Genomic DNA, 113,462 nt, shown 5'->3' with positions numbered 1-113,462 from the left:
GCATCACCGCCATGCGCAGCAGCGAGTTTTTTCGCATGCTCCAGATGCTTCTCCAGCGTAGGCAGCGTTGCCTTTGCAAACGCCTTCAGCTCTGGATCCTTGCCATTCTCGGCCTCTTCCTTGTACAGCTTGATCGCCTGCTCATGCGCGGAGACCTGATTGTTGGCATAAGCCTGGTCGAACGACTTCTCGCGCATCTCCAGAATCATTGCCTTGGCTTTGTCCATCAGCATAGGGTCTTCGGACACTTCAAGGTTCTTGCTTTTTGCGATTGCAGCCAGCTTCTCATTGGCAGCGGTGTGATCCGTGACCATCTGCTTTGCAAATTCCTTCACATCTGCAGAGACACCTTTCTCATCCTGTGCGAGCTTGCCAACCTGAACTTCGGCGATGCCTTTGGCAGAAGCATCTTCTACGAAATCATCAGCGTCCTGAGCAGCAACAGCCATTTGCGAACCTAGCGAAAGCACAACGGCAATGGCGCTCATGCGAAAATAATTGTTCATTTTCGGTCATCCTTTTATGGGCTGAATACGTCATCGTTATCGATGACATAAACGTTACGACCGGCTTCAAATACCTGCGTTCAGCCTTTTTGATCGGACACGGCATACGCCGATGCCGCGGTCACCTGTTGCGGATGTAAACCCCGACCGGCAATGCATTTTTTCCGCGCAACCTTCGCCCGCTGGAATAAGCACGATCGCCACCTATCGGCGCCCGGAAAATTACGCTGAATTTCCCTGTACTGGGGCACTCACTTATCTACGCTGCATAGAAAAACAGAAGCCCCGAATGACCGCGTCAACGTGATGTTCAACTGCCGAGGTACGATTTTCATGACGTCTCTTCAAGTGATGACCGGCGATGCCGTCGTCAAAACCGTCGTTGAAGAAGCCCGTTCAAAAACCGTCTATCAATCATGGATGAATGAACGTGCTCCTGAACATCAACACGATGCGGTCCTGTTTCTGAATCACTGCCTGGCCCTGGCCGAGCGCGAACACTGCGACCTTCCGGCCCAGCCTGAAGCGCTTGAACAGTGGATGGAGCAGAACGTAGGGGTCGTGGCTGATCAATACGCGCTCTATCTCGAGCAACGCCGCGCCGGAAAACCACGACGGTTTTTCAAGAGCAAAGCGCACGCGATGTATTTCATTCAGCAAGTCGCACCGACCAAAATGGTCGACGGCGCCTGGCTATACGGATTGCTGCCACGCTGGGCAGACTACCGCTTTCACGGCCTGATTCGTACGTACCTTGAAGAACTCGGTGACGGCGAACAGGCGCAGAATCACGTCTCTCTGTACCGGAAACTGCTGGCGGATCTGGACTGCGATACCAGCGTGCCACTGGCAGACGACGCCTACCTGCAAGGCGCAATTCAGCTCTCACTGGGGCAGTTGAGCGAGCAGTACCTTCCCGAGGTCATTGGTTACAACCTGGGCTATGAACAGCTGCCACTGCACTTGCTCATCACATCATTCGAGCTGAATGAACTGGGCATTGACCCTTACTATTTCACCCTGCATGTGACGATCGACAACGCCAGCACCGGCCATGCGCGCAAGGCTGCGCAGAGCGTCCTTGAATTGATGCCGGTCGGCCAAGAGCGCGACGAGTTTTATCGTCGTGTCGCCAGTGGTTACCGCCTCAATGAGCTGGGGATGGGTTCAACTCAGGTGATCCAATCGTTCGATCTGGAGCAGGAAGTGATCGCCATGCTTGAGCGCAAGCGCACGTTCGGTCAGCACATGCATTCCGATTACTGCCGTCTCGACGGCAAGACCGTTAACGAGTGGCTCGCCGAGCCCGATCAGATCCCGGAATTTCTTGCCGTACTGGAGAATAGGGGCTGGATCAAACGTCACGAAGACCCTCTGCACAGCCGTTTCTGGAAGCTGTTCGAGGGTGCAGGTGCACCGATGTTCGGCGTCTTCAACGGTTATGAAAAACAACTCGTGCATGACTGGATCGCCGGTGAGTGGCTGTCGGATGGCAGCGCTCAACCCACGGTCGGCAAACGGCTTCCGGAAGCCTTTCGCGCGCGTTTCCGCAACCTGCAAGACGGCGCTCAGCCCTCCCCTGTGCTTGCTGTGCCTGCCTCGGCGGATGCTGATCCGGACGTTCGCGAACTGCACAGGAAACTGGAATCTGCGCCCGCCTCGGAGAAGATGTCCACGTTGATCGAAAGCATGTCGCCGGCAAGACACGCGACCGCCGCCGGCCTGCACGCGACGCGTCTGTTTGTGAACAGCATGGCCGAGCGCATGACAGGAGCCCACGCATGAGTCATCCCCTCCCCGACAGCGCCGCGCTGATTGCCCTGGCGCAGCGTCTTGAAAACAGCGGCTATCGCTTCATCACGCCCACGCCCCTGACTCATCAACACGTCAATCAGCGCCCGGAAAATCGTACTGCCTCGTCACTGCGCGATGTGTTCGGCTGGAGTCGGCTGATACCGGAGTCCATGCTGCCGGTCGAGGAGGCTCAAGGGTTGCTGGCTGCCGGTATTCTGGAACGTAAGGAAGACGGCTTGAAAAGCCGGGTGAGATTTTCCAGCCTGGATGATCTGCTGCTGGTGCATTCGGCGTTTCCTACCTCAGATGAAGACTCGGTGTTTTTCGGTCCGGATACCTACCGCTTCGCGCAGTCCATCAATCGCCATCTGCAAGGTACGTCGCATCCGGTCAACCGCGCCGTCGACATCGGCTGTGGCACGGGTGCCGGCGCCATGTTGATCGCGGTCGCCCGTCCGCAGGCACAGGTCCACGCCGTCGACATCAACCCCAAGGCGCTGCATTTCGCACAGACCAATGCGGCAGTCGCCGGGCTGAAGAATATGGAGTGCTGCCACAGCGATATTCTCTCGGGCCTGAGCGGAAATTTCGACCTGATCGTCGCCAACCCGCCCTACATGAAAGACACCCAGCGCCGCGCCTACCGCCACGGAGGTGATGCACTGGGCGCAGACCTGTCTGTGCGCATCCTGCGCGAGTCACTGGACCGCCTGACTCCTGGCGGCTCGCTGGTGCTTTACACCGGCGTGGCCATGGTGGGCGAGCACGATCCGTTCTTCGAGGCGGTGCAGGCCGATATCGACCATGCGGCACTGACATGGACCTACCGCGAACTGGACCCGGATGTGTTTGGCGAAGAGCTGCTTGAAGAGGGTTACGAAGACGTGGACCGTATTGCAGCGGTGGAGCTGGTGGTCACCCGACGCCCCGCATGACCCACCGAAATATCTTCAATAGTTCATGCTTATAACGCGCATAAGAACCAAGCATTGGTCAGCCTGACCGCATCCCGGTGAAACTTGCCACGAGCCATCGATCAACACCCTGCTGTTGATCGATGCAGGCTCGTAGCACACCGAAAAGGATGACGACACATGCCACGCCTGAACCGGATTATCGAAACAGCCCTCTACGTAGACGATCTGGCGAACGCCAGGGAGTTCTATTCCGACACCCTTGAACTGGAAGTGATGTTCGAAAGCGCGACATTGGTGGCTTTCAACGTCGGCGGTGTGAGCACCCTGCTGTTGTTCAAGCGCGGCGCTTCGTTGCAGACGCAGTACCTGAGCGGCGGAGAGATACCACCCCACGATGCACAGGGCCGGATTCATGTGTGCTTCGCCATCAATGCCGACGAGATGCAAGCCTGGGCGGATCGCCTTGCCAGGGCCAGCGTCGCCATCGAAGGCCGCACCGAATGGCCCAAAGGCGGATCGAGCGTCTATTTCCGCGACCCCGATGAAAATCTCGTCGAACTCCTGACGCCGGGCTGCTGGGCGATTTATTGAATCGTTACGGGATGCGCGCACCGCACGCAGTCCCCATAACCCGTCATTTTGAAATGACGACTGCCTGCGGCTTTTTTGCTACATGACAAACTCGTGTCATCGTTCCTTAACACCTTTATGACATTTATTTTGCGCTGGTTATTTCAGGCTGCCGAGGCGCCTGAGAATAAACCGGCTCATCCATTCATGTCATGAGGCGGAAGGAGCGGCACTTGAAAGTGACAGTGTTCGGAACCGGTTATGTGGGGCTTACTCTTGCCGCCTGTCTGGCTGAAGTAGGCCATACCGTCTGTTGCATGGATGTCGACAGCAAGCGCATTGATGCGCTGCGCGAAGGCATATGTCCGATATTCGAACCCGGTCTTGGCGAACTTCTGCGCAACGGCCTGGACTGCAAAAGACTGAGTTTCACGACCGATGAGGTACACGCCAGTCGCTTTGCAGAGTTGGTCTTCATCGCCGTCGGTACGCCAGCGCAAGCCGACGGCAAGGCGGACCTGAGCCAGGTGCTTGCCGTACTGCGCTGCGTGATCAGATACGCCGAAAGTGCCCCGATCATTGTCAACAAGTCGACCTCGCCAGTGGGCACCGTTGACCGCCTGCTCGCTGAGATCGCTGCCAGTGCGCGACGTGATGACGGCTTTGAAGTGATCAGCAACCCCGAGTTTTTCAAGGAAGGCTGCGCAGTCAGTGATTGCCTGCGTCCGGATCGCATTATCGTCGGCGGGGCCAGTCCGCGAGCGCTGGAGCAGATGCGCGAGTTGTATCAGCCCTTCAGTCGCAACCGCGAGAAGTTTGTGGTCATGGATGCGCGCAGCGCAGAGCTGTCCAAATATGCTGCCAACTGCCTGCTGGCGACCAAGATTTCGTTCATCAACGAGATCGCCAACCTGGCTGAACAGGTGGGTGCCGACATAGAACAGGTCCGGCTTGGCATCGGCTCCGACCCTCGTATCGGTTATGACTTCATTTACCCGGGCTGCGGCTTCGGTGGCTCATGCTTTCCCAAGGACTTGCAGGCGCTGATCGGCACGGCCAGCGAGCACGGCGTGGAGACGGCGTTGCTCAACGCCGTGGAACAGGTCAATCGCCGCCAGAAGCACCGCCTGTTCGAAAATATCCACACGCATTATCACGGTGATCTGAGGGGCAAGGTCTTCGCTGTCTGGGGACTGGCCTTCAAGCCCAATACCGATGACATTCGCGAAGCAACCAGCCATACCCTGCTCAAAGCACTCTGGGCAGCCGGTGCCAGGGTTCAAGCGCACGACCCTCAAGCAATAGAAGCGGTCAGGCATCATTACGGCGAGCGAAACGACCTGCAACTGGTGCAGTGCAAGCAAGATGCACTGGAAGGCGCAGACGCTCTGGTGGTGGTGACCGAATGGCAGGACTACCGGGTGCTGGATCTGGACGCGCTCGGCGAAACGCTCGGTGATCGCGTGGTGTTCGATGGCCGCAACCTGTTCGACCCGTTGCAGCTGCGTGAGGCGGGCTTTACCTACTACGGCATTGGTCGTGGCCAGGCGACGCCGGCATGACGGTACTGGTGACAGGTGCTGCAGGGTTCATCGGGTTTCATGTCGCCAAGCGTCTGTGCGAGCTCGGCGTAGAGGTCGTCGGCATCGACAACCTCAACGATTACTACAGCGTCGAGCTCAAACAATCGCGCCTGGCCCTACTCCAGCGCCTGCCAGGTTTCACGTTCCACAGGCTGGACATCACCGATGCCGAAGGGCTGTCCGCGCTCTTCGCGCAAAATGGCTTCGAACAGGTCATTCATCTGGCGGCTCAGGCCGGTGTGCGTTATTCGCTTGAACAACCGAATGTTTACGCCCAATCCAATCTGGTCGGCTTTATCAATGTGCTCGAGGCCTGTCGGCAGTATCGACCGGCGCACCTGATCTACGCGTCGAGCAGCTCGGTCTACGGCGCCAATACGCGCATGCCGTTTCAGGTCGAGGATGCGGTCGACCGGCCGCTGTCCCTGTATGCCGCCACCAAGCGCGCCAACGAACTCACCGCCTACAGCTATTGCCACTTGTACGGCCTGCGCGCCACAGGACTGCGCTTTTTCACCGTCTACGGCCCCTGGGGCCGGCCGGACATGGCGCTGTTCAAGTTCACCAAAGCCATGCTGGCCGGGCAGCCTGTGGATATCTACAACCACGGCGAAATGGCGCGGGACTTCACCTACATCGACGACATTGTCGAAAGCATCCTGCGCCTGCGTCTGCTACCGCCCGATGCGGTTGGCAGCGAGCCGCCCCATCGACTCTTCAACATCGGCCGGGGTCAGCCCGTCAAGCTGCTGGAGTTCGTCGATTGCCTGGAGGCCGCGCTAGGTCTGCGCGCTGAACGGCGCTACCTGCCCTTGCAGGCGGGCGACGTGCTGCAAACCTGGGCTGACGTCAGTGCGCTGAGCCAATGGATCGACTTTCAACCACAGGTCTCGGTCGACACTGGCGTCAGGGCCTTCGTCGACTGGTATCGGGAGCACTATCAGGCCCGGATCTGCGAGCCACTTCAATAACAAGGACTTCCATGACCACGCCCACTTTTCTCTCCGTCGTGATCCCGGCCAAAAACGAAGCCGATAACCTGCCCAGCCTGATAAAAGAAATTTGCACAGCGCTGGACGGGGAACGCTACGAGATACTGGTCGTTGACGACGGCAGCACAGACGACACCTTGAAAGTGCTGACTCACCTCAAGGACAGCGGGCTGACCATGTTGCGGATCCTGCGCCACGAGCGATCACTCGGGCAGAGCACCTCGGTCTATCACGCAGCACTGGCAGCCAACGGCACCTGGCTGGCAACCCTGGACGGTGACGGTCAGAACGACCCGGCGGACATTCCGGGGATGTTGGCGCTGGTACGCGCTCACGCAACGGGCTCGGAGGCGATACAGCTGGTGGCCGGTCACCGGGTGAATCGGCGCGATACCGCCAGCAAACGCTGGGCCTCGCGCTTTGCAAACGGCCTGCGCAGCCGGCTTCTCAAGGACGCGACTCCAGACACCGGGTGCGGCCTGAAACTGATCGAGCGAGCCGCGTTTCTGCGCCTGCCGTACTTCGACCATATGCACCGGTTCATTCCAGCGCTGATTCAGCGACATAACGGCCGTATGGTTACGCACCCCGTCAACCACCGTCATCGCCAGGCTGGCGTGTCCAAGTACGGCAACCTGGACCGCGCGCTGGTAGGCATTCTTGATCTGGTCGGCGTCTGGTGGCTGATCCGTCGGACTCGCCTGGATGTTCAGGCACAGGAACTGCGGCCATGAAGCCGGACAACGAGACTTTCTGGCTGATCCTCGGCTTTGTCGGGCAGGCGGTTTTTACCGGCCGCTTTGTCCTGCAATGGCTGTACAGCGAATTCAAGAAGCGCAGCATCATCCCGGTAGGCTTCTGGTACCTGAGCATGCTGGGCAGCACGATCCTGCTGGCCTACGCCATTTATCGACAGGACCCGGTCTTCATCGCCGGCCAGGCCTTTGGCCTGCTGGTGTACATGCGCAACCTGCAGCTGATCAGCCGACAGGCCAAGACACCTGAGGAGCAATGACAGTGCGAACTCACCTTTCGCCTCGCCTCGAGGGATGGCTACTGGTCGCGCTGGCCGTTTTACTGGTCGGGGGCGGCCTGGGCTTGCGTCTGCCGCAGAACGTGGACGAAGAGCGTTTTCTCGGCGTCGCCCTGGAAATGCTGCAGAACGGCTCATGGTTCGTCCCGCACCGGGCCGCGCAGATTTATGCCGACAAACCGCCGCTGTTCATGTGGGCGACGGCATTCTTCATTTGGCTGACGGGCAGCCCGAACATCGCGCTGTACCTGCCCGGGCTGCTCTCTGCAGGCGCGACCACCGCAGTCCTCTACGATCTGGGCACCCGCCTGTGGAACCGACGCATCGGCCGGTACGCCGCCTTGCTGTTCCTGGCCACCTATCAGACCTACAGCATCCTGCGCACCGGGCAGATCGACAGTTTTCTGTGCCTGTGGATTGCGCTGGGCTTCTACGGCCTGGTTCGCCACGTGTTGCTCGGGCCGGCCTGGGGCTGGTTCTATTTCAGCTGTGCGGCGATGGGCCTGGGCATTATCACCAAGGGCGTCGGTTTTGTTCCCGCGTTGATGTTGATCCCTTACGCCTATGCCGCGCACAAAGGTTGGCACGGTGTCGTGGCCATGCCTGGACAGGCCGCGCGCTGGGCGCTGGGTCTGCTGGTGTTATTGCTGGCCTGCTGCCTGTGGCTGGTGCCTATGATTATCTCGGTCGTGCGTGACGGCGGCCCGGAAGGCTTCGCCTACGTGCAGGAAATACTCTTGCACCAGACCGCCAATCGCTACGCCAGCGCCTGGGACCATCGCGAGCCCTTCTGGTATTTCTTCGTCAAAGTCATCCCGCAGTATTGGCTGCCGCTGGTGCTGGCGCTGCCCTGGCTGATCCCGGCCTGGCGCCGACAGTTGAGCAAGCACGATGGCCGGGTGTTGGTACTGCTCGGGTGGGTGTTGCTGGTGCTGCTGTTCTTCAGCCTCTCCAGTGGCAAACGCAAAATCTACATCTTTCCGGCGCTGCCCGGCCTGGTACTGATAGCCGCCCCCTTGCTGCCCTGGTTATTGAAACGCTGGTTCCATGACCGCATACGGGCTCGGCGAATCGTCCCGGTGGTGGTGGTTATCTGGCTCGGTCTGTGGTTCGCCAGAGGGTTCGTCGAACCCGTCATAGAAGGCCAAAACCCACACAAGGAATTGATGGAACAGGCCGCTTACGTCACTCAAGGTGCTGATCTGGTGCTGGTCAACTGGCGCGAGGGGCACTGGCTCTATGCACGCCAACCCATTGTGCATTTCGGTTTTGCCAAGCCGTCGGCAACCGAACAGGCCGCCCGCTGGCTAAGAGAACACCCCGGCACCTTTGCGCTGGTGCCAGGCGAGCAACTGGCCAATTGCTTCTTGCCGGAAAAAGCCCGGCCGCTGGGCCAGACCTCCAGAGCTGACTGGTTCATCGTCGATGCCGATGCCGACAATGGCCGGTGTAAACCGCAACGCCCTATGCAGGCCTATCGCTTCGCCTGGCAGCAGAATGTTGATTAATCCCCCGCCCAGCCACCCAACACGCGGGAGTGCCTGAAGCCATGCAGCTGGAAACGATCAAGGCAAAGCGCCTGACGTGGTCGAACGTCGCTCGAAGGCAGGTATCACTCGCACAACTCGTGTTGAGTGCAGCTGCTCTCGGGCTGCTGATCCTGGCCTACGCCGTGTCGACACACTTTCAGGTCCACCAACAGCTGTATCAGTACGGTCGCACCTGGTTAAAGGGCAATACGGCAGCCGACAAGAATATCTGGCTGCCGGATTTCCAGGTGGTTATCGACGCCAAACCACTTGCCCCGGACGTCGCCAATATCTCCGGGATCACCTACGACTACGACAATGACCGACTGCTGGCAGTGACCAACAAAGGCCCCATGCAACTGCTGGCGCTGGACGTGAACGGCGACATAATCGCCCACTACCCATTGATCGGTTTCGACGACACAGAAGGTGTGGCTTATCTGGGCAACGGTCGCATCGTGCTGTGCGATGAAGATCTCCAGCAACTGGACATCATCACGTTGCCGACGCAGGCACGCCCCATCCACGTCGAGGAAGCTCAGTTCATTGCGCTACTGATCAACCCCAGCATTCATAACAAGGGATTCGAAGGCGTGACCTACGATCCCGCCAACGACCGCCTGTTCGCGATCAAGGAACGCGATCCACGCCAGATGTTCGAGGTTTCCGGCGTCCTGCGCTCCATCGATCAAGGCCGTTTGCAGATCAAAATTGCCGACCGGCTGGACTGGATCACGAAAAGTGTCGCTGCACGCGACCTTTCAGACGGCTACTACGACCCGCGAACCGGCCATTTACTGCTGCTCAGCGACCAGTCGCGCTCGATCACAGAACTGGACAGCAAGGGACGATTCGTCAGCATTCGATCACTGCTGGCTACCTTCTCCGACCTCAAGCACAGCGCCCCCCAACCCGAAGGCCTGACCATGGATCGCGCAGGCAACCTGTACGTCGTGAGCGAGCCGAATCTGTTTTACAAGTTTTCGAAAGTGCCGGAATAGGTAGTGAAGAAACCAGGCCTTGAGGGTGACTTTCGGGGAGTGGGGGTAGGGTCTTTTTTGGGAGAGCTAATGGAATTCGGAAAAATGTGCGAGTTGCTCAGGACGTGAGCCGTGACAGATCGGGTTTCGCGATAGTTGCCATTATGAAATGCTCCTGATTGTCACTCGATTCAAAGTTAATCACAGTAAATAATCTAGCATCCTCAAGCGCGCTGTCAGGCCGAGCCTATTCCTAGGCCTAGTCGATAACCTACCCGATAGAATCCACGGCTTTTATTAGAGGGTATCGACACAGTATCAGGCGAGTGACTGCCTTGCTTCTGCAATGAAACCTCAAGGAGATGAGTGCAATGTCGCGTAAAGTTTTTGTAGCCGGCGCGTCCGGTGTAATCGGCAGAGCCCTGCTCAAGCTCTTGGTGGCTGCGGGCTACAGCGTGTATGGCGCTACCCGCCGCGCCGAAAAAGTGAAGGACATAGAGGTCACAGGTGCTACGGCAGTGGTGGTTGATGTCTATGACGCCGAGCGTTTAAACGAAGAGTTGGTCCGAATCCAGCCATGGGCTGTTATTCATCAACTGACAGATCTGCCTCGTGGCCTAAGTCCCGAATTGATGGCCAAAGCGGTCGAGAACAACGCTCGTATCCGTACAGAAGGAACGCGCAATCTGGTAGCCGCCGCTCGAGCCGCTGGCGCTACCCGTCTGATAGCTCAAAGCATCGCCTGGGCCTACCGTCCAGGCGACACCCCTTATCTGGAAACCAGCCCTCTGGACGTAGAGGCACAAGGCAGCCGTGGCATCAGCGTGGAGGGTGTGGCGGCCCTGGAACAGCAAGTGCTCAGCGAGCCTGCATTGAACGGCACCGTCTTGCGCTATGGTCAGTTGTACGGGCCCGACACCGGCACTGACGAGCCGACCGGTACCAGCCCAGTACACGTACAAGACGCTGCGCGTGCAGTACTGCTGGCGTTGCAAAAAGAGCAAAGTGGTATTTTTAATATCACTCAGGACAGCCCGACCGTCAGCAACGAAAAAGCCAAGCGCATACTGGGGTGGTCTCCTTCCATGGAGGCTTGACGCCACAACGCAGTTACTCCGTACGAAGGAGTGACCGCGTTAGGACTTATTTTGAATAAATCTGAGTCTGCTCTAATTTACTGAAGCCCTCACCCCTGTGGATAACTCACTCCACCGTCACCGACTTCGCCAGGTTCCTCGGCTGATCGACATCCGTCCCCTTCAACACAGCCACATAATACGAAAGCAACTGCAGCGGAATGGTGTACAGAATCGGTGCCAGGGCATCGATGATGTGTGGCATGGCGATGACGTGGGTGCCTTCGCCGTTCTTCATGCCGGCTTGCTCGTCTGCGAATACGATCAACTCGCCGCCGCGTGCGCGCACTTCCTGCAGGTTGGATTTGAGTTTCTCCAGCAGTTCGTTGTTCGGTGCGACGGTGACGACTGGCATGTCGGCGTCGACCAGCGCCAGCGGGCCATGCTTGAGTTCGCCGGCCGGGTAGGCTTCGGCGTGGATGTAGGAGATCTCTTTGAGCTTGAGCGCGCCTTCCATTGCCACCGGAAACTGTGCGCCGCGCCCGAGGAACAGGGTGTGGTGCTTCTCGGCGAACAGTTCGGCGACTTTCTCGACCGTGCCATCCATTGCCAGAGCTTCGCCGAGGCGGGTTGGCAGGCGACGCAGTTCTTCGACCAGTTGCGCTTCGACACCCTCCTCCAGCGAACCCTTGACCTGACCCAGCGACAGGGTCAGCAGCAACAAAGCAACCAGCTGGGTGGTGAAGGCTTTGGTCGATGCCACGCCGATTTCCGGACCGGCCTGGGTCAGCAGGGTCAGGTCGGATTCCCGGACCAGTGAGCTGATGCCCACGTTACAGATCGCCAGGCTGGCCAGAAAGCCCAGTTCCTTGGCGTTGCGCAGCGCTGCCAGGGTGTCGGCGGTTTCACCGGACTGCGAGATCGAGACGAACAGGGTGTCCGGCTGAACCACTACCTTGCGATAGCGGAACTCGCTGGCCACTTCGACCTGGCAAGGGATGCCGGCCAGGCCTTCAAGCCAGTAACGCGCGACCATGCCTGCGTGGTAGCTGGTGCCACAGGCCACGATCTGAACATTGCGTACTTTGGCGAACAGCTCGGCAGCCTGTGGGCCGAATGCGTGGACCAGCACTTGCTGCTGCCCCAGACGACCTTCGAGGGTGCGCTGTACGACCTTGGGCTGCTCGTGAATTTCCTTGAGCATGAAATGGCGGTACTCGCCCTTGTCGGCGGCTTCGGCGCCTTCATGGTATTGCACCACTTCGCGCTCGACCGACACTCCGTCGACGTTCCAGATCTGCACGCTGTCGCGACGGATCTCGGCGATGTCGCCCTCTTCCAGGTACATGAAACGGTCGGTGACCTGACGCAGCGCCAGTTGGTCGGAGGCCAGGAAGTGTTCACCCAGGCCTATGCCGACAACCAGCGGGCTGCCACTGCGGGCTGCCAGCAGGCGATCCGGCTGCGCGGCATTGATGACCGCAAGCCCATAAGCACCGTGAAGCTCTTTCACCGCAGCCTTCAGGGCAACCGCCAGATCGGCGGTGTCCTTGAGCTTATGGTGCAGCAGATGGACGATGACTTCAGTGTCGGTATCGGATGCGAAGACGTAACCCAGGCCTTTCAGCTGTTCACGCAGCGCTTCGTGATTCTCGATGATGCCGTTGTGGACAACTGCCAGCGTGTTGGCCGAGAAATGTGGGTGGGCGTTACGCTCACACGGGGCGCCGTGGGTTGCCCAACGCGTGTGGGCGATGCCCAGACGGCCGATCAGCGGCTCGCCGGCAAGTGCCTGTTCCAGCTCACTGACCTTGCCGGAGCGACGACGGCGCTCAAGGGAGCCCTCGTTGCTGAAGACTGCCACGCCCGCGCTGTCATAACCGCGGTATTCAAGGCGCTTGAGGCCTTCGAGCAAAATGGCCGTGATATTACGTTCAGCAACGGCGCCGACGATTCCACACATGGTTATCTCCTAGCTGACAGCAGCACAAATCAGATTGATGCCGCGGGCCTGTATCTGATCGCGTGCCTCACTGGACAGGCGATCATCAGTAATAAGGGTGTGGATACTGCTCCAGGGCAGTTCCAGATTGGGGATCTTGCGACCGACCTTGTCGGCTTCGACCATGACCACCACTTCCCGGGCGACTTCCGCCATGACCCGGCTCAAGCCCAGCAGTTCGTTGAAGGTGGTAGTGCCACGCACCAGATCAATGCCGTCGGCACCGATGAACAGCTGATCAAAGTCGTAGGAACGCAGTACCTGCTCCGCGACCTGCCCCTGAAAGGACTCCGAGTGCGGGTCCCACGTTCCGCCCGTCATCAACAGGACCGGTTCGTGTTCCAGCTCGGTAAGGGCGCGCGCAACATGCAGGGAATTGGTCATGACCACCAGGCCGGGTTGCTGGCCCAGCTCAGGGATCAATGCCGCCGTGGTGCTGCCACTGTCGACGATGATTCTGGCGTGCTCGCGAATCCTGGAAACCGCAGCGCGGGCGATGGCCTGTTTGTAGCGCGAAACTGGCTGACTGCCATCGCTTATAAGCTCGTGAGGAAGCGGCACTGCTCCCCCGTAACGGCGCAACAGCAGGCCGTTGGTTTCAAGCGCAGCGAGGTCCTTTCGAATCGTAACTTCGGAAGTTTCAAAGCGTCTGGCCAAGTCGTCCACACTGACTTCGCCTTGCTCGTTGAGCAGGGCGAGAATGTTGTGGCGACGTTGTGGTGTATTACGCTTCGACATGACTGCCTTAAGTTTCGTTTCGAAAGATAACGAAGGCAATCAAAACCTATTTTTTAGGTTTGGTCAAGGTTTCAGGATGGGGCGGCGCAATTTCTGTCGGATACTCGTGACACCGGCTTTTGAGCCTGGGGTTTGACGCGGAGCGTCAAGAACGGTATTCCCACGCTGGAGCGTGAGGAACGAGAGGTGTCTGCCGGAACGCTATCGTACCCATGCTCCGCGTGGGTATGCGGTTCTGGACGCTCTGCGTCCTGGCTTGAGTGTCAACTGTGAATAGTTATGGACGCGTGCCAATGCTGAGCATCGGCACGCGGGTCATCAGGAACTGTGGATAACTCAGTCTTTGCTGATTTTCACCGGACGCTTCCAGCCTTCGATATTACGTTGGCGGGCGCGGGCTACGCCGAGTTGTTCAGCAGGCACGTTCTGGGTGATGGTCGAACCGGCTGCAGTCGTCGCACCGTCCAGGATATCCACAGGCGCAACCAGAGAGTTGTTGGAACCGATGAAGACGTCTGCACCCAACGTGGTCTTGTGCTTGTTGGCACCATCGTAGTTACAGGTGATGGTACCGGCGCCGATATTGGTGCGTGCGCCAACTTCAGCGTCGCCCAGATACGTCAGGTGGCCGACCTTGGCGCCCTCGCCCAGGTTCGCATTCTTGAGCTCGACAAAGTTACCCACATGCGCCTTGGCACCCAGCACGCTGCCTGGTCGCAGGCGTGCAAACGGGCCGGCATCGCTGCCCTCACCCAGGATCGCGCCTTCGATGTGGCTGTTGGCTTTAACGACGACACCCTTGCGCAGGGTGCTGTCCTTGATGACGCAGTTCGGACCGATGACCACGTCATCCTCGATCAAGACCTTGCCTTCAAGAATCACATTGATATCGATCAGCACATCGCGACCGACGCTGACTTCACCACGCACATCGAAGCGCGCAGGGTCACGCAGGGTCACACCAGCCGCCATCAGACGACGGGCTTCGCGCATCTGGTAATGACGCTCCAGCTCGGCAAGCTGCTTGCGATCATTGGCGCCCTGCACTTCCATCGCGTCGTGGGGCTGCTCTGTGGCAACCACCAGGCCGTCATTAGCCGCCATGGCTATCACGTCGGTGAGGTAATACTCGCCCTGGGCATTGTTGTTGGACAGCCGCCCCAGCCAGTCAGCGAGATGAGCGGTCGGCACGGCGAGAATGCCGGTATTGCCTTCGGTGATAGCCTTCTGCGCGTCACTCGCGTCTTTATGCTCAACGATGGCACAAACACGATTCTGATCATCGCGAACGATACGGCCGTAACCGGTAGGGTCATCCAGCGTAACGGTCAGCAGACCCAGTTGCTGCGGGTTGACCCGTTCGAGCAGGCGCGAAAGCGTTTCCACTTCGATCAACGGTACATCGCCATAAAGAATCAATACGGTGTCAGCCGTGAGCGCGGGCAGCGCCTGAGCAACCGCATGGCCGGTACCGAGTTGCTTGTCCTGCATCACGAAATTCAAGTCATCGGCTGCCAGCTGCTCACGCACGGCATCAGCGCCGTGGCCGATCACGACATGTATGCCACTTGGGGATAACTGACGCGCGCTGTGGATAACATGACCCAGCATGGAATTGCCGGCCACAGGGTGTAGAACCTTCGGCAGCGCGGAACGCATCCGGGTACCTTGGCCAGCAGCGAGAATAACGATATCGAGAGACATGATAGGACTACCAACTGAGCGGCAACCGGACCGAAGGCGGGCTGACTTGAAAGAGGAAATCTGAAAAAAGAAAAAGGGTAGCCGAGGCTACCCTTTTTCTCAATCGCGCATCGAGTGCAGCAGGGTTAGCCGCCGAACTTCTTGCGAATTTGCTGAACGGTGCGCAGCTGAGCTGCAGCCTCGGCCAGACGAGCAGTTGCAGATCCGTAATCGAAATCTGCGCCCTTCTCGTTCAGGGCCTTCTCTGCAGCCAGTACGGCCGCCTGAGCAGAAGCTTCATCCAGGTCGGCAGCACGTTGCACAGTATCGGCAAGCACCTTGACCATGTTCGGCTGAACTTCAAGGAAACCACCGGAGATGTAGAACACCTCGGCTTCCCCACCCTGCTTGATCAAGCGGATCGGGCCCGGCTTCAGATCAGTGATCAGCGGCGCGTGGCCTGGAGCGATACCGATATCACCCAGGTTGCCGTGCGCAATCACCATCTCGACCAGACCGGAGAAGATTTCCCCTTCCGCGCTGACGATGTCGCAATGGACTGTCATAGCCATTTGCTTGCCTCAACCTAATAGCGCCCGTTGCCGGGCGCCGGGATTACAGTTTCTTGGCTTTCTCGATCGCTTCTTCGATGCCGCCGACCATGTAGAACGCTTGTTCTGGCAGGTGGTCGTAGTCACCGTTGAGGATGCCTTTGAAGCCAGCAATGGTGTCTTTCAGGGAAACGTATTTACCCGAAGCACCGGTGAAGACTTCTGCCACGAAGAAAGGCTGGGACAGGAAGCGCTGGATCTTACGAGCACGGTTAACCAACTGCTTGTCGGTCTCCGACAGCTCGTCCATCCCCAGGATCGCGATGATGTCTTTCAGCTCTTTGTAGCGCTGCAACACGTACTGAACGCCGCGAGCGGTGTCGTAGTGTTCCTGGCCAATGACGTTCGGGTCCAGCTGGCGCGAAGTCGAGTCCAGTGGATCTACCGCCGGGTAGATACCCAGGGAGGCGATGTCACGGGACAGTACGACGGTGGCGTCCAAGTGGGCAAACGTGGTCGCTGGCGACGGGTCAGTCAAGTCGTCCGCTGGTACGTATACGGCCTGGATCGAGGTGATCGAACCATTCTTGGTGGAAGTGATGCGCTCTTGCAGAGTGCCCATCTCTTCAGCCAGGGTCGGCTGGTAACCTACTGCGGAAGGCATACGGCCCAGCAGTGCGGATACTTCGGTACCGGCCAGGGTGTAACGATAGATGTTGTCGACGAACAGCAGAACGTCGTTACCTTCGTCACGGAACTTCTCGGCCATGGTCAGGCCGGTCAGTGCTACGCGCAGACGGTTACCCGGCGGCTCGTTCATCTGACCGTAGACCAGTGCCACTTTGTCCAGAACGTTGGAGTCCTTCATCTCGTGGTAGAAGTCGTTACCCTCACGAGTACGCTCACCCACACCGGCGAACACGGAATAACCGCTGTGCTCGATGGCGATGTTACGGATCAGTTCCATCATGTTTACGGTCTTGCCGACACCGGCACCACCGAACAGACCGACTTTACCGCCTTTGGCGAACGGGCAGACCAGGTCGATAACCTTGATGCCGGTTTCCAGAAGGTCGTTGCCGCCTGCCTGCTCAGCGAAGGACGGTGCAGGACGGTGAATGCCCCAGCGCTCTTCGGTGGCGATCGGGCCAGCTTCGTCGATCGGGTTGCCCAGCACGTCCATGATCCGGCCCAGCGTCGCTTTACCGACCGGTACGGAGATGGCTGCGCCAGAGTCTGTGACTTCCAGACCACGCTTCAAGCCCTCGGTGGAGCCCATCGCAATGGTACGAACCACGCCGTCGCCCAGCTGCTGCTGAACTTCCAGGGTGGTTCCTGCCGCGCTCTGAACTTCCAGCGCGTTGTAGATACTCGGTACGCTATCGCGTGGGAATTCCACGTCGATCACGGCGCCGATGATTTGAACGATACGTCCGCTACTCATTAGCTGGTTCCTCTAATATTTGAACCGTTAAACCGCGGCAGCGCCGCCGACGATTTCCGAGATCTCTTGGGTGATCGCTGCCTGACGCGCCTTGTTGTAGATCAGCTGCAAATCGCTGATCAAATCACCGGCGTTGTCTGTGGCGTTCTTCATCGCGATCATCCGCGCTGCTTGTTCAGCTGCGTTGTTCTCGACCACCGCCTGGTACACCTGCGATTCCACGTAGCGAACCATAAGGCCGTCTAGCAGCTCTTTGGCATCGGGTTCGTAGAGATAGTCCCAGTGGTGCTTGAGCCCTTGATCCGGGGTTGCCACCAGCGGAATCAATTGCTCCACTGTTGGTTGCTGGGTCATGGTGTTGATGAACTTGTTGGATACCACGGACAGGCGATCAATACGGCCATCCAGGTAGGCATCCAGCATCACCTTGACGCTGCCGATCAAGTCGTTGATCGACGGCTCTTCGCCCAGGTGGCTGATCGCAGCGACGACGTTACCGCCGAAGTTGCGGAAAAATGCCGCACCTTTGCTGCCGACCACGCACAGATCGATCTCTACACCGTTTTCACGGTTCACCGCCATGTCCTTGACCAGAGTCTTGAACAGGTTGGTATTCAAGCCACCACACAGACCACGGTCACTGCTCACTACGACATAACCGACGCGCTTCACAGGGCGCTCGATCATGAACGGGTGGCGGTACTCCGGGTTGGCGTTTGCCAGATGACCAATCACCTGACGAATGCGCTCCGCGTAAGGACGGCTAGCAGCCATGCGCATTTGAGCCTTGCGCATTTTGCTGACCGCCACTTTTTCCATGGCGCTGGTGATCTTTTGCGTGCTTTTGATGCTCGCAATCTTGCTGCGAATCTCTTTTGCGCCTGCCATGTAACACCTATCAGGTTAGCAAGCGGGAGCCTTGCGGCCCCCGCTGCGGCTTACCAGGTTTGGGTGGCCTTGAACTTCTCGATGCCGGCTTTCATGCCAGAATCGATTTCGTCATTGAAGTCACCCTTCACGTTGATCTTCGCCATCAAATCGGCGTGATCGCGGTTGAAGTAAGCAATCAGCGCTTGTTCAAAGCTGCCGATCTTGGCGATTTCGACGTCAGTCAGGAACCCACGCTCAGCGGCATACAGCGACAGCGCCATGTCAGCGATCGACATTGGTGCGTATTGCTTCTGCTTCATCAGCTCGGTAACGCGCTGACCATGCTCAAGTTGCTTGCGGGTCGCCTCGTCCAGGTCAGAAGCGAACTGGGCGAATGCCGCCAGTTCACGGTACTGAGCCAGAGCGGTACGGATACCACCGGAAAGCTTCTTGATGATCTTGGTCTGAGCGGCACCACCCACACGGGATACCGAAACACCGGCGTTCACAGCCGGACGGATGCCGGAGTTGAACATGGCCGATTCCAGGAAGATCTGACCGTCGGTGATGGAAATCACGTTGGTCGGAACGAACGCGGAAACGTCGCCAGCCTGGGTTTCGATGATCGGCAGTGCGGTCAGGGAACCGGTTTTGCCGGTCACTGCGCCGTTGGTGAACTTCTCTACGTACTCTTCGGAAACACGCGATGCGCGCTCCAGCAGACGGGAGTGGAGATAGAACACGTCGCCTGGGTAAGCTTCACGGCCTGGTGGACGGCGCAGCAGCAGGGAAATCTGGCGGTAAGCCACTGCTTGCTTGGACAGATCGTCATAAACGATCAGCGCGTCTTCACCGCGGTCGCGGAAGAACTCGCCCATGGTGCAACCCGAGTACGGTGCAAGGAACTGCAGCGCAGCGGATTCGGAAGCACTTGCAGCCACGACGATGGTATTAGCCAGTGCGCCGTTTTCTTCGAGCTTGCGAACAACGTTGGCGATGGTCGATTGCTTCTGACCGATCGCTACGTAGACGCAGAAGATGCCGCTGTTCTTCTGGTTGATGATTGCGTCGATGGCCAGAGCGGTTTTACCGATCTGACGGTCACCGATGATCAGCTCACGCTGGCCACGGCCGACAGGAATCATGGCATCGACAGCCTTGTAGCCAGTCTGTACAGGCTGGTCTACCGACTTACGCCAGATCACGCCTGGAGCAACTTTCTCGACCGCATCGGTCTCGGTGTTGTTCAGCGGACCTTTGCCGTCAACTGGGTTACCCAGTGCATCGACAACGCGACCCAGCAGTTCCTTACCCACCGGAACCTCGAGGATGCGGCCAGTGCACTTGGCGCTCATGCCTTCAGCCAGAGTCGTGTAAGCGCCCAGTACAACGGCACCCACGGAGTCTTGCTCAAGGTTCAGCGCCATACCGTAGACGCCGCCCGGAAACTCGATCATTTCGCCGTACATTACGTCGGCCAGACCATGAATCCGCACGATACCGTCAGACACGCTGACGACTGTGCCTTCGTTACGGGCTTGGGAGGTTACATCGAGCTTGTCGATGCGACCCTTGATGATTTCACTTATTTCGGAAGGATTGAGTTGCTGCATTGCTCTGCTGCCCCTTCAAACTCAAGATTTCAATGCTTCGGCTAGTTTCGCGATCTTGCCACGAACTGAGCCATCGATAACCAGGTCGCCGGCGCGGATGACGACACCCCCTATAAGAGAGGCATCCTCCGCAGCATGCAGGCGCACTTCCCGGCCGAGCCGTGCACTGAGAACCTTGGCGAGTTTGTCTTGCTGTTCTTGGTTCAATGCAAAAGCACTGGTGACATCCACATCGACCGATTTTTCCTGCTCGGCCTTGTACAGGTCGAACAGTTCGGCGATCTCCGGCAAAAGCGGGAGGCGGTCGTTTTCAGCAACGACGTGAATGAAATTCTGTGCCTTGGCATCGAACTTTTCGCCACACACTTCAATAAAAGTGGTGGCCTTTTGTGCGCTCGTCAGTCGCGGGGCCTTGAGCATGCGCTGCATGGTGTCGTCTTGCGACACCGCAGCAGCCAGGCCGAGCATGGCTGACCAATTGGCCAGCTGCTGGTGGGCCTGCGCATGCTCGAAGGCCGCCTTCGCGTAAGGTCGGGCCAACGTGGTCAGTTCTGCCATGATCGCCCTCGCTTAAATTTCAGCAGCCAGTTTGTTAACCAGCTCCGCGTGCGCGTTTTGATCGATTGTGGCACCCAGGATCTTCTCTGCGCCATTGACTGCCAGGCTACCCAACTGGGCGCGCAAGGCGTCTTTGACACCGTTCAGTTCCTGCTCGATCTCGGCCTGAGCCTGAGCCTTCACACGGTCAGCTTCAACGCGTGCCGTTTCACGGGCTTCGTCGACAATCTGAGTACCGCGTTTCTTGGCTTGCTCAATGATCTCGGCTGCTTGAGCTTTAGCTTCGCGCAGTTGTTGACCCGCTTTTTCTTGGGCCAGCTCCAGGTCGCGAGCTGCTCGGGAAGCAGCGTCCAGTCCATCCGCGATCTTCTTCTGACGTTCGTGCAAAGCCGCGATGACCGGAGGCCACACGAACTTCATGCAGAACAGCACAAAAATGAAGAACGCAACGGACTGGCCAATCAGGGTTGCATTAATGTTCACGCCAACACCTCGCTCGTTCGTTGTCCATCACACCAATCAACTCGAAAATTCGAGTGATCAGCCAGCGAGTTGACCAACGAAGGGGTTCGCAAAGGTGAAGAACAGAGCGATACCAACACCGATCATGGTCACGGCGTCGAGCAGGCCCGCAACGATGAACATTTTAACTTGCAGCATTGGAACCATTTCCGGCTGACGCGCTGCGCCTTCCAGGAACTTGCCGCCCAACAGGCCGAAACCGATTGCAGTACCCAGTGCGCCCAGGCCGATCAACAGTGCAACAGCGATAGCGGTTAGACCAACTACAGTTTCCATCTTTCCTCCCGACTTTTACGTCGTATTGGTTAGGTTTTTTTAATTGAAGCGGTAAAACAAAATCGTTTCTACATCAGCCCTTGCGGGCACCGCCTCGCCACTGGCGAGACGGTCATCAGACGCGTCCTGAGACGAATCTCAATGGTTATCTTCGTGAGCCATCGACAGGTAGACGATGGTCAGCATCATGAAGATGAACGCTTGCAGGGTGATGATCAGGATGTGGAACACAGCCCACGCCCACTGCAGCACTACACCCAGACCGCTGAGCCACAACAGACCGCTGCCGAACATCACGGCGATCAGGATGAAGACCAGCTCGCCAGCATACATGTTGCCGAACAGACGCAGAGCCAGGGAAATCGGCTTGGCGATCAGCGTCACGAATTCCAGCAGGAAGTTGACCGGGATCAACAGCGCCTGAACGAACAGGTTCTTGCTGCCGAACGGGTGAAGGGTCAGCTCGCCGATGAAACCGCCAATGCCCTTGACCTTGATGCTGTAGAAAATGATCAGTGCGAACACGGACAGGGCCATGCCCAGCGTGGCGTTCGGGTCAGTGGTCGACACGGCACGGAACGGAATGTGCGAGTCACCCGAGATCATCATCGCCAGCTGTGGAATCCAGTCCACCGGTACCAGGTCGACCGCGTTCATCAGGAAGACCCAGACGAAAATGGTCAACGCCAGTGGCGCGATAACCGCGCTGCGGCCGTGGAAGCTGTCTTTCACGCTGCCGTCGACGAACTCGACCAGCACTTCGACGAAGTTCTGCAGTGCGCCAGGCTGACCGGAAGTTGCCTTCTTGGCCGCCATGCGGAAGATCAGAACGAAAATCAGACCCAACGCAACCGACCAGCCGAGGGTATCGACGTGGAAGGCCCAGAAACCCATTTCCTTGGCTTCCGCTGCGGTGTGGGCAAAGCCCCATTCGCCATTGGGCAGGTGCCCGAAGGTAAGGTTCTGCAAGTGGTGCTGGATATAGCCCGAAGCTGTTTGCTCTGCCATGGTTGCCTCAAACGCCCTAAGGTCTCGAAAGTCTTGTTCTCGTAAGCAGGGGAGCGAACCAGTTGACCACCTGGATCAACATGAACACGCCGAATACAGCCAGCGGCGCCAAAGGCTTCACACCTGCGAACGTCAATGCAAAAAGCACTGCCGTGAAAATCAGTTTGCCTGCCTCGCCGGCGTAGAACGACCGAACGATGGCTTGCGCTGCTCTGGCCCCGGAAAACCGGAATGCCTTGTGAGCAAAGTATAAATTGGGTAGCCAGGCTATCAGGCCTCCGCAGAGTCCCGAATATCCTGCAACGACTCCTTGCCACTGCCACAGCACCAATGCGGCCATGAGCAGCACGATCAATTGAGCCAGCAAAAGCGGGAAAACCGCCAGGCGATAGAACGGCAAGCGGTCTGGCATGCGGGATTCCATCGCAACTGCTCCTTTGATGTCGGTCGCCATAATCAATAACTTGGCATAATTTGTGCCGACAAAATGCGCGCAGAGTATAGGGGCGGTTAAGCCCCTATTCAACAGTCGGGTAGTGATTTCCGACTATACGCTACAGAGCAATTGTTTCAGCGGATGTGAGCGAGCACTCCCTGAAGCTCGTCCAGCGAGTTGTAACGGATGACCAATTGCCCTTTGCCCTTCTGACCGTGACGAATCTGCACTGCAGAGCCCAGACGCTCGGCCAGGCGCTGTTCCAGGCGGCTGATGTCCGGGTCGGTCTTCACCGGCTCGGCAGCCTCTGCCTTGCCGCTCAGCCACTGCCTGACCAGTGCTTCGGTCTGGCGCACGGTAAGCCCGCGTGCGACAACGTGTCGCGCACCTTCGACCTGCCGATCTTCACCCAGCCCGAGCAAGGCGCGAGCATGACCCATTTCCAGGTCGCCATGAGACAGCATCGTCTTGATGGCCTCCGGCAAGGCAATCAGGCGTAACAGGTTGGCGACACTGACTCGCGACTTGCCGACGGCATCGGCCACCTGCTGCTGGGTCAGTTGAAACTCCTGCTGCAGGCGCTGCAGTGCCATGGCCTCTTCGATCGGGTTGAGGTCCTCACGCTGGATGTTCTCGATCAGCGCCATCGCAATCGCGGTTTCGTCCGGCACATCGCGGACCATCGCCGGGATCGTCTCGACTCCCGCCTGCTGGCTGGCACGCCAGCGACGCTCGCCCGCAATGATCTCGAAGCGGTTGTCACCGATAGGACGCACCACGATCGGTTGCATCACGCCCTGCGACTTGATCGACTGCGCAAGTTCTTCGAGTGCCTGCGGGTCCATGTCACGGCGCGGCTGGTACTTGCCGCGCTGGATCAGGTCCAGCGGCACATGCTGCAACTCACTTGGCGGGGCCTTGACGGCCTGTTCTTCCAGCGAACTGACGGTTGGACTGCTCAGAAGTGCGTCCAACCCACGTCCGAGACCTCGTTTCTTGACGGCCATGGGAATTCCTTAGGTTGGCTGAGCGGTTTTTGCGCCGCGACGTTGACGACGAACCAGTTCACTTGCCAGGGCCAGATAGGCCAGCGCACCGCGAGACGACTTGTCATACGCCAGCACGGGCATGCCGAAACTCGGAGCCTCGGCCAGACGGATGTTTCTCGGGATCACGGTGTCGTACAACTGCTCGCCGAAGTGTTCCTTGAGCTGCGCCGAAACGTCGTTGATCAGACTCAGCCGCGGATCATACATGGTGCGCAGCAAACCTTCGATTTTCAGCTGCGGGTTGAGCAGTTCAGCGATGCGCTTGATGTTATCCACAAGGTCACTGAGACCTTCGAGTGCAAAGTATTCGCACTGCATGGGGATAATTACGCCGTCTGCCGCGACCAGCGCGTTCAGAGTCAGCATCGACAGCGAAGGTGGGCAATCGATGAGAATGTAATCGTAATTCTCGCGGATGGGCGCCAGCGCATTGCGCAGACGACTCTCTTTCATCTGCATTTCCAGCAGAACCACTTCACCCGCCGTCAGATCACGGTTGGCCGGAAGCAGTTGATAACCACCGTGCTCGGAAAACTGCATGGCCTCGCCCAGATCGCATTCGCCGATCAACAGGTCGTAGACGGAGTTTTCCAGGTTGTGTTTATCCACACCGCTGCCCATGGTCGCATTGCCCTGGGGATCGAGGTCGATCAGCAGCACACGGCGCTTGGTCGCGACCAGTGACGCGGCGAGGTTGATGCATGTGGTGGTCTTGCCGACCCCACCTTTCTGGTTCGCTATCGCGAATACCTTAGCCATTCTTGCTTGTGTTCCCAGTCATGCCGTGCGGCGCAGTATCAGCAGATGGCGTTGGCCTTGGCAACCCGGAACGGTCAAGGCGTGTGCGCTATCGAGGTGAAAATCCGAGGGCAATGCTACCAGCTCATCGTCAGGATGCAGCCCTTTCATTGCCAGCCAGCGTGTATTGACGTCGCCCATGTGACGGGTCCAGCCGGTGAAGTCTTCCAGGCTGCTGAACGCACGGGAGATGATCCCGTCGAAAGGCACTTCGGGCTGATAACTTTCTGCACGGCTGTGGATAACTTCAAGATTATCCAGTTTCAGCTCAAGTTTGACCTGGGTCTGAAACCGGGTTTTCTTGCCATTGCTGTCCAGCAGCGCCACTTTGCGCTCCGGAAACAGAATGGCCATGGGAATGCCGGGCATCCCACCGCCGCTGCCGACGTCGATCCAGCGTGTTCCTTCGATGAAGGGCACCACACTGAGACTGTCGAGCAGATGCCTCGATACCATTTCGTCCGGGTTGCGTACCGCAGTCAGGTTGTAGGCCTTGTTCCACTTGATCAACAACGCCAGATACGCCAGCAATTGCTCGTGCTGGGCCGGACTGAGGTCAATCCCCAATTCCTTGGCACCGGTGGATAACTCTTGGGCGTGTTGCGGGGTGACCATAGAACTCAAGCGCTTTGCTCCAACTGACGGCCCGCGCCGCGTTTTTTCAAATGAATCATCAACAGCGATATCGCTGCAGGCGTAACACCGGGGATGCGCGATGCCTGTCCGAGCGTTTCCGGACGAGTTATCCCCAGCTTGCTCTGGATTTCTTTTGACAGGCCGGATATCGCGGCGTAATCGATGTCTTCCGGCAGGCGGGTGTCTTCACTGGCGCGCAGACGGGCAATTTCATCCTGCTGGCGATCAATGTAACCGGCGTATTTTGTCTTGATCTCGACCTGCTCGGCGACCTGGGGATCGGTGCAGCCCTGGCCAGTGATTGAAATCAGGCTGGCATAGTCGATTTCCGGACGGGTCAGCAGGTTGAGCAAATTGTATTCGTGGGTCAGTGGCGTGCCGAAGTGTGCGGCAATCGCATCGCCCTGCTCGGTACCGGGACGCACCCAGGTACTTTTCAAACGCTGTTCTTCCAGCTCGATGCTTTCACGCTTGGTGCAGAACGCAGCCCAGCGGGCATCGTCGACCAGGCCCAGTTCGCGGCCTTTTTCGGTGAGTCGCAGGTCAGCGTTGTCTTCGCGCAGGATCAAACGGTATTCGGCCCTGGAGGTGAACATCCGGTAAGGCTCTTGCGTACCAAGCGTGATCAGGTCATCGACCAGAACGCCGATGTACGCTTCATCGCGACGCGGGCACCAGCTGTCTCGACCCTGTGCGCGCAGCGCGGCATTGGTCCCGGCCAGCAAACCCTGGGCACCAGCCTCTTCGTAACCGGTCGTGCCGTTGATCTGGCCAGCGAAGAACAGACCGCCGATGACCTTGGTTTCCAGGCTGTATTTCAGATCACGCGGGTCGAAATAGTCGTATTCGATGGCGTAACCAGGGCGAACGATGTGTGCGTTCTCCATGCCGCGAATCGACCGGACGATCTGCAGTTGCACGTCAAATGGCAACGACGTGGAAATACCGTTCGGGTATAGCTCGTGCGTGGTCAACCCTTCCGGCTCGATGAAGACCTGGTGGCTTTCCTTGTCGGCAAACCGGTGGATCTTGTCTTCGATCGACGGGCAGTAACGTGGACCAATACCTTCGATCACGCCCGAATACATCGGCGAGCGATCAAGGTTGGACGCAATGATCTCGTGAGTCCGCGCGTTGGTGTGGGTAATCCAGCAACTGACCTGCGGCGGATGCTGTTCCTTGTTGCCCAGGAACGACATGACCGGGATCGGCGTGTCACCTGGTTGCTCGGTCATCACCGAGAAATCCACAGAACGCCCGTCAATGCGTGGCGGGGTCCCGGTTTTCAGGCGGCCGACGCGCAGCGGCAGCTCACGCAGTCGTTGCGCCAGTGCGATCGAAGGAGGATCACCTGCCCGACCGCCCGAATAATTTTGCATACCGATGTGGATAAGTCCGCCAAGGAACGTACCTGTGGTCAACACCACGGAATCGGCAAATATGCGCATACCCATCTGGGTCACGACGCCGCGCATTTGATCCTGGTCGACGATCAGGTCATCGCAGGCTTGCTGAAATATCCACAGATTCGGCTGATTTTCCAGGGTTTCACGGATGGCTGCCTTGTACAGCACGCGATCGGCCTGTGCACGGGTTGCACGTACGGCAGGCCCCTTGCGGCTGTTCAGCACGCGGAACTGGATACCGCCCTTGTCAGTAGCCATGGCCATGGCGCCGCCCAGCGCGTCGATTTCCTTGACCAGATGGCTTTTACCGATACCACCGATGGCCGGGTTGCAACTCATCTGGCCGAGTGTTTCCACGTTGTGGGTCAGCAACAGGGTTTTGACACCCATGCGTGCCGACGCCAGTGCGGCCTCGGTACCGGCATGACCGCCACCGATGACGATCACTTCAAAACGGGAAGGGAAATCCACCACGCACCTCGTGCCTGTTGTCGATGAGAAATTGGGATAGCTGACAAGTATAGGGACTTACCCCACCTGAATGAAACCCGCTGGACAAAATTTAACCAGCTGTGGAAAAGTCACGGATAAAGAAAATAAAAAGGAAAGAAAGTTTATAAAGCCTTGTTTTTATGTTTATTCTTACTGAGCCACCTTTCTGTGGATAGATTGCTACAGGCCTTTATTTTCAATGTGTACAGAGATTCAAAAGTCTGTGTTCATGTGGGGATGAGGGGGTTGGATAACCGTCCTGAGCCTGTTGATAAGATAGCCACTTGTCCACAGGGGGATTTATCTTCAGGTTTGCACCCTGCTTACCCACCGAGCTAAAGGGCAGTTATTCACAGGGCTTAATCCACAAAAAAACGGCTATTCAGCAAAAATCAGGCACGGAAAATCCATCCCTCGGGCATTCCTGCTCGTCAGATTCAGGTGTCGAGACAAAATTAAAGGAGGAAATGGCGGAGTATGTGGATAACGCTGCCGCTGAAAGAGGCGTCTTGTGGTGCTTGAAGGCATGACCCAGGGCGGGCCATGCCTTGTCTTAGTCGGGAGTGATCACTTGCCTATGCAGAAGCTGGAGAAGATTCTGCCAAGCAGGTCGTCGGAACTGAATGCGCCGGTAATCTCGCCAAGCGCTTGCTGTGCCTGACGCAAGTCTTCGGCCAGCAGCTCTCCAGCGCCCGCCAGGGTGAGTTGAGCCCTGCCGTGTTCCAGCGAGTCACTGGCATGGCGCAGCGCCTCAAGGTGGCGTCGACGCGCGCTGAAGCTGCTTTCCGAGGTTTGTTCATAGCCCATGCAGGCCTTGAGATGTTCGCGCAGCAGTTCAAGCCCTTCGCCACCAGACCTGGCGCTCAGGCTGATGGTGACGTGGCCATCAACGCTGGTCTGCAGATTGATGGGGTCTCCACTCAGATCTGCCTTGTTGCGTATCAGCGTGACTTTCGACGGGTCCGGGCGCTGCTCGAGAAATTCGGGCCACAGTGCAAACGGGTCGGCTGCCTCCGGCGCGGTCGCATCCACCACCAGCAGAATCCGGTCAGCTTCGCCGATGGCCTTGAGTGCGCGCTGCACGCCGATCATTTCCACCTGGTCTTGAGTATCCCGCAGCCCTGCGGTGTCGACGACATGCAAGGGCATTCCATCTATGTGGATATGTTCTCGCAGTACATCGCGGGTGGTGCCGGCGATCTCGGTGACAATCGCCGCCTCCCTGCCCGCCAGAGCGTTCAGCAGACTGGATTTGCCCGCATTGGGGCGTCCGGCAATCACCACGGTCATGCCGTCGCGTAACAAGGCACCCTGCCCGGCTTCACGCAGCACTGTGGATAACTCGGCACGCACGTCATCGAGCATGTTCAGAACGTGGCCATCGGCAAGGAAGTCGATTTCCTCTTCGGGGAAGTCGATTGCAGCCTCTACGTAGATACGCAGGCTGATCAATTTCTCGGTCAAGTTATCCACACGCCGCGAGAAAGCGCCTTGCAGCGAGCGCAGTGCATTGCGCGCTGCCTGTGCAGAACTCGCCTCGATCAGGTCGGCAATCGCTTCCGCCTGGGCAAGATCGAGCTTGTCATTGAGAAACGCACGCTCACTGAACTCTCCCGGACGAGCCAGGCGGCTGCCCAGTTGCAGGCAGCGCTGCAGCAGCATGTCCAGAACGATGGGGCCGCCATGACCCTGAAGTTCCAGTACATCCTCGCCGGTGAACGAGTTGGGTCCCGGAAAATACAGTGCGATACCTTCATCGAGCACCTGCCCGGTGCCATCTACAAAAGGTCCGTAGTGGGCAAATCTTGGCTTGAGGGTCCGACCGATAATGGCTTCGGCGGCCTTGCCCGCCAGAGGACCTGACACCCGGACGATACCCACACCGCCACGCCCTTGGGCTGTAGCAATGGCGGCAATGGTTTCACGAGGAACGTTCATGCTCCGGCTCCCGGACAAATGACGGATAGCAAAACGCCCCACGAGGGGGCGTCTTGTAGAACTTATTCACAGGTTAGATCAGACAGCTGCTTTCTTGGTAGCTGCTTCGATCTTGCGAGTGATGTAAGCCTGCTGAGCGATCGACAGGGTGTTGTTCACAACCCAGTACAGAACCAGACCGGCAGGGAACCACAGGAAGAAGAACGTGAAAATGATCGGCATCATTTTCATGACCTTGGCCTGCATCGGATCCGGCGGAGTCGGGTTCAGACGCTGCTGGATGAACATGGTCGCGCCCATGATGATCGGCAGGATAAAGAACGGGTCCTTGATCGACAGGTCGGTTATCCACAGGATCCACGGTGCCTGACGCATTTCCACGCTTTCCAGGAGTACCCAGTACAGCGAAAGGAAAACCGGCATCTGCACAAGAATCGGCAAGCATCCACCCAGCGGGTTGATCTTCTCTTTCTTGTACAGCTCCATCATTGCCTGGGACATCTTCTGACGATCATCGCCATGCTGTTCCTTCAGCAGTGCAAGCTTCGGAGCCACGGCGCGCATGCGTGCCATCGACTTGTAGCTGGCTGCGGACAGCGGGAAGAACAGGCCTTTGATCAGCATGGTCAGAACAATGATCGACCAGCCCCAGTTGCCGAGGATGGCGTGGATGTGTTGCAGCAGCCAGAAGATAGGCTGGGCAATGAACCACAGGAAGCCATAGTCGACGGTCAGCTCCAGGCCTGGGGATAACTCTTTGAGTACCGCCTGGCTTTTCGGACCTGCGTACAGGGTGGCGCTGGTTTCACCTTGTGCACCGGGTGCGACCGACAGAGTCGGGCTGGTGAAGCCGATGATGTAGTTGCCCTGGCTGTCTTTGCGGGTCTGAACGGCGTTGGTTGCGTTGTGATCCGGAATCCACGCAGTCACGAAGTAGTGCTGCAACCATGCAACCCAGCCGCCCTGGACAGTTTCCTTGACCTGGCCCTTGTCGATATCTTTCATCGACACTTTCTTGTACGGCTCGGCCGCAGTCCACAGGGCAGCGCCCAGATAGGTAGCAGTGCCGGTAGCAGTCGTCGAAGAAGGATCGGAGCTTGCATCGCGCTTCAATTGCGCGAACAGATTGCCGGACCAGGGTTGTGCGCTCTGGTTATCCACAACGTAAGTCATGACCAGATCGTACAGACCGCGCTTGAACGTGAAGCGCTTGATGTAATTGACGCCGTTTTCCGAGAATTTCAGATCCACGACCATCGTGTCCTGGCCGTCAGCCAGTTGATAAGTCTTTTGTGTGGAGGTGTAAACCGGACGACCGGCAGCGCGAGCATCAGGACCATTGGTCCCGGTCAGGCCACTTTGTGCCAGAAAAGTACGCTCGCCACCGTTGTCGAACAACTGGAACGGAACGTCAGGACGATCCTGACGACGCGGGTACAGAGGCAAACGAAGCTGAACGACGTCGCCACCCACCGGATCGATCGCCAGATCGAGCACATCGGTCTTGACGTGGATAAGGTCTTTGCTGGCTACGGCCGGAGTTTCAAGAGGTGCTGCAGCCGTATTGGCCGTAGCGTTTGCGCTTGGAACATCGGCACTTGCAGAACCATTAGTACCAGCGGCCGTATCCGGAATACCCGGTGCGGTGGTGCTGGCTGCAACATTCTGGGTCGGCATGGCAGCCTGGCCATAGTCTTGGTTCCATTTCAGAACCCCGACGTAGGTCACGATTGCCAGGGCGACGATCAGGATCGTGCGTTTAATATCCATGATTACTCGGCCATCGAAGAAGAACGGGAGGTGGGGACAGCTGGAACCGGGTCATAACCACCGGGATTCCATGGGTGACAGCGACCAAGACGACGAATTGACAGCCAGCCACCGCGCAAAAGGCCATGATTCTCGATGGCTTCATACGCGTAGCAGGAGCAACTGGGGTAGAAACGACAGTGACTGGCCATCAGCGGGCTAATGGCATAGCGATAAAACTGGATCGGAACGAGTGCCAGTTTACGCATCTGGACTGTCTACCCCTGCAGGTTCGGATTTTTCTTCCGGAATGGGTCGGCTACGCGCCAGACGTTTCCAGAGCTTGCCGAAATGCTGAATCAGTTCAGGGTTTTCTACGTCACCCAAGCCTTTACGCGCGACGATAACGATATCCCAACCGACCAAACTGTCTTGGTGTTGGCGAAATGATTCGCGCATCAGGCGTTTCAAACGATTGCGCTCGACGGAGAGCTTCACGCTCTTTTTACCTATCACAAGCCCCAGGCGGGGATGATCAAGGTCGTTGTTGCGCGCAAGGAGCAGGAGATTTTTCCCCGGAACCTTGCCGGTAGGGGAGTCAAAGACTGCCTTGAAATGCCGGGGAGTGAGCAAACGCTTTTCCCGACTGAAGTCTCGACTCACCTCCTGTGCCGATTTATCAAACTGCCAGACGCTTACGGCCTTTGGCACGACGACGCGAAAGAACTGCGCGGCCGTTTTTGGTGGCCATGCGTGCACGGAAACCGTGGGTGCGGGCGCGCTTGATAGTGCTGGGTTGGAAAGTACGTTTCATGGCGTGTTACCTGGTTCGTCCACTACGGGCCGGAATGGCCCCCGTTTTAAGAGACCGGGGATTCTAGAGAAAGCGGGCCCGCAGGTCAATTTCCAACCAGCTTTTCTTCATGGGCGTCTTTTTATAGCTGAACGTCCTCTTCCTCTCGTTCACCGCTAGGCTGACCCGATCCTGTTATAGAAATAAAAAGAAGAGAGTATTTAAAGCTTCTTTATAAAGCTTATAACTCTTACGCAGCGCTTTTCTGTGGATAACCTCTCACAGCCCTTGTTATTCAATGTGTACAGAGGTTAGAAAGGTTGTCGAGAAACGGTGCCCTGCCTGTGCCGGACCCTCGGAAAAGCTGTGCATGGAACGCTGTTTTATCCACAGGCGAGTTATGCACAGAGTTCAAGCCTGACTTATGCAATGGGCTGAAGACGGGTTATCCACAGAGCTTAGGCATCGACCGTTTGTCGTGTGCTTCAGGCATAAATCGTTGATTTATAGCTGTCTGTGAGCAACCTACATGTGGATAAGTCGCCTCTGGGTCGTTACAATGGCGGCTGTTTTTGCCTCACCGGCTTTCAACTCAGGGGATATCCGTGTCAGTGGAACTTTGGCAGCAGTGCGTGGAGCTTTTGCGCGATGAGCTGCCTGCCCAGCAATTCAACACTTGGATCCGTCCGCTACAGGTCGAAGCCGAAGGCGACGAGTTGCGTGTGTACGCACCCAATCGTTTTGTTCTCGACTGGGTCAACGAAAAGTACCTTGGTCGTCTGCTCGAGCTTCTCGGCGAACACGGTCAAGGCATGGCCCCTGCTCTTTCCTTATTAATAGGAAGCAAGCGCAGCTCAGCACCGCGTGCTGCCCCGAATGCACCCTTGGCCGCTGCAGCCTCACAGGCGCTGTCTGCCAATTCGGTCAGCAGCGTCTCGGCCCCGGCTCCTGCCACGGCTGCTCCAGCTGCTGCTGTAGCGACGCCTGCACCGGTCCAGAACGTTGCAACACACGACGAACCGTCGCGTGATAGCTTCGATCCGATGGCCGGTGCCAGCTCGCAACAAGCGCCCGCCCGCGCTGAACAACGTACCGTCCAGGTAGAAGGTGCGCTCAAGCACACCAGTTACCTGAACCGTACGTTCACGTTCGAAAATTTCGTCGAGGGTAAGTCCAACCAGCTGGCACGCGCTGCGGCCTGGCAGGTTGCCGACAACCCCAAGCATGGCTACAACCCGCTGTTCCTTTATGGTGGCGTGGGTCTTGGTAAAACTCACTTGATGCATGCGGTGGGTAACCACCTGCTGAAGAAGAACCCGAACGCCAAGGTCGTGTACCTGCATTCGGAGCGCTTCGTTGCAGACATGGTCAAGGCCTTGCAGCTCAATGCAATCAACGAGTTCAAGCGCTTCTACCGTTCAGTCGATGCGCTGCTGATCGACGACATCCAGTTTTTTGCCCGCAAGGAACGTTCGCAGGAAGAGTTTTTCCACACGTTCAACGCGCTGCTGGAAGGCGGACAGCAGGTCATTCTGACCAGCGACCGCTATCCCAAGGAAATCGAAGGCCTTGAAGAGCGACTCAAATCGCGTTTTGGCTGGGGCCTGACGGTTGCCGTCGAGCCTCCGGAGCTGGAAACCCGCGTGGCGATCCTCATGAAAAAAGCAGATCAGGCCAAGGTCGATCTGCCCCATGACGCAGCGTTCTTCATTGCCCAGCGAATTCGCTCCAACGTCCGTGAGCTGGAAGGTGCGCTCAAGCGCGTCATCGCTCACTCGCACTTCATGGGCCGCGACATCACCATCGAGCTGATTCGCGAGTCGCTGAAGGACTTGCTGGCGTTGCAGGACAAGCTGGTCAGTGTGGATAACATTCAGCGCACTGTCGCCGAATACTACAAGATCAAGATTTCCGATCTGCTGTCCAAGCGTCGTTCCCGCTCTGTCGCCCGGCCTCGTCAGGTCGCGATGGCGCTCTCCAAGGAACTCACCAACCACAGTCTTCCGGAAATCGGTGACGTGTTTGGTGGCCGTGACCACACGACTGTCTTGCACGCATGCCGAAAGATCAACGAGCTCAAGGAATCCGATGCGGATATCCGCGAGGACTACAAGAACCTGCTGCGCACTCTGACTACGTGATAACGCCAGTGCAGCTCATCAAGGCAAGGGACTAGACCATGCATTTCACCATTCAACGCGAAGCCCTGTTGAAACCCCTGCAATTGGTCGCCGGCGTCGTCGAACGCCGCCAGACCTTGCCGGTTCTTTCCAATGTGCTCCTGGTCGTCGAAGGTCAGCAACTGTCGCTGACCGGTACGGATCTGGAAGTCGAACTGGTTGGCCGCGTCCAGCTGGAAGAGCCTGCCGAACCTGGAGAAATCACGGTTCCTGCGCGCAAGCTCATGGACATTTGCAAAAGCCTGTCCAATGACGCGCTGATCGACATCAAGCTCGATGATTCGAAACTGATCGTCAAGGCCGGTCGTAGCCGGTTCACCCTGTCGACTCTGCCTGCCAATGATTTCCCTACCGTCGAAGAAGGCCCGGGTTCGCTGACGTTCACTCTGGTGCAGAGCAAACTGCGCCGCTTGATCGAGCGCACCAGCTTTGCGATGGCCCAGCAGGACGTTCGGTACTACCTCAACGGCATGCTGCTTGAAGTGAGTGCCGGTATCTTGCGTGCGGTTGCCACCGACGGCCACCGCCTGGCCATGTGCTCGATGTCTGCCGATATCGAACATGCCGATCGCCATCAGGTGATCGTTCCACGTAAAGGTATTCTTGAAATGGCGCGCCTGCTGACCGAGCAGGACGGTACGGTCAGTATCGTTCTGGGTCAGCATCACATTCGTGCGACGACTGGCGAATTCACCTTCACCTCCAAACTGGTCGATGGCAAGTTCCCGGATTACGAGCGTGTGCTGCCTAAAGGTGGTGACAAGCTGGTGCTCGGTGATCGTCAGGCACTGCGTGAGGCGTTCAGCCGCACGGCGATTCTGTCCAACGAGAAGTACCGCGGCATCCGTCTGCAACTGGCCAGTGGTCAATTGAAGATTCAGGCCAACAACCCTGAGCAGGAAGAAGCAGAAGAGGAAATCAGCGTCGAGTACAACGGTGACTCGTTGGAGATTGGTTTCAACGTGAGCTACTTGCTCGACGTGCTGGGCGTCATGACCACCGAACAGGTGCGCCTGATTCTGTCTGACTCCAATAGCAGCGCCCTGGTGCAAGAGTCCGATAACGACGACTCCGCCTACGTTGTCATGCCGATGCGTCTGTAACTTCATGTCCAGCGCAACCTAGATGTCTCTTAGTCGCGTCTCGGTCACCGGGGTGCGCAATCTGCACCCGGTGACCCTCTCCCCCTCCCCGCGTATCAATATCCTCTACGGCGCAAACGGCAGTGGCAAAACCAGCGTGCTGGAAGCTATCCATCTGCTGGGCATTGCTCGCTCGTTCCGCAGCAGTCGCCTGCTGCCCGTCATTCAGTACGAGCAGCCTTCCTGCACCGTCTTCGGTCAGGTCGATCTTGCACAAGGTGGACACAGCAATCTGGGTGTTTCACGCGACCGCCAAGGCGAGTTCCAGATTCGTATCGATGGGCAGAACGCCAGAAGCGCTGCGCAGCTTGCAGAAATTCTGCCGCTGCAGCTCATCAACCCCGATAGCTTCCGATTGCTTGAAGGTGCGCCGAAGATACGCAGGCAGTTTCTGGATTGGGGAGTGTTCCACGTGGAACCTCGCTTTATGGCCACGTGGCAGCGCCTGCAGAAGGCCCTCAAGCAGCGAAACTCGTGGCTTCGGCATGGTACACTTGACGCCGCTTCACAGGCGGCATGGGACCGTGAGCTGTGCTCGGCAAGTGACGAGATCGATGAGTTCCGCCGGGCTTATATCAAGGCATTGAAGCCAGTCTTTGAACAGACTTTGAGCGAACTTGTTGAGCTTGAAGGTTTGACCCTGAGCTACTACCGAGGATGGGACAAGGAAAAAGAGCTAAGTACAGTGCTCGCCTCTTCCCTCCACCGCGATCAGCAAATGGGCCACACCCAGGCCGGACCACAGCGAGCTGACCTGCGCCTTAGATTAGGCGCGCACAATGCGGCAGATATTCTGTCTCGCGGTCAGCAAAAGCTGGTGGTCTGCGCACTGCGTATTGCTCAGGGACATCTGGTCAGCCAGGTCCGTCGCGGCCAGTGTATTTACCTGGTAGATGATTTGCCCTCCGAACTGGATGACAACCATCGACGCGCGCTTTGCCGCTTGCTGGAAGAATTACGCTGCCAGGTGTTTATCACCTGTGTAGATCAAGAATTTTTGAGGGAAGGCTGGCAGACGGATACGCCAGTCGCTTTGTTCCACGTGGAACAAGGCCGTATCACCCAGACCCACGACCATCGGGAGTGATTGCATGAGCGAAAACCAAACGTACGACTCGTCCAGCATTAAAGTGCTGAAAGGACTTGATGCCGTACGCAAGCGTCCCGGAATGTACATCGGTGATACAGACGATGGCAGCGGTCTGCACCACATGGTGTTCGAGGTGGTTGATAACTCGATCGACGAAGCATTGGCAGGCCATTGCGACGACATCAGCATCATCATCCACCCAGACGAATCTATCACCGTGCGCGACAACGGCCGCGGTATTCCGGTAGACGTGCATAAAGAAGAAGGCGTGTCGGCAGCCGAGGTCATCATGACCGTGCTCCACGCTGGCGGTAAGTTCGATGATAACTCCTACAAAGTATCCGGTGGTTTGCACGGTGTAGGTGTATCTGTGGTTAACGCCCTTTCAGAGCTTCTGTTACTGACGGTTCGTCGTAGCGGCAAGATCTGGGAACAGACCTATGTTCATGGTGTTCCACAGGAACCGATGAAGATCGTCGGTGAAAGTGATAGCACAGGCACTCAGATCCACTTCAAGCCTTCCGCCGAAACCTTCAAGAACATCCACTTCAGCTGGGACATTCTGGCCAAGCGGATTCGTGAGCTGTCCTTCCTGAACTCCGGTGTAGGCATTGTCCTCAAGGATGAGCGCAGCGGTAAGGAAGAATTGTTCAAATACGAAGGCGGTCTGCGCGCATTCGTCGAGTACCTGAACACCAACAAAACGCCGGTCAACGAAGTGTTCCACTTCAACATCCAGCGTGATGATGGCATTGGTGTCGAGATTGCTCTGCAGTGGAACGACAGCTTCAACGAGAACCTGCTGTGCTTCACCAACAACATTCCGCAACGTGATGGCGGTACTCACCTGGTGGGCTTCCGCTCTGCGCTGACGCGTAACCTGAACAACTACATCGAGCAGGAAGGTCTGGCCAAGAAGCACAAGGTCGCGACCACCGGCGATGACGCGCGTGAAGGTCTGACTGCGATCATTTCGGTCAAGGTGCCTGATCCTAAGTTCAGTTCGCAGACCAAGGACAAGCTGGTTTCGTCCGAAGTCAAAACGGCTGTCGAACAGGAAATGGGCAAGTACTTCTCCGACTTCCTGTTGGAAAACCCGAACGAAGCCAAAGCGGTTGTCGGCAAGATGATCGACGCTGCCCGTGCCCGTGAAGCTGCGCGCAAGGCGCGTGAGATGACTCGTCGTAAAGGCGCGCTGGATATCGCCGGCTTGCCGGGCAAACTGGCGGACTGCCAGGAGAAGGACCCTGCCCTTTCCGAACTGTACCTGGTGGAAGGGGACTCTGCTGGCGGATCAGCCAAGCAGGGGCGTAATCGTAGAACCCAGGCCATCCTGCCGCTCAAGGGCAAGATCCTGAACGTTGAAAAAGCGCGTTTCGACAAGATGATCTCTTCGCAGGAAGTGGGCACCTTGATCACTGCGCTGGGCTGCGGTATTGGCCGTGAAGAGTACAACATCGACAAGTTGCGTTATCACAACATCATCATCATGACCGATGCTGACGTCGACGGCTCGCACATCCGTACCCTGCTGCTGACCTTCTTCTTCCGTCAGTTGCCCGAGCTGATCGAGCGTGGCTACATCTACATCGCTCAGCCGCCGCTGTACAAGGTCAAGAAAGGCAAGCAGGAGCAGTACATCAAGGACGACGAGGCCATGGAAGAATACATGACCCAGTCGGCCCTTGAAGACGCCAGCCTGCACCTCAGCGAATCGGCGCCGGGTATCTCCGGTACCGCACTGGAGAAGCTGGTCAACGACTTCCGCATGGTCATGAAGACGCTCAAGCGCCTGTCGCGTCTGTACCCACAGGAACTGACCGAGCACTTCGTCTACCTGCCGCCGATCACGCTCGAACAACTGTCGGATCACGAGGGCATGCAAGCCTGGCTGGCACTGTTCGACGCGCGTCTGCGCACCGGCGAGAAGTCAGGTCTGGTCTACAAGGCCAGCCTGCGTGAAGACCGTGAACGTAACGTCTGGCTGCCAGAGGTCGAACTGATCTCCCACGGCCTGTCGAACTACGTCACCTTCAACCGCGACTTCTTCGGCAGCAACGACTACAAGACCGTTACCGCTCTGGGGGCGCAGATCAGCACGCTTCTGGAAGAAGGTGCCTACGTGCAACGTGGCGAGCGCAAGAAGCCCGTCAACGAGTTCAAGGAAGCCCTCGCCTGGTTGATGGCCGAAAGCACCAAGCGCCACACCATCCAGCGCTACAAAGGTCTGGGTGAGATGAACCCGGACCAGCTGTGGGAAACCACCATGGACCCGAGTGTGCGCCGCATGCTGAAAGTCACCATCGAAGACGCCATCGGCGCTGACCAGATCTTCAACACCCTCATGGGTGATGCGGTCGAGCCACGTCGTGACTTCATCGAGAGCAATGCGCTGGCAGTGTCCAACCTGGACTTCTGATGAGCGTATGAGCAAACATCAACCCCGGCGAAAGCCGGGGTTTTTGTTTGTGCTCTAAAACAGTTTCGCCAGTCGCAGATTCAAGCGGGACTTTTCCCGGAAGCCCTCCTCCACTTCTACATCCCTGCCGAGTACGGCCTGGACCTGAATCGACGGGGTCAGCATGTGAGTAGCACTCACACGCAGGTAGGTAGTGCTTAGTTGATCGTCTTGATTGACGCCACCCACCCGGTTTTCTCCGCCATCAATATGGCCTCCACCAACGGCAAACCGGGTTTGCGGCGAAACGTTGTAGCTCAGGTAAGCCTGATATTCGTAGCGGGTCTTCTGTGCCAATGTGTCACTGCCTGAACCGTAATCATCGTTATCGCTGAACCATGAGACATCCGCAGCGGTGTCCAGAGCCCATCTGGCATTGAAGTGATGGATGTAGGCTGCTTGCAGCAAAAGACGCCAGCGGTTTTCACCCAGGTTGAGTGTGTCGTCGTTTTCGTAACTGCCGGTAGGCAAATAAAGGTAAGGCGCCACGGAAAAGACATCCTTATTTGCAGTGGCTAAGGTCCACTTTACCGGTGCGCCGAGAATCAGATCTCCGGCGCCGGTGGTCTGGCCAAGCGCGTTTGCCTCACCACCAGCTTTCAGATGTCCATAAGGCAGGATGAACTGTGGCTCTATCACCGCGTTGTTGCTCAGCGCAAACGAGTGGATATAGCGAACCAGGCTGACATCGGTCTTGAGTCGAAAATCGTCCGAGACTTTGTGACCGTTGCTGTAAAAGTCCGAGCTTTCAGCGTGTTGTGCATAAACCAGCAAAGCGTTCATGCCGACAGGCAGCGGCTCATAATCGCCTGCGGTGATTTCCAGGGCATGAGTCACGGTCGACCAATACAGCATGGTAGAGCTGGCCAGCACTGAACGAGCAACCAGGTTGAGTCTTTGCATATCTGTTTCCTCAAGGATTAATGCGTGTCAGCGGCTCAGCAAGCCGCTGCCGGGGTGGCAATTGAGGTATTCGAAATACTGGGCCTCACGGGGGATCACCGCGATCTCATGGTAGAGGCGTAACTGGACCTGGAAGTTGAGGGTCTGTACGTACTGCATGAAGCCGCCGAAGATCGCCACATGAGTGGGATGGGTCTTTGCCCAACGCTCCAGGTTGCTCAGGTGATCGAACCAGGCGAGGCCGAAGCTCTTCTCCAAAGGCTCGCCGCTCTCGTTGTCCAGCGCTTGCATGAAGCGACAGCTCAGGCAGCCGACGGTGGCGCCTTCGTCGCGCAGAAACGTCATGCCGGTCTGCAGCACGGGCTGTATGTCGTTCAGGTACAGATCGCGTTCCTGTCCGGTGGTGCTGCTCCAGTCCTGCCCGGAGCGAATCAGGCACAGGTTGTCGCGACCGGACATACGCACCCTGCCGGCACGCAGCACGTCCGCACTTGAAGGATTGCTGCTACCTGCCAGTGCATCAGTCTGGGCAAAAGGGATACGGTCGCGGGAACTGCCCCAGTACGCGTGTTCCTGAATAGGCTCACTCATGTGAGTGGCCAGGTGAGTAACACCTTCGGGCACATCCGGGGCGGAAAACAATGTTTCGAAACGCTCGGTGCTGGGGCAAACGACCTCTAGGAACCATCCCAGCGGCCCTGTTTCACGAGCCGGATCCTGCCACCAGCGCAAGAACCCCGAGCTGTTTCGCCACTGATTGAAAGCGTCCACGTCGTGCCAGTAAGCGATGGCTATGCAGGTATGGAAACCATCGGCGTCCACGCAACATGCGCTGTCCCAATACCGCGGGCCTGAGTCGCTATCAAACCGAGCGGTTATCGCTGCCAGTTCTGGCAGACCTACCGGACGCAGGGACTGGACGCCGAAATAAGCCATCACCACCTGCCCTGCCAGCGGATCGAAACGCGCGGACCATGCAGGAAAAGGTGGTTGATAGCCCTCGGGCAGATTGCTGTTCAGCTCACGTGGCTTGCGCAGATGTTCAGGAATCGCTGAGTGCATGTCACACCTCCAGCGCGATGTCAGGCCGAAGCAGCTCGATGGACTCGCTGCTGATCGGCAGGCCTGGCAGATCGACTACACATGGAGCGGGATTGGGATTGAACATCAGACGAGTCACGTCGGGACGTGAGTAATGTCCAGCCGGGTCGGCTGCTACTTTGGCGAAGGTCAATGCGGCTGGATCAAGTGTTGCGTAGAGCAGACCTTCCTCATGTTCGCTCAATGGGGTCGCCAGATCACTTCCGTCCGGACCGAAAATCCGTGCGTGTCCGCCACCGGCCTGCAGCAGGCTGCGTTTGGCATCACTGTCGCAAAGCATTTCGATCATTTCAGGGGAAACGATTGCACAGGGTGCGAGGACGAAGCATTGCCCTTCTGCGGCATAAACCCGCGAAGCCGCAGTATTGACCTCGGGGCCCAGGGCGCTCGTGGCGTTGCGGTACAGGCTGAAGCTTGGCCAGGCCGCTACGTGAATCTGTTCGTTCTGTGCGTACATGGCGTACTTGGAAAGCGGTTGCAGGTGCTCCCAGCAGCAAAGCGCACCGAGAACACCGACAGGGGTTTCAAAGGTACGCAATGATGCCCCGTCGCCTTCGCCAAACATCGTACGTTCCACATGAGTAGCCTTGAGCTTGCGACGCACGCCAACCGTTTCACCGTGATCGTCGATGATCCACTGACCGATATACAGCGACGCGTTGTTGCGCTCGCTGTAACCGAGCACCACATAGAGACCGAGATGGCGAGCCGCATCGCTGATACGTCGGGCCTGAACACTGTCCAGCACCAGAGACTGCTGGTGATAACGCTGCACCAACGGCATGTTCCAGGCCGGTGCGTCGAGCCACAAGAACCACGGATAGCCCGGAATCCACGTTTCCGGGAATGCAATAAGACCGGCTCCGGCGGCTGCCGCCTGCTCCATCAGGGTTATGGTCTTGTCTACGGTGGCGTCCAGATCCAGGAACACGGGCGCAGCCTGCACACAGGCGACTTTCAAAGGCTCTTTCATCGTCAAAACTCGAATGGCTGTTGGATGGCCACAGGCTATGAGCTTTCCTGACGACGGTATTAGGACGAAAAGGAACGGCTTTTTGACTGGAAGGGATTGGCTGACAGGGATGGTTTCAGACTTGCATGGCGATTGGCTCGACGCATCGAAGTGCAGGTTGAACGCGATGAGCATCTATTTCGATACCAACAGCATTGTCGTGCGGGAACGGGCAGAGTTCTGGCAGGAAGTGGTGTGCAGTACTTTCGTGCCATTGGAATGTGCCTTCCCGGATCGACAAAACTTCCAGGGTCGTTTGCGCTCGCATAGCGTCGCAGGGCTTGGCTTGGTTGAAGTACAGGCCTGCGAGCAGACGGTCGTTCGAGATACCTCGAGTATTTCGCGCAGTGACGACGAGTTCGTATTGGTGAGTCTGGCGCTTGAAGGCCGGGCGCAGGTTTCTCAGGAGGGACGCGAAGCGATATTGGAGATCGGCGACTTTGCTATCTACGACACTCGTCGCCCTTACCGATTGCACTTCGACAGTGCGTTCAGTCAGACCGTGGTGCAAATCCCGCGCAACAGTCTGCAGCAGCGCCTGTGCAATCTGGAGTATCTGACCGCTTTATCCATGTCTCGCGATAACCCGCTCAATGGACTGGTCTTCGACTTTTTTACCGGTCTCGCTGCACTCGAGAACCGGGTAGGCGAATCGCAGCAGGCGCGGATAACCGAGCAAGGGCTGGACTTGTTGGCAATGGCTTTGTCCGAAAGAGTCAAAGGGCAGGCACAAGGTTCGAGACGCAGTGGCTTACTGCTGCGCATTAAGGACCATATTCAGGCCAACCTGGCAGATACAAAACTGTCTCTGGCCAGTGTCAGCGTCCGATTCGGAGTCAGCACGCGCTATGTCAGCAGCCTGTTTCAGGATGAACAGACCTCGTTCGGGCGCTACCTGTTGGGCTCCCGGCTACAACGCTGCGCCAGTGATCTGCGCGAGCCATTACTCGCCAATCGACAGATCAGCGAGATCGCCTGGCGTTGGGGATTCAGTGATGTCGCTTACTTCAGCAGAGTCTTCCGCCAGCGCTTCGGAGTGCCTGCAAGGGAATATCGGCTTGAAACTTCGCCAACCCCCGGGCATAAAAAAACCGACCTCTTAAAGGTCGGTTTCTGATACATCATCAAAACTTATGCACGTTTTTCCGGTTTTTATAGCCTGAAAAAATATGTATACGAATTAACAGGTTAGACAGTCTTTTTCAGCGATTTCAGAAAAACCGTACACAGGTTATCCACAAAATCACGCCGGGACTTTTTCGGGGGTGGCTGCAGGCTCGACAGGCGAACCCATTGCGCGTTGTGTGTCTTCATTCCAGGCCTGCACACGCTCATTCAACGCAGCAATGGCACGTGGGCCTGTGCCTTCTGCATACATCGGCTCGCCGATCACCACCTGAATGGTACCTGGCTTTTTCGCCCAGCCGTCGCGAGGCCAATACTTGCCTGCGTTGTGCGCGACAGGCAGCACGGGCAGGTCGGCGTTCACTGCCAGTGCAGTTCCACCGCGTGAGAATTTGCCGACCTGGCCGTAAGGCACGCGTGTGCCCTCCGGGAAGATCAATACCCAGACGCCGTCCTTGAGCAGCTCGTCGCCCTTCTTGGCAATCTCCCTGAGTGCGGCTTTCGGGTTTTCGCGGTCGATGGCGATCGGGCGCAGCATTGCCATCGCCCAGCCAAAGAACGGCACGTACAGCAGTTCACGCTTGAGGACCTGACTCATCGGCTCGAAATACGCCGACAGAAAGAAGGTCTCCCAGGTGCTCTGATGGTTGGAGATGATCACGCAGGGGGTTTTCGGTACGTTCTCGGCGCCAGTTACTTCAACCTTGATGTTCAGAAACACCTTGGTCAGCCAGATGGCGCAGCGGCACCAGTAGACGTTGATGAAGCGATAGCGGGCTTTGAACGGCAGAAAAGGCGCAATGAAAAAACTCAACGTGCACCACAGCAGCGAGCTGGTGCCCAGCAACAGGTAAAAGAAGAAGGTCCTGATTGCCTGCATGATCGACATAGTTACGTTTACCGTACGGGCAGGTGCCCGCTCCTTGAGCGTCCTGAACCTGAAGAACTGATTGTTCAGTGAGTGCTGTTGTGGATAAGTTCTGCGGCAACTGCCGCCAGATCGTCAAAAATCAATGTGCCTGCCGGCACTCCGCCTTCCATCGTCTTGCGGCCTTTGCCGGTCATTACCAGCACAGGCTGAGAATCGACGGCCAATGCGGCCTGCAGGTCACCCTTGCTGTCGCCCACGAACCAAAGACCCTTGAGGTCCGCGGCGTAATGACGGGCGATGGCCCGCAGCATGCCGGGTTTGGGCTTGCGGCAGGTACAGCCATCGTCTGGCCCATGCGGGCAATAGACGATCAAACCGAGCTCGCCGCCCTGCTCTGCCACCAGCTTGCGCAAGCGCACGTGCATGGCATCCAGAGTGGCCAGATCGTAATAACCTCGGGCAATGCCCGACTGGTTGGTGGCGACGGCCACCGTCCAGCCGGCCTTGCTCAGCGCTGCGATAGCTTCGATCGAGCCAGGAATGGGCAGCCACTCCGCCACCGACTTTATGTAAGTGTCGGAGTCATGATTGATCACGCCATCCCGATCGAGTATCAGCAGTTTCACAGCGACTCCTTGTCAGCCCAGCAGCGAGATGTCGGCGACGCCGAGGAACAGGCCGCGCAAACGCGACAACAGGGCATAGCGGTTGGCACGCACGTTGGCGTCTTCCGCGTTGACCATCACGGCTTCGAAGAACGCATCGACCGGCTCACGCAACATCGCCAGACGCGCCAGCGATTCGCTGTACTGACGCTCGGCAGCCATAGGCTGGATCGCGTGATCGGCCTGCTGGATGGCCGAGTACAGCGAGAACTCGTTGGCGTTGTCGAAATACTTGGGCTCGACGGTCTGGGCAATGCTGCCCTCGGCCTTGCTCAAGAGGTTCGATACACGCTTGTTCACTGCGGCCAGTGCAGCGGCCTGTGGCAGTTTGCGGAAGGCCTGGACCGCCTGGACGCGCTGATCGAAATCCAGCGCCGAAGCCGGTTGCAGGGCACGTACCGAGAGGTACACCGCTACGTCGACGCCTTCGTCTTCATAACGCGCACGCAGACGATCGAAGATGAAGTCGAGAACCTGTTCCGCCAGACCGGCCGGCTTGATCTTCGCGCCGAACTGCGCGACGGCGAATTTCACCGTTTCGACCAGGTTCAGGTCGAGCTTCTTCTCGATCAGGATGCGCAGGATGCCCAGTGCTGCACGACGCAGGGCATACGGGTCCTTGCTGCCGGTAGGCAGCATGCCGATACCGAAGATACCGACCAGCGTATCGAGCTTGTCGGCAATGGCCACTGCAGCACCGGTCAGTGTGGTCGGCAGTTCGGCACCCGCGCCACGTGGCATGTACTGCTCGTTGAGCGCCAGCGCGACATCTTCCGGCTCGCCGTCGGCCTTGGCGTAGTAGTAACCGGCAATGCCCTGCATTTCCGGAAACTCGCCGACCATCTCGCTCGACAGGTCGCACTTGGAGAGCAGACCGGCCCGCGCAGCACGCTGGGCGTCGCCGCCGATGCGCGGTGCGATGTAAGCGGCCAGTTTCGACACACGCTCGGCCTTGTCGAACACGCTGCCCAACTGCGCCTGGAACACGACGTTCTTCAGGCGATCGTTGAAGGTTTCGAGCTTCTGCTTCTTGTCCTGCTTGAAGAAGAACTCGGCGTCGGTCAGGCGTGGACGAACCACCTTCTCGTTACCGGCGATGATCTGTGCCGGGTCCTTGCTCTCGATGTTGGCCACGGTGATGAAGCGCGGCAGCAGCTTGCCGTCGACATCCAGCAGGCAGAAATACTTCTGGTTGTCCTGCATGGTGGTAATCAAGGCTTCCTGAGGGACTTCCAGGAAGCGCTCTTCGAACGAGCACACCAGCGGAACCGGCCACTCGACCAGACCGGCCACTTCGTCCAGCAGGCTTGGCGGTACGATGGCGGTGCCTTCCTGCTGGGTGGCCAGCTCGTCGACGCGTTTGCTGATGATCTGGCGACGTTCGTTGAAGTCGGCCAGTACATGAGCGGCGCGCAGGTCACTGAGGTAACCGGCAGGCGAAGAAATGCGCACGTCTTGCGGATGATGGAAGCGATGACCGCGCGAATGACGACCCGCGCTCTGGGCGAGGATCGTGCAGTCCACCACCTGATCACCGAACAGCATCACCAGCCACTGGGTCGGCCGCACGAACTCTTCCTTGCGAGCACCCCAGCGCATGCGCTTGGCAATCGGCAGGTCGTTCAGCGAGTCTTCGACGATGGTCGGCAACAGCGACGTCGTCGGCTTGCCGAGGATGGTCTGGCTATAACGCAGTTTCGGACCGCTCTGATCGATTTCGCTCAGGTCGACGCCGCACTTCTTGGCGAAGCCCAGGGCGGCCTGAGTCGGGTTGCCGTCGGCATCGAACGCGGCCTGACGCGGTGGGCCGTCGAGGTTGACGCTGCGATCCGGTTGTTGCGTGGCCAGTGCGGTAATCAGCACGGCCAGACGACGCGGTGCGGCGTAGACCTGTTTGGCGCTGTAGGTCAGACCTGCGCCTGCGAGACCTTTTTCAATACCGGCGAGAAACGCATCGGCCAGCGAGACGAGGGTCTTGGGTGGCAGTTCTTCGGTGCCCAGTTCGACCAGAAAATCTTGAGCACTCATTGCGCTGCCTCCAGCTTGGCCAACACTTCATCGCGTAGATCGGGCGGCGCCATCGGGAAGCCGAGACGGGCCCGGGCCTGCAGGTAGGCCTGAGCCACCGAACGGGCCAGCGTGCGTACGCGCAGGATGTATTGCTGACGCGCCGTCACGGAAATCGCGCGACGGGCATCCAGCAGGTTGAAGGTGTGCGAGGCCTTGAGGACCATTTCGTAGCCGGGCAATGGCAGCTCCAGCTCGATCAGGCGTGCGGCTTCGCTTTCGTAGAAGTCGAACAGCTCGAACAGCTTGTCGACGTTGGCGTGTTCGAAGTTGTAGGTCGACTGCTCCACCTCGTTCTGGTGGAACACGTCGCCGTAGGTCACTTTGCCGAACGGGCCGTCAGCCCAGACCAGATCGTAGACCGAGTCCACGCCCTGCTGGTACATCGCCAGACGCTCGAGGCCGTAGGTGATTTCGCCGGTGACCGGGTAGCACTCCAGACCACCGACCTGCTGGAAGTAGGTGAACTGCGAGACTTCCATGCCGTTGAGCCAGATCTCCCAGCCCAGACCCCAGGCGCCCAGCGTCGGCGATTCCCAGTTGTCTTCGACGAAGCGCACGTCGTGCACCAGCGGATCGAGACCGATGTGCTTGAGCGAGCCCAGGTACAGTTCCTGGAAGTTGTCCGGGTTCGGCTTGAGAATCACCTGAAACTGGTAATAGTGCTGCAGGCGGTTCGGGTTTTCGCCGTAACGGCCGTCAGTCGGGCGACGGCTTGGCTGTACGTAAGCGGCGTTCCAGGTTTCCGGGCCTACGGCGCGCAGAAACGTGGCAGTGTGGAACGTGCCGGCGCCTACTTCCATATCGTAGGGCTGAAGTACCACGCAACCTTGTTCTGCCCAGTATTGCTGGAGGGCGAGGATCAAGTCTTGGAAGGTACGCACGGCTGGCGTAGGCTGGCTCACAAATTTCACCTGTGCTGGGCTGCGATTCAAAGAGCGGGAGTATACCCGATTCGGCCGCACGTCCACTCCTTGGGAGCCCTATGACACGCTGCTTTTGGTGCAACGAAGACCCCCTGTACATCGCATATCACGATCAGGAGTGGGGAGTGCCGCTGCGCGATGCGCAGAAGCTCTTCGAGTTGCTTTTGCTCGAAGGGTTCCAGGCCGGGCTGTCGTGGATCACGATTCTCAAGCGGCGCGCGCGTTATCGCGAAGTGCTGCACGGTTTTGACGTCGAGCGCCTGGCGCAGCTGAGCGATGCCAAAATAGAGGCGCTGATGCTTGATCCGAGCATCATCCGCAACCGCCTCAAGCTCAAGGCGGTGCGCACCAATGCGCGGGCCTGGCTGGCACTGGAAGACCCGGTCGCGCTGCTCTGGTCGTTTGTCGGTGGTACCCCGAAGATCAATCACTTCAAGGATCGCAGCGAAGTCCCGGCGATGACCGCCGAGGCCGAAGCGATGAGCAAGGCACTGAAAAAGGCCGGTTTCACCTTTGTCGGGCCGACCATCTGTTACGCCTACATGCAGGCCAGCGGCATGGTCATGGACCACACTGTCGATTGCGATCGGTATGCGATCCTGAGCCGCTGACGGTTACACTACCCGCCTCGAGAATCTGGGAGTCATCTGTGGATAAGTTCAAAGGCGCCGTAATGGTCGGGGCGTTGCGATTGTTTGCGCTGTTGCCATGGCGCGCGGTGCAGTGGACAGGCACCGCGATTGGCTGGCTGATGTGGAAGCTGCCCAACCGCTCGCGGGAAGTGGCGCGGATCAATCTGTCCAAGTGCTTCCCCGAGCTGAGCGAGCCCGAGCTGGAAAAGCTCGTCGGCCGCAGCCTCATGGACATCGGCAAGACCTTGACCGAAAGCGCCTGTGCGTGGATCTGGCCGGCACAGAAATCGATCGACCTGGTGCGTGAAGTCGAAGGGCTCGATGTGCTCAAGGACGCGCTGGCGTCCGGCAAGGGCGTGGTCGGCATCACCAGTCACCTGGGCAACTGGGAAGTGCTCAATCACTTCTACTGCAGCCAGTGCAAGCCGATCATTTTCTATCGTCCACCCAAGCTGAAAGCCGTGGACGACCTGTTGCGCAAGCAGCGTGTGCAGTTGGGCAACCGGGTGGCGGCGTCGACCAAGGAAGGCATTCTCAGTGTCATCAAGGAAGTGCGCAAAGGCGGCTCGGTGGGTATTCCGGCCGATCCGGAGCCGGCCGAATCAGCCGGCATCTTCGTGCCCTTCTGCGGCACCATGGCCCTAACCAGCAAGTTTGTGCCGAACATGCTGGCAGGCGGCAAGGCAGTCGGCGTCTTCCTGCACGCCATGCGCCTGCCGGACGGTTCGGGTTACAAAGTGGTACTCGAAGCGGCGCCCGAAGCGATGTACAGCACCGACACCGAAACCTCGGCAGCGGCGATGAGCAAAGTGGTCGAGAAATACGTGCGGGCGTATCCGAGCCAGTACATGTGGACCATGAAGCGCTTCAAGAAACGCCCGCCAGGTGAGGCGCGCTGGTACTAGAAAGGACCGGACGCGGAGCGTCCGCAACGGCGTGTCCACGCTGGAGCATGGGCACGATAGTGTTTCTGCAGACACCTATCGTTCCTCACGCTCAGCGTGGGAATGCCGTGCGTGACGCTCTGCGTCACAAATCTGCGCCGCGCCACAGTTCTCAGGAATAGGACGCAGAGCGTCCAGAACGGCGTGCCCACGCTGGAGCATGGGCACGATAGTGTTCCTGCAGACACCTATCGTTCCCCACCGCGTGGGAATGCCGTGCGTGACGCTCTGCGTCAAAAATCTGCGCCGCGCCGCAGTTCTCAAGATAGGACGCGGAGCATGGGCACGATAGTGTTTCCCTCAACTGGCCGCCGCAATCAACCCGCGTCGCTCCAGCGCCACCTGAGTACCCTCTGAACTCATCCGCACCAGGTTCACCGGGATGGATTTGGCCGCAGGGGTATTGCCGTGTTTATCCCGATTGGCCAGTGGTAGCAGGCCGTTGGTCTCCGGGTAGTACGCTGCGCAGCAACCCTGCGGCACGTCGTAGGGGATGACCTTGAAACCCGCTGCACGCCGCGCGGTGGTCGGGTCGAGCGCCGTCTGAAACTCGATGTAGTCCCCGGCCTTCAGCCCCAGGCGTTCGATGTCCTGCGGGTTGAGCATCACCACCATGCGGTCGCCAAAGATGTCCCGATAGCGGTCATCGTTGGAATACACCGTGGTGTTGAACTGGTCATGGCTGCGGATCGTCATCAACTGCAGATGCTCGGCCCCCGGCGGCGTGTCGTCTTCGTCGTAGATACCTTCGGGAAAGAGGAAGTTGGCCTTGCCCGACTCGGTGTCCCACTTGCGCTCACTGGCGGCATTGGGCAAGCGGAAACCTCCGGGTTCGAGGATGCGCTGATTGAAGTCATAAAACTGCTCGGGCAGTACTTCTTCGATCTTGTCGCGAATCCTTGAGTAGTCGCCCACATAGCTGTCCCAGTCCACCTTGGGATTGGGCGCAAGCGTCGCTTTGGCGATACCGGCAATGATCGCCACTTCGGAAATCAGATGTTTCGACGCAGGCTCAAGCATGCCGGTCGAGCCGTGCACCATCGACATCGAGTCCTCCACCGTAATGGTTTGCGCCACACCGTTCTGCAGGTCGCGCTCCGAACGTGCCACGCACGGCAGCAGAAAGGCCTTCTGACCATGGACTGTCGCGCTGCGGTTGAGCTTGGTGTTGACCAGCACCGTCATTTTCAGACGGCTGACGGTCGGGCAGATCACATAGGTGTCCGGAATGGCACGGAAAAAATTACCGCCCATGGAAATCAGCGCTTCCACCTCGCCACGCAACAGGGCTTCGCAGGTCTCGGCCACAGCGTGACCTTTTTTTCTGGACGCCTCGAAACCGAACACCTTGCTCATGCTGGCCAGAAACGGTTCGCCGGCCTTTTCGTAGATGCCCATCGTCCTGTCGCCCTGTACGTTGGAATGCCCACGCACCGGACACGCCCCCGCACCAAGCTTGCCGATGTTGCCGCGTAACAGCAGCAGGTTGATGATCTGCTGCATGGCGTCACCGCCGCGCTTGTGCTGAGTGATGCCCATTCCCCAGCAGCAGATGACCCCCTTCGAGCGCTTATAGACCGCCGCCACCTCTTCGATGGCCTGACGCGTCAGGCCCGAATGGCGCTCGATGATGTCCCAGGGCAACTGTCGGCAGTAATCGGCGTACTGCTCGAAGCCATGGGTGTGTTCTTCAATGAACGCCACATCGAGTACACGTGGCAGGTGTTCACGCTGCGCCACGTCGTCGGCTTCGATCACGGCCTTGCAAACGCCTTGCAGGGCGATCATGTCGCCGCCGATCCTGACCTGATGGTACTGCGAGCTGATTTCCACCCCATGCAGACTGAGCATGTCGCGCGGGTCCTGCGGCGCCGCAAAACGTACCAGCGCCCTCTCCCGCAGCGGGTTGAACGAGATGATGCTCGCGCCCCGGCGCGCGGCGGCGTGCAGCTCGGACATCATGCGCGGGCTGTTGGTCCCGGGGTTCTGGCCGATGATGAAAATCGCGTCGGCGCTCTCGAAATCCTCCAGCGTCGTGGTGCCTTTGCCAACCCCGATCGACTCGGGCAGCGCCGCGGTGGTGGTCTCATGGCACATGTTCGAGCAGTCAGGGAAGTTGGCCATGCCGTACATCCGGCCAAACAGCTGATACAGAAAGGCGGCTTCGTTCGATGTGCGCCCTGAGGTGTACAGCTCCAGCTTCCACGGGTCGCTCAGGTTGCGCAGTTCTTCGCCGATCTCGGCGAACGCCTCGTCCCAGGTGACGGGCAGGTATTTGTCACTGGCGGCGTCGTAGCGCATCGGCTCGGTGATACGGCCTTCTGCTTCCAGCTCGTGGTCGCTCCAGGTGGCCAGTTCGCTGACCGTATGCCGGGCGAAGAACTCAGGAGTCACGCGTTTCTTGGTCGATTCCCAGGCCAGTGCCTTGGCACCGTTCTCGCAGTATTCAAAGGTGTGCGGCTTTTTCGGGTCCGGCCAGGAGCAGCTGGGGCAGTCGAAGCCTCCAGGCTTGTTCATGGACATCAGCGTGCGGTTGCCCTTGATCAGCACATGCTGGTGCAACAGGTGCTTGTTGACCGCACTGAGCGCGGCCCAGCCACCTGCCGGCGTGCCGTCGGTCTGTGATCCCTGAAGCGGGGCCTGGGAGTTTTCCGATTCGGACATGGGGTGTGCTCTCTCTCATAAAGCCCGTGAAGGCATGAAGCTCGTGTGTCTGAGATACACGGGCTCAGAGAGAATTCGCCCGAGTCGACGAGCGTTGCCGACAGGGCGCGTCGGCAAGAGGTTCAGTCAGGGTCATGCCCTGTTCAGCAGCGGTTCAGAAAAAGCTCAGGCCGACCTGAAACAGCCGCTCGACATCGCGAATGCACTTCTTGTCCACAAGGAACATGATCACATGGTCACCGGATTCGATCACCGTGATGTCATGGGCAATGAGCACTTGTTCGTCGCGGATCACTGCGCCGATTGCCGTACCGGTCGGCAGGTTGATGTCCTTGATCGCACGGCTGACGACCTTGCTGGATTTCGAGTCGCCGTGAGCGACGATCTCGATGGCTTCGGCTGCACCGCGTCGCAGCGAATGCACGCTGACGATATCACCGCGGCGCACGTGGGCCAGCAGCGTGCCGATGGTTGCCAGTTGCGGGCTGACCGCAACGTCGATTTCGCCACCCTGCACCAGGTCGACGTAGGCCGGGTTATTGATCAGCGTCATCACCTTGCGTGCGCCCAGACGCTTGGCCAGCAGCGACGACATGATGTTGGCTTCATCGTCGTTGGTCAGCGCCAGGAACAGGTCGGTGTTGCCGATGTTTTCTTCCAGCAGCAGGTCGCGGTCCGATGAGCTGCCCTGCAGCACCACCGTGCTGTCCAGGTGTTCCGACAGATAGCGGCAGCGCGCCGGGCTCACTTCGATGATCTTCACCTGATAGCGGCTTTCGATGGCTTCAGCCAGACGCTCGCCGATGTTGCCGCCGCCGGCGATGACGATACGTTTGTAGTTCTCGTCCAGGCGCCGCAGCTCGCCCATCACGGCGCGAATGTCAGCCTTGGCGGCGATGAAGAACACCTCGTCGTCGGCCTCGATGACCGTGTCGCCATGCGGCAGTATTGCCCGGTCACGACGATAGATCGCCGCGATGCGCGTTTCGACATTCGGCATGTGCGCTCGTAGCTGACGCAGCGGCTGACCCACCAGCGCACCGCCGTAATAGGCTTTGACCGCGACCAGTTGCGCTTTGCCTTCGGCGAAATCGATCACCTGCAGCGCACCGGGGTACTCGATCAGACGCTTGATGTAGTTGGTGACCACCTGCTCCGGACTGATCAGTACGTCGACCGGGATCGCGTTTTTATCGAACAGGCCTGCGCGTGTCAGGTACGCCGCTTCACGGATGCGCGCGATCTTGGTCGGCGTATGGAACAGCGTATGGGCCACCTGACAGGCAATCATGTTGGCTTCGTCGCTGCTGGTCACCGCGACCAGCATGTCGGCGTCGTCCGCGCCGGCCTGACGCAACACCGCCGGGTAGGAGCCCTTGCCCTGCACGGTGCGGATGTCCAGGCGGTCGCCCAGATCGCGCAACCGGTCGCCGTCAGTGTCGACCACGGTGATGTCGTTGGCTTCGCCCGCCAGATGCTCGGCCAGCGTACCGCCTACCTGCCCTGCACCCAGAATGATGATTTTCACGCGCTTACTCCCGCGCCGACGCGATCTTGATCAGTTTGGCGTAGTAGAAACCGTCGTGGCCGCCTTGCTGGGCCAGCAGCTGGCGACCATGGGCTTGCTTGATACCCGCGGGCGGCTGTCCGGCCTGCCCGGCGATGTCCAGCTCTCTGGCCCCGGAGGTACGCGCCAGAAACGCCTCGATGACGTCGGTGTTTTCGGTTGGCAGTGTCGAGCAGGTCGCGTACACCAGCATGCCGCCTACCTGCAGCGTAGGCCACAACGCATCGAGCAGCTCGCCCTGCAAGGCCGCCAGCGCGGCGATGTCATCTGCCTGACGAGTCAGTTTGATGTCCGGATGCCGACGAATCACGCCGGTCGCCGAGCACGGTGCGTCGAGCAGGATGCGCTGGAACGGTTTGCCGTCCCACCACTGCGCTGTCTCGCGGGCGTCGGCTGCAATCAGCTCGGCATCCAGTCCCAGGCGATCGAGGTTTTCACGCACGCGCACCAGACGCTTGGCTTCCAGATCCACCGCCACCACGCCGTCCAGTTGCGGCTGTACTTCCAGCAAGTGGCAGGTCTTGCCGCCCGGCGCGCAGCAGGCATCGAGTACCCGTTGCCCGGGGGCCAGCTCCAGCAGGTCGGCGGCCAGCTGCGCGGCTTCATCCTGCACGCTGATCCAGCCTTCGGCAAAACCGGGCAGCGAGCGCACATCGCACGGCTCGGCGAGCACGATGCCGTCCTGGCTGAAGATGCACGCGCTGGCTTGCAGGCCGGCAGTGTCGAGCAGTTCGAGGTATTGATCGCGACGGTGATGGCGTCGGTTGACGCGCAAGATCATTGGCGGGTGCGCATTGTTGGCTGCGCAGATGGCTTCCCACTGTTCCGGCCAGGCGGCTTTCAAAGCTTTCTGCAGCCAGCGCGGGTGGGCGGTACGCACCACCGGGTCGTGTTCCAGCTCGATCAGCAGCGCCTCGCCGTCACGTTGCGCATTGCGCAGCACGGCGTTGAGCAAGCCTTTGGCCCACGGCTTTTTCAATTTGTCGGCGCAGCCCACGGTTTCGCCAATCGCAGCATGGGCCGGAATGCGGCTGTAGAACAGTTGATAAAGGCCGACCAGCAACAAGGCTTCAACGTCGGCGTCGGCGGCCTTGAAGGGCTTCTGCAGCAGCTTGGCCGCCAATGCCGACAGACGCGGCTGCCAGCGCGCGGTGCCGAATGCCAGGTCCTGCGTCAGGCCACGATCACGCACCTCGACCTTGTCCAGTTGAGTCGGCAACGAGCTGTTCAGCGAGGCCTTGCCGCTGAGCACGGCAGCCAGTGCCTTGGCGGCGGCCAGACGCGGGTTCATTGGCCCAGCACCGTGCCGATGGCAAATTTCTCGCGGCGGCTGTTGAACAGGTCAGTGAAGTTCAGCGGCTTGCCGCCCGGCAATTGCAGACGGGTCAGGCGCAGCGCGTTCTGCCCGCAGGCGACGATCAGGCCATCCTTGCTGGCGCCGAGAATCGTCCCCGGCGCGCCCTGCCCTTCGGCCAGATCGGCGGCCAGGACTTTCAGGGTTTCTTCGTTCAGCGTGCTGTGACAGATCGGCCAGGGGTTGAAGGCGCGGACCAGGCGTTCAAGCTCATCGGCCGGACGCGTCCAGTCCAGGCGCGCTTCGTCCTTGTTCAGCTTATGGGCGTAGTTGGCCAGGCTGTCATCCTGAACCTCGCCGACCAGCGAGCCGTCCGCCAGACCGGCAATAGCCTGCAACACAGCAGGCGGACCGAGTTCGGCCAGGCGATCATGCAGCGTGCCGCCCGTGTCCTGCGCGGTAATCGGGGTGACCGCCTTGAGCAGCATCGGCCCGGTGTCCAGGCCCGCTTCCATGCGCATCACGGTTACGCCGCTCTCGGCATCACCGGCCTGCACCGCGCGCTGAATCGGCGCCGCACCGCGCCAGCGCGGCAGCAGCGACGCATGGCTGTTGATGCAGCCCAGGCGCGGAATATCCAGCACCACTTGCGGCAGGATCAGGCCGTAGGCGACGACCACCATCAAATCGGGTTGCAGCGCTGCCAGTTCAGCCTGCGCAGCAGGATCGCGCAGTGTGGGCGGCTGCATGACCGGTACGTCATGTTGCAGCGCCAGTTGCTTGACCGGGCTGGGCATCAGCTTTTGTCCACGACCGGCCGGGCGATCGGGCTGGGTGTACACGGCGACGATCTGGTGAGGGCTGTCGAGCAGGGCCTTGAGGTGTTCGGCGGCGAATTCCGGGGTGCCGGCGAAGACGATGCGCAGTGGCTCAGTCATGGAGTTCTCATTATAAAAAAAGGCCTGTTCAGGCCTTTTGGGGTAACGACGGATCAGGCGTTGAGCTTGTGCTGCTTTTCGAGCTTCTTCTTGATCCGGTCACGCTTGAGGTTGGACAGGTAATCGACGAACAGCTTGCCGTTCAGGTGATCGCATTCATGCTGGATACAGATGGCGAGCAGGCCCTCGGCAACCAGTTCATAAGGCTTGCCGTCACGGTCCAGCGCCTTGACGCGGACCTTTTGCGGACGGTCGACGTTCTCGTAGAAGCCCGGCACCGACAGGCAGCCTTCCTGATACTGATCCATTTCATCGGTCAGTTTTTCGATTTGAGGATTGATGAAGACCATCGGTTCGCTACGGTCTTCGCTCAGGTCCATGACGACCACGCGCTTGTGGACGTTGACCTGAGTCGCGGCCAGGCCAATACCTGGCGCTTCGTACATGGTTTCAAACATGTCGTCGACCAACTGGCGAATGCCGTCGTCTACCATCGCCACAGGTTTGGCGATGGTGCGCAGGCGCGAATCGGGAAATTCGAGGATGTTTAGAATGGCCATATACGTAAGAGCTGCACTGTTAAGGTAAAGTCAATGTTGGGTGCCGGGCCCGGGAGTTCAAGGCAGGCAGCCCAGGACAGGACTCTAGGGTTCGCGTGAGGCAACATGATAAAGGGATTCACCGCATGAGGAAATCACTACTCGCCCTGCTGCTGCTGACCGCCAGCGGTCTTGCGCAGGCGCAAGTGCAACTCAGGGAAGGCTATCCACAGAGCTACACCGTTGTCGCCGGGGACACACTCTGGGACATTTCCGGCAAGTTCTTGCGTGAACCGTGGAAATGGCGCGAGATCTGGCGGGCCAATCCGCAAGTCCATGATCCTGACCTGATCTACCCCGGTGACACCCTCGCGCTGACTTGGGTCGATGGTCAGCCGCGCGTGACGCTCAATCGCGGCCAGTCGCGTGGCACCATCAAATTGTCACCGCGGGTGCGCAGTACGCCGATGGTCGAGGCCATTCCGAGCATTCCGCTGGGCGCGATCAACGCCTTCCTGATCAACAATCGGATTGTCGACAGCGCCGAGCAGTTCGAAAAAGCCCCCTACATCGTTGCGGGCAACGCCGAGCGCGTGCTCAGTGGCAACGGTGATCGTGCCTATGCACGGGGCGCGCTGGACCCGGCGCACAGCGTCTATGGCATCTTCCGTCAGGGCAAGACCTACGTCGATCCCAAGACCCAGGAAGTGCTGGGGATCAATGCCGATGACGTCGGCAGCGCCGAGGTGGTTGCCACCGAGGGTGACGTCTCGACCCTGATTCTGCAGCGCTCCACACAGGAAGTGCGTCTGGGCGATCGTTTATTCAGCAGCGAAGAGCGGGCCATCAACTCGACGTTTCTGCCCAGCGCTCCGCAGGCGCCGATAGACGGTTTGATTCTGGATGTGCCACGCGGCGTCACCCAGGTCAGCGTGCTGGATGTGGTCACGCTCGACAAGGGCAAACGCGACGGCCTGACCGAGGGCAACGTGCTGGCGATCTACAAGACCAGCGAGACCGTGCGCGACCGGATCACCGGTGAACAGGTAAAGATCCCCGACGAACGGGCCGGCCTGCTGATGGTTTTCCGTACCTACGACAAGCTTAGTTACGCCTTGGTCCTGCAAGCCAACCGATCTTTGGCCATCATGGACAAGGTTCGCAACCCGTAGACGCATGTTTCAGATCTGACACGGAATTGTGCGACGAACCAGACACTTATCAAATTGTTGTCAACAGAGTTATCCACAGGTTTGTGCAGCCCTCAGGATGCACGATGGATCAGGGACGATCTCATGCCATTGTTCGAAAATGCCCCCTCTTCACCTGCAGAGCTGGAAGCGCGTTTGCGCATGCACCGCTTGCCCGAGATAGGGCCGAAACGCTTTTCCAGACTGATCGAAGCCTTCGGTTCGGCCTCGTCGGCGCTCAGTGCGCCGGCCAGCGCATGGCGTGCGCTGGGTATTCCTAGTGCCTGTGCCGAGGCGCGTCGTGACTCCTCCGTACGTGATGGCGCCAGTGCCGCATTGGCCTGGCTGGAGCGTCCGGCCCAGCATTTGCTGATGTGGGACGACCCTGGCTACCCCGCATTGCTGGCGCAGATCGCTGATCCACCGCCGCTGATCTTCATTGCCGGCGACCCTTCGATCCTGGAGCGTCCGCAGTTGGGAATGGTCGGCAGTCGTCGCGCTTCACGACCCGGGCTGGACACCGCCAGCGCTTTTGCGCGCAGCCTGGCGGCTGCCGGTTTTGTGATCACCAGTGGCCTGGCGCGGGGTATTGACGGCGCCGCGCATCAGGGCGCATTGGATGTCGGGGGGCTTACAATCGGCGTGCTTGGCACCGGGCTCGAAAAACTTTATCCACAGCAGCATCGCGCGCTCGCAGCGCAGATCGCGGCACAGGGCGGCGCAGTGATTTCCGAGTTCCCGCTGGACGCCGAACCGCAGGCCAGCAACTTCCCGCGACGTAACCGAATCATCAGCGGCCTGTCGCTGGGCATACTGGTGGTCGAGGCCAGTGTCGCCAGCGGCTCGTTGATTACCGCGCGACTGGCCGCCGAGCATGGACGAGAGGTGTATGCGATACCTGGCTCGATTCATCACCCTGGCGCCAAGGGCTGTCATCAGTTGATACGTGACGGCGCGACACTGGTCGAGACCGTCGAGCACATTCTTGAAGGCTTGCAGCACTGGAAACGTGTTACGCCCGACATCGATCCTGTCACGCCGGCGAAGCCTGCCCCTTGCGATCATCCTTTATTGGCGCTGCTGCACGCCGCACCGCACACCAGCGAGGGGCTGTCGGTGTCATGCGGTTGGCCATTGCCCAAGGTATTGGCTGGCCTGACCGAGCTGGAACTGGACGGACGCATAAGCTGTGAAGCAGGACGATGGTTCGCCAGAGCGCCCTGAGGTTAAACTGCCGCCAGGATTCAGTGGAGAGACAAAAATGGTCAGCAGTTGGCGAGTGCAACAAGCCGCTCAGGATATTCGAGCCGGTGCGGTGATTGCCTACCCGACCGAGGCAGTCTGGGGGCTGGGGTGCGATCCGTGGGATGAAGAAGCGGTCTATCGTCTGCTGGCGATCAAGTCACGGCCGGTGGAAAAAGGCCTGATCCTGATTGCCGACAACATTCGCCAGTTCGACTTCCTGTTCGAAGACTTCCCCGAATTGTGGCTCGACCGCATGGCCAGCACCTGGCCTGGGCCCAACACCTGGCTGGTACCGCATCAGAACCTGCTGCCCGAGTGGATCACCGGCATTCACGAAACTGTGGCGCTGCGTGTTACCGATCACCCGACCGTACGTGAACTGTGCGCGCTGGTCGGGCCGTTGATCTCCACTTCGGCCAACCCGGCGGGTCGACCGGCTGCGCGTTCGAGATTGCGCGTCGAGCAGTATTTCCGCGGGCAGATCGACGGGGTTCTCGGCGGCAGCCTGGGCGGGCGTCGAAACCCCAGCGTGATACGTGACATCGCCACCGCGCAGATCGTGCGCGCCGGCTGACGCTGGCGCACACAGCGCGGGTTCAGTGGTAGACGATCAAGGGATCAGAATGGTCGAGCCAGTGGTGCGCCGGGCCGACAGCTCGGTCTGCGCCTTGGCGGCGTCCTTCAGGGCGTACTGCTGAATGCCGTCGACCTTGAGTTTGCCGCTGGCGAGCATGTCGAACAGCTCGTCAGCCATGGCCTGCAGGTTCTGCGCAGTGTTGGCGTAAGAGCCCAGCGTCGGACGGGTGACATACACCGAACCCTTTTGCGCCAGAATCCCGAGGTTCACACCCGAGACCGGCCCGGAGGCATTGCCGAAGCTCACCACCAGCCCGCGTGGTGCCACACAGTCAAGTGACGTCAGCCAGGTGTCCTGGCCCACCCCGTCGTAGACCACCGGGCATTTCTTGCCGTCGGTCAGTTCCAGCACGCGGCTGGCGACATCTTCGTGGCTGTAATCGATGGTTTCCCAGGCTCCAAGCGCCTTGGCGTGAGCGGCCTTCTCCGGCGAACTGACCGTGCCGATCAGTTTGCCGCCCAGGGCCTTGACCCATTGACAGGCCAGCGAGCCCACCCCGCCTGCGGCGGCATGAAACAGAATGATCTCGCCCGGCTTCACCTGATAGGTCTGACGCAGCAGATACTGCACCGTCAGGCCCTTGAGCATCAGGGCTGCGGCCTGCTCGAAACTGATCGAGTCCGCCAGCTTGACCAGATTCGCTTCAGGCAGCACGTGCACTTCGCTGTACGCCCCCAGCGGCCCGGTGCCATAAGCGACACGATCACCGACCTTGAAGCGCGTCACCTCGGCCCCCACCGCCTCGACCACCCCCGCCCCTTCTGCACCGAGGCCGGAAGGCAGCGACGGCGCCGGATACAGCCCGCTGCGGTAATAGGTATCGATGAAATTCAGGCCAATGGCCTTGTTACGCACCACCACCGCCTGCGGCCCCGGAGCCTCCGGCTCGAAATCGACATATTCAAGAACCTCGGGTCCTCCGACAGTGCTGAACTGGATACGCTTTGCCATGTGCTCTCTCCTTGATGGTTAAAACAAGCTGCGAAAGCCCCCATCGGACTCCTTCCCCGGACCTTCGTCAACTGCCAGCCCGCGCCGCCGATGGTATGCTACGCGCCAATTTGCCTGCGCCTCTTTTGCTGCGGGGGCTCAGCCGTTTGACGTCAGCCGTAAGGGATCCTCATGAGTACCCGTACCGAGGCCGTAAAAGCCTACCTGCTCGACCTGCAAGACCGTATCTGCACTGCGCTTGAACAGGAAGATGGCAGCGCACACTTCATGGAAGATGCCTGGACGCGTCCGGCGGGCGGCGGTGGTCGCACGCGGGTGATCGAGAATGGCACGGTCATCGAGAAAGGCGGTGTCAATTTTTCCCATGTTTTCGGCAGCAATCTGCCGCCGTCTGCCAGCGCTCATCGGCCTGAACTGGCCGGGCGTGGTTTCGAGGCGCTGGGCGTTTCGCTGGTGATCCATCCGCACAACCCGCATGTGCCGACGTCCCACGCCAACGTGCGCTTCTTCATTGCCGAGAAAGAAGGTGAAGAGGCCGTCTGGTGGTTCGGTGGCGGTTTCGACCTGACGCCCTATTACGGCGTCGAGGAAGACTGCGTGCACTGGCACCGGGTTGCCGAGCGCGCCTGTGCGCCCTTCGGTGAGGATGTCTACCCGCGCTACAAGGCCTGGTGCGACAGTTACTTCCACCTCAAGCATCGCGATGAACCGCGCGGCATCGGTGGTCTGTTTTTCGATGACGTGAACCAGTGGGATTTCGACACCAGCTTCGCCTTCATCCGCGCCATCGGTGATGCGTTCATCAATGCCTATCTGCCGATCGTGCGGCGGCGCAAGGCGGCGGCCTATACCGTGCAGCAGCGTGAGTTTCAGGAATTCCGTCGTGGTCGCTACGTCGAGTTCAACCTGGTGTATGACCGCGGCACGTTGTTCGGTCTGCAATCGGGTGGGCGTACCGAATCGATCCTCATGTCGCTGCCGCCGCAAGTGCGCTGGGGTTATGACTGGAAGGCCGCGCCGGGCAGCGAAGAAGCGCGTCTGACCGAATACTTCCTGACCGACCGCGACTGGCTGGCGGAAAACTGATGGACCGGTACGTCGTCTTCGGTAATCCCATCGGCCACAGCAAGTCGCCGTTGATTCATCGCTTGTTTGCCGAGCAAACCGGGCAAACGCTGGATTACCAAACCTCGCTGGCACCGCTGGACGATTTCACCGCGTTTGCCCAGGCGTTTTTCCAGGCCGGGCGTGGCGCCAACGTCACCGTGCCGTTCAAGGAACAAGCCTGGCGCCTGGCCGACAGCCTGACCCAACGTGCGCAGCGCGCCGGGGCGGTCAACACCCTGAGCAAGCTCGACGACGGAACTCTGCTGGGCGATAACACTGACGGTGCGGGGCTGGTACGCGATCTGACGGTCAATTGCGGGCGCAGCCTGCGTGGTCAGCGCATTCTGTTGCTGGGCGCAGGCGGTGCGGTACGTGGCGCGCTGGAGCCGTTGCTTGGGCAACAGCCCGCTGCGTTGGTGATCGCCAATCGTACGGTCGAGAAAGCCGAGCGGCTGGCGCATGAGTTCGCCGACCTCGGGCCGGTATTCGCCAGCAGCTTCGACTGGCTTGAAGAGTCGGTGGACGTGATCATCAACGCCACCTCTGCCAGCCTGGCCGGAGAGCTGCCACCGATTGCGCCCAGCCTCATCCAGCCGGGAGTGACCTTCTGCTACGACATGATGTACAGCAACGAGCCCACTGCTTTTTGCCGTTGGGCCACCGAGCACGGCGCGGCGCAGGCGGTGGATGGTCTGGGCATGCTGGTCGAGCAGGCCGCAGAAGCCTTTCTGCTGTGGCGCTGTGTGCGTCCGGAGTCGACTCCGGTGCTGGCGGAGTTGCGCAGATTGCTGGCTGCGGGCTGATCGGGACCTTTGTAGAACGCAGAGCGTCGCGACGATGAGTTACAACTCAATCCTCAAACAGAATCGGGCACTTCTCCGCGCCTTCCAGCTTGTGCAGTTCCTCGATCACTTGCGGCCTGGCATTGCGCAGGACCAGCACTCTGCCCTGCCGGCCCAGACGTCTGGCTTCCTGATGAAGCATCTCCACGCCTGAGTAATCGATGAAGTTGATCTGCTGCGCATCGATCACCACTCGCACACCTTCGGTACGTTGCAGGCGGGTTTGCAGGTAGTGGCTGGCGCCGAAGAAGATCGATCCGCCGACCCGCAGGACCTCCTCGTCGCCCTCGCGCCATTGCTGGACGCGCGGTTGCGAGGTGCGCTTGAGGTAGAAAAACAGCGAGGCAAGTACACCGGCGTAGATCGCGGTTTGCAGCTCCAGCAGCAAGGTGGCCAGACAGGTCAGTGCCATCACGAAAAACTCGGCGCGGCTGACGCGGAACAGCGCCCGAATGCCGCGGCGATCCACCAGCCCCCAACAGATCAGCAGGATTGAGGCGGCCATGGCCGGGATCGGAATGTGCGATATCAACGAGGCACCGGCGACCGCGAACAATGCCACCCACAACGCAGAAAACACACCCGCCAGCGGCGAGCGCGCACCAGCCTCGTAACTCAATGCCGCCCGGGTAAAAGACCCGGCTGACAGGTAGCCGGAGAACAGCGAGCCGACCATGTTCGACAGCCCCTGGGCACGCACTTCCTGATTGGCATTGAGCATCTGCTGCGAACGAGCCGACAGCGAGCGGGCAATCGACAGGCTGTTGACCAGCCCGAGCATGCCCACCGCCACGGCGGTCGGCAGCAGCTTGAGGATCAGTTCGAGGTCCAGCGGCAACGGGCTGAAGGGCGGCAGATGGCCGACGAAGGCGCTGACCACACGGACATGGCCGAACATCGCCGGCCACAGCCACACCAGCAGGCTGCTCGACACCAGGGCGATCAACAGCGTCGGCCAGCGAGGCACCAGAAGCTTGAGTCCGATACCCAGCGCCAGGGTCAACAGACCGAGCATCAGCGAAGACAGATCGACTTCACGCCAATGCTCAAGCACGGCGCTCAGGCTTTTGAGGGCGGTGGTCTGACTTGGCAGATCGATGCCCAGCAGATTGGGCATCTGCCCCAGCGCAATCACCACCGCAGCGCCCAGCGTGAAACCCAGCACCACCGAATGCGAAACGAAATTCACCAGCGCACCGAAGCGCATCATCCCCAGCAACAGTTGAAACACACCGGCGATGAAGGTCAGCAGCAGGATCAACATGATGTAGTCCTGACTGGCCGGGACGGCGAGCGGACTGACACTGGCATACAGCACGATGGATATAGCGGCAGTCGGCCCGCAGATCAGGTGCCAGGACGATCCCCACAGGCAGGCCACGAGGACTGGAACAATCGCAGCGTACAGACCGTACTCAGGCGGCAGCCCGGCGATCAGTGCGTAAGCGATGGATTGCGGCAGCGCCAGAATGGCGCCACTCAGGCCCACCAGCGCATCACGCCCGACGCTGGCGCGATTCTGCTGCGGCAGCCAGGCGAGAAAGGGTAGAAATTTATGGCGATTGAGCCAGCGCATCGGTCCCTCATGTTGGATGGGTCACTGCATCACGACGTCAGACCGTTTCTGCCCGGAGCCGCGAGCGAACGCTAGTTCATGGCGTAGCATTTCGAGGTGGCGACGTTTGTATCTGACCCGGTTCCAGCACCTCTGAGCATGCAGATAACATAGTGTTTCTTGTTCTTGAGGGTCACTACCGGACCAATGTCTGCCACGTACGAAGAAACGACCGTTGCTCCTGCATTGAGCATTTCTTCCATAGAGACATTGACGGCCTCCAGCTTGGTCGGATATTCCAGCGCGTTTCCAGGCACTTTGGCGCTGGTTTCTGGTGGCCAGCTACCCGCAGAGGCAAAGGATGCGCTCAGAATCAGGGCCAGCGAGAGGGGTATAAGTGACCTTTTCATACTGTTCTCCAGAGTTAGCGGATAGGCCGCACGGCAGTCTAGTGGTTTGTCCCCGTTCGTTGGTTCCTTATTGCTATTCCAGAATGACGCTTCGGAGCGCTAATAATTGCTGAAAAACCGGCGCAGTGGAAACTCCTGACGCCGGGTCACTACTTAGTGTCGAGGCCTACAATTTCGCCTTCACCGCTGCCAGCCCGTCCTTGCCATCAACCGTCTTCACGCCCTCCAGCCACTTGTCCAGCACCGCCGGGTTGGCCTTGATCCAGGCCTTTGCCGCCTCGCTGTTGCTGACCTTCTTGTTGACCACCTCGGCCATGATGCTGTTTTCCATGTCCAGGGTGAAGCTCAGATGGGTCAGCAGCTTGCCGACGTTCGGGCAGGCTTGAGCATAACCTTTGCGGGTCAGTGTAAAGACCGAGCCGGTGTCACCAAAGTATTTCTCGCCGCCCTTGAGGTAGTGCATGCCCTTGATCTGCACGTTCATCGGGTGCGGCGTCCAGCCGAGGAACACCACAAAGGCCTTTTTCTTCACGTTGCGATTGACCTCGGCAAGCATCGCGGTTTCGCTGGATTCCACCAGCTTCCATTTGCCCAGATCGAATTCGTTCTTCTTGATGATCTCCTGCAAAGACAGGTTGGCAGGCGCGCCAGAACCGATGCCATAGATCTTCTTGTCGAACTTGTCAGCAAATTTGCTCAGGTCGGCAAAGTCATGCACACCGGCATCCCAGACGTAATCCGGCACGGCCAGGGTGAATTCGGTGCCCTCCAGGTTTTTCGCCAGTTGCGTCACATCGCCGGTGGCCACGAACTTGTCGTAGAAGCCCTGCTGCGCCGGCATCCAGTTGCCCAGAAACACATCCAGCTTGCCGTCTTTCAAACCGCCATAGGCGATCGGCACGGCCAGGGTATCGACCTTGGGCGTGTAGCCCAGACCTTCGAGTACCACGCTGGTAATGGCGTTGGTGGCCGCAATGTCACTCCAGCCGGGATCGGCCATCTTCACGGTGCTGCAACTGGCGTCCTCTGCCTGTGCTGCAAGGCTGCCGAGGGTCATGACCGCGACCGCAACGGCTGTGGATAACTTCTTCATTGATGTACCCCTTTGGTTTTTTTGGTGTGGGCAGGGTCAAGGTTGCGGAAAACGTGCCTTGCGCTCCAGATCGTCCAGATCAATGTGGTTGCGCATGTACTGCTGACTGGCGTCGACCAGTGGCTGGTGATCCCAACTCTTCAGCTTGCCGGTTGCCAGCGATTTGGCGACGAAGCGCCTTCTGCGCTGGCTGGCGAGCACCTGTTGGTGTATCGCCGGGATGTCCCACTTGGCCCGAGCTTCGGCCAGGAAATCGTTGAACAGCTTTTCATGGGTGGGTGACTGGCTCAGGTCCTTCTGCTCTTTCGGGTCCTTTTTCACATCGAACAGCAGGCACGGGTCCTGCTCCGAATAGATGAATTTGTACGCGCCACGACGGATCATCATCAGCGGGCTGGTGGTGCCTTCGGCCATGTACTCACCGAACACCTCATCGTGCCCGCCCTTGCGTTTCAAATGCGGCATCAGCGAACGTCCGTCCATTGGCAAACCGGCGTCCAGTTTGCCTTTGGCCATTTCGACGAAGGTCGGCAGCAAGTCGGCAGTCGACACCGACGCACTGACCCGTCCCGGTTTGAACTGGCCCGGCGCGTACACCACCAGCGGCACGCGGGCGGCCATTTCAAACCAGTGCATTTTGTACCAGAGGCCCTTCTCGCCCAGCATGTCGCCGTGATCGCCGGAGAACACCACGATGGTGTCTTCCGCCAGCCCGACTTCATCGAGCGTCTGCATCAGTTTGCCGACGTTGAGGTCGATGTAGCTGCACGCACCGAAGTAGGCGCGGCGTGCATCACGAATCTTGTCGGTCGGCATGGGCTTGTCCCACAGGTCATAGACCTTGAGCAGCCGTTGTGAATGCGGGTCCAGCGCGGCCTGGTTGGCGTGCGGCGGCGGCATCGGGATCTCTTCGTCGGCGTACAGGTCCCAGAACGGCATGGGAATGGTGTACGGATCATGAGGGTGAGTCATGGAAACGGTCAGGCAGAAAGGCGCATCACCGTCCTGGCGCACGTGGTCGTACAGATACTGCTGGGACTTGAACAGCACCTCTTCATCGAAATCCAGCTGGTTGGTGCGAATGCACGGGCCGGCCTGCAACACCGATGACATGTTGTGATACCAGCTTGGCCGCACGTCCGGCTCGTCCCAGTTGACCGACCAGCCGTAGTCGGCCGGGTAAATGTCACTGGTCAGGCGTTCTTCGTAGCCATGCAACTGGTCCGGTCCGCAGAAGTGCATCTTGCCCGACAGTGCGGTCTTGTAGCCCAGCGCACGCAGGTAGTGGGCATAGGTCGGAATATCGGCCGGGAAGTCGGCTGCGTTGTCGTACGCGCCGATCCTGCTTGGCAACTGGCCGCTGACCAGGGTGAAGCGCGACGGCGCGCATAGCGGGCTGTTGCAGTACGCCGAATCGAACACTACGCCGTCGGCGGCGAGACGGCTCAGGTTCGGCATCAGAATCGGGGACCGGGCGTAAAACGGCAACATTGGCGCGGCCATTTGATCGGCCATGATGAACAGAATATTTTTGCGCTTCATGTAATCGCTATATCCATTGTGAAAAGTTATGCGAAAGTGCCGGGTATGAGGATGGAGTCCATAAGTTTCAGGGTAAAGCCCCTACACAGCAATGCCTAGGATAAGCCCAGCTAATGTTTGAATCTTTCGGCGATGTGTCACTCGACCTGCTGCGTGCCTTTGAGGTCGCGGCGCGCTTACGCAGCTTCACCGCGGCAGCCCTCGAACTGGGCACGACACAGCCCGCTGTCAGCCAGCAGATCAAGCGTCTCGAAGAGCAACTCGCTACCCGATTATTCGACCGCATCTACCGTGGCATCGAATTGACCGACGCCGGTGAAGTGTTGTTCAGCCATGTGCAGGCCGGGCTGCAATCCATCGACAGCGGAGTGATAGCCATCACCGAACACCACCAGCACGAAGTGCTTCAAGTGGCGACCGACTTCGCCTTCGCCGCCTACTGGCTGATGCCGCGTCTGCACCGCTTCCACAAGGTCAACCCGGACGTGGATGTCAGCCTGGTCACCAGCGAGCGTACCCACAGCATGTTACGCGCCGATATCGACGTTGCCGTGCTGTTCGGTGACGGGCGCTTCAAACAGGGAGAAAGCCACTGGCTGTTCAGCGAAGAAGTCTTCCCGGTGTGCAGTCCGCAATTGCTCGCCGGGCGCCAGACGCCGCTGCCTACCGATGCGCTGCGCGACTTTCCGCTCCTGCACCTGCGTGGCGAAAGCATCAACAACTGGTTCGACTGGGCTGGCGTATTCCGCGCGCTGGACATCCCCCAGGCCCCGGCGCCCGGTCAACTGCGCTTCGACAACTACACCCTGCTGATCCAGGCGGCCATCGGCGGACAAGGCATCGCCATCGGCTGGAAGCACCTGGTCGACGATCTGCTCGATCAAGGCCTGCTCTGCCGCCCTATCACCGGCGCTGCGATTTCCGGTCAGGGCTATTACGTGGTCCTGCCCCAGCGCAAACGCCGCGTGCAGATCGTTCAGCAGTTCGTGGACTGGCTGGCCAGCGAGCAGGCGTTGAGCGGGGTTTCGCTGGCGGGCAGGCCGTTGCCGTCGATTGCGGTTTAGGGAGGCGGTGTTCAAGGTTGAATTAAATATAAGTTCGAAGCAATTAGTGGTTAGATAGGAAATTTCTTACAAGTTTTACGGAAGTAAGCGGGTTTACTTTTGTTCTCATATAGTATTACTTAGGTTGTGTATTAGATGGCGGCTGCATCTGGAATGACTTTAAGTTATGGCTTTCTCAAATAGACGTGTGTGACGCGATTTGATAGTTTCAATCATCATGGATCTTGCTTAAAAGCGCATAAAGCGAGTATTTGAGATTTAACTTATAGATCAGTTTAAGTGCTCCTAAATAGAGCGCTTTGCCCATGCCGTATCAATACTGACCAGTTTATGGCATGCAGCGAGTGATCATAGGCCCAAAAATCTATATCAAATCAATAAGGCTGTAGAAGGCTGCTATGAGCTTTGCTTTTTACTATTTAAGATAATGGATGGATTTAACGTGCTTGGAAAAAAGAAAAACAATATTATGAAAGTTTTGCTGTTTGGCGCGCTATTGGGAAGTCAGCTTGGACATTCTGAAGAGTTAGAGTCTACGCCGTATGATTTAGCACCGAAGAAAAATCGTGGGCTGGTTTCTAATGCGGTTGACAGCGTTGACCCTTGGTCCGGGAATCTCAAAGTCAGTCATATTGATTTAAGTATTCCTGGGACGGCAGGCATGGATATCAATATTCATCGAAGCTACGACCTACAGCGTTTAACCGCCGGGCTTGCTGCGCCTTATAGGCAAAGTACGGAATGGACCGCTTTAGGACCCGGTTGGACAATCGCGGCAGCGCCGAAGATTTATCATGCCACCAATTATCATCTTCGTGATCGTAGCGGGACACCTAACTATTACATGAACTCAACTTTTCAGTTGTGTCACAATCAAGGGGAACGTCCCAGTGCCCGATTTAATTTAAGACTTCCGGATGGTAGTAGCGAAAAATTTTATCGTGTTGCACCTTATGAAGACAGAACCAAATCAAATTGGCGTTTACGTTGCGATTCAATGGTGCTTACGCTAACGTCGCCATCTGGAATTAGGTATGACATGGGGCGTGCCGATGTAGATATGAAATTTAGTGCTTCAGTTACATCGTTTCCTAACGAAGATCCAGATTTTACAGAATCTATTTTTCTGACAAAAAAGGCAACTGACCTTAATGGTAACTGGATTGCTTACGACTATACTCAATTTGGCCCCCCTTTAAGCGTTCCAATTTCAGGGAGTGTTTATATTGACCACTGTCTTCAAGCCAACCTTGAAGACGCCGCCAACTGCGAAAAATCCGATATGCTTTTATCTAGGATAACGTCCAGTGACGGCAGAGCTGTTGATTTTAATTACGACCCTGCGACAGGCCGCCTTCTTTCGCTGGTCGATAATAATCAGCGCATGGTTCAGTATGGATATACCGCGAAAGACCATCTGAACTCTCAGGCCCTGGCTCAGGTAACTGGACCTACTGGAGAAGTCTGGAAGTATGCCTATCACCCTGGAGAATGGTTTCAGATAGTAGTTTCCAATGAAAGTTATGCGAATGATCAAAGAGCCGCCGCTCGCAAACTTATATCGATTGAGCAGCCCAACGGTGGAAAAACGACATATGAATACTCATATGTGGATCTAGAAGGCCGTCTTGGTGGACGCTTTGTCTGGTCGCGTTTCGAGCGTATAAGCCGCAAAATTGATGCAGCCGGAAATCACTGGGCTTATGCTTATAATCGTGGAAATATTGGACAATACGATAGTACAGTTATCACCGGGCCGGATGGCACAACCATCCATGAGTTCATTGGCCCTGGATACAGTATTGCTACAGATGGAAACACTATAAATAATACCGTGTGGAGTATAGGAAGTCCGGTTAAAATTACCCGCCCGGACGGGAGTTATGAAACATACAAGTGGCAGCAACGGTTTATTTCACATGGAAGAGAATATGTGTTTGAACTCGGTGTAGTCACGGACGATACAATCTGGGCAGCTGACCTTCAAGAGCGAACTTTTGTCCGTGATGGCGCAACCTACAGTAGTCACTACTCTAACTACGATGCTTATGGCAATCCTGGAATACTGACTGAAACAGGTCCTAATAGTGATGGTCGAACTACCACGCTGACTTGGTATAATAATACTGATAAATGGATAATAGGTCGCCCTATAGATCAGATGTCACCTGATAGTTCTGTACATCGTATCTACGATGAGAACGGTAAGCTAATCAATTACAATCGCGATGGTGTTGCGACTGCGTATACCTACGATGCGCAAGGTAATCAAGCGACGCAAATTCGCCCGGGTGATCGTCATTACAGCTACATGAATTATAAACTCGGTACTCCGCAAACTGAGGTTCAGCCAGAGGGTATTACTATTTCGCGTGCAGTCGACGACGCTGGCAATGTTACCTCTGAGACCAACGGTGAAGGCCACACAACGCACTACGAATACGACAGGTTGAACCGCGTAACCTCTATCACTCCGCCGCAAGGCGCTGGTCAAAAAATAATATACACACCCACCAGCAAGACAAATCTGCGCGGCAATCTGTCCGAGATAACTCAATATGATCTGTCTGGTCGTGTCTCCAGTATTGTTAGAGGTGATATAACAACCACCTATGCGTACGATGCCTATGGCCGCGTAACGTTTACTTCAGACCCTAACTCAAGTATGGGAACCAGTTATCAGTATGATGCGCTGGGTCGCGTCATTCGGATCACCCATGCGGACGGTACCTACCAGAGCACTGCCTACGGTTTTGCCCACAAAGTCATAACTGACGAACGAGGCAATTCCACTACTTATAACTATCGTGGCTATGGCGACCCCGAAAAATTGTCTCTGATGTCATTTCAGCCGTCGAATCCGACAGCCAGTATAACCTTGACTCGAAATGGTCGCGAACAAGTGACGTCGGTTACACAAGGCAATTTCACACGCCATTACGGCTATAACGCAAATGGTTATTTGATCTCGGTCAGCAATCCCGAAACTGGAGACACCGTCTACGGTCGAGACATTGCAGGCAATATGACTTCAAAGCAGGTGGGGCAGTCAGATATTACAACGTACACATACGACGGGCAGAATCGACAAACTGCAATCGATTATGCGCAAGGCACTCCCGCTATCAAAAATACTTATGATAAACAAAATAATCTGCTAATAGCGGGCAGCAGTACGGGTATTCGAAGCTTTACATACAACCCTGCAGGGTTCGTCATAACGGAAAGCCTTTCTATTGAAGGTAAGCTGTTTGAGCTTTCTTATGGCTACGATGAAAATGATCGGCTGAAAAGCCTCACTTATAATCCGTCTGGTCGCATAGTTGAATATGCGCCAGACGTATTAGGCAGGCCCACAATGGTATCGGGCTACGTTAGCAATATTGCTTATTGGCCGAACGGTATGATTAAACAGGTCATCTATGCCAACGGTGCGGCGGTCAGTTACGAACAAAATAGTCGTCTCTGGCCAGCTTCTTTCAACATTACCTCACCCGCTGGAGTCGATTACCTGAAAAGCATTTACGACTATGATGGTGCGGGTAACTTGTTGACCATCAGGGACGGTGTGGACAACAGCATGGACCGTACCCTTGCTTACGACAGCCTTGATCGTTTGGTGAGTGCCGATGGTTTCTGGGGGGTAGGAACCCTCGCCTACGACGGTGTAGGAAACTTGACCCAAAAAACGTTTGGCGATTCAAGCCTGAACTATAACTACGATATACAAAACCGCCTGACTTCTGTCGATGGACAGCGCATTGATAGTATAAACTACGATGCTTATGGCAACGTCAGCAGTAGTGCTGACAACGCTTACCTTTACAATAATGTTCCCAATCTTGTATGCGTTAACTGCGAGAGTCCCGACAAAAAAGTTGAATATCAGTACGATGGTTTGAATCAACGCAGTTCCGTCAGTTCTGCGGGCAACAAAATATACGAGATGCAAGATGCCGATGGAAGGTTACGGATGGAACTCGAGGGAGACAAGCTAACCGAGTATTTCTATTTGGGTGACCAGCGCATTGCACAGCAGGTAAGCCCATGATCGGGTGTCAAGGAAACCGAACCATGCAAATTATAAAAAAGCTATTTCGCAAAGTCAGTGTCGCGATGCTGGCACTCGTGGTGACTCATGCCGCTTTGGCAAACACCGTTACCTATTTTCATAATGATATAGCCGGCAGCCCTATGGTTGCGACCGATGAAACTGGCAATCTACTCTGGAAAGAGAGCTATAAGCCGTACGGAGAAAAATTAACCCAAACGAGTCCAAGCAGTAGCAACAAGATTGGCTTTCATGGGAAAGTATTTGACGATAATAGCGGCCTTTCATATATGGGGGCACGGTATTACGATCCACTGCTCGGTCGCTTCATGGGTGCTGATCCGGTCGACTTTCAGGAAAGTAATCTGCATAGCTTTAATCGATATGCTTATGCAAATAATAATCCATATAAGTTTTCTGATCCTAGCGGTTTGTACGCTGACCTCATTATCGAGACGATGAGCTTAGCGGTGGGGATGGCCAGTTTTCATCAGAATGTAAAAGAGGGGAATTATGGTGCTGCGGCCTTAGATGGTGTCGGTATCGCTGCAGATGGGGTACTCGCTGCGATTCCCATGGTACCTGGAGCAGCAGGTTTGGCCATTCAGGGAGCACGAGGGCTGGAAAGGGCATCCGATATACGTCCGCACCTCGACAACGCCACATCATCAGGAGCCCCTGACTTCTTGATATCACCGAATGGGACTGTTTTTCCTGTACCCAAAGGGGCAACGGGCCCATCGCCCAATGTGAATCGTGCAGGAAATATCACAGGATCTGCTTTTATTAATGGTAAAGGTGGTGATAATGGTCAAGTTAGTGCCCTGCGCCTCATGAATCCAACACGTCCACTAGGTAAGAACCCAGGTTACAAAAATGGTTATATTAAATACGAAAACAGGTTAGATCAGGGTGTCGACCCTTACACAGGACGGACTTTGTCACACTCCAAAAGTCATTTCCCGATAGAATAGTGGAGTATTATAATGAGCGTACTTACCAGTATTATTGGTAGTAATGTTGTAAAAGCATGTGTAGTGCATGACTATATTCAGATATTCTTTGCTGAAGACGTCATATTAAATATAAATAATTCATATCATATTTTTGGCTCGACTGTGAAAGGTTTACGGGGGAAAGAGCTTATAACTATTTCAGAAGGCGAGCAAGAGATTGAGCTAGTGTTTGAAGGCTTAGCAAAAATTAGAGTTGATATGAGTCCGGATGGATTTCATGGGCCGGAAGCTATGGAGCTTCTGAGACCCGGATTTCCTCTGGTGATATGGGACTAGCATCTCCTGGTTTAAAGCACATGGGCTTGTTTCTATATGTACAAGCCCTATTTGCTAGCAGAAAATGGATAGGTGTTCTTACGCCGCATCAAGGGGGATAGCCGGTGAAGATAAGTAGTTCCATAAATCAATATAGGGTGATACTAAAAAGCGATGGATTTCTACAGAATAGTTTAGATCGGGGAGTGGTCCTTCACATAGGACGTACTTTTCCAAATTTTAAAAATCCATTTTCCAATCGATTAATGGGGTGTTGTGCGATGACTGTTCTTACCAATCTTGTTGGAAGTGATGTTGTAACGGCGCTTGTTATTCACGACTATTTTCAACTATTTTTTTCCGAGGACATTATAGTGAGCGTCTATAATTCATACAGCATTATTGGCTCGACAGTTAAGGGTCTACAAGGGAAAAAGCTTTTAAGCGTCTCAGAAAGCGAACTGGAAATTGAGCTTGTTTTCGAAGGTTTAGCAAAAGTTAGAATTGATATGAGCCCGGATGGGTTTAATGGGCCGGAAGCTATGCAGCTTTCGAAGCCAGGATTTCCTCGGGTCATATGGAATTAGCTTCACTTGGTTTAACGAGCATGGGCTTGTATGTATGCATACACGTCCTGCTTTGCTAGCTGTACATGGTATAAAAAATTACGCTGCGTCTAGAGGGATAATCGGTGAAGATAAATGTATCCCTAAATAAATTTGGATTGATGCTAAAAACCGATAGGCTTCTACAAAAGTACGGTTACGAGATAAATGTTCAGGCTCATGATGAAGATTTAGAAGAATACGCAATTGAGTTTGTTGAGACGGCCTTTCATTATCTCGAAACGGGTCATAAGATTTCACCAAATGAAACCTTGGGCTACGGCTCCTGGATAACAAAAATGCAGCTCAATGATTGTCAGGCGCTAATATTTTTTGAACAAGTCCCTTTGACAGATGACTATGTACTCGGTATCACGACTACGCTAAAAATGTGGTCAGAGCAGCACGCAATATGCGCAAAACTCGGCGTCGAGTGTTCCGTCCCACTTCACGATCAGCTGATAGTCATTTCTGATGGTGTGTTCGAGGGCGACGCCGTTGAGGGCGTTCGCTATCCGTCGCCCGAGCATATGTCTGGCTGGTGGATAACCACAGACCGGTATAACGGCGATACACAAACGCTCAAGACGGTTCACGCACACCATGTGGCAGAGCATCGTCCTGACCTTGTGAAGTTTTTAGCGTTGCCGTTTGGTTACCGGTTCCATGAGGCAAGCGGCGATGTATGGAAAGATAAAAATCAGACGGATATATAGCTACTTCGATAATTTTTCAATATGAGCAAAGGGTGGGGGATGTCAATTTTCTTATCAGCCCCCGCTTTGAGCGCAAGAAGATGTTATGAGCCTTTGGGATGTTTTAGTAGAGGCTACGATTGATTCGATTCATGCGTTATCAATTGAAAAAGAAATTTTCTTACATGTGATAAGTCCGTGGGAAGGCAAAAAGCGTTATCAAACTATTGCTAACAGCGTCGATAATTTTAGCCTGAATGGTATGAGGGTTTTGAATATTGTCGACCGCGCCATTTTTTTGAAGCCGGTAACGATCAGGAAATAGAAACAGCACGTTGCTTGTTTTTCCTGATGAAAGGACACGATCCTCAGCCAGACGACTTAAAAGACACTAACTTTCTGCAGAAACTGGACCTCGTTCGCACCAGTAAGCTTGTATTGTTTAAGCTTGAGGCCGTCTACGGTGCAGTGCGTATTTTATTGGCAGAGAGCGTCGTTTTGGAGCCGCTCGATGCTGTGAGACTTCACACGTAAGACGGCTATGAGGCTTTCTCCACCATCATGCAGGACCTACTATCGGTCTACACACGAGAAAAAATGATCAAGGCTGACGACACACCCGCATCAGTCAGGCCTTCAGCCGAGAAAGGAACCCCTACCTCAATGCAAGACATCCACGGCTACCACGCCCACATCTATTTCAACGCCCAAACCCTCGACCAGGCCCGAGCCCTGTGCGAAGCCGCAACCGAGAAATTTGCCGTGCAGATGGGACGTGTCCATCAGAAGCTGGTCGGGCCGCATCCGGACTGGAGTTGTCAGTTGGCTTTTGGGCATGAGTTGTTGGCTGACGTTACCCTGTGGCTGGCGCTGAATCGCGATGGGCTGGTAGTGTTTCTGCATCCTTTGACGGGCAATGAGTTGCGTGACCATACCGATCATGCGATCTGGATGGGCGAAGTCAGGCCTCTTGATTTGAGTGCGCTGACTTGCTGATAGCCAGCTTCCTGGCCATTTTCCTTCTGCGGTTACCAGCGCATCCATCGTCGAAAAGATCGGTGTAAGATAGCTCCGCTGAAAAATGACCGCTCGGTCCGTCGCAGCGCACACATCAACAAAATGGTCACGTATACGCTTCAACCTCATGAGCTGCCTGCCATGGGCGATTGAGCCGAATGCTGAAAGACCAGAACAGAGGATCACCAGAAATGCCGGATCTACTCATCGACGGTAAGACACTTCACTATTCCGACCAAGGCACCGGACCGGTGGTATTGCTCGGTCACAGCTATCTCTGGGACAAGGCGATGTGGAGTGCACAGATTGATACGCTGGCCAGCCAGTATCGGGTGATCGTGCCGGATCTGTGGGGTCATGGCGATTCCAGCGGGTTTCCTGAGGGCACGCGCAATCTCGATGACCTGGCGCGGCATGCGCTGGCGCTGCTGGATCATTTGAATATCGAGCGTTGCAGCATCGTCGGGCTGTCGGTCGGCGGTATGTGGGGCGCAATCGCTGCGCTGCTCGCGCCAGAGCGCATCACCGGGCTGGTGCTGATGGACACCTATCTGGGCAAAGAGACCGAGGCCAAGAAAGCCTACTATTTCTCGTTGCTCGACAAGCTGGAAGAAGTCGAGAGCTTTCCTGAGCCGCTGCTGGATATCGTCGTACCGATCTTCTTCCGTCCCGGCATTGATCCGCAGTCGCCTGTGTACAGGTCGTTTCGTGCGGCGCTTGCCGGCATGAATGCCGAGCAGTTGCGTCAGTCCGTCGTACCGCTGGGAAGGATGATTTTCGGTCGTGATGACCGGCTCGGTTTGATCGAGCAATTGAATGCCGACACCACGCTGGTGATGTGTGGCGATGCAGACATTCCACGCCCGCCCGAGGAGACGCGTGAGATGGCCAGCCTGATCGGCTGCCCTTATGTGCTGGTGCCTGAGGCCGGGCATATCGCCAATCTGGAAAATCCGGCGTTCGTATCGGGTGCGCTGATGACGTTCCTGGCGCGGGTTAACCAGAAGCAGGGTTGAGCTGAGCCGCGCCTTCAGGGACGGATGCAGACCCTCCGGAGCGGCGCTACCACGCTGTAGTGCTCACTTTTATACACAGAACCGGGAATGCAGCGCTTTCAGGCTTCTGCCCGAAGGGCGTGGGAGCGAACTTGTTCGCGAAGACGGTATTTCAGACGATGCATTTTCGGCGATTATACTGGCCCTTTCGCGAACAAGCGAAGCGTCGCCCGGTTCGCTCCCACGGCCTTCGGCCAGAATCAAAAGCGGACTTGTGTATAACGATGAGGAATGCCTTGCGTGACGCTCCGTGTCACACGTCTGCGCGTCGCCGCGCTTTCAAGGACGGCAGCAGACCATCAATTCAATACACCATCCAGAATCGCATACACAATCCCCGAACCCACGGCGATCAGCACCACGTCGGTGCCCAGGCGGCGCCATTCGTAGCCGTCATACTGTGGCAGGTATTGCAGCGAGCGGCTGTCCAGGCGTTTGCCGTAACCAGGTGGCAACGGGCGGCCCTTGGCGATGTGTACGCCCGGCGGCAACGGCTGGCCCCGACCGATGACGTCGCGGTGTTGCTGGAAAGTCTCGCGTACCGGGCCGAAATCCTGCGGTGGGCGGTTGCCGCCACGGTTGTCCTGATGTGCCTGTCTGCCTGGCGGGTTAGCCGGACCCTTGTCCGGGCCCCTGCCATTGTCGTTGCCCGGTCCACGGTCATTGCCACGCTGGTTATGCCCGCCGTCGTTCTGCGGTCCCGGCTGTTGGGCACCACGGTTGTCGTCCGGGCCATCACCGCGTTGATCAGGTGGTGCAGCTTGCAGCAGCGGACTGGCGCTGATCATCAAGATACCCAGTCCGGTGATAAAACGGTTTGGCAGTTTCATGGTGTTTCCTCGGCCTCACGCGATGCAGCAAAAAGGGGTTCATGACGTTGGTCATGAACCCCTTGTGTCTTGCTACATAGAGCCGCCGCTCAGGCTTTGATTCCTCTGTATCAGAAACTTTACCCTCAGCGACGAGCGCTGCGTACGCCCTCGGCCAGTGCCGCGCACAGCGTCAGTACGCCATCGACGGCATGCTCCGGCGACTCGGCACTGGCGATCTTGTCGACGAAGGCCGAGCCCACGACCACGCCGTCAGCCAGACGCGCAATCGCTGCGGCCTGCTCGGGTGTGCGGATACCGAAACCGACACTGATCGGCAGCTTGGTATGGCGGCGCAAGCGAGCGATGGCTTCAGTGACGTGCTCGGTGGTAGCCGAGCCAGCACCGGTCACACCGGCAACCGACACGTAGTAGACGAACCCGGAACTGCGCTCCAGCACACGCGGCAGACGCGCATCGTCGGTGGTCGGCGTGGTCAGGCGGATGAAGTCGATGCCGGACGCCTGTGCAGGCGTCGCCAGCTCGGCATCGTGCTCGGGTGGCAGGTCAACGATGATGAGACCGTCAACGCCTGCTTCTTTTGCCTGCGCCACGAAGGCTTCGACGCCAAAGCGGTGGATCGGGTTGTAGTAACCCATCAGCACAATCGGCGTGGTCTGATCGTCGACACGGAATTCGCTGACCATCTGCAGGGTTTTCTGCAGGGTCTGGCCAGCGTCCAGAGCACGCAGGGTCGCCAGCTGAATCGCCACGCCGTCGGCCATCGGATCGGTGAACGGCATGCCCAGCTCGATCACGTCAGCACCCGCAGCAGGCAGGCCTTTCAGGACTTTCAGCGAAGTGTCGTAGCCAGGGTCACCGGCGGTGATGAAGGTGACCAGCGCCGCACGACCTTCGGTTTTAAGCTGGGCGAAACGATGTTCTAGACGGCTCATACCAGCTGCTCCTGAGTGTGTTCGGCGGCGGCCATGTGGTTCATGACGGTTTGCATGTCTTTGTCACCGCGCCCGGACAGGCACACGACCATCAGGTGGTCATCGCGCAGGTTGGTCGCGCGCTTCATGGCTTCGGCCAGGGCGTGAGCGGTTTCCAGCGCCGGGATGATGCCTTCGAGCAGGCAGCACTGATGGAAAGCGTCCAGCGCTTCATCATCGGTGATGCTGACGTATTCGACGCGCTTCACTTCGTGCAGGAATGCGTGTTCCGGGCCGATGCCTGGATAGTCCAGACCGGCAGAGATCGAGTGTGCATCGGTGATCTGACCGTCGCCGTCCTGCAGCAGGTAGGTACGGTTGCCATGCAACACGCCCGGTACGCCGCCGTTCAGGCTGGCCGCGTGCTTGTCGGTGCTGACGCCATGACCGCCCGCTTCAACACCGATGATTTCCACGCTGGCGTCATCCAGGAACGGGTGGAACAGGCCCATGGCGTTGGAACCGCCGCCGACACAGGCGACCAGGCTGTCCGGCAGACGACCTTCCTTCTCCAGCATCTGCTCTTTGGTTTCCTTGCCGATGATGGCCTGGAAGTCACGGACCATCGCCGGGTAAGGGTGCGGGCCTGCCACGGTGCCGATCAGGTAGAAAGTGTCGTCGACGTTGGTCACCCAGTCACGCAGCGCTTCGTTCATCGCATCTTTCAGGGTGCCGGTGCCGGAGGTGACCGGAACGATTTCAGCGCCCAGCAGCCTCATGCGGAACACGTTGGCCTGCTGACGCTCGATGTCGGTAGCGCCCATGTAGATCACGCAAGGCAGACCGAAACGTGCAGCAACGGTAGCAGTGGCAACGCCGTGCATGCCGGCGCCGGTTTCCGCGATCAGGCGTTTTTTGCCCATGCGCTTGGCCAGCAGTACCTGGCCGATGCAGTTGTTGATCTTGTGCGCGCCGGTGTGATTGAGCTCTTCGCGCTTGAAGTAGATCTTCGCGCCGCCGCAGAATTCGGTCAGGCGTTCGGCGAAGTACAGCGGGTTGGGACGACCCACGTAATCGCGCTGAAAGTAGGCCATTTCTTTGATGAATTCCGGGTCGGCCTTGGCCGCTTCGTACTCGCGGTTGAGGTCTAACACCAGCGGCATCAGGGTTTCAGCCACGTAGCGGCCGCCGAATGAGCCGAACAGGCCGTTGGCGTCGGGGCCGCTGCGGAAATTGGTCTGGGTCATGAAGTGCTCCAGTTGCAGTATTGGGCGAATAGGTTGAGCCGTATTGGCAATGGGTCCACTTTAACCAGCGCAAGGCCGGATGAAAACCGATAAGATCGCTGCAACCTGTCAGGAAAACTCACAGATCATGAGCCGCGATCTCCCTCCCCTCAATGCATTGCGCGCCTTTGAAAGCACTGCCCGGCTTGGCAGTGTCAGTCAGGCGGCCGAACAGCTGAACGTGACGCATGGCGCTGTCAGTCGCCAATTGAAAGTGCTTGAAGAACACTTGGGTACAAGCCTGTTCAGCAAGGACGGACGAGGCTTGAAACTCACAGATGCCGGTATTCGGCTGCGCGATGTCAGTGGCGATGCGTTTGATCGGTTGCGCGGTGTATGTGCAGAGCTGAGCAAGGGCAGCGCAGACGCGCCGTTCGTGTTGGGGTGCTCCGGCAGCCTGCTGGCGCGCTGGTTCATCCCGCGCTTGAGTCGCCTGAATGCCGAGCTGCCGGACCTGCGTCTGCACTTGTCGGCGGGCGAAGGTGATCTTGACCCGCGTCGACCAGGTCTTGATGCCCTGCTGATATTCGCCGAGCCGCCATGGCCGGCAGACATGCAGGTCTTCGAACTGGCAAGCGAGCGGATCGGACCGGTGTTGAGCCCGCGCTTCGCGCGGTTCGAGCGTTTGTGCGATGCACCTGCCGAGGCGTTGCTGGAAGAGTCATTGCTGCAAACCACATCGCGTCCGCAGGCGTGGCCAAGCTGGGCGCAGCAGAACGGCATCGACCCGCAGTCATTGCGTTACGGGCAGGGGTTCGAGCATTTGTATTATTTGCTGGAGGCGGCCGTGGCAGGCATTGGCATCGCGATTGCGCCGGAACCTCTGGTCATCGATGACCTGAAAGCCGGTCGCCTGGCTGCGCCATGGGGCTTCAGTGAAACCCCGGCGCAGCTGGCGCTTTGGGTACCCAGACGTGCGGCCGATGGACGGGCGCAGCAGCTTGCTCAGTGGTTGAAAAATGAGCTGAAGCGGTCCGGGGAACCGATCAGAAACTGATCAGTTACCGCGCTTGAACAGCATGTAGGCAGCGATCAGGCCGATGGCACCTACCGCAACGCCAGCGGTGGTCCAAGGGTGTTCCTGAGCGTAGTCACGGGTTGCCAGCGCGTTCTCGCGGGTTTTCTCTTTGACGTCTTCGTAGACATCGCTGAGCAGGCTGCGCGAATGGCTCAGCGCGCTTTCAGCGTTGGCTTTCAGATTCTTCAGTGTCTTGCGCGACTCGTCGGTAGCGTCGGCTTTCAGGCCCTCGAGGGACTTCAGGAGGCTCTCGATTTCAGCTTCCATACTCTGCAACGAGGCTTTGCGAAGTGACGTAGTAGCCATGGTGTTTCTCCTGCAATGATGATTGGGCGTGTTGTTTCGGACTCCGCGCTTTTTGGAAAGTGCGATGGGATTTTTGCAAAGGTCTGAACTTTTGCGCGCGTTCTCCTGACAGAAGCAGGGAGCGCGCTCTATATCGCGTCTTTTTCAGACCTCAGGAGAACTGCCATGTCCGATCATCACACGTACAAGAAAGTTGAAATCGTCGGCTCTTCCACGACCACCATCGAAGACGCCATCAACAATGCCCTGGCCGAAGCCAGCAAAAGCCTCGACCTGATGGAATGGTTTGAAGTGACCGAAACCCGCGGCCATATCGAAAACGGCAAAGTCGCGCACTTCCAGGTAACGTTGAAAGTGGGCTTCCGCATCACCAACAGCTAAGGGTGATCTGAACCTTTCGACTGGCCGATTGCCATAACCTGCGCTACACACACTGATATGGCCACACGGTTGATGTGTGAGCGTGGGGATTTTCAATGGGCGCCTGTTCCGATGGCGTCTTCATTTGGCCGGACGAGAGGGATTACCCATGAAGAAGTTTTTGTTGGCTGTAGGCTTGCTGAGCATTGCAGGCACTGCCCTCGCGGCAGGCAAGCCATGTGAAGAGTTGAAAAGTGAACTCGACGCCAGACTCCAGGCGAAGGGCGTAACGTCCTACACGCTGGAAGTGGTCGAGAAAGGCAGCGCGGCCGACAAGCAAGTCGTCGGCACCTGCGAAGGCGGCACCAAGGAAATCGTTTACCAGCGCGGTTGATTGCCAACCGGGCAAGGCTCAGGCCGGTTGGCCCGGTTAATCCCGTTTGCAGGTTTCACGAACAGAATCGCCCCGGACTGTCATCCAGTCCGGGGCGATTCTGTTTGTGGCTGGTTTTTTCCGATTCGGAAAGTCGCTTAACCGTGCGCGACCTGCGCCAGAATCTCGTAGGAACGCAACCTGTCTTGGTGCTCGTACATGTCGCAGGTAAAGAGCAACTCGTCAGCGTCGGTCTGCTCGAGCAGCACATCCAGTTTGGCGCGGATCTTCTCCGGGCCACCCACCATCGCCAGCCCGAGGAAGCTTGCTACTGCCTCACGCTCGTGTGGCAGCCACAGGCCGTCCATTGACTCGACAGGCGGGCGCTGCATCAGGCTGTGCCCACGCATCAGCGCGAGAATGCGCTGATAGACCGATGTCGCCAGGTATTCGGCATGCTCGTCGGTGTCGGCCGCCGACAAGGGCACGCCGAGCATCACATAAGGCTTGTCGAGCACTTCCGATGGCTGGAAGTGATTGCGATACACGCGAATCGCCTCGTGCATGTAGCGCGGCGCAAAGTGCGATGCGAACGCATACGGCAAGCCGCGCATGCCTGCCAGCTGGGCGCTGAACAGGCTCGAGCCCAGCAGCCAGATCGGCACGTTGGTGTTTGAACCGGGTACGGCGATCACTTTTTGATCAGGCGTGCGCGGCCCCAGGTATTCCATCAGCTCGGTGACATCATCCGGGAAGTCATCGGCACTGCCGGAGCGCTCGCGGCGCAAGGCACGCGCAGTCATCTGGTCGGAGCCCGGTGCGCGGCCCAGACCCAGGTCGATGCGGTCGGGATACAGGCTGGCCAGGGTGCCGAACTGCTCGGCGATCACCAGCGGCGCATGGTTGGGCAGCATGATCCCGCCAGCCCCGACACGAATGGTCGACGTGCCGCCTGCCAGGTAGGCGAGCAGCACCGAGGTCGCTGAACTGGCGATGCCGTCCATGTTGTGGTGCTCGGCCACCCAGAAGCGGTTGTAGCCCAGCTTTTCGACATGCTGGGCAAGGTTGAGCGAGTTGCGCAGCGATTCGGCGGGGCCTTTGTCGTGGCGCACCGGCACCAGATCAAGGGTGGAAATTTTTACATCTGCCAGACGTTTCATAGGCCGGGGTAGCTCCTCGAATTGTGATGGGCCGGCTGCTGGAGCTGCCCACGATGAAACAGCAGTGCGGGCGCAAGTCCGGCTTTTCAATGGGGCAGTGTAGAAAAACCTACTGAAACGGTAGGTCTTTCCGACGGTTGAACTTTCCAGAGCCGTCTATCCTCAGAATGCTGTAACAGCAACGATCCAAATTCATTCCAAAAGGAGCCACCATGAGCATCGTCAAGAAAGCATCCGCCCACTGGGAAGGTGATCTGAAAAGCGGTATCGGCAGCATCTCCACGGAAACCGGCGTATTGCGCGAAGCACCTTACGGCTTCAAGGCACGTTTTGAAGGCGGCAAAGGCACCAACCCTGAAGAATTGATCGGCGCAGCCCATGCAGGCTGTTTCTCGATGGCCTTGTCCATGATTCTGGGCGGTGCAGGCCTGACTGCTGAAAGCATCGATACTCAGGCTGAAGTGTCGCTGGATCAGGTAGAAGGCGGTTTCGCGATCAGTGCTGTGCATTTGACCCTCAAGGCCAAAGTGCCAGGCGCGACCCAGGAGAAGTTCGACGAACTGACCAAGCAGGCCAAAGAAGGCTGCCCGGTTTCGAAAGTGTTGAACGCCAAGATCACCCTGGACGCTACATTGCTGAGCTGATTCACAGCCAGCCTTGCGGGGGCGCCTTGTGCGCTCCTGTATCTGCTGTATAAAGCTGGCTTGCTTCATCGGTCATGCGTTGGTTGACGCATGGTTTGATTATGATCAGGAGTCGAGCATGAAACGTTTTATTCTGGCAGCGACCTGCACCCTGCTGGCAACCAGCGCCCTGGCGGCACCGAAATCCTGCGAAGAGCTCAAGGCTGAAATCGAGGCCAAGATCCAGGCCAACAATGTCACGTCCTACACGCTGGAAATCGTGAGCAACGAAGAAGCCACCGATCCCAGCATGATCGTCGGCAGCTGCGACAACGGTACGAAAAAAATCATCTATCAGCTCAACGGCCGCTGATCAGATGCAGTGCACCCCGCCCTCTTCTTCCTCCTCGGCCACCACCTTGCGCTCTGCATCGTAAAGCCAGGCGTCGACACTGTTCGCCAGTGAGCGTACCTCCAGCACATAACGCTGCCCGGCAGCGAAGTGGTCGTAACGAACACTGACGTAACAGGTGATCTCGGTGTACTCGTCGCCGATCATCCCCATGCCGCCCGAGCGGTACTCATAGTCATAACGCACCTGCAACTCATGGCTGCCCGGCGTGACCTGAAAATAGCGCCCGTCGTAAGTGTTCCTGCCATCGAGCTTGTCGCCCATGATCAACTGGCCGGTGATGGTGCGCATGTCGACCCACGCCATGTCCGGATTGACGGCAGGCAAGGGGCCGGCGCATCCGGCGAGGGTGAGTGCGGTTATCAGTATCAGAAGACGGAATGGCACCGAAGTTGTACCTCTGCTTAAAAGGTTTAGTGGCGACCGTTGACATGACTTGCTGTTGGCCATTCATCCAGTCTGCAGAAACTGCGCAGCGTGTTTCAGTCAAGCGTTGGATAACGGCAAAATCGCTTCTCAGGTTTCGTGAAAATATCGGCTCATGGTGAGCAATTCGATTTCGAAGCAATCGAATTTGTTCGAGATCAGCCGCGATCTTTGCTCGGTGGGCAGATACAGTGAAACACTTTTCGAGGTTTGGAAAAAAGCGGTATAGATAGGTGGCCCAGATACGGCCTTCAAACCGTTTTGTGAACATTTTTTCCCAAAAGACGAATTTCAACTCTGCGATAACGGCGCCGGTTGTGCCACATTTCTGTCTGGCTCTTGCAAGCTCTTGTTTTGGCTTGAAAACCGGACCTGTAACATTCGGCAAGCTCTGCTCGAAGCCGGGACTCCAAGGCCACCGGGGGCCGTAAACCGAAGCGATTGCGTCTGCAACACCGTTACGGACAATCACCTCGCACAGGTGTAGAGGCGTAAGGAACGCTCCAGAGACGAGGGCGTTCCAGGCATATAAAGTTATGGCCTCATCAAGACCTCTGCCCACAGCGAGCGCTGCGTTTTCATACGTCGAAATCCGGGCAGATGAAATGGATAATCTGATTGCTTTTGCGACCTCTAAAGCTGACATTGACGACAACTGCAAATCTCCCTATAGTCCGTCCACTAGCCGAGGGCCTAGCTGGCTTATGCCTCCCCCCACGGACAGATGATATAGCAATACCCAAAGCCCACCTGCACGGTGGGTTTTCTGTTTGTGTCTAATGAAAATGGCGTTCTGCACGGGCGCGCAGCTTGGTACGTTCGAGTTCGTCCATGGATTGAGGCTCTATACCTTGCAATCCTTATAAGAGTTGCACATCCCCACTCCCCTCCGGCATAACATCACCGCACCCAAGCCACCAAAACCCTTCCCTTCATGGCCACATTCGCCCTGCCACGCCTTCGCCACCTGCTAGCGCTGACGGCCGTCACGCTGCTGACCGGCTGCTCCAGCGTTTCCTACTACAGCCAGTTGGCGCAGGGTCAGTGGCAGTTGCTGCAGGCCCGTGAGCCGGTGGAGAAGATCATTGCTGACCCGACTCGGGATGCAGGTTTGCGCAGGCATCTGGCCCGGTCACAGTTGGCGCGGGCGTTTGCCAGCGAGCATTTGCATCTGCCGGATAACCAGAGTTATCGCCTGTATGCGGATCTGGGCCGCCCTTATGTGGTGTGGAATGTGTTCGCGACGGATGAGTTCTCGCTGGAGCCGGTCACGCATTGTTTTCCCATTGCCGGGTGTGTCGCGTATCGCGGTTATTACAGCCCTGGCGGGGCGCGTGGCGAGGCGGCGTTGCAGCGGCAGGCGGGCAAGGATGTGTATTTGAGTGGCGTGGAAGCCTATTCGACGCTGGGTTGGTTCAATGATCCGATTCTCAGTTCGATGATGGGCTGGGGTGACGAGCGTCTGGCCACGCTGATTTTTCATGAATTGGCGCATCAGCGTTTTTATGTGAAGGACGACACGGAGTTCAACGAGTCCTACGCCAGTTTCGTCGAGCAGGAAGGTACGCGGCAATGGCGTGCGGCGCGGGGATTGCCGCCGGAGAGTGTTTCGCAGTCGGCACGGCGTGATCAGTTTACCCGGCTGGTGCTCGACACCCGGGAGCGACTCAAGGCGCTTTATCGTCAGCCGCTGTCGGCCGAAGTGATGCGCGCGCGCAAGGCTGAGGAATTCGAGCGGATGCGCCGTGACTACCGCGCGTTGCGGGATGAGCAGTGGGCTGGCGACAAGCGTTTCGATGCCTGGATCAACAGCCCGATGAACAACGCCAAACTGCTGCCTTTTGGTCTTTACGATCAATGGGTGCCAGCGTTCGAGACGTTGTTCAGGCAGGAGAATGGCGACTGGCAGGCGTTTTATCGAGCGGTGGAGAAGCTGGGCGGGATGCCGGTCGAGGCACGCAAGGCGGCGCTGCAGGCGTTGATGCCTTGAAGCTCCCGTGGGAGCGAGCTTGCTCGCGAAGAGGTCGGTACAGCGCCCACACAAAGGGCGTTTGAACCGCGGTCTTCGCGAACAAGCGAAGCGTCGCCCCGGCTCGCTCCTACGGCCTTCGGCCAGAATTGAAGGCCGACTGAGTGCAGAGCGCAGTATTCATAGCGGGCCTCAACCCTTATCAAACCCTTCCGCCAGATGCTGATCCTTGAGCTTCACGTAATTAGTCGCGCTGTACGGGAAGAAGGCGATTTCCTTTTCGGTCAGGGCGCGCACCTGTTTGACCGGGCGACCGACGTACAAAAAGCCGCTTTCCAGCACTTTGCCCGGCGGCACCAGGCTGCCGGCGCCGATGATCACATGGTCTTCGACGACCGCGCCGTCCATGATGGTGGTGCCCATGCCGACCAGGATGCGATTGCCGATTGTGCAGCCATGCAGCATGGCCTTGTGGCCGATGGTCACTTCATCGCCGATCAGCAGCGGAAAACCGTCCGGGTTGAAGGGGCCGGCGTGGGTGATGTGCAGCACGCTGCCGTCCTGCACGCTGGTGCGGGCGCCGATGCGGATCCGGTGCATGTCGCCGCGCACCACGGTCAGCGGCCAGACGGAGCTGTCGGCGCCGATTTCGACGTCACCGATTACCACCGCTGAATGATCGACAAAGGCCCGTTCGCCGAGGGCTGGGGTGTGCTCCTGAAACTTGCGAATGGCCACGATAGGCTCCTTCTTTGGCAGTGATAGGCGTGTAGAGCGGGTTTGGTTGCTGCGGTCGGCGTCGATTGTAATTAAGATGGCTGAGTGTTTCTTCAAGGCAAGGTGCAAAACCGTGAGCGCGAACAACCCTCTTCTGCAATCGTACGACCTGCCACCCTTTTCGGCGATTCGTGCCGAGCATGTCAAACCTGCTATCGAACAGATCCTGGCGGATAACCGCGCCGCGATTGCCGACATCCTCGCCAAACAGGGTTCGACACCGACCTGGGCCGGGCTGGTGCTGACCATGGACGAGCTGAACGACCGCCTGGGCGCTGCCTGGAGCCCCGTCAGCCACCTCAATGCCGTGTGCAACAGCGCCGAGCTGCGCGAAGCGTATGAATCGTGCCTGCCGGCCTTGAGCGCCTACTCCACCGAGATGGGCCAGAACCGCGCGCTGTTCCAGGCCTATGAAGCCTTGGCCAATGGCCCCGAGGCCGCCAGTTTCGACGTTGGACAGAAGACCATTCTGGAGCAATCGCTGCGTGACTTCCGCCTGTCCGGTATCGATCTGCCGCCAGAGCAGCAGAAGCGCTATGCCGAAGTGCAGAGCAAACTGTCGGAGCTGGGCAGCCAGTTTTCCAACCAACTGCTCGATGCCACTCAGGCCTGGACCAAGCTGGTTGCCGATGAGTCCGCCCTCGCCGGCCTGACCGATTCTGCCAAACAGCAGATGGCCGCAGCAGCCAAGGCCAAGGACCTGGAAGGCTATCTGATCACGCTGGAATTCCCGAGCTACTACGCGGTGATGACCTACGCCGAAGACCGCGCACTGCGCGAGGAAGTCTATGCGGCGTACGCCACCCGCGCGTCGGATCAAGGTCCGAACGCCGGCAAGAACGACAACACGCCGGTCATGGAGCAGATCCTCGACCTGCGTCAGGAACTCGCGCAATTGCTCGGTTATGCCAACTACGCTGAACTGAGCCTGGCGACCAAGATGGCCGAGTCCAGCGATCAGGTGCTGAGCTTCCTGCGTGACCTGGCCAAGCGCAGCAAGCCTTTTGCTGCTCAGGACCTGGAGCAGCTCAAGGCCTATGCCGCCGAACAGGGCTGCCCGGATCTGCAAAGCTGGGACAGCGGTTTCTACGGCGAGAAGCTGCGCGAGCAGCGCTACAGCGTTTCCCAGGAAATCCTGCGCGCCTACTTCCCTGTCGATAAGGTGCTCGGCGGCCTGTTCACCATCGTCCAGCGCCTGTACGGCATCGAGATTGCCGAGCAGAAAGGCTTCGACACCTGGCACCCGGATGTTCGTCTGTTCGAGATCAAGGAAAACGGTCAGCACGTCGGGCGTTTCTTCTTCGATCTGTATGCCCGCGCCAACAAGCGTGGCGGTGCCTGGATGGACGGCGCGCGTGACCGTCGCCGTACGGCGCAAGGCACGTTGCAAAGCCCGGTGGCCAATCTGGTGTGCAACTTCACACCTGCTGTTGCCGGCAAGCCTGCGCTGCTTACCCACGACGAAGTGACCACGCTGTTCCACGAATTCGGTCATGGTCTGCATCACCTGCTGACCCGCGTCGAGCATGCCGGTGTATCCGGTATCAATGGCGTGGCCTGGGACGCCGTCGAGCTGCCGAGCCAGTTCATGGAAAACTGGTGCTGGGAGCCCGAAGGCCTGGCGCTGATCTCCGGTCATTACGAAACCGGCGAGCCGTTGCCGCAGGATCTGCTGGAGAAAATGCTCGCTGCCAAGAACTTCCAGTCCGGCCTAATGATGGTGCGCCAGCTGGAGTTCTCGCTGTTCGACTTCGAACTGCATGCCACGCATGGCGACGGCCGCAGCGTGCTGGAGGTGCTGGAAGGTATTCGCGACGAAGTCTCGGTGATGCGTCCGCCTGCCTATAACCGTTTCCCGAACAGCTTCGCGCACATCTTCGCAGGCGGTTACGCAGCCGGTTATTACAGCTACAAGTGGGCTGAAGTGCTGTCCGCCGATGCGTTCTCGAAGTTCGAGGAAGATGGCGTGCTCAACGCTGAAACCGGACGCGCCTTCCGCGAAGCCATTCTGGCACGTGGCGGTTCGCAGGCACCGATGGTGCTGTTCGTCGACTTCCGCGGACGCGAGCCGTCGATTGACGCATTGTTGCGTCACAGTGGCTTGAGTGAGGACGCGGCAGCATGACCGATACACCGGTAGTCATTACCAGGAAACGCTTCATCGCCGGGGCGGTGTGCCCGGCGTGCAGCGAGCCCGACAAACTGATGATGTGGAACGAAAACGACGTGCCGCATCGCGAGTGCGTGAGTTGCGGCTACAGCGATACGCTCAACGAGCAGGGTATTTCGATACCGAAGGAGTTGGGCACACGGGTCAACAAGGTGGTGGTCAAACCGGCTGATCCCAAGGTTCAGGGTGTACAGTTCTTCCCGAACCCGAAGTTGAAGAAGCCGGTTGATTTGAGCGACTAGAGTCAATTAGGTATGGGGGGCGGTAAACGCCCCCTCTCACACTATTAGTTAACTGGCTCTTCTGTACCCGTATCGTTGGTTTTTTCTTCTTTCGGCTTTATGGAAAGATTCATGACCGCATAGGCTTGGGCCAAGGCAAGTATTGCAGTGATGTCCTGGGTATTGGTGACGCCGTCTTCGTTGATGTCGGCTCCACTTTTTACTGTGTCGAAACCTTTATATTTATCGGACGCTGTTACATAAGCCATGCCATCCATCTCGTCTCCGTTCCAGTGTTGCACCAGTATTTCGGGAATACCGTCGCCTTCAAAATCTTCCATGGACAACCTGATTTCATAATTAGCCATGTTCTCAATCCTCTTTTATTGATTGAGATGCCAGTACTGCCAGCCTCTCCGGCACCTGTGTAAGTCAGGTTTTGTTACAGGCGTAACCAGGCTTTACCAATCCACCAACTCAGCCACCTTCTTCCTGAAGGCCAATGCCAGGTCGGTCAGAACTTCCTCGTCCCTTCCCAGTTCGCCGCGAATCTTGTGCTTGCCATGAGGGTGCAGCCTGACCCAGGCATGCTCTTGCAAATCATCGTTTTCATAAAATTCAATGGCTATTTCAGGATGGTCATGTTCCTCAATGTCTTCAGCCCACAACCGAATCTCATACTTGGCCATCACCCACCTCGTTCTCAGGTAAATGCGCCAGTACCCGATAGCCGAGTTGGCGTTTCGCTACACTAGGCTTGAAGAAAAAGGGTGTCTACTGGCAGAAGTAACAGGTGGTTTTTTATACAGGGCGGGAACTATCTAAAGAAGGGCTTTAATAGCACTTAAACATACAGTCAGGACAAGCGGCGGGCGCCGCTTGTCCTTGAGCACGCGTGAAGTTTCAGTCTGCTGTCTGAAGCCTGCGCTTCTCGGCCAGACGACTTCTGCCGTACAGCACGGCAATGGCGATCAGGGCGATGGCCTGTGCGCCGAGCGAGTACAGGTCGGCGTGAATGCCCAGCCAGTCGAACTCGAAGAACGGCACCGGCCTTGTGCCGAATATGCCCGCCTCTTGCAGCGCCTTGACGCCGTGACCGGCAAACACCACCGACAGTGCGCAGAGCAGCGCAGCGTTGATGCCGAAGAACAGCGACAGCGGCAGCTTCGCCGAGCCGCGCAGGATGACCCACGCCAGGCCCACCAGCAGCACCAGCGCCGTGGCACCGCCCGCCAGCACGGCATCGTGCCCGGCCGGTCCTGCCTGCAGCCACAGGGTTTCGTAGAACAGGATGACTTCGAACAACTCGCGATACACCGAGAAGAACGCCAGCACTGCGAAGCCGAAACGACCGCCGCCGCCGACCAGGCTGCTTTTGACGTAGTCCTGCCACGCAGCGGCGTGGCGACGGTCATGCATCCACACCCCGAGCCAGAGCACCATCACACTGGCGAACAACGCGGTGGCGCCTTCCAGCAATTCCCGTTGCGCGCCGCTGACGTCGATGACATACGCCGCGAGCGCCCAGGTGGCCAGCCCGGCCAGCAGCGCCAGACCCCAGCCGATGTTGACGCTGCGTACGGCAGACTGCTGGCCGGTGTTGCGCAGAAACGCCAGGATCGCCGCCAGTACCAGAATCGCTTCCAGTCCTTCACGCAGCAGAATCAACAGGCCCGAAATATAGCTCAGTGACAGGCTCAGGCCGTCGCTGCCCAACAGGTCCGCCGACTCCTTGAGCTTGCCTTTGGCCGCTTCCAGCTTCTGCGCAACCTGAGGTAGCGGCATGCTGTCCTGCAAGGACTGCCGGTAAGCCATCAGGCTCTTTTCAGTGTCCTTGCGCACATTGGCGTCGACGTTATCCAGCGAGCTTTCGACCAGCTCGAAACCCTCCAGATACGCCGCGACCGACAAATCATAGGCCTGCTCGCGATCACCGGCCTTGTAGGCCGCCAGGCTCTTGTCCAGCGTTACACTGGTGTAATCCAGCAGTTGCGCCGGGCCGCGCTGTACCTGTGGTGGCTGCGCGCGCTGGGCCCGGAAGGTGGCGGTAGCGTCCGGACCTTCGGCTGCCTGGATTTCGGCCGGTGTCTGGCGAGCCAGGTCGGCGAGGTTGAAGGTCTTGGCAGGCTGGGCGACAGGTTGCGCGCTGAAGCTGGCGATATAGGTCGCTATATCCCAGCGCTGGCGATCATCCAGCTGGTCGGCGAACGCAGGCATATCGGTGCCGGCAATACCCAGCCCGGTCGCGTTGTAGAGATCGTAGAGACTCAGGCGATCCAGCCGCGCGGTATCCCGCAGGTTCGAGGGCGGCGGTTCCAGGCCGATACCTGCCGGTCCATCCCCTGCACCGCTGTCGCCATGGCACACCGAGCAATGCTGGGCGTACAAAGGCGCGCCACGGGCGGGGTCCGGCGTAATGGCCGGGGCCTGACTGACCTCGTAGGCAAGCGCGAGCTTCGCACTCAACTGCCGCGCCTGACGCGTGACCTGCGAAGGGTCCTGTCGACCCGCCACAGCGCTTTTCAGCTGGGTGACCGCCTGCTCCAGCGCATCCCGCCCGGCGCGCTGCGGCAAGGCAACGACCAGGCCCTGCAACGCAGCCAGGTTATCGACCTGTTGCTGGTACTTGACGGTGTCCACGACCTTGCCGTCTGCCACGGTCGCCGGGTAATCGGCCCCCAGGTAATCCAGCAGATGCAGCGCCTGTGCTGCACCCTCGACCGGGTCGGCCAGCGCAACGCAGCTGCCCAGCGCCAGGAGCGGCAACAGTAACCAGGCAAGAAAACGAGAATGGACGGGCATTGCAGAATCTCGACGGGAATGCGAAGCGTTGCATTGTTAACGCCGCAACGGCACTACTCAATAGTCGAGGTCTATTTTTGTTACAGAATCTTACGTTCAGCCTTCAGTCGCCCTGAGCAGAACGGGTGTCTGCTCAGGGCTCGAGACCGACACGTTTCAGGCCGTACCGCGATGCAACGTCGCGAGGAAACCTGCCGCGCCCACGAACAGGCTGGCGAAGGTGCGATTCATGCGACGTTGCTGGCGAGGCGTCTTGAGCAGGCGCAACACCTTGGATGCCAGCCCGGTGTAGCCCGCCATCACGATCAGATCGACCACCACCATGGTCGCCGCGATGATCGCGTACTGGATGAGCAGCGGAGCGGCCGGGTCGATGAACTGTGGCAGGATCGCCAGAATGAAGATCAGCGCCTTGGGGTTGCTGATATTCACCAGAAAACCACGCAATACCAGCGTCATCGGTTTGCCCACAGGGCGCACGGCAGATTCGTCGGCCAGGTCGGCTGGCAGGGCGCGCCATTGCTTGATGCCGAGATAGACCAGGTATGCGACGCCGAACCACTTGATCAGTGTGAACGCCATATCGGAGGCCGCCAGCACGGCACCCAGACCTGCCGCGACAATCGCGATCTGTGCCACCAACGCAATCTGCAAGCCCAGGGCATTCCAGTAGCCACGCCAGAAACCGTATTGCAGGCCGCAGGACATCGAAGCGATGGCGCCCGCGCCAGGAGACAGACTGATAATCCAGCAGGCCGCAAAAAAGCCCAGCCACGTTTCAAGCGCCATCGTGCACCTCAAGCAAAGTCCAATGCTCAGTAAATTAATGCGGGTTGCTTTGCAAAGCTAACGATTTCTAATCCTGCTCGTCCGGCTGCTTTGCGACCACCATCTGCGGAAACAGATCGCTGCCACGCCAACGGCGCACCGACTTCTGGAAAAACTGGCTGTTGGGCACCTGGACCAGCGCACCACCGGCTTCCGGGGTCTCGATCAGGGTGGTGAACATCAGGTTGATGGCAACCACCCTGCCCTTCACGCCCGGCTTGTCCAGCGTATCGACCAGCTCGACCATGTCACCGATGCGGAACGGGCCGATGGTGAAGATCAGAATGGCGCAGAGCAGGTTCGACAGCACGCTCCACATGGCGAAGAACGCCACCGCCGCGACGGCGACGAAGCCGGACAGTGCAGTCCACAGCACCGTGGCCGACACCCCGAGTCGACCCAGGACGAGGACAAAGGCGCTGCCCATGATCAACCAGCGCAGGCCGCCGCGAACCGGCACCAGCAATTCTGGCGGCAACGGATAGCGCTCGCCCAGCCCGGTCAGAAAACCACCCACGATGCGTTGCAGTACGTAACCGGCCAGCAGGATCAGCAGAATCTGCGCACCCACCAGCAGCGGTTCAAGCCAGTACGCGGATACCGGCAAGCCCAACATGTCCATCACTTCCCTGCCTCACTCACGACAATGCTTCCAGTTCGGCCTGCATTGATTCCAACAGTTCCAGCGCTTGCATCCAGGCGTCTTCCAGCTCGGCTTCGCGCACTTTCAGCTTCGCCTGTTCGGCCAGCAGATCGCGCAGCTTGTCCTTGTTGGCCGCCTCGTAGTTGGTGCTGTCAGCCAGCGCTTCTTCGACCTTGGCGAGTTTCTCATTCACCAGCCCGAGATCACGCTCCAGCTTGTCGGCTTCGCGCTTGTGCGGCGCCAGTTGCTGACGCAAGGCCGCTGCCTGCTGGCGCTGGGCTTTCTTATCGGTCTTGTCGGCGTTGACGGGCGTGTTGCTGACCGGAGCGTTGCGCAGCCGGTAATCGGCCAGCCAGCGCGTGTAGTCATCCAGATCGCCGTCGAACGCCTGCACGCGGCCGTCGGCCACCAGCAGGAAGTCATCGGTCGTGCTCTTGAGCAAGTGCCGATCGTGAGACACCACCAGTACCGCGCCACCGAACTCCTGCAAGGCCATGGTCAGCGCCAGGCGCATCTCCAGGTCGAGGTGGTTGGTCGGTTCATCGAGCAGCAACAGATTGGGCTTTTCCCAGGCAATCAGCGCCAGCGCCAGACGGGCTTTCTCGCCACCGGAGAAATTCAGCACCGGCTCATCCAGACGCGCGCCACGGAAGTCGAAACCGCCCAGGAAATCGCGCAAGGTCTGTTCACGCTCGGTCGGTGCCAGGCGCTGCAGGTGCAGCAACGGCGTCGCCTTGGCGTCCAGTGAGTCGAGCTGATGCTGGGCGAAGTAGCCCACGGTGAGGTTTTCGCCACGCACCAGCCGACCGCTTTGCGGCTCAAGCTCGCCGGCGAGGTTTTTGATCAGCGTCGACTTGCCTGCGCCGTTCGGACCCAGCAGGCCGATGCGTGCACCGGGCGTGAGTTGCAGCTTGACCTTCTCGAGGATGGTCTTGTCGCCGTAACCCAGGCGCGCATCGGACAGGTCCAGCAAGGGGCTGGAGATCTTGTCGGACTCACGGAAGACGAAGTTGAACGGAGAGTCGACGTGCGCGGCCGACAGCTCTTCCATGCGTTCCAGCGCCTTGATCCGGCTTTGTGCCTGACGGGCCTTGGTGGCCTGGGCCTTGAAGCGCGCGATGTACTTTTCCATGTGCGCACGTTGCGCCTGCTGCTTCTCGTAGGCCTGTTGCTGCTGGGCCAGACGTTCGGCACGAGCCCGCTCGAAGGCGCTGTAGCCGCCGCGATAGAGAGTGATCTTGCGTTGCTCGACATGGGCGATGTGATCGACCACGGCATCCAGAAAATCCCGGTCGTGGGAAATCAGCAGCAAGGTGCCGGGGTAACTCTTGAGCCAGTCTTCAAGCCACAGAATGGCGTCGAGGTCCAAGTGGTTGGTCGGTTCGTCGAGCAGCAGCAGGTCCGAGGGGCACATCAATGCCTGCGCCAGGTTCAGGCGCATACGCCAGCCACCGGAGAAACTGCCGACCTGACGCTCCATCTGTTCGTTGGTGAAGCCCAGCCCGGCCAGCAGCTTGCGAGCGCGTGCGTCGGCGGTATAACCGTCGGCGCTGTCGAGCTCCGAATGCAGACGGGCCTGAGCGGCACCGTCCTGCGCGGCTTCGGCCTCGGCCAGCGAGCTCTGTACCTCGCGCAGGCGCTCGTCGCCATCGAGCACGTAATCCACGGCCAGGCGTTCGAGCGTGTCGACCTCCTGGCGCATGTGCGCGATACGCCAGTCGGCGGGCAGCAGGCAGTCGCCGGCATCCGGCGTCAGCTCTCCACGCAGCAGGGCAAACAGGCTGGATTTACCGGCGCCATTGGCACCGATCAGACCGGCTTTATGGCCGGCGTGCAGAGTCAGCTCGGCGTCTTCTAGCAGACGTTGCGGACCACGCTGTAAGGTAAGGCTTTGAAGTCGAATCATAATGGCGGCGGAGTCTACCAGCTTCGTCCTGAACAGGTGGATCACTATGCCTTCAGCGCTCTGGAGTTTCACCCTCGATTTCTACGCCCGACCGGGTGTGGAACAGGCTTGCCTGACGCTGCAAGCCAACGGGGCCAACGTGTGCATGGTGCTTTGCGGGGTGTGGCTGGGCACGCGCGACGTGGCGTGCGATGCTCAGCGAGTAGCGCAAATAAAGCAGTTGGCGACACCCTGGCATGACGATGTGGTGCGTCCGTTGCGGGATTTGCGTAACCAATGGCGCCATGCGGCGCTTGAAGACGCACAGCTCAGTGCGTTGCGAATGAAGGTCAAGGCGCTGGAACTGGAGGCCGAACAGGGTCTGATGATGAAGCTTGAGGCACTGACCGGGGACTGGCCGGCGGGTGAGGCGAGGAATGCAGAGGAGTGGCTGCTCGAACTTGCCGAAGGGGACGCAGAAAAAAACCGCGATGCGCTGCATGTGCTGCGCATCGCGGTTGGACTTGCCGTCGACCAGACTTAGGAAGCGCTGGTTGGCGTTGCGCCGTTGGCAGGTGTTGCCGGTGCGGCGGCTGGCGCGGCAGGTGCAGGCGTTGTCGGCTTGGCTGCAGCAGGCGCTGGCGTGGCCGGTTTGGCGGCGGCTGGCTTCACGGCAGGCTTGGCCGCAGGTTTGGCGACAGGCTTGGCTGCTGCTTTCACAGGTGCCTTGGCAGGTGCTTTGGCCGGAGCCTTGACGGGCGCTTTCACAGGCGCTTTCGCCGCAGGTTTGGCGGCCGCCGCTTTTGCTGCTGCTGGTTTGGCAGCGCTGCTGGCGGTGGTCTTGGCAACCGGCGCCTTGGTGGCAGCAGGCTTGGCCGCGGCCGGTTTAGCAGCAGTTGTCCTGGCTGCAGCAGGCTTGGCGGCCGTTGTCTTGGCTGCGACAGGCTTGGCTGCTGCAGTCGCCCGGGGGGCCGGTTTGGCAGCGGCTTTTACCGGGGCCTTGGCAACAGCAGTTTTTGCGGCTGGCTTGGCAGCTGCGGAAGGCTTGGCGGCGGCCTTGGCGACTGGCTTGGCGGCGGCTGTTTTAACCGGCGCTTTCGCTGCGGTTTTTGCCGGGGCTTTGGCAGCAGGTGTCTTGGCGACCGCTTTCGGTGCGACAGGCTTGGCATCGCGAGTAGTCAGGATCTTGCCGACCGCCTCTTTCACGCGACCAATACCCTGGGCCAGTTTCAGGCTTTCCTGGGCATCACGCTTGAGGTGCAGGATGTAAGTGCGGGTTTCGGTCTGACGATCCTTGAGAGCGTCCAGCAACTCTTCCAGCTCGGACACGGCGCCTTTGGCCTTGGCCTGCGCCTTGGATTTTCCGGCGGTGGCAGCATCCTGCAACTTGATGCGGGAGTTGTGCAGTTTTTCCTGTGCCTTGCCGCGCTGTTTCTCAAGCTTGGCGAGCAGTTTCTCGGCATCAGCCAAGGCTTGGGAGCAGGCGTCTTCCAGATGTTCAAGCAAGCTGCCCGATAATTGTTGGAGCAAATGCAACGGAGTATTTACTGGCTTCTTTTTGGCCGACATGACTTACCTCCTGGGTGACGAAATTGCGGCTCATACTAGGCTTCTGCGCGCATCGCCGCTAGGGCATCTTGACAGCATCCATGGGGCGCTGTTGCATACTCAGAGAAATGATTGCTCGGCACGATGCAAAGGCATTGTGAAATTCACATCACAAGACTCGTCACTACTCGCGCTGGCGCTGGCATAATCGCTGCCTTCCCAGGCCGGAGAGCATTAATGTCGCGCTACCTGTTAACGTCGTTGTTCCTCTTGCTACCCTTGGCTCAGGCCGCCGAGGCGCCGCCTGCGTCCAGCGACGGCCACGATCTCGCCTACAGCCTGGGTGCAAGCCTCGGCGAGCGGTTGCATCAGGAAGTCCCTGACCTGGACCTCAAGGCGCTGGTAGAAGGCTTGCAGCAGGCCTATCAGGGCAAGCCGCTGGCGCTCAAGCAGGAACGCATCGACCAGATTCTGCGCGAGCATGACGCCGCGATCGCCCAGGCCGAGACTGCCGGTACGGATGCGCCGACCGAGGCGGCCCTCAAGGCCGAGCGCACGTTCATGGACAGCGAGAAGGCCAAGCCGGGTGTGAAGGTGCTGGCTGACGGGATTCTCATGACCGAGCTGACTCCTGGCACCGGCCCCAAGCCCAGTGCCGATGGCCGGGTTGAAGTGCGTTATGTCGGTCGCTTGCCGGACGGCACCATCTTCGATCAGAGCACCCAGCCCCAGTGGTTCCGGCTCGACAGCGTGATCAGCGGCTGGACCAGCGCCTTGCAGAACATGCCGACCGGCGCGAAGTGGCGGCTGGTGATCCCTTCGGATCAAGCCTATGGTGCCGAGGGCGCTGGCGATCTGATCGATCCGTTTACCCCGCTGGTATTTGAAATCGAGCTGGTTGCGGTTTCACAGTAAACGGACGGAAACCGGCGTTCAGAAATGCGAAAGGGTGCAATAAGCACCCTTGGCGTGTAGCACTTGCATCAACCAGGTCACACCTGAGCGGCGATCTCTTCCTTGTGCGAGTTATGCAGGACTTCAATCAGGCAGTCTTCCAGCTCGAAACGCTCGTGCAGCAATTGCCCCAGCTGGTTGAATTCCCGGGCCACCGCCGTCGCATCCGAGCAGTCGCCCTTGTCGCAGCGATCATTGAACGTCAGCGCAAACTTGGTAATGAAGTCCAGACGCGGATAGATCGTGTCTGCCAGTTCGAGCCCACGTTTGTCGTTGAACGCTCGCGCTTCATCACCCAGTTGTTCGTAAACCTCGAAGTGCCCGGCGGAGACGTAATCCACAAGAATGCCGCAAAAGTTCTGCAAGCCTTCGCGGTCGGCTGCCAGCGCTGCGGGCGTGTCGCCCAGTGCATCGTAGGCTTCGACCAGTTTGAGACGGCTTTGAAGCCAGCGATCAATCAGCTTGTTCACCCCGCCCCAGCGTTCCTGAGCATTCTGACAACTTTCCAGCATGGTCTTCTCTCTTCCCTTCAGGGGCATGCAGTCCTGGGCCGGTCCTGGTAGTTGGCCGGGACCTGACCTGATAAATGCGTCAGGACAGCATATTTCCAGTGACGCGTGCGGCCCAGATTATGCCCGCTCGACAAGGCCATCAAGGTACGCAGGAGATAAAGTTCATACAAGCGTTTAATAGCCGCCCCGATCTCTGGTCGCCAGCCAGTGGCTCAATTCGCTGAAAAGAGGATACAGCGGCAGCAGCGCCAGGCCTGTAAATGCCAGCAGACTCCACTCTGGCAGGCTGATACCGAACAGGGTCCAGGTGATTTCGGCGCAAAACAGCGCGTCGCTTCGCAGCCGGTCGATGCACATATCCAGGGAGAGCAGGCTCAATATTTGCTCCAGTCTGGTAATGAACGGTATCAATTGATCGGCCGAAGCGGTTTGCAGCCACACCTGTGTGCCTGCGCCAGCAAGCCCTGCCAGGGCGACCAGCAGAAGCCCCAGGCTGTAGCGGCGCGTGCCGGTCGGGCCTGGCGCGTGGCAGGCAGCACAGAGCGCCAGCACCCCACAGGCGATGAATGCAGCTCGCTGCACCATGCACAGAGTGCAAGGGTCGAGACCTACGGCTTGCTGCAGGTAAAAGGCGACGCCAATGATTGATGCACAGGCCAGCGATGCCAGGAAGAACAGGAAGCGTGTGCGAGCCAGATACATGGCAAATCCGTAACAAAGGACGAGACGATTACGGTAGAGGAAAGGGTGCGGCGCATTCAAGGTGGCGGCGTACGGATGCGTCGCTGTTTACCGAGGAAAAAGAACACGCCGCTGCGTGGTTCTTTTACACATGGATGTAGGACGATTCTCACGCATTGATCTTGACGGGCTGGTGAGGCAGCACGGAGAGCCCTCACCGAGGACTCTCCGGCGGATTCAGGCCTTGGTCAGAACCGGCAAGGGGCGCGACAGGAGGCGCTCGTCGAGCAGGCCCAGACCTTCCTGAAACAGCTGATTGCTGCGATCCGTCTCACCCAGTTGGCCGAGCAGGCGAGCCAGCTCGGCGCAGGTTTCGGGATTGCGTTCCAGGCGCAGACTGCTCTCCAGATAATCCCGCGCCTTGCCCCACAGGCGGCCTTGCAGACAGATACGTCCCAGGCTCAGCAACAGGCTTGGATCAGCAGGATGCTGCTTGAGCCAGCCCTCCGCCGTTTGCAGCTGCTTCAACGGGTCGTTGCCGCGAACCAGTCCATACAGACGCGCCAGATGGCTGTTGTACTCGCGCTTGAGGGCGCTACGAAGCACTTCTTCTGCCTGGGCTTCGGCACCCAGACGGCGCAATTGATCGGCATACGCCAGCACCAGTTGCGGCTCCTGACGTTGCGCAGAACCCAGCCCCTGCCAGGCGCTTTCCAGTGAAGGCAGACCGGTCGGTGCGCCTTCGATGCCTTCGCGGTACGCCGCCAGGCTAAGGTTTTCGCCCCAGGCGCGGCGTTCCAGCTCGGCCAGTTCCTTGGCTGGCAGGACCTTGTCCTTGCGCAGCTCCGGCATCAGACGGACCACATCGGACCAGTCACCACGTTGCTGATACAGGCGTTGCAGTTGACGAAGCACCTGAGGGTTGTGCGGATGACGCTCTTTCATGGCCAGCAGTGTGGTCAGCGCACCTTCGGTGTCGCCACGGTCCTGCTGCAGTTGAGCGTGATTCAGGGCAATCGCCAGCTCGGCTTGTGGCTGACGCTCGAGCGCGCGTTCCAGCAAGGCGTCGCAGTCTTCGTAACGGCCCTGCTCGTTGGCAGCACGTGCAGCGCCGATGTAGTAGAGCAGCGGATGCGTATCGGCTTCGGCGGCGCGTTGCAGATGACGTTGGGCGCTGGACCAGCGTCCCTCGGCAAGGTCCATCTGGCCTTGCTCGATAGCTATTTGCACGCGACGACGGCGGTTGCGGCGCGACCATGGGTTGACCACGCGGCCTGAGGTCGTCAGCAGGGTGATCAGCAGCCTCAGCAGTGCGATCACCAGTAACGCAACGACCAGCAACGCCAGGGTTGCCCACAGACTCGATTCATAGCGGAAGTTCTGATAGGCGATCAGGACATAGCCGGAATGCTCGGCGATGGCGACCCCGATCAGCGCCGCAGCGGCGATCGCGATGAATAACAGCACATAGAAGCGCTTCATCGGCTGGTCCCCTGTTGCGCCTCGGCTGGCTGGCCGGCAGCGTGACGGCGTTCAAGGTAGGCCTGCACGGCGCTCAGGGTTGGTGCCAGATCCGGTGTCTTCACCGATACCGGCTGGCTGGCAACGGCATCAAGCCCTTGGCCGAGCGCCTTGCCCTGTGGGTCGTCCTGATCGAAGTTGGCTTTCAGAACGCTCTGCGCTTCGGTGATGGCCTTGGAATAAACCTCGGGCTCGCCGTTAAGCGCTGCCCACTGCGCCTGCTCCAGCGCCAGGCTCAGGGCCAGGCGCACCTGCGAAAGGCTCTGGCCGGCGAGTACCGGGCGGATGTCCTTGTCGGCGTTGAAATCGATGCGGAAGTAATGGGAGATCTCGTCCCACCACTGCGACCAGCGGCTGGTTTCGGTCTTGTCAGCGGTCAGCCCCATAAGCGACTCGCCCTTGTCTGCGTATTCGGGAGCCAGCTTGTTGAGCTGTACAGCCTGCTCACGCAAGGCAGCCAGTTGCAGAAACAGCCCGGTGCGGTCCGGCTGCTCGACGCTGCGCAGGGCGGCAAGGCTCTTGGCCAGTTGCTCGCGGGCAGCGAAGGAGCCTGGATCATCCTGCTCACGCAGAATTTCGTCGGCACCCTGAACCAGCGCCTGCGCACTGTTGATGTCCTGCAGCGCTGAAAGGCGCAGGCTGGCCAGACGCAGCAGATGTTCGGCCTCGGCCAGACGCCAGTCCTTGCGGCTCGCCCCCAGCACGGTTTCGAGTCGCTGGCTGAGACGCTGCTGATCGCCTTGCAGTTGCGCGACCAGACGGCGGCTGTCTTCCAGTTGGTTGGCTGGCGGGAATTGCGCGATACGTGCGCTCAGTTGCTGGTCATTCTGCGCCAGCACCAGGGTCTGTTCGGCGATGTCCTCGACCTGTCCGCGCTGTTGCTGGTGCCCGGCCTGCAACATGCGCAGTTGCCAGACTCCCCAGCCGGCGACGGCGATACCGGCAATTGCCAGCAGCAAGGCCAGGAATACCAGGCCACTGTTGCGGCTGCCGGTGCGCTCGGTGCGGACTGGCTCAGGCTTGGATGCAGGCGTTTTCAACACCGATTCTTCGTCTTTAGGCAAGGCTGTTTCGCTCACGTATCCCATCCTTTGCATTTTGGCGTAATAGCGTAAACGACAGGTGTCGATCATTACGCCTTGACGGCAGGCTGAGGTTGTTCCCGCAACGCTGCCAGCAATGCCGCGGCGCTGGCGCCACGACAATCAATAACGGTCCGTGCTCCGGCTGCTCGCGCAATGCTGGCAACCCGGGGGCTCGGTACAAACAGCGGCAGATCGGCCAGGTCCGGCCATGAATCCCCCGCCAACTGAAGCAAATGTTCAAAACCCTGCCCACTGCTGACCACCAGCCCGTTCAAGCGTTCCACCGCGACACGTTGCGCCAGGGCGCCGGGCGCATGCTGCGGCAGGTAGCGACGATACAGCGGCAGGTAATCAACGCCCACCCCCAGCCCGCGCAGTTGCTCGGCCAACAGTTCGCGTCCCTCGTCACCGCGCATGATCAACACACGGCTTCCCGGTACGGCAATCGCCTGTTTGAGGCGCGGCAGTTCAAGCAAGGCTTCGCTGTCGTCGCCCTGCTCCGGCCAGCTCGCATCGAGCCCGTAATCGACCAGTATCTGCCCGGTTGCTGAACCCACACTGAACCAGGGTTGCAGGGGCGGTTGCGGCCATACTTCGTCGATCAGTTCGATGGCCAGTCGCGCGGCCGGCTTGCTGACCACGATCACTGCACAATAATTGAGCAGCTCGAAAATGATCGAACGCTGTGCAGGCGTCAAGGGCAACGGCTCGGTTTCAAGCAGCGGCAGGCTGCTGCTGAAGATACCTGCCTCGGCCAGCACCCTGGCCAGCGCTGCCGACTCTTCGGCCGGGCGGGTCAGCAGCAGACGCCAGCCCCTCATTCGTTATTGGCCTCGCCGTAGACCGCTTTCAGAATCTCGGCGGCGCCCTGCTCCAGCAGCGCTTCGGCCACCTGCACACCCAGTGCCTGGGCGGATGTCTGGGGCGCCCGGGCATCTGCGTGCAGCAACACGCTGCCGGACGGATCGCCCACCAGGCCGCGCAACCAGACGTCATCGCCTTCCAGTACGGCGTAGCAGGCGATCGGCACCTGACAGCCACCGTTGAGGTGCTTGTTCAGCGAACGCTCGGCAATCACGCGCACGGCGGTGTCTTCGTGGTGCAGAGGGGCAAGCAGTGCATGAATTTCGGCGTCGACGCTACGGCATTCGATACCCACCGCGCCTTGGCCACCGGCTGGCAGGCTGTCATCGACGCTGATCGCCGAGGTGATGCGGTCTTCGAAACCCAGGCGGATCAGGCCGGCGGCGGCGAGGATGATGGCGTCGTACTCACCGGCATCGAGCTTGGCCAGACGGGTATTGACGTTGCCGCGCAGGAAACGGATCTGCAGGTCGGGTCGACGCGCCAGCAATTGGGCCTGACGGCGCAGGCTGGAGGTGCCGACAATGCTGCCCGCCGGCAACTGGTCCAGGCTGGCAAAGGTGTTGGAGACGAATGCATCGCGCGGGTCTTCACGCTCGCAGATGCAGAACAGGCCCAGGCCTTGTGGAAAATCCATCGGCACGTCTTTCATCGAATGCACGGCGATGTCGGCGTTGTTTTCCAGAAGCGCGGTTTCCAGTTCCTTGACGAACAGGCCTTTGCCACCGATTTTCGACAGCGGGGAGTCGAGCAGTTTGTCGCCACGGCTGACCATGGGCACCAGCGTCACGAGCAGACCGGGGTGGGCCTGTTCCAGGCGGGCCTTGACGTATTCTGCCTGCCAGAGTGCCAGCGCGCTTTTGCGAGTGGCGATGCGGATTTCGCGAGAGGACATTGAACAATCCGTACTGAGTGAATGCGACGGATAATAACAGCTCAATCCCGGTCAGGGCGGCTTCGGCGCCGATTGGGAATTGCTTCAGACACTAAGCCGATCAATCAATCGGCAGTGCCTGAGGGGCGCATGAGGAAGGCTGCCCGCGGGCCAGCCGAAAAACACATGAATCCGGGATTGCCCCCCGTTCCATGAATCGGCCCGCGCGCAGAGGCTCCAGAGCGGCGAAGCGCTAGAGCTGCTGCATCATTTTGCGGACACCGGCGACGTGGCGGCGGCTGACGATCAACGCATCGCCATTGAGGCCTCTGAGGAACAGCTGGAAATGCCCCAGCGGGGTGCGCTGCAACCGTTCTATTCGCTCGCGGGCCACCAGCGCATTGCGGTGGATGCGCACGAAACGGTCACCGAATTCGTCTTCCAGTGCCTTGAGCGGTTCGTCCAGCAGCACTTCGCCGCCTTCATGACGCAAGGTCACGTACTTGTGATCGGCGATAAAGTAGATCACCTGATCCAGGGGAATCAGCTCGATGCCTTTGCGGGTACGCGCGCTGATGTGGCTGCGTGGCCCTGATCCGCTTTCGGCAGCCGGGCGGGTCAACGCCGCCAGTTGCACACGGTTCGGCCGCTCGGCTTTGCGCAGCGCTTCGACAAGGTGCTCGGACCGCACAGGCTTGACCAGATAGCCCACCGCGCTGACCTGGAAAGCTTCCAGTGCGAATTCATCATGGGCGGTGCAGAAGACCACTGCAGGCGGTGCTTCCCGCTCGCACAGCCGCGCTGCGACCTGGAGGCCATCGAGACCCGGCATGCGGATATCGAGCAGCACTACGTCCGGTTTGTGGGCCTCGATCAGCGCCAAGGCTTCTTCGCCATTGGACGCGCTGGGTTCCAGTACTCGATAACCCTCGATTTCATTGACCATGCGGCTCAATCGCTCGCGGGCCAGGGGTTCGTCATCAACGATCAGGACATTCATATAGCTCTGGCTTCCTGCGTGAGTCTCGCACAAGGATAGCGTAGACAGGTGTAGTGACGACCGTCACGGCGCTCCACGCTCAGACTGGCGTGCGGGCCAAAAAGTGCCGCAATTCGTGCGCCTATATTCGTCAGAGCTTGCTGAGTACCGTTGGAAGTCTGCCGATTGGCAACTTCTTCATAGGGATTGCTGACGCTCAATATGAACTCTCCCCCTTCATAGTTCGCTTCGACTGTTACAACGCCCCCTTCGACCCGCGGAGCAATGCCATAAATCAAAGCGTTTTCAAGTAATGGCTGCAAGGTTAGCTGGGGGATCGGCAAGTCCTCGGGAATTGCGCTCACCCTCCAGTCCAACTGTAGACGCTCGCCAAGACGATATTGCTCAATCGATAAATATCGTTTTGCCAATGCCAGCTCTTCACCCCATGTCACCAGGCTGCCCGGCTTGGCCAGACTGGCGCGAAACAGGTCCGAAAGATCCAGCACCGCCTGCTCGGCCTTGACCGGGTTGCTGGCCACCAGACTGGCGATACTGTTGAGTGTGTTGAAGAGGAAATGCGGGCGGATGCGCGCTTGCAGCGATTCGATTCTGGCGCGCAGTTCGCCCTGTTGCTGCTTGCGCCACTGACTCTGCAGATAGAAATAGCGCAGCATCAGGGCCGACATGATCAGGGCAATCGTCGAGTAGCGCAGATAACGCTCGACCATGCCGCTGACCGAAATCCGCCCGGTAAGCTGACAGACATCGGTAACGGCTGTGCACAACAGCGTCAGGCCGACCACCAGAAGGCAACTGAGCATGCCTGCCAGCCCCGGCGTCAATCGCGCCAGCCAGGGCCGCAAGCCGCACAGCAGCGCCGCGGACAGTAGCACGATCCATTGCACGAACAGCGACATCAACGCCAGGCGTACCCAGTCGAAGCCGCTGCGCATCGGTTCCACCAGCACCAGAACCAGCACCAGCAGCTCCGCCAGCACGACGAGCACCAGCAATGCCTGCGGCAGGCACAGTTCAGGGAGGAAAAAGTCTTTGCCGGGCGCGGGCCGGGCGTCGTGTTTCACAGGTTCGATTCGCATGACTCCAGTCTCTGCCCTGGCCTCGTCAGCGGCAAGCTGTCCGGGGATAAATATGCATCAACCCTGTTATCATCGCGTTCGTTCTTGTGCCAGGTATCGGGCACGTCACTTTCCAGTCAGCAACGAGCGAATCCATGAGCACCGACAAGACCAACCAGTCCTGGGGCGGCCGCTTCAGTGAACCCGTCGACGCGTTTGTCGCGCGTTTCACCGCCTCCGTCACCTTCGATCAACGCCTGTATCGCCACGACATCATGGGCTCCATCGCCCACGCCACAATGCTGGCCAAGGTGGGCGTACTGACCGACGCCGAGCGCGATACCATCGTTGACGGCCTGAACACCATCCAGGCCGAGATCGAGGCTGGCCAGTTCGACTGGCGCGTTGATCTGGAAGACGTGCACATGAACATTGAAGCACGCCTGACCGACCGCATCGGTATCACCGGCAAGAAACTGCACACCGGTCGCAGCCGCAACGATCAGGTCGCCACCGATATCCGTCTGTGGCTGCGCGACGAAATCGACCTGATCCTCAGCGAAATCACCCGTCTGCAGCAAGGCCTGCTGGGCCAGGCCGAGCGTGAAGCTGAAACCATCATGCCCGGTTTCACCCACTTGCAGACGGCCCAGCCGGTAACATTCGGTCACCATATGCTGGCCTGGTTCGAAATGCTCAGCCGCGACTACGAACGTCTGGTCGACTGCCGCAAGCGTCTCAACCGCATGCCGCTGGGCAGCGCGGCACTGGCGGGCACCACCTACCCGATCGACCGCGAGCTGACCTGCACACTGCTGGGCTTCGAGGTGGTGGGCGGCAACTCGCTGGACGGTGTATCGGATCGCGACTTCGCCATCGAATTCTGCTCGGCTGCATCCATCGCAATGATGCACCTGTCGCGCTTTTCGGAAGAGCTGGTGCTCTGGACCAGTGCGCAGTTCCAGTTCATCGACCTGCCGGACCGCTTCTGCACCGGCAGCTCGATCATGCCGCAAAAGAAAAACCCTGACGTCCCCGAGCTGGTTCGCGGCAAGAGCGGCCGTGTGTTCGGCGCCCTGATGGGCCTGCTGACCCTGATGAAAGGCCAGCCGCTGGCGTACAACAAGGACAACCAGGAAGACAAGGAGCCGCTGTTCGACGCCGCCGACACACTGCGTGATTCGTTGCGTGCGTTCGCCGACATGATACCGGCGATCAAGCCCAGGCACGCAATGATGCGTGAAGCGGCGCTGCGCGGCTTCTCGACCGCCACCGATCTGGCCGACTATCTGGTCCGCCGTGGTCTGCCGTTCCGTGATTGCCACGAAATCGTTGGTCACGCGGTGAAATACGGTGTGGAAACCGGCAAGGACCTGGCAGAGATGAGCCTGGAAGAGCTGCGTCAGTTCAGCAACCAGATCGAACAGGACGTCTTCGCCGTGCTGACCCTGGAAGGCTCGGTGAATGCCCGTGACCACATCGGCGGCACCGCCCCCGAACAGGTCCGCGCCGCCGTGGTTCGCGGCCAGGAACTGCTGGCCGGGCGCTAAACATACCCCGCACAGCCCCTGATGACGCGGAGCATTGGCACGATAGAAATCTCAAGGTTTTCATCGTTCCCATGCTCCGCGTGGGAATGCGCTTCTTGACGCTCTGCGTCCTGTCCTGAGCGTGCGTAGCGCCACGGATATGTGACGCAGAGCGTCACGACCTGCATGCCAACGCGGAGCATTGGCATGATAGTGATCTCAAGTTTTCATCGTTCCCATGCTCCGCGTGGGAATGCGCTTCTGGACGCTCTGCGTCCTGTCCTGAATGTGCGCCGCAGAGCGTCACGAAACGACCGTGTTCTCGTGCACCTATCATTCCTACAACTCTTTCAGCACCTGCCGATTTCCCTCCAGCGCACCCCGCCGCTATCATCCCCGCTTCTTGTGGGGGACTTATCCGATGCTCAATGGCCTGTGGCTTGGTTTTTTTGTCGTGGCGACGATTTCCGCGCTGGTGCAGTGGCTGGTGGGCGGCAACGCCGGCATTTTTGCCGCGATGGTCGAAAGTATCTTTGCCATGGCCAAGCTGTCGGTCGAGGTCATGGTGCTGCTGTTCGGCACGCTGACTCTATGGCTGGGCTTTTTGCGCATCGCCGAGAAGGCCGGCATCGTCGACTGGCTGGCCAAGGTTCTCGGGCCGCTGTTTCTGCGCCTGATGCCGGAGGTGCCGCCCGGCCACCCTGCGCTCGGGCTGATCACCCTCAACTTCGCCGCTAATGCCCTGGGGCTCGACAACGCCGCCACGCCGATCGGCCTGAAGGCCATGCGCTCGCTACAGGAACTCAACCCCAGCAAGACCGCCGCCAGTAACGCGCAGATCCTCTTTCTGGTGCTCAACGCCTCATCCCTGACCCTGCTGCCGGTAACGATTTTCATGTACCGCGCCCAGCAGGGTGCGCCTGACCCGACCCTGGTATTCCTGCCGATCCTGCTGGCCACCAGTGTCTCGACCATCGTCGGTCTGCTGTCGGTCGCGTTCATGCAACGTCTGCGTCTGTGGGACCCGGTGGTGCTCGCCTACCTCATCCCCGGCGCCCTGCTGCTGGGCACCTTCATGGCCTTTCTCGGCACACTGTCGGCGGCTGCGCTGGCGGGTCTGTCGTCGATTCTGGGCAACCTCACGCTGTTCGGCCTGATCATGATGTTTCTGATCATCGGCACGCTACGCAAGGTGCTGGTCTACGAGGCCTTCGTCGAAGGTGCGAAGGAAGGCTTCGACGTCGCCAAGAGCCTGCTGCCTTATCTGGTCGCCATGCTCTGCGCCGTGGGCGTGCTGCGCGCATCCGGCGCGCTGGACTTCGGTCTGGAAGGCATTCGGCATCTGGTGCAGTGGCTGGGGCTGGACACGCGCTTCGTCGATGCGCTGCCGACCGCCATGGTCAAGCCCTTCTCGGGCAGCGCCGCCCGTGCCCTGTTGATCGAAACCATGCAGACCCAAGGCGTGGACAGCTTCGCTGCATTGGCCGCTGCCACGATTCAGGGCAGTACCGAAACCACGTTCTACGTGCTTGCCGTGTACTTCGGCGCCGTAGGCATTCAGCGCGCCCGCCATGCTGTGGGCTGCGCGCTGCTGGCCGAGTTTTCCGGCGTCGTGGCCGCGATCTTCGTCTGCTACTGGTTCTTCGGCGCGACCGCCTCCTGAAACATTACTGCGCCGGAACCTGAGGCGCAGATTCAGCGGGGGCTGGCTCTGCAGGCGCAGCCTCCTGCTTCTCCTGTTTCGGCTCAGTTGCAGGGGCTGATTCAGGTGTAGCCTCTTCGGCCGAGTCGCCGCCTGGCTTGAGCTTGATTATCCGTCCGGTAGGCCGCTTCACTGCCGGTTGATCATCGTCAGTGACCACAAAACGCAGCACGCCTATCATCTGGCCGTCTTCGGTCAGCACCCTCACCTGCCAGCGTCCTGTCACGTCCTCCGGGAAGTTCTGCTTGCGCGTCCAGGCGCGATAGCCTTCCTTGCGGCCGCCGTGGATATCCAGCGCGATGCGGTCCATCTCTTCGCCTTCATGCCACCACACATGGTAGATACGCTCGTCCAGGCCACGCGGCGCATTGATGGCGGTGTACGCATACAGGCCGCCGTTGCGCAGCTGCTTGGCGCTGATCAGCGAAATGCTGTCGCCCGGCGTACGGTTCTTGTTATCGAAGTCCGGGCTCACCGCCACTTCGGTCAACCACAGCGTCGCAGGCGGCACCCAGGAGCGCAGCAACCAGCCCGCCGCGCCGATGGCCAGGATGATGCTGATCACGGCCAGTGCGCTGCGCCAGGTGTTGAGCGGAAAGTTCGACATCAGGCTGGGCGCCGACAGCAGCATCGCCACGCCCAGGGCCAGTTTGTAACTCTCGGCGGTGGTCAGGTGCAGGATGATCGGCAGCGCGGTCAGCAGTGCGGCGAACAGCGTCAGTGTGTGCAGCGTCATGAACAGCCAGCGCCTGGGCGCCAGCCATTTGTAGTAGAGAGGGTCGATGATCGAGATCAGCCCGGCGGCCCCGAGCACCGCAGTGAACACCGCCTGACCACTGTTCCAGGTGGTGGTGATGAAAAAGAACGGCAGCACGAAGAACAGGCTTTCCTGATGAATCATCTGCGTGCCGTAGCGCAACAAACCCTGCGGGATCTCGCGGCCCAGTGCCTTGTTGAGCAACCCGACCATGGTGTTTTCGACCATCAACCACAGCCAGCTGATCAGCATCACCACCGCGATCCAGGTGGCCAGCCCTGCCTGGCGATCGACCAGAATGAAACTGGCGATACCGGAAACGAAACCAAACGCTGCAATGAGCCCCGGATAGCGCTGCATCAAGTTGAGCACGGGTGTCACATAGCGATTCACGTCAAGCATCGGAGGGGTCACTCGGTTCTGTTCATACAAAAAACGCGCAGCGTAACAACGCGGCGCGGAGCCTGCACCCTGGTGCAGTTCGGCGTCAGGATTCTATGTGCTGCGTATACGCCAGCGCCACAAGGCCAGCAGTGCGATGAAACCCAGTACCCCGCCAATCAGCCAATACAGGCCGTCATAACTGAACAGCGGCTTTTCAATGCGCATGTAACCCGGCTGGGCAAGCAATTGGCGCAGCGCCTGATTGGCTGTCTCCAGCTTCACCGCCTTGATACGCTTGGTCGGATCCTCGAAGCGCCCGTTTTCATAATCGTTGAGCGCGCTCCAATAGTAGTCCGCCAGCGCGCTATTGCCTTGTGTAGCCCATGACTGCCGATCAATGGCAAGCTGTTGCAGCCGCGCAAACGTAGCGGGCTGCATGCCGTCTTTTTGCAGGCGTTCGACCAGAGCGCGAATGTCGCGCTCGGCCTCATCGGCATCATCACGCTCGACATCGGCGTTCAGGCTCAGAAACCCGACATCGCCAAACACTTCGCGCTCTGCAGAAGGCCCGTAGGACAGACTGTGTTTCAGGCGCAGCTCAGTGTAGAGCGTCCAGTCCAGATAGGCTTTGACCAGATCCCAGGTTTCGTCGTGCTGATCGTCGAGCTGCGGCTCGGGGTAGATCAGGTGCAGCTTGGCACTCTCGCCCAGCCCGCCGCGTTCAAGCTCGCGGCGCGGTTCGGCCGAGCCGTTGCCTTGCGCCAGTGGCGGGTGGTCGATCGGGTCAGTGGGGGCGAGCTTGCCGTAGGTGCGCTCCAGATAGGCTGGCAGCAGCTTGTCCAGATCACCCACCACAATCAGCGTCATGTTGTTGGGGGCGTACCAGTTGGCGAAGACGTCTTCGATGTGCTCCAGCTTGATGCCGTCCACCTCGGGGCGTTCGGCGCATTTGAGGCCCAGTTCCACCGCTAACTGACTGCTGGCGCTGCGCCCGGAATCTCGTCGGTCAAGCAGGCGCTGCAAGTGGGAAAAGTGCCCGCCATCTTCGCGCTCGACCACGCGTTTGACGCCATCCAGCCGCGCCTGGCTCAGCTCGGTTTTGGTCATGATCTCCAGCAGCAGGTCGAGCACCTTGCGCTGGTTGCGCGCAGGCGCTTCGATCACGAAGGTGGTGTCGGCGTTGCTGGTGAAGGCGTTCCACTCGCCGCCCAGTGCCTGCATACGCTCTTCCAGCCCGCCTTCACCGCTGTCATCCACGCCGCTGAACAACAAGTGTTCCAGCAGATGCGGCAGTTCCTTGTCCTGGCACGGGAAATCATCGAAGCCGATACCCACCACCAGGCGGATGGCGACATGACCCTTGTCGTCACCGGGTTTGAGAATGACTTGCAAACCATTGGGCAGCAGGTAGCCCTCGACCTGAAGACGGTCAAGGGCGAATGAGGGGAGTGAACCGAGGAGCAGACAAGCGAACAGCAGGCAACGCATAAAACAGCTTTCCTGGCGGGCCGGTATGTTTAACAGACTTCACCTGCGCCCTTACGTTCAGAGTGATCTGTCGGCCTCGACCTCGCTCGACAAGGCGCCTGTGTCAGCGGTTTCCAGCACCACGTAGGCGCTGCTGCAGAACAGCGAGTTCAGACGCTTCATGTCGGCAATCAGTTCCAGGTGCAGCGAACTGGTTTCGATACTCTGGACCACCTTGTTGCGCAGGCGGCTGACATGGGCGTGTGCCAGGCGTCGCTCCTCGGCCCTGAACTGACGCTTTTCGCGCAATAACTGACGGGCGCTCTCGTGATCGCCGCTGAGGAACACCGAGAGGCCCAGACGCAGGTTCGACTGTAATTGAATCTGCAGATCGGCAAGTTCTTCAAGACCGACTTCAGAGAACGACCGGCGATGCGCCGTCTTCTGCTGCTGGATCTTGCGCAGCATGCGTTCGATCAGGCCGCTGGCCAGTTCCAGGTTGATGGTCAGCTCGATGATCTCGGCCCAGCGCCGGTTATCGTGCTCGCCGAGGTCTTCACGCGGCATCTGCGCCAGGTACAGCTTGATCGCGCTGTACAACGCTTCGACGTCGTCGTTGAGGCGGCGCACTTCCTGGGTCACTGCGGTTTGCGTGCCGCGCAGCACCGCCAGCATCGAGGCGAGCATGCTTTCGATCAGATCGCCCATACGCAGGGTTTCACGCACTGCGTTGGCCAGCGCAAGGCTGGGCGTCGACAGGGCGGTCAGGTCCAGATGACGCGGTTTGGCCAGGCCGCCGACTTCGTTCTGTTGCGGCAGCAGATACGAACAGAGCCGCGCCATTGGAGCCACGGTAGGCAGCATGATCAGGCAACGCACCGTGTTGTAGAGCAGGTGAAAGCCGATCACCAGTTCCTGCGGACTAAAGCCCAGTGTGTCGATCCAGGCAACCAGCGGATCAAGCACCGGAAAGATCAGCAACAGGCCGAACAGCTTGTACAGCAGACTGCCCAGCGCCACCTGCCGACCGGCAACGTTCTGCATGCTGGTACTGAGGAAGGCCAGCAGGCCGCTGCCGATATTGGCCCCGATCACCAGGCCGATCGCCACCGGCAAGCCAATGACCTCGGTGCCCGCCAGTGTCGCCGTCAGCAGCACTGCTGCCAGGCTGGAATAGGAGATCAGCGCGAACATGGCGCCCACCAGCGCATCCAGCAGCAGGTCGCCGGTCAGCGAGGCGAACAGCACCTTGACCCCCGCGGCCTGGGTGATCGGTGCAGCGGCCGCGACGATCAACTGCAAGGCCAGCACGATCAGGCCCAGACCAATACCGACCCGCCCCAGTTGGCCGGCACGGGTCTGCTTGCGCGACAGAAAGAACACCACGCCAAGGAAAATCAGCAGCGGTGACAGCCATGACAGATCGAAGGTCAGCACGCGAGACATCAAGGCGGTGCCGACATCGGCGCCAAGCATGATCGCCAGCGCAGGCGTCAGCGTCATCAGCCCCTGGCCGACAAACGATGTCACCAGCATGGCGGTGGCGTTACTGCTCTGCACCAGTGCCGTCACCAGAATGCCGGCGATGAACGCGAGCGGTCGTTTGGACATGTTCTGGCTGAGCACACGACGAAGTTGTGTACCGTAAACACGAAGGATGCCAGTGCGCACGATATGCGTGCCCCAGATCAGCAGGGCGACGGCGGATAGCAAATCGAGCAGGGTCAGCATGCGAAAAGCCCCCTGAGGTTTGCCCATACAGGCGATGAATTGAAAGATGCAGCGTGTAGCGAGCGGGGATGGGTGTAACGCTCTACTAAGCTTTTAGTCGGCCATGGGCCTTGGCGCCAGCATCGCACAGCGTGGATTTCATTGAAATAAAAGTGTCATAAATCAGTGCCCATTCGCGTCTCGTTCTTCACGCTCCCAAATGGGGATGCCCTTTGTAGCGCTTCGCGCCACGTTACACGCTCAAAATCGGACGCAGAGCGTCCAGAACGGCATACCCACGCGGAGCATGGGTACGATGATGTCCTTGAGAGCACCTATCGTTCCTCACGCTCCAGCGTGGGAATGCTCTTCGTGACGCTGCGCGTCATAACTCTGCGCCACGCCACACATTCAGGACCGGACGCAGAGCGTCCAGAGCGGCATACCCACGCGGAGCATGGGTACGATGGTGTTCTTGAGAGCACCTATCGTTCCTCACGCTCCAGCGTGGGACTGCTCTTCGTGACGCTGCGCGTCATAACTCTGCGTCACGCCACACATTCAGGACCGGACGCAGAGCGTCCAGAACGGCATACCCACGCGGAGCATGGGTACGATGATGTCCTTGAGCACCTATCGTTCCCCACGCTCCAGTGGACTGCCCCCAAGAAGTTGGACACCAATCCGACCTAATGGGGGTGTTCAAATGGCCAAGTATTCAGAGCAATTCAAACTCACCGTCGTCAAAGCGTACCTTGAAGGCAACATCGGCTTTCGTAAGGTGGCCAGTCAGTTCTCGATCGATTTCAGCCTGCTTCGACGC

Annotated in this window: 106 protein-coding genes and 2 pseudogenes (1 of these 108 running past the window's edge); 43 read left to right on the top strand and 65 right to left on the bottom strand. The window is 58.6% G+C overall.

Going from position 1 to position 113,462, the window contains the following annotated elements; all coding sequences use genetic code 11:
- Positions 1-506, bottom strand: the 5' portion of a protein-coding gene (locus tag KBY08_RS16845) for a DUF4142 domain-containing protein (protein ID WP_003401379.1). The gene continues 13 nt to the left of window position 1, outside the view; the window shows 506 of its 519 coding nt (coding positions 1-506); the start codon lies at positions 504-506; its stop codon lies off the left edge, out of view.
- Positions 507-839: 333 nt separating this feature from the next.
- Here KBY08_RS16845 and KBY08_RS16840 point away from each other — a divergent pair, with 333 nt between their 5' ends.
- The 10 genes from KBY08_RS16840 to KBY08_RS16795 all read left to right on the top strand — a co-directional run bounded on the left by KBY08_RS16840 (position 840) and on the right by KBY08_RS16795 (position 11,001).
- The gene (locus KBY08_RS16840) at positions 840-2,291 is read left to right on the top strand and encodes an iron-containing redox enzyme family protein (protein ID WP_225651219.1); all 1,452 of its coding nucleotides are present in this window, start codon (positions 840-842) and stop codon (positions 2,289-2,291) included.
- Positions 2,288-3,235, top strand: a complete 948-nt coding sequence (locus KBY08_RS16835; RefSeq protein WP_111522536.1) for a methyltransferase — start codon at positions 2,288-2,290, stop codon at positions 3,233-3,235. The genes KBY08_RS16840 and KBY08_RS16835 overlap by 4 nt, the downstream gene beginning before the upstream one ends.
- Positions 3,236-3,394: 159 nt before the next feature.
- On the top strand, positions 3,395-3,808 hold the full coding sequence (locus KBY08_RS16830) for a VOC family protein (RefSeq protein ID WP_058822552.1): 414 nt from the start codon (positions 3,395-3,397) through the stop codon (positions 3,806-3,808).
- A 212-nt stretch (positions 3,809-4,020) separates the two neighbouring features.
- Positions 4,021-5,349 carry a UDP-glucose dehydrogenase family protein gene (locus KBY08_RS16825; RefSeq protein ID WP_177410952.1) on the top strand — a complete coding sequence of 443 codons (1,329 nt, stop codon included), beginning with the start codon at positions 4,021-4,023 and terminating at the stop codon, positions 5,347-5,349.
- Complete coding sequence (locus tag KBY08_RS16820) at positions 5,346-6,341, top strand: NAD-dependent epimerase (RefSeq protein WP_024640372.1); 996 nt, start codon at positions 5,346-5,348, stop codon at positions 6,339-6,341. Before KBY08_RS16825 ends, KBY08_RS16820 begins: the two co-directional genes overlap by 4 nt.
- An 11-nt stretch (positions 6,342-6,352) precedes the next feature.
- Positions 6,353-7,096 (top strand): glycosyltransferase family 2 protein, encoded by a 744-nt coding sequence (locus KBY08_RS16815; protein WP_024640371.1) that lies wholly within the window; start codon positions 6,353-6,355, stop codon positions 7,094-7,096.
- A complete protein-coding gene (locus KBY08_RS16810) occupies positions 7,093-7,377 on the top strand; it encodes a lipid-A-disaccharide synthase N-terminal domain-containing protein (RefSeq protein ID WP_003367870.1) in 285 nt (94 codons plus the stop codon). Before KBY08_RS16815 ends, KBY08_RS16810 begins: the two co-directional genes overlap by 4 nt.
- A complete protein-coding gene (locus KBY08_RS16805; protein ID WP_096126716.1) occupies positions 7,374-8,903 on the top strand; it encodes an ArnT family glycosyltransferase in 1,530 nt (509 codons plus the stop codon). Before KBY08_RS16810 ends, KBY08_RS16805 begins: the two co-directional genes overlap by 4 nt.
- A gap of 41 nt (positions 8,904-8,944) precedes the next feature.
- Positions 8,945-9,925 carry an SdiA-regulated domain-containing protein gene (locus KBY08_RS16800; protein WP_111522534.1) on the top strand — a complete coding sequence of 327 codons (981 nt, stop codon included), beginning with the start codon at positions 8,945-8,947 and terminating at the stop codon, positions 9,923-9,925.
- 350 nt (positions 9,926-10,275) lie between these two features.
- Positions 10,276-11,001: an NAD-dependent epimerase/dehydratase family protein gene (locus tag KBY08_RS16795; RefSeq protein ID WP_096135240.1), complete on the top strand. Its 726-nt coding sequence runs from the start codon at positions 10,276-10,278 to the stop codon at positions 10,999-11,001.
- 106 nt (positions 11,002-11,107) lie between these two features.
- On the opposite strand, the gene glmS is transcribed toward KBY08_RS16795, so the two are convergent.
- The 21 genes from glmS to rpmH all read right to left on the bottom strand — a co-directional run bounded on the left by glmS (position 11,108) and on the right by rpmH (position 31,563).
- Entirely contained in the window at positions 11,108-12,943 is a 1,836-nt protein-coding gene (glmS, locus tag KBY08_RS16790) for a glutamine--fructose-6-phosphate transaminase (isomerizing) (RefSeq protein WP_057444971.1), read from the bottom strand.
- A gap of 9 nt (positions 12,944-12,952) precedes the next feature.
- Positions 12,953-13,720 carry a DeoR/GlpR family DNA-binding transcription regulator gene (locus KBY08_RS16785; RefSeq protein WP_003401405.1) on the bottom strand — a complete coding sequence of 256 codons (768 nt, stop codon included), beginning with the start codon at positions 13,718-13,720 and terminating at the stop codon, positions 12,953-12,955.
- Between the two features lie 336 nt (positions 13,721-14,056).
- A complete protein-coding gene (gene glmU, locus KBY08_RS16780) occupies positions 14,057-15,424 on the bottom strand; it encodes a bifunctional UDP-N-acetylglucosamine diphosphorylase/glucosamine-1-phosphate N-acetyltransferase GlmU (RefSeq protein WP_225651218.1) in 1,368 nt (455 codons plus the stop codon).
- Between the two features lie 125 nt (positions 15,425-15,549).
- Positions 15,550-15,975 carry a F0F1 ATP synthase subunit epsilon gene (locus KBY08_RS16775; protein WP_003413751.1) on the bottom strand — a complete coding sequence of 142 codons (426 nt, stop codon included), beginning with the start codon at positions 15,973-15,975 and terminating at the stop codon, positions 15,550-15,552.
- A 43-nt stretch (positions 15,976-16,018) separates the two neighbouring features.
- Positions 16,019-17,398 carry a F0F1 ATP synthase subunit beta gene (gene atpD, locus KBY08_RS16770; protein ID WP_002555982.1) on the bottom strand — a complete coding sequence of 460 codons (1,380 nt, stop codon included), beginning with the start codon at positions 17,396-17,398 and terminating at the stop codon, positions 16,019-16,021.
- A gap of 27 nt (positions 17,399-17,425) precedes the next feature.
- Positions 17,426-18,286: a F0F1 ATP synthase subunit gamma gene (atpG, locus tag KBY08_RS16765; protein WP_003367855.1), complete on the bottom strand. Its 861-nt coding sequence runs from the start codon at positions 18,284-18,286 to the stop codon at positions 17,426-17,428.
- Positions 18,287-18,336: 50 nt separating this feature from the next.
- The gene (gene atpA / locus KBY08_RS16760) at positions 18,337-19,881 is read right to left on the bottom strand and encodes a F0F1 ATP synthase subunit alpha (protein ID WP_002555984.1); all 1,545 of its coding nucleotides are present in this window, start codon (positions 19,879-19,881) and stop codon (positions 18,337-18,339) included.
- A gap of 21 nt (positions 19,882-19,902) precedes the next feature.
- Positions 19,903-20,439: a F0F1 ATP synthase subunit delta gene (locus tag KBY08_RS16755; RefSeq protein WP_003315956.1), complete on the bottom strand. Its 537-nt coding sequence runs from the start codon at positions 20,437-20,439 to the stop codon at positions 19,903-19,905.
- A gap of 12 nt (positions 20,440-20,451) precedes the next feature.
- Complete coding sequence (locus KBY08_RS16750; protein WP_003401414.1) at positions 20,452-20,922, bottom strand: F0F1 ATP synthase subunit B; 471 nt, start codon at positions 20,920-20,922, stop codon at positions 20,452-20,454.
- Positions 20,923-20,979: 57 nt separating this feature from the next.
- Positions 20,980-21,237, bottom strand: coding sequence for a F0F1 ATP synthase subunit C (gene atpE / locus KBY08_RS16745; protein WP_002555987.1), 258 nt, complete (start codon positions 21,235-21,237; stop codon positions 20,980-20,982).
- Between the two features lie 138 nt (positions 21,238-21,375).
- The gene (gene atpB / locus KBY08_RS16740) at positions 21,376-22,245 is read right to left on the bottom strand and encodes a F0F1 ATP synthase subunit A (RefSeq protein ID WP_003315954.1); all 870 of its coding nucleotides are present in this window, start codon (positions 22,243-22,245) and stop codon (positions 21,376-21,378) included.
- Between the two features lie 16 nt (positions 22,246-22,261).
- Complete coding sequence (locus tag KBY08_RS16735; protein ID WP_002555989.1) at positions 22,262-22,669, bottom strand: F0F1 ATP synthase subunit I; 408 nt, start codon at positions 22,667-22,669, stop codon at positions 22,262-22,264.
- Between the two features lie 146 nt (positions 22,670-22,815).
- Positions 22,816-23,688, bottom strand: coding sequence for a ParB/RepB/Spo0J family partition protein (locus tag KBY08_RS16730; RefSeq protein ID WP_003315951.1), 873 nt, complete (start codon positions 23,686-23,688; stop codon positions 22,816-22,818).
- A gap of 9 nt (positions 23,689-23,697) precedes the next feature.
- Positions 23,698-24,489 (bottom strand): ParA family protein, encoded by a 792-nt coding sequence (locus KBY08_RS16725; RefSeq protein ID WP_002555991.1) that lies wholly within the window; start codon positions 24,487-24,489, stop codon positions 23,698-23,700.
- Between the two features lie 18 nt (positions 24,490-24,507).
- Positions 24,508-25,152 (bottom strand): 16S rRNA (guanine(527)-N(7))-methyltransferase RsmG, encoded by a 645-nt coding sequence (gene rsmG, locus KBY08_RS16720; protein ID WP_177410951.1) that lies wholly within the window; start codon positions 25,150-25,152, stop codon positions 24,508-24,510.
- Positions 25,149-27,041, bottom strand: coding sequence for a tRNA uridine-5-carboxymethylaminomethyl(34) synthesis enzyme MnmG (mnmG, locus tag KBY08_RS16715; protein WP_225651217.1), 1,893 nt, complete (start codon positions 27,039-27,041; stop codon positions 25,149-25,151). The genes rsmG and mnmG overlap by 4 nt, the downstream gene beginning before the upstream one ends.
- Positions 27,042-27,629: 588 nt before the next feature.
- Positions 27,630-29,000 (bottom strand): tRNA uridine-5-carboxymethylaminomethyl(34) synthesis GTPase MnmE, encoded by a 1,371-nt coding sequence (gene mnmE / locus KBY08_RS16710; RefSeq protein WP_024639356.1) that lies wholly within the window; start codon positions 28,998-29,000, stop codon positions 27,630-27,632.
- Positions 29,001-29,078: 78 nt separating this feature from the next.
- Positions 29,079-30,770: a membrane protein insertase YidC gene (gene yidC / locus KBY08_RS16705; protein WP_003401421.1), complete on the bottom strand. Its 1,692-nt coding sequence runs from the start codon at positions 30,768-30,770 to the stop codon at positions 29,079-29,081.
- Between the two features lie 2 nt (positions 30,771-30,772).
- Complete coding sequence (gene yidD / locus KBY08_RS16700; protein WP_002551313.1) at positions 30,773-31,018, bottom strand: membrane protein insertion efficiency factor YidD; 246 nt, start codon at positions 31,016-31,018, stop codon at positions 30,773-30,775.
- Positions 31,011-31,412 carry a ribonuclease P protein component gene (gene rnpA, locus KBY08_RS16695; protein WP_002551314.1) on the bottom strand — a complete coding sequence of 134 codons (402 nt, stop codon included), beginning with the start codon at positions 31,410-31,412 and terminating at the stop codon, positions 31,011-31,013. The genes yidD and rnpA overlap by 8 nt, the downstream gene beginning before the upstream one ends.
- 16 nt (positions 31,413-31,428) lie before the next feature.
- On the bottom strand, positions 31,429-31,563 hold the full coding sequence (gene rpmH / locus KBY08_RS16690) for a 50S ribosomal protein L34 (RefSeq protein WP_002551315.1): 135 nt from the start codon (positions 31,561-31,563) through the stop codon (positions 31,429-31,431).
- Positions 31,564-32,147: 584 nt separating this feature from the next.
- Between rpmH and dnaA the strand changes: the two genes are divergently transcribed.
- From dnaA to gyrB, 4 genes are read left to right on the top strand one after another with little or no spacing between them, the layout of a single operon-like run.
- Complete coding sequence (dnaA, locus tag KBY08_RS16685) at positions 32,148-33,683, top strand: chromosomal replication initiator protein DnaA (protein WP_003401422.1); 1,536 nt, start codon at positions 32,148-32,150, stop codon at positions 33,681-33,683.
- A gap of 38 nt (positions 33,684-33,721) precedes the next feature.
- Positions 33,722-34,825, top strand: a complete 1,104-nt coding sequence (gene dnaN / locus KBY08_RS16680; RefSeq protein WP_003421522.1) for a DNA polymerase III subunit beta — start codon at positions 33,722-33,724, stop codon at positions 34,823-34,825.
- 22 nt (positions 34,826-34,847) lie between these two features.
- Positions 34,848-35,951, top strand: a complete 1,104-nt coding sequence (gene recF / locus KBY08_RS16675) for a DNA replication/repair protein RecF (protein WP_111522531.1) — start codon at positions 34,848-34,850, stop codon at positions 35,949-35,951.
- A gap of 4 nt (positions 35,952-35,955) precedes the next feature.
- Positions 35,956-38,373 carry a DNA topoisomerase (ATP-hydrolyzing) subunit B gene (gene gyrB, locus KBY08_RS16670; protein ID WP_003340175.1) on the top strand — a complete coding sequence of 806 codons (2,418 nt, stop codon included), beginning with the start codon at positions 35,956-35,958 and terminating at the stop codon, positions 38,371-38,373.
- Between the two features lie 54 nt (positions 38,374-38,427).
- Here the strand turns inward: gyrB and KBY08_RS16665 are convergent, their stop codons facing one another.
- From KBY08_RS16665 to KBY08_RS16655, 3 genes are read right to left on the bottom strand one after another with little or no spacing between them, the layout of a single operon-like run.
- Entirely contained in the window at positions 38,428-39,315 is an 888-nt protein-coding gene (locus KBY08_RS16665) for a transporter (RefSeq protein ID WP_225651216.1), read from the bottom strand.
- A 27-nt stretch (positions 39,316-39,342) separates the two neighbouring features.
- Positions 39,343-40,377, bottom strand: a complete 1,035-nt coding sequence (locus KBY08_RS16660) for a phenylacetaldoxime dehydratase family protein (protein WP_111522530.1) — start codon at positions 40,375-40,377, stop codon at positions 39,343-39,345.
- 1 nt (position 40,378) lies between these two features.
- A complete protein-coding gene (locus tag KBY08_RS16655) occupies positions 40,379-41,389 on the bottom strand; it encodes a nitrilase (protein ID WP_096103901.1) in 1,011 nt (336 codons plus the stop codon).
- 166 nt (positions 41,390-41,555) lie between these two features.
- Between KBY08_RS16655 and KBY08_RS16650 the strand changes: the two genes are divergently transcribed.
- Positions 41,556-42,545, top strand: a complete 990-nt coding sequence (locus KBY08_RS16650; RefSeq protein WP_111522549.1) for a helix-turn-helix domain-containing protein — start codon at positions 41,556-41,558, stop codon at positions 42,543-42,545.
- A gap of 126 nt (positions 42,546-42,671) precedes the next feature.
- Here the strand turns inward: KBY08_RS16650 and KBY08_RS16645 are convergent, their stop codons facing one another.
- From KBY08_RS16645 to glyQ, 4 genes are all read right to left on the bottom strand, one after another.
- Entirely contained in the window at positions 42,672-43,442 is a 771-nt protein-coding gene (locus tag KBY08_RS16645; RefSeq protein ID WP_011266128.1) for a lysophospholipid acyltransferase family protein, read from the bottom strand.
- A gap of 65 nt (positions 43,443-43,507) precedes the next feature.
- The gene (gmhB, locus tag KBY08_RS16640; protein WP_003401440.1) at positions 43,508-44,050 is read right to left on the bottom strand and encodes a D-glycero-beta-D-manno-heptose 1,7-bisphosphate 7-phosphatase; all 543 of its coding nucleotides are present in this window, start codon (positions 44,048-44,050) and stop codon (positions 43,508-43,510) included.
- Positions 44,051-44,062: 12 nt separating this feature from the next.
- Positions 44,063-46,117 carry a glycine--tRNA ligase subunit beta gene (gene glyS, locus KBY08_RS16635; RefSeq protein WP_003401442.1) on the bottom strand — a complete coding sequence of 685 codons (2,055 nt, stop codon included), beginning with the start codon at positions 46,115-46,117 and terminating at the stop codon, positions 44,063-44,065.
- Entirely contained in the window at positions 46,114-47,061 is a 948-nt protein-coding gene (glyQ, locus tag KBY08_RS16630; protein WP_002551326.1) for a glycine--tRNA ligase subunit alpha, read from the bottom strand. Before glyQ ends, glyS begins: the two co-directional genes overlap by 4 nt.
- 80 nt (positions 47,062-47,141) lie before the next feature.
- On the opposite strand from glyQ, the gene KBY08_RS16625 reads away from it, so the two are divergent.
- Both KBY08_RS16625 and KBY08_RS16620 read left to right on the top strand, forming a co-directional pair.
- A complete protein-coding gene (locus tag KBY08_RS16625) occupies positions 47,142-47,693 on the top strand; it encodes a DNA-3-methyladenine glycosylase I (RefSeq protein ID WP_111522529.1) in 552 nt (183 codons plus the stop codon).
- Positions 47,694-47,731: 38 nt separating this feature from the next.
- The gene (locus tag KBY08_RS16620; protein WP_003401447.1) at positions 47,732-48,619 is read left to right on the top strand and encodes a lysophospholipid acyltransferase; all 888 of its coding nucleotides are present in this window, start codon (positions 47,732-47,734) and stop codon (positions 48,617-48,619) included.
- A gap of 339 nt (positions 48,620-48,958) precedes the next feature.
- Here KBY08_RS16620 and KBY08_RS16615 read toward each other — a convergent pair whose 3' ends face one another.
- The 5 genes from KBY08_RS16615 to def form a co-directional block, all read right to left on the bottom strand.
- Entirely contained in the window at positions 48,959-51,322 is a 2,364-nt protein-coding gene (locus tag KBY08_RS16615; RefSeq protein WP_111522528.1) for an FdhF/YdeP family oxidoreductase, read from the bottom strand.
- Positions 51,323-51,476: 154 nt separating this feature from the next.
- Positions 51,477-52,850 (bottom strand): Trk system potassium transporter TrkA, encoded by a 1,374-nt coding sequence (gene trkA, locus KBY08_RS16610; RefSeq protein WP_024659693.1) that lies wholly within the window; start codon positions 52,848-52,850, stop codon positions 51,477-51,479.
- A 4-nt stretch (positions 52,851-52,854) separates the two neighbouring features.
- The gene (rsmB, locus tag KBY08_RS16605) at positions 52,855-54,180 is read right to left on the bottom strand and encodes a 16S rRNA (cytosine(967)-C(5))-methyltransferase RsmB (protein WP_024641173.1); all 1,326 of its coding nucleotides are present in this window, start codon (positions 54,178-54,180) and stop codon (positions 52,855-52,857) included.
- Positions 54,177-55,121, bottom strand: a complete 945-nt coding sequence (gene fmt / locus KBY08_RS16600) for a methionyl-tRNA formyltransferase (RefSeq protein ID WP_004403438.1) — start codon at positions 55,119-55,121, stop codon at positions 54,177-54,179. The genes rsmB and fmt overlap by 4 nt, the downstream gene beginning before the upstream one ends.
- 53 nt (positions 55,122-55,174) lie before the next feature.
- The gene (def, locus tag KBY08_RS16595) at positions 55,175-55,681 is read right to left on the bottom strand and encodes a peptide deformylase (protein ID WP_225651215.1); all 507 of its coding nucleotides are present in this window, start codon (positions 55,679-55,681) and stop codon (positions 55,175-55,177) included.
- A 125-nt stretch (positions 55,682-55,806) separates the two neighbouring features.
- On the opposite strand from def, the gene KBY08_RS16590 reads away from it, so the two are divergent.
- The 3 genes from KBY08_RS16590 to KBY08_RS16580 all read left to right on the top strand — a co-directional run bounded on the left by KBY08_RS16590 (position 55,807) and on the right by KBY08_RS16580 (position 58,669).
- Positions 55,807-56,832, top strand: coding sequence for a LysM peptidoglycan-binding domain-containing protein (locus tag KBY08_RS16590; RefSeq protein WP_003401462.1), 1,026 nt, complete (start codon positions 55,807-55,809; stop codon positions 56,830-56,832).
- A gap of 123 nt (positions 56,833-56,955) precedes the next feature.
- Positions 56,956-58,074, top strand: a complete 1,119-nt coding sequence (gene dprA, locus KBY08_RS16585; RefSeq protein ID WP_024641174.1) for a DNA-processing protein DprA — start codon at positions 56,956-56,958, stop codon at positions 58,072-58,074.
- 37 nt (positions 58,075-58,111) lie between these two features.
- Entirely contained in the window at positions 58,112-58,669 is a 558-nt protein-coding gene (locus KBY08_RS16580; RefSeq protein ID WP_003340101.1) for an L-threonylcarbamoyladenylate synthase, read from the top strand.
- 36 nt (positions 58,670-58,705) lie between these two features.
- On the opposite strand, the gene KBY08_RS16575 is transcribed toward KBY08_RS16580, so the two are convergent.
- A complete protein-coding gene (locus KBY08_RS16575; RefSeq protein ID WP_024641175.1) occupies positions 58,706-59,683 on the bottom strand; it encodes an NADPH:quinone reductase in 978 nt (325 codons plus the stop codon).
- A gap of 171 nt (positions 59,684-59,854) precedes the next feature.
- On the opposite strand from KBY08_RS16575, the gene hemF reads away from it, so the two are divergent.
- Positions 59,855-60,769 carry an oxygen-dependent coproporphyrinogen oxidase gene (gene hemF, locus KBY08_RS16570; protein ID WP_003401477.1) on the top strand — a complete coding sequence of 305 codons (915 nt, stop codon included), beginning with the start codon at positions 59,855-59,857 and terminating at the stop codon, positions 60,767-60,769.
- The gene (gene aroE / locus KBY08_RS16565) at positions 60,769-61,593 is read left to right on the top strand and encodes a shikimate dehydrogenase (protein ID WP_111522527.1); all 825 of its coding nucleotides are present in this window, start codon (positions 60,769-60,771) and stop codon (positions 61,591-61,593) included. Before hemF ends, aroE begins: the two co-directional genes overlap by 1 nt.
- Before the next feature lie 46 nt (positions 61,594-61,639).
- Here aroE and KBY08_RS16560 read toward each other — a convergent pair whose 3' ends face one another.
- From KBY08_RS16560 to betC, 4 genes are all read right to left on the bottom strand, one after another.
- Positions 61,640-63,208 carry a SulP family inorganic anion transporter gene (locus KBY08_RS16560; RefSeq protein WP_011266137.1) on the bottom strand — a complete coding sequence of 523 codons (1,569 nt, stop codon included), beginning with the start codon at positions 63,206-63,208 and terminating at the stop codon, positions 61,640-61,642.
- 71 nt (positions 63,209-63,279) lie between these two features.
- The gene (locus KBY08_RS16555) at positions 63,280-63,597 is read right to left on the bottom strand and encodes a hypothetical protein (protein ID WP_003340090.1); all 318 of its coding nucleotides are present in this window, start codon (positions 63,595-63,597) and stop codon (positions 63,280-63,282) included.
- A 166-nt stretch (positions 63,598-63,763) separates the two neighbouring features.
- On the bottom strand, positions 63,764-64,690 hold the full coding sequence (locus KBY08_RS16550) for a choline ABC transporter substrate-binding protein (protein ID WP_024643257.1): 927 nt from the start codon (positions 64,688-64,690) through the stop codon (positions 63,764-63,766).
- A gap of 36 nt (positions 64,691-64,726) precedes the next feature.
- Entirely contained in the window at positions 64,727-66,232 is a 1,506-nt protein-coding gene (gene betC / locus KBY08_RS16545; RefSeq protein ID WP_024659636.1) for a choline-sulfatase, read from the bottom strand.
- A 113-nt stretch (positions 66,233-66,345) separates the two neighbouring features.
- Between betC and KBY08_RS16540 the strand changes: the two genes are divergently transcribed.
- From KBY08_RS16540 to KBY08_RS16500, 9 genes and pseudogenes are all read left to right on the top strand, one after another.
- The gene (locus tag KBY08_RS16540) at positions 66,346-67,296 is read left to right on the top strand and encodes a choline sulfate utilization transcriptional regulator (RefSeq protein WP_024643259.1); all 951 of its coding nucleotides are present in this window, start codon (positions 66,346-66,348) and stop codon (positions 67,294-67,296) included.
- A gap of 442 nt (positions 67,297-67,738) precedes the next feature.
- The gene (locus tag KBY08_RS26515; RefSeq protein WP_225651214.1) at positions 67,739-71,347 is read left to right on the top strand and encodes a hypothetical protein; all 3,609 of its coding nucleotides are present in this window, start codon (positions 67,739-67,741) and stop codon (positions 71,345-71,347) included.
- A 23-nt stretch (positions 71,348-71,370) separates the two neighbouring features.
- On the top strand, positions 71,371-72,321 hold the full coding sequence (locus KBY08_RS16530) for an RHS repeat domain-containing protein (protein ID WP_032624709.1): 951 nt from the start codon (positions 71,371-71,373) through the stop codon (positions 72,319-72,321).
- 12 nt (positions 72,322-72,333) lie between these two features.
- On the top strand, positions 72,334-72,639 hold the full coding sequence (locus tag KBY08_RS16525; protein ID WP_024643260.1) for a hypothetical protein: 306 nt from the start codon (positions 72,334-72,336) through the stop codon (positions 72,637-72,639).
- A 260-nt stretch (positions 72,640-72,899) separates the two neighbouring features.
- Complete coding sequence (locus KBY08_RS16520) at positions 72,900-73,205, top strand: hypothetical protein (protein ID WP_024643261.1); 306 nt, start codon at positions 72,900-72,902, stop codon at positions 73,203-73,205.
- Positions 73,206-73,345: 140 nt separating this feature from the next.
- Positions 73,346-73,939, top strand: coding sequence for a hypothetical protein (locus tag KBY08_RS16515; RefSeq protein ID WP_024659638.1), 594 nt, complete (start codon positions 73,346-73,348; stop codon positions 73,937-73,939).
- An 85-nt stretch (positions 73,940-74,024) separates the two neighbouring features.
- Positions 74,025-74,452, top strand: a pseudogene (locus KBY08_RS16510) (hypothetical protein).
- A gap of 129 nt (positions 74,453-74,581) precedes the next feature.
- Entirely contained in the window at positions 74,582-74,914 is a 333-nt protein-coding gene (locus KBY08_RS16505; RefSeq protein ID WP_024651196.1) for a DOPA 4,5-dioxygenase family protein, read from the top strand.
- A gap of 212 nt (positions 74,915-75,126) precedes the next feature.
- Entirely contained in the window at positions 75,127-75,951 is an 825-nt protein-coding gene (locus KBY08_RS16500; RefSeq protein ID WP_024659639.1) for an alpha/beta fold hydrolase, read from the top strand.
- Positions 75,952-76,289: 338 nt separating this feature from the next.
- Here KBY08_RS16500 and KBY08_RS16495 read toward each other — a convergent pair whose 3' ends face one another.
- From KBY08_RS16495 to trpB, 3 genes are all read right to left on the bottom strand, one after another.
- Positions 76,290-76,820, bottom strand: coding sequence for an anti-virulence regulator CigR family protein (locus KBY08_RS16495; RefSeq protein WP_024651194.1), 531 nt, complete (start codon positions 76,818-76,820; stop codon positions 76,290-76,292).
- 125 nt (positions 76,821-76,945) lie between these two features.
- Positions 76,946-77,755, bottom strand: a complete 810-nt coding sequence (trpA, locus tag KBY08_RS16490) for a tryptophan synthase subunit alpha (RefSeq protein WP_024651193.1) — start codon at positions 77,753-77,755, stop codon at positions 76,946-76,948.
- Positions 77,752-78,981, bottom strand: coding sequence for a tryptophan synthase subunit beta (gene trpB / locus KBY08_RS16485; protein ID WP_003401519.1), 1,230 nt, complete (start codon positions 78,979-78,981; stop codon positions 77,752-77,754). The genes trpA and trpB overlap by 4 nt, the downstream gene beginning before the upstream one ends.
- A gap of 79 nt (positions 78,982-79,060) precedes the next feature.
- Here trpB and KBY08_RS16480 point away from each other — a divergent pair, with 79 nt between their 5' ends.
- Positions 79,061-80,017: a LysR family transcriptional regulator gene (locus KBY08_RS16480; protein ID WP_024660933.1), complete on the top strand. Its 957-nt coding sequence runs from the start codon at positions 79,061-79,063 to the stop codon at positions 80,015-80,017.
- Here KBY08_RS16480 and KBY08_RS16475 read toward each other — a convergent pair whose 3' ends face one another.
- Positions 80,018-80,344: a DUF883 family protein gene (locus KBY08_RS16475; RefSeq protein ID WP_003318456.1), complete on the bottom strand. Its 327-nt coding sequence runs from the start codon at positions 80,342-80,344 to the stop codon at positions 80,018-80,020.
- Positions 80,345-80,509: 165 nt separating this feature from the next.
- Between KBY08_RS16475 and KBY08_RS16470 the strand changes: the two genes are divergently transcribed.
- Positions 80,510-80,725: a dodecin gene (locus KBY08_RS16470; RefSeq protein WP_003318455.1), complete on the top strand. Its 216-nt coding sequence runs from the start codon at positions 80,510-80,512 to the stop codon at positions 80,723-80,725.
- A gap of 148 nt (positions 80,726-80,873) precedes the next feature.
- Complete coding sequence (locus tag KBY08_RS16465) at positions 80,874-81,098, top strand: DUF1161 domain-containing protein (protein WP_003318454.1); 225 nt, start codon at positions 80,874-80,876, stop codon at positions 81,096-81,098.
- Between the two features lie 137 nt (positions 81,099-81,235).
- On the opposite strand, the gene KBY08_RS16460 is transcribed toward KBY08_RS16465, so the two are convergent.
- Positions 81,236-82,237, bottom strand: coding sequence for an LLM class flavin-dependent oxidoreductase (locus tag KBY08_RS16460; protein WP_003401526.1), 1,002 nt, complete (start codon positions 82,235-82,237; stop codon positions 81,236-81,238).
- 212 nt (positions 82,238-82,449) lie between these two features.
- Between KBY08_RS16460 and KBY08_RS16455 the strand changes: the two genes are divergently transcribed.
- Positions 82,450-82,881 (top strand): OsmC family protein, encoded by a 432-nt coding sequence (locus tag KBY08_RS16455; protein WP_003340074.1) that lies wholly within the window; start codon positions 82,450-82,452, stop codon positions 82,879-82,881.
- A 118-nt stretch (positions 82,882-82,999) separates the two neighbouring features.
- Positions 83,000-83,233, top strand: coding sequence for a DUF1161 domain-containing protein (locus tag KBY08_RS16450; protein WP_003318449.1), 234 nt, complete (start codon positions 83,000-83,002; stop codon positions 83,231-83,233).
- Here the strand turns inward: KBY08_RS16450 and KBY08_RS16445 are convergent, their stop codons facing one another.
- Together KBY08_RS16445 and KBY08_RS26510 are read right to left on the bottom strand one after the other, a co-directional pair.
- On the bottom strand, positions 83,234-83,599 hold the full coding sequence (locus KBY08_RS16445; RefSeq protein ID WP_024640020.1) for a hypothetical protein: 366 nt from the start codon (positions 83,597-83,599) through the stop codon (positions 83,234-83,236).
- Between the two features lie 79 nt (positions 83,600-83,678).
- Positions 83,679-84,344 (bottom strand): annotated as a pseudogene (locus tag KBY08_RS26510) (hypothetical protein); the annotation flags it as partial.
- Between the two features lie 288 nt (positions 84,345-84,632).
- Here KBY08_RS26510 and KBY08_RS16435 point away from each other — a divergent pair.
- Positions 84,633-85,688, top strand: coding sequence for an aminopeptidase (locus KBY08_RS16435; protein WP_096135228.1), 1,056 nt, complete (start codon positions 84,633-84,635; stop codon positions 85,686-85,688).
- A 171-nt stretch (positions 85,689-85,859) separates the two neighbouring features.
- Here KBY08_RS16435 and KBY08_RS16430 read toward each other — a convergent pair whose 3' ends face one another.
- Positions 85,860-86,405, bottom strand: a complete 546-nt coding sequence (locus KBY08_RS16430) for a gamma carbonic anhydrase family protein (protein WP_058822572.1) — start codon at positions 86,403-86,405, stop codon at positions 85,860-85,862.
- Between the two features lie 112 nt (positions 86,406-86,517).
- On the opposite strand from KBY08_RS16430, the gene prlC reads away from it, so the two are divergent.
- Positions 86,518-88,569: an oligopeptidase A gene (prlC, locus tag KBY08_RS16425; protein WP_111522526.1), complete on the top strand. Its 2,052-nt coding sequence runs from the start codon at positions 86,518-86,520 to the stop codon at positions 88,567-88,569.
- Positions 88,566-88,856, top strand: coding sequence for a YheV family putative zinc ribbon protein (locus KBY08_RS16420; RefSeq protein ID WP_011266148.1), 291 nt, complete (start codon positions 88,566-88,568; stop codon positions 88,854-88,856). The genes prlC and KBY08_RS16420 overlap by 4 nt, the downstream gene beginning before the upstream one ends.
- Before the next feature lie 44 nt (positions 88,857-88,900).
- On the opposite strand, the gene KBY08_RS16415 is transcribed toward KBY08_RS16420, so the two are convergent.
- The 6 genes from KBY08_RS16415 to KBY08_RS16390 form a co-directional block, all read right to left on the bottom strand.
- Positions 88,901-89,203, bottom strand: coding sequence for a hypothetical protein (locus tag KBY08_RS16415; protein WP_011266149.1), 303 nt, complete (start codon positions 89,201-89,203; stop codon positions 88,901-88,903).
- 93 nt (positions 89,204-89,296) lie between these two features.
- Entirely contained in the window at positions 89,297-89,524 is a 228-nt protein-coding gene (locus KBY08_RS16410; RefSeq protein WP_003401541.1) for a hypothetical protein, read from the bottom strand.
- 214 nt (positions 89,525-89,738) lie between these two features.
- On the bottom strand, positions 89,739-91,637 hold the full coding sequence (locus KBY08_RS16405; RefSeq protein WP_032654833.1) for a cytochrome c/FTR1 family iron permease: 1,899 nt from the start codon (positions 91,635-91,637) through the stop codon (positions 89,739-89,741).
- Between the two features lie 156 nt (positions 91,638-91,793).
- Positions 91,794-92,426, bottom strand: coding sequence for a LysE family transporter (locus KBY08_RS16400; RefSeq protein WP_011266152.1), 633 nt, complete (start codon positions 92,424-92,426; stop codon positions 91,794-91,796).
- Between the two features lie 67 nt (positions 92,427-92,493).
- On the bottom strand, positions 92,494-93,087 hold the full coding sequence (locus tag KBY08_RS16395; RefSeq protein WP_002551363.1) for a mechanosensitive ion channel family protein: 594 nt from the start codon (positions 93,085-93,087) through the stop codon (positions 92,494-92,496).
- 16 nt (positions 93,088-93,103) lie between these two features.
- Complete coding sequence (locus KBY08_RS16390) at positions 93,104-95,014, bottom strand: ATP-binding cassette domain-containing protein (RefSeq protein ID WP_024640024.1); 1,911 nt, start codon at positions 95,012-95,014, stop codon at positions 93,104-93,106.
- Between the two features lie 46 nt (positions 95,015-95,060).
- Here KBY08_RS16390 and KBY08_RS16385 point away from each other — a divergent pair, with 46 nt between their 5' ends.
- The gene (locus KBY08_RS16385) at positions 95,061-95,537 is read left to right on the top strand and encodes a TIGR02444 family protein (RefSeq protein WP_024640025.1); all 477 of its coding nucleotides are present in this window, start codon (positions 95,061-95,063) and stop codon (positions 95,535-95,537) included.
- Here KBY08_RS16385 and KBY08_RS16380 read toward each other — a convergent pair.
- Positions 95,534-96,562, bottom strand: a complete 1,029-nt coding sequence (locus KBY08_RS16380; protein ID WP_024651185.1) for an AlgP family protein — start codon at positions 96,560-96,562, stop codon at positions 95,534-95,536. The genes KBY08_RS16385 and KBY08_RS16380 overlap by 4 nt on opposite strands.
- Positions 96,563-96,778: 216 nt before the next feature.
- Here KBY08_RS16380 and KBY08_RS16375 point away from each other — a divergent pair, with 216 nt between their 5' ends.
- Positions 96,779-97,456 (top strand): FKBP-type peptidyl-prolyl cis-trans isomerase, encoded by a 678-nt coding sequence (locus KBY08_RS16375; protein WP_011266156.1) that lies wholly within the window; start codon positions 96,779-96,781, stop codon positions 97,454-97,456.
- 77 nt (positions 97,457-97,533) lie between these two features.
- On the opposite strand, the gene KBY08_RS16370 is transcribed toward KBY08_RS16375, so the two are convergent.
- The 8 genes from KBY08_RS16370 to KBY08_RS16335 all read right to left on the bottom strand — a co-directional run bounded on the left by KBY08_RS16370 (position 97,534) and on the right by KBY08_RS16335 (position 105,111).
- A complete protein-coding gene (locus tag KBY08_RS16370; RefSeq protein ID WP_003401557.1) occupies positions 97,534-98,007 on the bottom strand; it encodes an Rsd/AlgQ family anti-sigma factor in 474 nt (157 codons plus the stop codon).
- A 174-nt stretch (positions 98,008-98,181) separates the two neighbouring features.
- The gene (locus tag KBY08_RS16365) at positions 98,182-98,709 is read right to left on the bottom strand and encodes a disulfide bond formation protein B (RefSeq protein WP_003401558.1); all 528 of its coding nucleotides are present in this window, start codon (positions 98,707-98,709) and stop codon (positions 98,182-98,184) included.
- 216 nt (positions 98,710-98,925) lie between these two features.
- Positions 98,926-100,170, bottom strand: coding sequence for a heme biosynthesis protein HemY (locus KBY08_RS16360; protein ID WP_003401559.1), 1,245 nt, complete (start codon positions 100,168-100,170; stop codon positions 98,926-98,928).
- Positions 100,167-101,288, bottom strand: a complete 1,122-nt coding sequence (locus KBY08_RS16355) for a uroporphyrinogen-III C-methyltransferase (RefSeq protein ID WP_024641405.1) — start codon at positions 101,286-101,288, stop codon at positions 100,167-100,169. Before KBY08_RS16355 ends, KBY08_RS16360 begins: the two co-directional genes overlap by 4 nt.
- 53 nt (positions 101,289-101,341) lie before the next feature.
- Positions 101,342-102,115, bottom strand: a complete 774-nt coding sequence (locus tag KBY08_RS16350) for a uroporphyrinogen-III synthase (protein ID WP_103359901.1) — start codon at positions 102,113-102,115, stop codon at positions 101,342-101,344.
- Positions 102,112-103,053: a hydroxymethylbilane synthase gene (gene hemC, locus KBY08_RS16345; RefSeq protein ID WP_060400511.1), complete on the bottom strand. Its 942-nt coding sequence runs from the start codon at positions 103,051-103,053 to the stop codon at positions 102,112-102,114. The genes KBY08_RS16350 and hemC overlap by 4 nt, the downstream gene beginning before the upstream one ends.
- Before the next feature lie 232 nt (positions 103,054-103,285).
- On the bottom strand, positions 103,286-104,032 hold the full coding sequence (locus KBY08_RS16340) for a LytR/AlgR family response regulator transcription factor (RefSeq protein ID WP_003401565.1): 747 nt from the start codon (positions 104,030-104,032) through the stop codon (positions 103,286-103,288).
- Complete coding sequence (locus KBY08_RS16335; protein WP_024640029.1) at positions 104,029-105,111, bottom strand: sensor histidine kinase; 1,083 nt, start codon at positions 105,109-105,111, stop codon at positions 104,029-104,031. Before KBY08_RS16335 ends, KBY08_RS16340 begins: the two co-directional genes overlap by 4 nt.
- 134 nt (positions 105,112-105,245) lie before the next feature.
- Between KBY08_RS16335 and argH the strand changes: the two genes are divergently transcribed.
- On the top strand, positions 105,246-106,640 hold the full coding sequence (argH, locus tag KBY08_RS16330; RefSeq protein ID WP_111522525.1) for an argininosuccinate lyase: 1,395 nt from the start codon (positions 105,246-105,248) through the stop codon (positions 106,638-106,640).
- Positions 106,641-107,040: 400 nt separating this feature from the next.
- Positions 107,041-108,282 (top strand): nucleoside recognition domain-containing protein, encoded by a 1,242-nt coding sequence (locus KBY08_RS16325; protein ID WP_011266161.1) that lies wholly within the window; start codon positions 107,041-107,043, stop codon positions 108,280-108,282.
- 4 nt (positions 108,283-108,286) lie between these two features.
- On the opposite strand, the gene KBY08_RS16320 is transcribed toward KBY08_RS16325, so the two are convergent.
- The 3 genes from KBY08_RS16320 to KBY08_RS16310 form a co-directional block, all read right to left on the bottom strand.
- On the bottom strand, positions 108,287-109,480 hold the full coding sequence (locus tag KBY08_RS16320) for a DUF5924 family protein (protein ID WP_103378362.1): 1,194 nt from the start codon (positions 109,478-109,480) through the stop codon (positions 108,287-108,289).
- A 93-nt stretch (positions 109,481-109,573) separates the two neighbouring features.
- Positions 109,574-110,950 (bottom strand): M16 family metallopeptidase, encoded by a 1,377-nt coding sequence (locus KBY08_RS16315; protein WP_024659897.1) that lies wholly within the window; start codon positions 110,948-110,950, stop codon positions 109,574-109,576.
- A 57-nt stretch (positions 110,951-111,007) separates the two neighbouring features.
- Positions 111,008-112,660 (bottom strand): Na/Pi cotransporter family protein, encoded by a 1,653-nt coding sequence (locus tag KBY08_RS16310; protein ID WP_024642305.1) that lies wholly within the window; start codon positions 112,658-112,660, stop codon positions 111,008-111,010.
- Between the last annotated feature and the right edge of the window lie 802 nt (positions 112,661-113,462).

Origin of the sequence: Pseudomonas sp. P135, from assembly GCF_020312125.1 — a bacterium.
Lineage (GTDB): Bacteria > Pseudomonadota > Gammaproteobacteria > Pseudomonadales > Pseudomonadaceae > Aquipseudomonas > Aquipseudomonas fragariae.
The sequence above is the reverse complement of the archived record's forward strand: the minus strand, read 5'-3'. Positions and strand labels throughout refer to the sequence as shown.

What these genes read in the sequence shown, in the direction of transcription:
- KBY08_RS16840 (WP_225651219.1), top strand. Translation starts at nt 840, where the DNA reads ATGACGTCTCTTCAAGTGATGACCGGCGATGCCGTCGTCAAAACCGTC.
- KBY08_RS16835 (WP_111522536.1), top strand. Translation starts at nt 2,288, where the DNA reads ATGAGTCATCCCCTCCCCGACAGCGCCGCGCTGATTGCCCTGGCGCAG.
- KBY08_RS16830 (WP_058822552.1), top strand. Translation starts at nt 3,395, where the DNA reads ATGCCACGCCTGAACCGGATTATCGAAACAGCCCTCTACGTAGACGAT.
- KBY08_RS16820 (WP_024640372.1), top strand. Translation starts at nt 5,346, where the DNA reads ATGACGGTACTGGTGACAGGTGCTGCAGGGTTCATCGGGTTTCATGTC.
- KBY08_RS16815 (WP_024640371.1), top strand. Translation starts at nt 6,353, where the DNA reads ATGACCACGCCCACTTTTCTCTCCGTCGTGATCCCGGCCAAAAACGAA.
- KBY08_RS16810 (WP_003367870.1), top strand. Translation starts at nt 7,093, where the DNA reads ATGAAGCCGGACAACGAGACTTTCTGGCTGATCCTCGGCTTTGTCGGG.
- KBY08_RS16805 (WP_096126716.1), top strand. Translation starts at nt 7,374, where the DNA reads ATGACAGTGCGAACTCACCTTTCGCCTCGCCTCGAGGGATGGCTACTG.
- KBY08_RS16800 (WP_111522534.1), top strand. Translation starts at nt 8,945, where the DNA reads ATGCAGCTGGAAACGATCAAGGCAAAGCGCCTGACGTGGTCGAACGTC.
- KBY08_RS16795 (WP_096135240.1), top strand. Translation starts at nt 10,276, where the DNA reads ATGTCGCGTAAAGTTTTTGTAGCCGGCGCGTCCGGTGTAATCGGCAGA.
- glmS (WP_057444971.1), bottom strand. Translation starts at nt 12,943, where the DNA reads ATGTGTGGAATCGTCGGCGCCGTTGCTGAACGTAATATCACGGCCATT.
- KBY08_RS16785 (WP_003401405.1), bottom strand. Translation starts at nt 13,720, where the DNA reads ATGTCGAAGCGTAATACACCACAACGTCGCCACAACATTCTCGCCCTG.
- glmU (WP_225651218.1), bottom strand. Translation starts at nt 15,424, where the DNA reads ATGTCTCTCGATATCGTTATTCTCGCTGCTGGCCAAGGTACCCGGATG.
- KBY08_RS16775 (WP_003413751.1), bottom strand. Translation starts at nt 15,975, where the DNA reads ATGGCTATGACAGTCCATTGCGACATCGTCAGCGCGGAAGGGGAAATC.
- atpD (WP_002555982.1), bottom strand. Translation starts at nt 17,398, where the DNA reads ATGAGTAGCGGACGTATCGTTCAAATCATCGGCGCCGTGATCGACGTG.
- atpG (WP_003367855.1), bottom strand. Translation starts at nt 18,286, where the DNA reads ATGGCAGGCGCAAAAGAGATTCGCAGCAAGATTGCGAGCATCAAAAGC.
- atpA (WP_002555984.1), bottom strand. Translation starts at nt 19,881, where the DNA reads ATGCAGCAACTCAATCCTTCCGAAATAAGTGAAATCATCAAGGGTCGC.
- KBY08_RS16755 (WP_003315956.1), bottom strand. Translation starts at nt 20,439, where the DNA reads ATGGCAGAACTGACCACGTTGGCCCGACCTTACGCGAAGGCGGCCTTC.
- atpE (WP_002555987.1), bottom strand. Translation starts at nt 21,237, where the DNA reads ATGGAAACTGTAGTTGGTCTAACCGCTATCGCTGTTGCACTGTTGATC.
- atpB (WP_003315954.1), bottom strand. Translation starts at nt 22,245, where the DNA reads ATGGCAGAGCAAACAGCTTCGGGCTATATCCAGCACCACTTGCAGAAC.
- KBY08_RS16735 (WP_002555989.1), bottom strand. Translation starts at nt 22,669, where the DNA reads ATGGAATCCCGCATGCCAGACCGCTTGCCGTTCTATCGCCTGGCGGTT.
- KBY08_RS16730 (WP_003315951.1), bottom strand. Translation starts at nt 23,688, where the DNA reads ATGGCCGTCAAGAAACGAGGTCTCGGACGTGGGTTGGACGCACTTCTG.
- KBY08_RS16725 (WP_002555991.1), bottom strand. Translation starts at nt 24,489, where the DNA reads ATGGCTAAGGTATTCGCGATAGCGAACCAGAAAGGTGGGGTCGGCAAG.
- mnmE (WP_024639356.1), bottom strand. Translation starts at nt 29,000, where the DNA reads ATGAACGTTCCTCGTGAAACCATTGCCGCCATTGCTACAGCCCAAGGG.
- yidC (WP_003401421.1), bottom strand. Translation starts at nt 30,770, where the DNA reads ATGGATATTAAACGCACGATCCTGATCGTCGCCCTGGCAATCGTGACC.
- yidD (WP_002551313.1), bottom strand. Translation starts at nt 31,018, where the DNA reads ATGCGTAAACTGGCACTCGTTCCGATCCAGTTTTATCGCTATGCCATT.
- rpmH (WP_002551315.1), bottom strand. Translation starts at nt 31,563, where the DNA reads ATGAAACGTACTTTCCAACCCAGCACTATCAAGCGCGCCCGCACCCAC.
- dnaN (WP_003421522.1), top strand. Translation starts at nt 33,722, where the DNA reads ATGCATTTCACCATTCAACGCGAAGCCCTGTTGAAACCCCTGCAATTG.
- recF (WP_111522531.1), top strand. Translation starts at nt 34,848, where the DNA reads ATGTCTCTTAGTCGCGTCTCGGTCACCGGGGTGCGCAATCTGCACCCG.
- gyrB (WP_003340175.1), top strand. Translation starts at nt 35,956, where the DNA reads ATGAGCGAAAACCAAACGTACGACTCGTCCAGCATTAAAGTGCTGAAA.
- KBY08_RS16665 (WP_225651216.1), bottom strand. Translation starts at nt 39,315, where the DNA reads ATGCAAAGACTCAACCTGGTTGCTCGTTCAGTGCTGGCCAGCTCTACC.
- KBY08_RS16660 (WP_111522530.1), bottom strand. Translation starts at nt 40,377, where the DNA reads ATGCACTCAGCGATTCCTGAACATCTGCGCAAGCCACGTGAGCTGAAC.
- KBY08_RS16655 (WP_096103901.1), bottom strand. Translation starts at nt 41,389, where the DNA reads ATGAAAGAGCCTTTGAAAGTCGCCTGTGTGCAGGCTGCGCCCGTGTTC.
- KBY08_RS16650 (WP_111522549.1), top strand. Translation starts at nt 41,556, where the DNA reads ATGAGCATCTATTTCGATACCAACAGCATTGTCGTGCGGGAACGGGCA.
- KBY08_RS16645 (WP_011266128.1), bottom strand. Translation starts at nt 43,442, where the DNA reads ATGTCGATCATGCAGGCAATCAGGACCTTCTTCTTTTACCTGTTGCTG.
- glyS (WP_003401442.1), bottom strand. Translation starts at nt 46,117, where the DNA reads ATGAGTGCTCAAGATTTTCTGGTCGAACTGGGCACCGAAGAACTGCCA.
- KBY08_RS16625 (WP_111522529.1), top strand. Translation starts at nt 47,142, where the DNA reads ATGACACGCTGCTTTTGGTGCAACGAAGACCCCCTGTACATCGCATAT.
- KBY08_RS16615 (WP_111522528.1), bottom strand. Translation starts at nt 51,322, where the DNA reads ATGTCCGAATCGGAAAACTCCCAGGCCCCGCTTCAGGGATCACAGACC.
- rsmB (WP_024641173.1), bottom strand. Translation starts at nt 54,180, where the DNA reads ATGAACCCGCGTCTGGCCGCCGCCAAGGCACTGGCTGCCGTGCTCAGC.
- fmt (WP_004403438.1), bottom strand. Translation starts at nt 55,121, where the DNA reads ATGACTGAGCCACTGCGCATCGTCTTCGCCGGCACCCCGGAATTCGCC.
- def (WP_225651215.1), bottom strand. Translation starts at nt 55,681, where the DNA reads ATGGCCATTCTAAACATCCTCGAATTTCCCGATTCGCGCCTGCGCACC.
- KBY08_RS16590 (WP_003401462.1), top strand. Translation starts at nt 55,807, where the DNA reads ATGAGGAAATCACTACTCGCCCTGCTGCTGCTGACCGCCAGCGGTCTT.
- dprA (WP_024641174.1), top strand. Translation starts at nt 56,956, where the DNA reads ATGCCATTGTTCGAAAATGCCCCCTCTTCACCTGCAGAGCTGGAAGCG.
- KBY08_RS16580 (WP_003340101.1), top strand. Translation starts at nt 58,112, where the DNA reads ATGGTCAGCAGTTGGCGAGTGCAACAAGCCGCTCAGGATATTCGAGCC.
- KBY08_RS16575 (WP_024641175.1), bottom strand. Translation starts at nt 59,683, where the DNA reads ATGGCAAAGCGTATCCAGTTCAGCACTGTCGGAGGACCCGAGGTTCTT.
- hemF (WP_003401477.1), top strand. Translation starts at nt 59,855, where the DNA reads ATGAGTACCCGTACCGAGGCCGTAAAAGCCTACCTGCTCGACCTGCAA.
- aroE (WP_111522527.1), top strand. Translation starts at nt 60,769, where the DNA reads ATGGACCGGTACGTCGTCTTCGGTAATCCCATCGGCCACAGCAAGTCG.
- KBY08_RS16560 (WP_011266137.1), bottom strand. Translation starts at nt 63,208, where the DNA reads ATGCGCTGGCTCAATCGCCATAAATTTCTACCCTTTCTCGCCTGGCTG.
- KBY08_RS16555 (WP_003340090.1), bottom strand. Translation starts at nt 63,597, where the DNA reads ATGAAAAGGTCACTTATACCCCTCTCGCTGGCCCTGATTCTGAGCGCA.
- KBY08_RS16550 (WP_024643257.1), bottom strand. Translation starts at nt 64,690, where the DNA reads ATGAAGAAGTTATCCACAGCCGTTGCGGTCGCGGTCATGACCCTCGGC.
- betC (WP_024659636.1), bottom strand. Translation starts at nt 66,232, where the DNA reads ATGAAGCGCAAAAATATTCTGTTCATCATGGCCGATCAAATGGCCGCG.
- KBY08_RS16540 (WP_024643259.1), top strand. Translation starts at nt 66,346, where the DNA reads ATGTTTGAATCTTTCGGCGATGTGTCACTCGACCTGCTGCGTGCCTTT.
- KBY08_RS16530 (WP_032624709.1), top strand. Translation starts at nt 71,371, where the DNA reads ATGCAAATTATAAAAAAGCTATTTCGCAAAGTCAGTGTCGCGATGCTG.
- KBY08_RS16525 (WP_024643260.1), top strand. Translation starts at nt 72,334, where the DNA reads ATGAGCGTACTTACCAGTATTATTGGTAGTAATGTTGTAAAAGCATGT.
- KBY08_RS16520 (WP_024643261.1), top strand. Translation starts at nt 72,900, where the DNA reads ATGACTGTTCTTACCAATCTTGTTGGAAGTGATGTTGTAACGGCGCTT.
- KBY08_RS16515 (WP_024659638.1), top strand. Translation starts at nt 73,346, where the DNA reads ATGCTAAAAACCGATAGGCTTCTACAAAAGTACGGTTACGAGATAAAT.
- KBY08_RS16505 (WP_024651196.1), top strand. Translation starts at nt 74,582, where the DNA reads ATGCAAGACATCCACGGCTACCACGCCCACATCTATTTCAACGCCCAA.
- KBY08_RS16500 (WP_024659639.1), top strand. Translation starts at nt 75,127, where the DNA reads ATGCCGGATCTACTCATCGACGGTAAGACACTTCACTATTCCGACCAA.
- KBY08_RS16495 (WP_024651194.1), bottom strand. Translation starts at nt 76,820, where the DNA reads ATGAAACTGCCAAACCGTTTTATCACCGGACTGGGTATCTTGATGATC.
- trpA (WP_024651193.1), bottom strand. Translation starts at nt 77,755, where the DNA reads ATGAGCCGTCTAGAACATCGTTTCGCCCAGCTTAAAACCGAAGGTCGT.
- trpB (WP_003401519.1), bottom strand. Translation starts at nt 78,981, where the DNA reads ATGACCCAGACCAATTTCCGCAGCGGCCCCGACGCCAACGGCCTGTTC.
- KBY08_RS16480 (WP_024660933.1), top strand. Translation starts at nt 79,061, where the DNA reads ATGAAAACCGATAAGATCGCTGCAACCTGTCAGGAAAACTCACAGATC.
- KBY08_RS16475 (WP_003318456.1), bottom strand. Translation starts at nt 80,344, where the DNA reads ATGGCTACTACGTCACTTCGCAAAGCCTCGTTGCAGAGTATGGAAGCT.
- KBY08_RS16470 (WP_003318455.1), top strand. Translation starts at nt 80,510, where the DNA reads ATGTCCGATCATCACACGTACAAGAAAGTTGAAATCGTCGGCTCTTCC.
- KBY08_RS16465 (WP_003318454.1), top strand. Translation starts at nt 80,874, where the DNA reads ATGAAGAAGTTTTTGTTGGCTGTAGGCTTGCTGAGCATTGCAGGCACT.
- KBY08_RS16460 (WP_003401526.1), bottom strand. Translation starts at nt 82,237, where the DNA reads ATGAAACGTCTGGCAGATGTAAAAATTTCCACCCTTGATCTGGTGCCG.
- KBY08_RS16455 (WP_003340074.1), top strand. Translation starts at nt 82,450, where the DNA reads ATGAGCATCGTCAAGAAAGCATCCGCCCACTGGGAAGGTGATCTGAAA.
- KBY08_RS16450 (WP_003318449.1), top strand. Translation starts at nt 83,000, where the DNA reads ATGAAACGTTTTATTCTGGCAGCGACCTGCACCCTGCTGGCAACCAGC.
- KBY08_RS16435 (WP_096135228.1), top strand. Translation starts at nt 84,633, where the DNA reads ATGGCCACATTCGCCCTGCCACGCCTTCGCCACCTGCTAGCGCTGACG.
- KBY08_RS16420 (WP_011266148.1), top strand. Translation starts at nt 88,566, where the DNA reads ATGACCGATACACCGGTAGTCATTACCAGGAAACGCTTCATCGCCGGG.
- KBY08_RS16415 (WP_011266149.1), bottom strand. Translation starts at nt 89,203, where the DNA reads ATGGCTAATTATGAAATCAGGTTGTCCATGGAAGATTTTGAAGGCGAC.
- KBY08_RS16410 (WP_003401541.1), bottom strand. Translation starts at nt 89,524, where the DNA reads ATGGCCAAGTATGAGATTCGGTTGTGGGCTGAAGACATTGAGGAACAT.
- KBY08_RS16405 (WP_032654833.1), bottom strand. Translation starts at nt 91,637, where the DNA reads ATGCCCGTCCATTCTCGTTTTCTTGCCTGGTTACTGTTGCCGCTCCTG.
- KBY08_RS16400 (WP_011266152.1), bottom strand. Translation starts at nt 92,426, where the DNA reads ATGGCGCTTGAAACGTGGCTGGGCTTTTTTGCGGCCTGCTGGATTATC.
- KBY08_RS16395 (WP_002551363.1), bottom strand. Translation starts at nt 93,087, where the DNA reads ATGGACATGTTGGGCTTGCCGGTATCCGCGTACTGGCTTGAACCGCTG.
- KBY08_RS16390 (WP_024640024.1), bottom strand. Translation starts at nt 95,014, where the DNA reads ATGATTCGACTTCAAAGCCTTACCTTACAGCGTGGTCCGCAACGTCTG.
- KBY08_RS16385 (WP_024640025.1), top strand. Translation starts at nt 95,061, where the DNA reads ATGCCTTCAGCGCTCTGGAGTTTCACCCTCGATTTCTACGCCCGACCG.
- KBY08_RS16380 (WP_024651185.1), bottom strand. Translation starts at nt 96,562, where the DNA reads ATGTCGGCCAAAAAGAAGCCAGTAAATACTCCGTTGCATTTGCTCCAA.
- KBY08_RS16375 (WP_011266156.1), top strand. Translation starts at nt 96,779, where the DNA reads ATGTCGCGCTACCTGTTAACGTCGTTGTTCCTCTTGCTACCCTTGGCT.
- KBY08_RS16370 (WP_003401557.1), bottom strand. Translation starts at nt 98,007, where the DNA reads ATGCTGGAAAGTTGTCAGAATGCTCAGGAACGCTGGGGCGGGGTGAAC.
- KBY08_RS16365 (WP_003401558.1), bottom strand. Translation starts at nt 98,709, where the DNA reads ATGTATCTGGCTCGCACACGCTTCCTGTTCTTCCTGGCATCGCTGGCC.
- KBY08_RS16360 (WP_003401559.1), bottom strand. Translation starts at nt 100,170, where the DNA reads ATGAAGCGCTTCTATGTGCTGTTATTCATCGCGATCGCCGCTGCGGCG.
- KBY08_RS16350 (WP_103359901.1), bottom strand. Translation starts at nt 102,115, where the DNA reads ATGAGGGGCTGGCGTCTGCTGCTGACCCGCCCGGCCGAAGAGTCGGCA.
- hemC (WP_060400511.1), bottom strand. Translation starts at nt 103,053, where the DNA reads ATGTCCTCTCGCGAAATCCGCATCGCCACTCGCAAAAGCGCGCTGGCA.
- KBY08_RS16340 (WP_003401565.1), bottom strand. Translation starts at nt 104,032, where the DNA reads ATGAATGTCCTGATCGTTGATGACGAACCCCTGGCCCGCGAGCGATTG.
- KBY08_RS16335 (WP_024640029.1), bottom strand. Translation starts at nt 105,111, where the DNA reads ATGCGAATCGAACCTGTGAAACACGACGCCCGGCCCGCGCCCGGCAAA.
- argH (WP_111522525.1), top strand. Translation starts at nt 105,246, where the DNA reads ATGAGCACCGACAAGACCAACCAGTCCTGGGGCGGCCGCTTCAGTGAA.
- KBY08_RS16325 (WP_011266161.1), top strand. Translation starts at nt 107,041, where the DNA reads ATGCTCAATGGCCTGTGGCTTGGTTTTTTTGTCGTGGCGACGATTTCC.
- KBY08_RS16320 (WP_103378362.1), bottom strand. Translation starts at nt 109,480, where the DNA reads ATGCTTGACGTGAATCGCTATGTGACACCCGTGCTCAACTTGATGCAG.
- KBY08_RS16315 (WP_024659897.1), bottom strand. Translation starts at nt 110,950, where the DNA reads ATGCGTTGCCTGCTGTTCGCTTGTCTGCTCCTCGGTTCACTCCCCTCA.
- KBY08_RS16310 (WP_024642305.1), bottom strand. Translation starts at nt 112,660, where the DNA reads ATGCTGACCCTGCTCGATTTGCTATCCGCCGTCGCCCTGCTGATCTGG.